The organism is Ruegeria sp. CL3, from assembly GCF_056536505.1.
This window is the reverse complement of record NZ_JBQFPT010000007.1, coordinates 1-110,376: the sequence shown is the minus strand read 5'-3', so window position 1 is coordinate 110,376 and position 110,376 is coordinate 1. Positions and strand designations below refer to the sequence as shown.

Annotated in this window: 114 protein-coding genes, 1 tRNA gene, 1 pseudogene and 1 riboswitch (1 of these 117 only partly in view); of the genes and pseudogenes, 72 read left to right on the top strand and 44 right to left on the bottom strand. The window is 58.4% G+C overall.

Annotated features, from left to right (window positions below):
- From thrS to ACR0NO_RS12145, 5 genes are all read left to right on the top strand, one after another.
- Positions 1–1,735, top strand: the 3' portion of a protein-coding gene (thrS, locus tag ACR0NO_RS12165) for a threonine--tRNA ligase (RefSeq protein ID WP_170676559.1). Its footprint begins 224 nt before the window's first position; the window shows 1,735 of its 1,959 coding nt (coding positions 225–1,959); its start codon lies off the left edge, out of view; it ends in the stop codon at positions 1,733–1,735.
- Between the two features lie 221 nt (positions 1,736–1,956).
- The gene (locus ACR0NO_RS12160; protein ID WP_170374122.1) at positions 1,957–2,259 is read left to right on the top strand and encodes a BufA1 family periplasmic bufferin-type metallophore; all 303 of its coding nucleotides are present in this window, start codon (positions 1,957–1,959) and stop codon (positions 2,257–2,259) included.
- 73 nt (positions 2,260–2,332) lie between these two features.
- Positions 2,333–3,190, top strand: coding sequence for an MNIO family bufferin maturase (bufB, locus tag ACR0NO_RS12155; RefSeq protein WP_480724118.1), 858 nt, complete (start codon positions 2,333–2,335; stop codon positions 3,188–3,190).
- Complete coding sequence (locus ACR0NO_RS12150; RefSeq protein ID WP_480724117.1) at positions 3,187–3,948, top strand: HvfC/BufC family peptide modification chaperone; 762 nt, start codon at positions 3,187–3,189, stop codon at positions 3,946–3,948. Before bufB ends, ACR0NO_RS12150 begins: the two co-directional genes overlap by 4 nt.
- Positions 3,945–4,463, top strand: a complete 519-nt coding sequence (locus ACR0NO_RS12145; RefSeq protein WP_170721670.1) for a DoxX family protein — start codon at positions 3,945–3,947, stop codon at positions 4,461–4,463. The genes ACR0NO_RS12150 and ACR0NO_RS12145 overlap by 4 nt, the downstream gene beginning before the upstream one ends.
- Position 4,464: 1 nt before the next feature.
- Here ACR0NO_RS12145 and ACR0NO_RS12140 read toward each other — a convergent pair whose 3' ends face one another.
- Together ACR0NO_RS12140 and ACR0NO_RS12135 are read right to left on the bottom strand one after the other, a co-directional pair.
- A complete protein-coding gene (locus ACR0NO_RS12140; protein ID WP_170459066.1) occupies positions 4,465–4,833 on the bottom strand; it encodes a hypothetical protein in 369 nt (122 codons plus the stop codon).
- 41 nt (positions 4,834–4,874) lie between these two features.
- Positions 4,875–5,192, bottom strand: coding sequence for an ArsC/Spx/MgsR family protein (locus tag ACR0NO_RS12135; protein WP_480724116.1), 318 nt, complete (start codon positions 5,190–5,192; stop codon positions 4,875–4,877).
- A gap of 213 nt (positions 5,193–5,405) precedes the next feature.
- Between ACR0NO_RS12135 and ACR0NO_RS12130 the strand changes: the two genes are divergently transcribed.
- Complete coding sequence (locus ACR0NO_RS12130; protein WP_008758035.1) at positions 5,406–5,612, top strand: cold-shock protein; 207 nt, start codon at positions 5,406–5,408, stop codon at positions 5,610–5,612.
- Positions 5,613–5,699: 87 nt separating this feature from the next.
- Here the strand turns inward: ACR0NO_RS12130 and ACR0NO_RS12125 are convergent, their stop codons facing one another.
- Complete coding sequence (locus tag ACR0NO_RS12125) at positions 5,700–6,002, bottom strand: hypothetical protein (RefSeq protein ID WP_480724115.1); 303 nt, start codon at positions 6,000–6,002, stop codon at positions 5,700–5,702.
- A gap of 58 nt (positions 6,003–6,060) precedes the next feature.
- A complete protein-coding gene (gene thyX, locus ACR0NO_RS12120; RefSeq protein ID WP_170482552.1) occupies positions 6,061–6,972 on the bottom strand; it encodes an FAD-dependent thymidylate synthase in 912 nt (303 codons plus the stop codon).
- Positions 6,973–7,149: 177 nt separating this feature from the next.
- Here thyX and ACR0NO_RS12115 point away from each other — a divergent pair, with 177 nt between their 5' ends.
- Genes ACR0NO_RS12115 through ACR0NO_RS12105 form a run of 3 tightly spaced genes read left to right on the top strand, consistent with a single transcriptional unit; the run spans position 7,150 to position 8,989 of the window.
- Positions 7,150–7,578, top strand: a complete 429-nt coding sequence (locus ACR0NO_RS12115) for a VOC family protein (RefSeq protein WP_170374130.1) — start codon at positions 7,150–7,152, stop codon at positions 7,576–7,578.
- A complete protein-coding gene (locus ACR0NO_RS12110) occupies positions 7,545–8,279 on the top strand; it encodes a DUF1194 domain-containing protein (RefSeq protein WP_480724114.1) in 735 nt (244 codons plus the stop codon). The genes ACR0NO_RS12115 and ACR0NO_RS12110 overlap by 34 nt, the downstream gene beginning before the upstream one ends.
- Complete coding sequence (locus ACR0NO_RS12105) at positions 8,276–8,989, top strand: DUF1194 domain-containing protein (protein ID WP_480724113.1); 714 nt, start codon at positions 8,276–8,278, stop codon at positions 8,987–8,989. The genes ACR0NO_RS12110 and ACR0NO_RS12105 overlap by 4 nt, the downstream gene beginning before the upstream one ends.
- Here ACR0NO_RS12105 and ACR0NO_RS12100 read toward each other — a convergent pair.
- The 3 genes from ACR0NO_RS12100 to ACR0NO_RS12090 form a co-directional block, all read right to left on the bottom strand.
- Entirely contained in the window at positions 8,983–9,480 is a 498-nt protein-coding gene (locus ACR0NO_RS12100; RefSeq protein ID WP_480724112.1) for a MarR family winged helix-turn-helix transcriptional regulator, read from the bottom strand. The two genes, ACR0NO_RS12105 and ACR0NO_RS12100, sit on opposite strands and share 7 nt — an antisense overlap.
- 77 nt (positions 9,481–9,557) lie before the next feature.
- On the bottom strand, positions 9,558–9,815 hold the full coding sequence (locus tag ACR0NO_RS12095) for a succinate dehydrogenase assembly factor 2 (protein WP_480724111.1): 258 nt from the start codon (positions 9,813–9,815) through the stop codon (positions 9,558–9,560).
- Positions 9,808–10,206: a helix-turn-helix transcriptional regulator gene (locus ACR0NO_RS12090; RefSeq protein ID WP_170374367.1), complete on the bottom strand. Its 399-nt coding sequence runs from the start codon at positions 10,204–10,206 to the stop codon at positions 9,808–9,810. The genes ACR0NO_RS12095 and ACR0NO_RS12090 overlap by 8 nt, the downstream gene beginning before the upstream one ends.
- A 92-nt stretch (positions 10,207–10,298) precedes the next feature.
- On the opposite strand from ACR0NO_RS12090, the gene ACR0NO_RS12085 reads away from it, so the two are divergent.
- Positions 10,299–11,501 (top strand): pyridoxal phosphate-dependent aminotransferase, encoded by a 1,203-nt coding sequence (locus ACR0NO_RS12085; protein ID WP_480724110.1) that lies wholly within the window; start codon positions 10,299–10,301, stop codon positions 11,499–11,501.
- Positions 11,502–11,514: 13 nt separating this feature from the next.
- Complete coding sequence (locus ACR0NO_RS12080) at positions 11,515–11,916, top strand: hypothetical protein (RefSeq protein ID WP_480724109.1); 402 nt, start codon at positions 11,515–11,517, stop codon at positions 11,914–11,916.
- Between the two features lie 3 nt (positions 11,917–11,919).
- On the opposite strand, the gene ACR0NO_RS12075 is transcribed toward ACR0NO_RS12080, so the two are convergent.
- The 3 genes from ACR0NO_RS12075 to ACR0NO_RS12065 form a co-directional block, all read right to left on the bottom strand.
- Positions 11,920–13,284 (bottom strand): MATE family efflux transporter, encoded by a 1,365-nt coding sequence (locus ACR0NO_RS12075; protein ID WP_480724108.1) that lies wholly within the window; start codon positions 13,282–13,284, stop codon positions 11,920–11,922.
- 138 nt (positions 13,285–13,422) lie between these two features.
- Positions 13,423–14,352, bottom strand: coding sequence for a polyphosphate kinase 2 (gene ppk2, locus ACR0NO_RS12070; RefSeq protein WP_480724107.1), 930 nt, complete (start codon positions 14,350–14,352; stop codon positions 13,423–13,425).
- Positions 14,353–14,476: 124 nt separating this feature from the next.
- Complete coding sequence (locus ACR0NO_RS12065; RefSeq protein WP_480724106.1) at positions 14,477–15,085, bottom strand: carboxymuconolactone decarboxylase family protein; 609 nt, start codon at positions 15,083–15,085, stop codon at positions 14,477–14,479.
- A gap of 155 nt (positions 15,086–15,240) precedes the next feature.
- On the opposite strand from ACR0NO_RS12065, the gene ACR0NO_RS12060 reads away from it, so the two are divergent.
- The 4 genes from ACR0NO_RS12060 (at position 15,241) to ACR0NO_RS12045 (ending at position 19,283) form a co-directional block, all read left to right on the top strand.
- Positions 15,241–15,789 carry an NYN domain-containing protein gene (locus ACR0NO_RS12060; RefSeq protein WP_480724105.1) on the top strand — a complete coding sequence of 183 codons (549 nt, stop codon included), beginning with the start codon at positions 15,241–15,243 and terminating at the stop codon, positions 15,787–15,789.
- Between the two features lie 111 nt (positions 15,790–15,900).
- Positions 15,901–17,859, top strand: a complete 1,959-nt coding sequence (parE, locus tag ACR0NO_RS12055; protein ID WP_480724104.1) for a DNA topoisomerase IV subunit B — start codon at positions 15,901–15,903, stop codon at positions 17,857–17,859.
- Positions 17,859–18,671, top strand: coding sequence for a hypothetical protein (locus tag ACR0NO_RS12050; RefSeq protein ID WP_480724103.1), 813 nt, complete (start codon positions 17,859–17,861; stop codon positions 18,669–18,671). Before parE ends, ACR0NO_RS12050 begins: the two co-directional genes overlap by 1 nt.
- A 330-nt stretch (positions 18,672–19,001) precedes the next feature.
- Complete coding sequence (locus ACR0NO_RS12045) at positions 19,002–19,283, top strand: DUF1496 domain-containing protein (protein ID WP_170676585.1); 282 nt, start codon at positions 19,002–19,004, stop codon at positions 19,281–19,283.
- A gap of 13 nt (positions 19,284–19,296) precedes the next feature.
- Here the strand turns inward: ACR0NO_RS12045 and ACR0NO_RS12040 are convergent, their stop codons facing one another.
- Entirely contained in the window at positions 19,297–20,067 is a 771-nt protein-coding gene (locus ACR0NO_RS12040; protein ID WP_480724102.1) for an alpha/beta hydrolase, read from the bottom strand.
- A gap of 104 nt (positions 20,068–20,171) precedes the next feature.
- Between ACR0NO_RS12040 and ACR0NO_RS12035 the strand changes: the two genes are divergently transcribed.
- The 3 genes from ACR0NO_RS12035 (at position 20,172) to ACR0NO_RS12025 (ending at position 22,870) form a co-directional block, all read left to right on the top strand.
- On the top strand, positions 20,172–20,999 hold the full coding sequence (locus ACR0NO_RS12035) for a hypothetical protein (RefSeq protein WP_480724101.1): 828 nt from the start codon (positions 20,172–20,174) through the stop codon (positions 20,997–20,999).
- An 89-nt stretch (positions 21,000–21,088) separates the two neighbouring features.
- Positions 21,089–21,826 (top strand): CAF17-like 4Fe-4S cluster assembly/insertion protein YgfZ, encoded by a 738-nt coding sequence (ygfZ, locus tag ACR0NO_RS12030; RefSeq protein WP_209256103.1) that lies wholly within the window; start codon positions 21,089–21,091, stop codon positions 21,824–21,826.
- A gap of 108 nt (positions 21,827–21,934) precedes the next feature.
- Positions 21,935–22,870, top strand: a complete 936-nt coding sequence (locus ACR0NO_RS12025) for an ABC transporter transmembrane domain-containing protein (RefSeq protein ID WP_480724100.1) — start codon at positions 21,935–21,937, stop codon at positions 22,868–22,870.
- Between the two features lie 56 nt (positions 22,871–22,926).
- Here ACR0NO_RS12025 and efp read toward each other — a convergent pair whose 3' ends face one another.
- Positions 22,927–23,490, bottom strand: coding sequence for an elongation factor P (efp, locus tag ACR0NO_RS12020; protein WP_170700249.1), 564 nt, complete (start codon positions 23,488–23,490; stop codon positions 22,927–22,929).
- A gap of 218 nt (positions 23,491–23,708) precedes the next feature.
- On the opposite strand from efp, the gene ACR0NO_RS12015 reads away from it, so the two are divergent.
- The gene (locus tag ACR0NO_RS12015) at positions 23,709–24,029 is read left to right on the top strand and encodes a DUF6280 family protein (protein WP_108785849.1); all 321 of its coding nucleotides are present in this window, start codon (positions 23,709–23,711) and stop codon (positions 24,027–24,029) included.
- A 67-nt stretch (positions 24,030–24,096) separates the two neighbouring features.
- Here ACR0NO_RS12015 and ACR0NO_RS12010 read toward each other — a convergent pair whose 3' ends face one another.
- The gene (locus ACR0NO_RS12010) at positions 24,097–24,666 is read right to left on the bottom strand and encodes a cobalamin biosynthesis protein CobQ (protein WP_480724099.1); all 570 of its coding nucleotides are present in this window, start codon (positions 24,664–24,666) and stop codon (positions 24,097–24,099) included.
- 60 nt (positions 24,667–24,726) lie between these two features.
- Between ACR0NO_RS12010 and ACR0NO_RS12005 the strand changes: the two genes are divergently transcribed.
- Entirely contained in the window at positions 24,727–26,184 is a 1,458-nt protein-coding gene (locus ACR0NO_RS12005) for a cobyric acid synthase (RefSeq protein WP_480724098.1), read from the top strand.
- Between the two features lie 4 nt (positions 26,185–26,188).
- Here the strand turns inward: ACR0NO_RS12005 and ACR0NO_RS12000 are convergent, their stop codons facing one another.
- The 3 genes from ACR0NO_RS12000 to ACR0NO_RS11990 all read right to left on the bottom strand — a co-directional run bounded on the left by ACR0NO_RS12000 (position 26,189) and on the right by ACR0NO_RS11990 (position 29,197).
- Positions 26,189–26,959, bottom strand: coding sequence for a hypothetical protein (locus ACR0NO_RS12000; RefSeq protein ID WP_480724097.1), 771 nt, complete (start codon positions 26,957–26,959; stop codon positions 26,189–26,191).
- Between the two features lie 71 nt (positions 26,960–27,030).
- Positions 27,031–28,449 carry a TolC family outer membrane protein gene (locus ACR0NO_RS11995; RefSeq protein ID WP_170676596.1) on the bottom strand — a complete coding sequence of 473 codons (1,419 nt, stop codon included), beginning with the start codon at positions 28,447–28,449 and terminating at the stop codon, positions 27,031–27,033.
- 94 nt (positions 28,450–28,543) lie between these two features.
- Positions 28,544–29,197 (bottom strand): protein-L-isoaspartate O-methyltransferase family protein, encoded by a 654-nt coding sequence (locus ACR0NO_RS11990; RefSeq protein WP_480724096.1) that lies wholly within the window; start codon positions 29,195–29,197, stop codon positions 28,544–28,546.
- Positions 29,198–29,418: 221 nt separating this feature from the next.
- Between ACR0NO_RS11990 and ACR0NO_RS11985 the strand changes: the two genes are divergently transcribed.
- The 3 genes from ACR0NO_RS11985 to ACR0NO_RS11975 all read left to right on the top strand — a co-directional run bounded on the left by ACR0NO_RS11985 (position 29,419) and on the right by ACR0NO_RS11975 (position 32,155).
- A tRNA-Cys gene (locus ACR0NO_RS11985) sits at positions 29,419–29,492 on the top strand.
- 163 nt (positions 29,493–29,655) lie between these two features.
- Entirely contained in the window at positions 29,656–31,077 is a 1,422-nt protein-coding gene (locus ACR0NO_RS11980; protein WP_480724095.1) for a tyrosine-type recombinase/integrase, read from the top strand.
- 349 nt (positions 31,078–31,426) lie between these two features.
- Entirely contained in the window at positions 31,427–32,155 is a 729-nt protein-coding gene (locus ACR0NO_RS11975; RefSeq protein ID WP_480724094.1) for a reverse transcriptase domain-containing protein, read from the top strand.
- Between the two features lie 47 nt (positions 32,156–32,202).
- Here ACR0NO_RS11975 and ACR0NO_RS11970 read toward each other — a convergent pair whose 3' ends face one another.
- A complete protein-coding gene (locus tag ACR0NO_RS11970; protein WP_480724093.1) occupies positions 32,203–32,625 on the bottom strand; it encodes a hypothetical protein in 423 nt (140 codons plus the stop codon).
- A gap of 75 nt (positions 32,626–32,700) precedes the next feature.
- On the bottom strand, positions 32,701–33,453 hold the full coding sequence (locus ACR0NO_RS11965; protein WP_480724092.1) for a hypothetical protein: 753 nt from the start codon (positions 33,451–33,453) through the stop codon (positions 32,701–32,703).
- 116 nt (positions 33,454–33,569) lie between these two features.
- On the opposite strand from ACR0NO_RS11965, the gene ACR0NO_RS11960 reads away from it, so the two are divergent.
- From ACR0NO_RS11960 to ACR0NO_RS11940, 5 genes are all read left to right on the top strand, one after another.
- On the top strand, positions 33,570–34,388 hold the full coding sequence (locus ACR0NO_RS11960) for a hypothetical protein (protein WP_480724091.1): 819 nt from the start codon (positions 33,570–33,572) through the stop codon (positions 34,386–34,388).
- A gap of 12 nt (positions 34,389–34,400) precedes the next feature.
- Entirely contained in the window at positions 34,401–35,078 is a 678-nt protein-coding gene (locus ACR0NO_RS11955; RefSeq protein ID WP_480724090.1) for an AAA family ATPase, read from the top strand.
- Between the two features lie 142 nt (positions 35,079–35,220).
- Positions 35,221–35,517 carry a hypothetical protein gene (locus ACR0NO_RS11950; protein WP_480724089.1) on the top strand — a complete coding sequence of 99 codons (297 nt, stop codon included), beginning with the start codon at positions 35,221–35,223 and terminating at the stop codon, positions 35,515–35,517.
- Between the two features lie 642 nt (positions 35,518–36,159).
- A complete protein-coding gene (locus ACR0NO_RS11945) occupies positions 36,160–36,498 on the top strand; it encodes a DUF6626 family protein (RefSeq protein ID WP_480724088.1) in 339 nt (112 codons plus the stop codon).
- 136 nt (positions 36,499–36,634) lie between these two features.
- Positions 36,635–37,207, top strand: a complete 573-nt coding sequence (locus ACR0NO_RS11940) for a tyrosine-type recombinase/integrase (protein ID WP_480724087.1) — start codon at positions 36,635–36,637, stop codon at positions 37,205–37,207.
- A gap of 20 nt (positions 37,208–37,227) precedes the next feature.
- On the opposite strand, the gene ACR0NO_RS11935 is transcribed toward ACR0NO_RS11940, so the two are convergent.
- From ACR0NO_RS11935 to ACR0NO_RS11910, 6 genes are all read right to left on the bottom strand, one after another.
- Complete coding sequence (locus tag ACR0NO_RS11935) at positions 37,228–38,517, bottom strand: DNA cytosine methyltransferase (protein WP_480724086.1); 1,290 nt, start codon at positions 38,515–38,517, stop codon at positions 37,228–37,230.
- The gene (locus ACR0NO_RS11930; RefSeq protein ID WP_480724085.1) at positions 38,517–39,257 is read right to left on the bottom strand and encodes a DUF6339 family protein; all 741 of its coding nucleotides are present in this window, start codon (positions 39,255–39,257) and stop codon (positions 38,517–38,519) included. The genes ACR0NO_RS11935 and ACR0NO_RS11930 overlap by 1 nt, the downstream gene beginning before the upstream one ends.
- Positions 39,254–40,234: a hypothetical protein gene (locus tag ACR0NO_RS11925; RefSeq protein ID WP_480724084.1), complete on the bottom strand. Its 981-nt coding sequence runs from the start codon at positions 40,232–40,234 to the stop codon at positions 39,254–39,256. The genes ACR0NO_RS11930 and ACR0NO_RS11925 overlap by 4 nt, the downstream gene beginning before the upstream one ends.
- The gene (locus ACR0NO_RS11920) at positions 40,224–42,023 is read right to left on the bottom strand and encodes a hypothetical protein (protein ID WP_480724083.1); all 1,800 of its coding nucleotides are present in this window, start codon (positions 42,021–42,023) and stop codon (positions 40,224–40,226) included. Before ACR0NO_RS11920 ends, ACR0NO_RS11925 begins: the two co-directional genes overlap by 11 nt.
- Before the next feature lie 19 nt (positions 42,024–42,042).
- Positions 42,043–42,453, bottom strand: coding sequence for a hypothetical protein (locus tag ACR0NO_RS11915; protein WP_480724082.1), 411 nt, complete (start codon positions 42,451–42,453; stop codon positions 42,043–42,045).
- Between the two features lie 158 nt (positions 42,454–42,611).
- The gene (locus ACR0NO_RS11910; protein WP_480702732.1) at positions 42,612–43,682 is read right to left on the bottom strand and encodes an NAD(P)-dependent oxidoreductase; all 1,071 of its coding nucleotides are present in this window, start codon (positions 43,680–43,682) and stop codon (positions 42,612–42,614) included.
- 26 nt (positions 43,683–43,708) lie between these two features.
- Positions 43,709–43,912: riboswitch (cobalamin riboswitch) on the top strand.
- Between the two features lie 83 nt (positions 43,913–43,995).
- Here ACR0NO_RS11910 and ACR0NO_RS11905 point away from each other — a divergent pair.
- The 7 genes from ACR0NO_RS11905 to cobJ are packed head-to-tail and all read left to right on the top strand — an operon-like array spanning position 43,996 to position 51,966.
- Entirely contained in the window at positions 43,996–44,376 is a 381-nt protein-coding gene (locus ACR0NO_RS11905) for a DUF1636 domain-containing protein (protein ID WP_170465764.1), read from the top strand.
- Positions 44,373–45,428 (top strand): cobalamin biosynthesis protein CobW, encoded by a 1,056-nt coding sequence (gene cobW, locus ACR0NO_RS11900; protein ID WP_480724081.1) that lies wholly within the window; start codon positions 44,373–44,375, stop codon positions 45,426–45,428. Before ACR0NO_RS11905 ends, cobW begins: the two co-directional genes overlap by 4 nt.
- A gap of 5 nt (positions 45,429–45,433) precedes the next feature.
- Entirely contained in the window at positions 45,434–48,727 is a 3,294-nt protein-coding gene (gene cobN, locus ACR0NO_RS11895; protein ID WP_480724080.1) for a cobaltochelatase subunit CobN, read from the top strand.
- Complete coding sequence (cobG, locus tag ACR0NO_RS11890; protein WP_480724079.1) at positions 48,724–49,863, top strand: precorrin-3B synthase; 1,140 nt, start codon at positions 48,724–48,726, stop codon at positions 49,861–49,863. The genes cobN and cobG overlap by 4 nt, the downstream gene beginning before the upstream one ends.
- A complete protein-coding gene (locus ACR0NO_RS11885; RefSeq protein ID WP_170639481.1) occupies positions 49,863–50,492 on the top strand; it encodes a precorrin-8X methylmutase in 630 nt (209 codons plus the stop codon). Before cobG ends, ACR0NO_RS11885 begins: the two co-directional genes overlap by 1 nt.
- Complete coding sequence (locus ACR0NO_RS11880) at positions 50,489–51,217, top strand: precorrin-2 C(20)-methyltransferase (RefSeq protein ID WP_170666375.1); 729 nt, start codon at positions 50,489–50,491, stop codon at positions 51,215–51,217. Before ACR0NO_RS11885 ends, ACR0NO_RS11880 begins: the two co-directional genes overlap by 4 nt.
- Positions 51,214–51,966, top strand: a complete 753-nt coding sequence (cobJ, locus tag ACR0NO_RS11875) for a precorrin-3B C(17)-methyltransferase (protein WP_170639479.1) — start codon at positions 51,214–51,216, stop codon at positions 51,964–51,966. The genes ACR0NO_RS11880 and cobJ overlap by 4 nt, the downstream gene beginning before the upstream one ends.
- Here the strand turns inward: cobJ and ACR0NO_RS11870 are convergent.
- Positions 51,939–52,703 (bottom strand): cobalt-precorrin-6A reductase, encoded by a 765-nt coding sequence (locus ACR0NO_RS11870; protein ID WP_480724078.1) that lies wholly within the window; start codon positions 52,701–52,703, stop codon positions 51,939–51,941. The two genes, cobJ and ACR0NO_RS11870, sit on opposite strands and share 28 nt — an antisense overlap.
- Between ACR0NO_RS11870 and cbiE the strand changes: the two genes are divergently transcribed.
- The 13 genes from cbiE (at position 52,702) to mdoH (ending at position 67,407) form a co-directional block, all read left to right on the top strand.
- Complete coding sequence (cbiE, locus tag ACR0NO_RS11865; RefSeq protein WP_480724077.1) at positions 52,702–53,901, top strand: precorrin-6y C5,15-methyltransferase (decarboxylating) subunit CbiE; 1,200 nt, start codon at positions 52,702–52,704, stop codon at positions 53,899–53,901. The genes ACR0NO_RS11870 and cbiE overlap by 2 nt on opposite strands.
- On the top strand, positions 53,898–54,266 hold the full coding sequence (locus tag ACR0NO_RS11860; protein WP_480724076.1) for a cobalamin biosynthesis protein: 369 nt from the start codon (positions 53,898–53,900) through the stop codon (positions 54,264–54,266). Before cbiE ends, ACR0NO_RS11860 begins: the two co-directional genes overlap by 4 nt.
- A complete protein-coding gene (gene cobM, locus ACR0NO_RS11855) occupies positions 54,263–55,057 on the top strand; it encodes a precorrin-4 C(11)-methyltransferase (RefSeq protein WP_170374191.1) in 795 nt (264 codons plus the stop codon). The genes ACR0NO_RS11860 and cobM overlap by 4 nt, the downstream gene beginning before the upstream one ends.
- Entirely contained in the window at positions 55,050–56,378 is a 1,329-nt protein-coding gene (locus tag ACR0NO_RS11850) for a cobyrinic acid a,c-diamide synthase CobB (protein WP_480724075.1), read from the top strand. The genes cobM and ACR0NO_RS11850 overlap by 8 nt, the downstream gene beginning before the upstream one ends.
- Positions 56,375–57,103 carry a uroporphyrinogen-III C-methyltransferase gene (gene cobA, locus ACR0NO_RS11845; RefSeq protein ID WP_480724074.1) on the top strand — a complete coding sequence of 243 codons (729 nt, stop codon included), beginning with the start codon at positions 56,375–56,377 and terminating at the stop codon, positions 57,101–57,103. The genes ACR0NO_RS11850 and cobA overlap by 4 nt, the downstream gene beginning before the upstream one ends.
- Positions 57,096–57,839: a precorrin-6A synthase (deacetylating) gene (gene cobF / locus ACR0NO_RS11840; protein ID WP_480724073.1), complete on the top strand. Its 744-nt coding sequence runs from the start codon at positions 57,096–57,098 to the stop codon at positions 57,837–57,839. The genes cobA and cobF overlap by 8 nt, the downstream gene beginning before the upstream one ends.
- A 77-nt stretch (positions 57,840–57,916) precedes the next feature.
- Positions 57,917–58,375, top strand: a complete 459-nt coding sequence (locus ACR0NO_RS11835) for a DUF302 domain-containing protein (protein ID WP_480724072.1) — start codon at positions 57,917–57,919, stop codon at positions 58,373–58,375.
- Positions 58,376–58,456: 81 nt separating this feature from the next.
- Positions 58,457–60,076 carry a thiamine pyrophosphate-binding protein gene (locus ACR0NO_RS11830; protein ID WP_480724071.1) on the top strand — a complete coding sequence of 540 codons (1,620 nt, stop codon included), beginning with the start codon at positions 58,457–58,459 and terminating at the stop codon, positions 60,074–60,076.
- Positions 60,063–61,247: a CaiB/BaiF CoA transferase family protein gene (locus ACR0NO_RS11825; protein WP_480724070.1), complete on the top strand. Its 1,185-nt coding sequence runs from the start codon at positions 60,063–60,065 to the stop codon at positions 61,245–61,247. The genes ACR0NO_RS11830 and ACR0NO_RS11825 overlap by 14 nt, the downstream gene beginning before the upstream one ends.
- A 179-nt stretch (positions 61,248–61,426) precedes the next feature.
- Positions 61,427–62,797: a tetratricopeptide repeat protein gene (locus tag ACR0NO_RS11820; RefSeq protein WP_480724069.1), complete on the top strand. Its 1,371-nt coding sequence runs from the start codon at positions 61,427–61,429 to the stop codon at positions 62,795–62,797.
- A 28-nt stretch (positions 62,798–62,825) separates the two neighbouring features.
- A complete protein-coding gene (locus ACR0NO_RS11815; protein WP_475215158.1) occupies positions 62,826–64,046 on the top strand; it encodes an OpgC family protein in 1,221 nt (406 codons plus the stop codon).
- On the top strand, positions 64,043–65,542 hold the full coding sequence (locus ACR0NO_RS11810; RefSeq protein WP_480724068.1) for an OpgD/OpgG family glucan biosynthesis protein: 1,500 nt from the start codon (positions 64,043–64,045) through the stop codon (positions 65,540–65,542). The genes ACR0NO_RS11815 and ACR0NO_RS11810 overlap by 4 nt, the downstream gene beginning before the upstream one ends.
- Positions 65,539–67,407 (top strand): glucans biosynthesis glucosyltransferase MdoH, encoded by a 1,869-nt coding sequence (mdoH, locus tag ACR0NO_RS11805; protein ID WP_480724067.1) that lies wholly within the window; start codon positions 65,539–65,541, stop codon positions 67,405–67,407. The genes ACR0NO_RS11810 and mdoH overlap by 4 nt, the downstream gene beginning before the upstream one ends.
- Here mdoH and ACR0NO_RS11800 read toward each other — a convergent pair whose 3' ends face one another.
- Together ACR0NO_RS11800 and ACR0NO_RS11795 are read right to left on the bottom strand one after the other, a co-directional pair.
- Complete coding sequence (locus ACR0NO_RS11800) at positions 67,408–68,232, bottom strand: CE1 family esterase (protein WP_480724066.1); 825 nt, start codon at positions 68,230–68,232, stop codon at positions 67,408–67,410.
- Positions 68,232–68,702: a rhodanese-like domain-containing protein gene (locus ACR0NO_RS11795; RefSeq protein ID WP_480724065.1), complete on the bottom strand. Its 471-nt coding sequence runs from the start codon at positions 68,700–68,702 to the stop codon at positions 68,232–68,234. The genes ACR0NO_RS11800 and ACR0NO_RS11795 overlap by 1 nt, the downstream gene beginning before the upstream one ends.
- A 218-nt stretch (positions 68,703–68,920) precedes the next feature.
- Here ACR0NO_RS11795 and ACR0NO_RS11790 point away from each other — a divergent pair, with 218 nt between their 5' ends.
- From ACR0NO_RS11790 to selD, 7 genes are read left to right on the top strand one after another with little or no spacing between them, the layout of a single operon-like run.
- Positions 68,921–71,791 carry a monovalent cation/H+ antiporter subunit A gene (locus tag ACR0NO_RS11790; RefSeq protein WP_480724064.1) on the top strand — a complete coding sequence of 957 codons (2,871 nt, stop codon included), beginning with the start codon at positions 68,921–68,923 and terminating at the stop codon, positions 71,789–71,791.
- The gene (locus ACR0NO_RS11785) at positions 71,791–72,150 is read left to right on the top strand and encodes a Na+/H+ antiporter subunit C (protein ID WP_170374216.1); all 360 of its coding nucleotides are present in this window, start codon (positions 71,791–71,793) and stop codon (positions 72,148–72,150) included. The genes ACR0NO_RS11790 and ACR0NO_RS11785 overlap by 1 nt, the downstream gene beginning before the upstream one ends.
- On the top strand, positions 72,147–73,682 hold the full coding sequence (locus ACR0NO_RS11780) for a monovalent cation/H+ antiporter subunit D (protein WP_480724063.1): 1,536 nt from the start codon (positions 72,147–72,149) through the stop codon (positions 73,680–73,682). The genes ACR0NO_RS11785 and ACR0NO_RS11780 overlap by 4 nt, the downstream gene beginning before the upstream one ends.
- Entirely contained in the window at positions 73,682–74,179 is a 498-nt protein-coding gene (locus ACR0NO_RS11775; RefSeq protein ID WP_170467657.1) for a Na+/H+ antiporter subunit E, read from the top strand. The genes ACR0NO_RS11780 and ACR0NO_RS11775 overlap by 1 nt, the downstream gene beginning before the upstream one ends.
- Entirely contained in the window at positions 74,176–74,445 is a 270-nt protein-coding gene (locus tag ACR0NO_RS11770) for a K+/H+ antiporter subunit F (protein ID WP_152457439.1), read from the top strand. Before ACR0NO_RS11775 ends, ACR0NO_RS11770 begins: the two co-directional genes overlap by 4 nt.
- Before the next feature lie 7 nt (positions 74,446–74,452).
- The gene (locus ACR0NO_RS11765; protein WP_170374220.1) at positions 74,453–74,839 is read left to right on the top strand and encodes a Na+/H+ antiporter subunit G; all 387 of its coding nucleotides are present in this window, start codon (positions 74,453–74,455) and stop codon (positions 74,837–74,839) included.
- Between the two features lie 5 nt (positions 74,840–74,844).
- Positions 74,845–77,004 (top strand): selenide, water dikinase SelD, encoded by a 2,160-nt coding sequence (selD, locus tag ACR0NO_RS11760; RefSeq protein WP_480724062.1) that lies wholly within the window; start codon positions 74,845–74,847, stop codon positions 77,002–77,004.
- Here selD and mnmH read toward each other — a convergent pair.
- The 3 genes from mnmH to ACR0NO_RS11745 form a co-directional block, all read right to left on the bottom strand.
- Complete coding sequence (gene mnmH, locus ACR0NO_RS11755) at positions 76,995–78,047, bottom strand: tRNA 2-selenouridine(34) synthase MnmH (RefSeq protein ID WP_480724061.1); 1,053 nt, start codon at positions 78,045–78,047, stop codon at positions 76,995–76,997. The genes selD and mnmH overlap by 10 nt on opposite strands.
- A 47-nt stretch (positions 78,048–78,094) precedes the next feature.
- Positions 78,095–78,760, bottom strand: a complete 666-nt coding sequence (locus ACR0NO_RS11750) for an SOS response-associated peptidase (protein WP_480724238.1) — start codon at positions 78,758–78,760, stop codon at positions 78,095–78,097.
- A gap of 87 nt (positions 78,761–78,847) precedes the next feature.
- Positions 78,848–80,431, bottom strand: coding sequence for a bifunctional metallophosphatase/5'-nucleotidase (locus tag ACR0NO_RS11745; protein ID WP_480724060.1), 1,584 nt, complete (start codon positions 80,429–80,431; stop codon positions 78,848–78,850).
- Positions 80,432–80,539: 108 nt separating this feature from the next.
- Between ACR0NO_RS11745 and ACR0NO_RS11740 the strand changes: the two genes are divergently transcribed.
- Genes ACR0NO_RS11740 through arsC form a run of 4 tightly spaced genes read left to right on the top strand, consistent with a single transcriptional unit; the run spans position 80,540 to position 82,699 of the window.
- Positions 80,540–80,878: a DUF952 domain-containing protein gene (locus tag ACR0NO_RS11740; protein WP_170552716.1), complete on the top strand. Its 339-nt coding sequence runs from the start codon at positions 80,540–80,542 to the stop codon at positions 80,876–80,878.
- Positions 80,875–81,306, top strand: coding sequence for a DUF1330 domain-containing protein (locus tag ACR0NO_RS11735; RefSeq protein ID WP_480724059.1), 432 nt, complete (start codon positions 80,875–80,877; stop codon positions 81,304–81,306). Before ACR0NO_RS11740 ends, ACR0NO_RS11735 begins: the two co-directional genes overlap by 4 nt.
- Positions 81,303–82,361: a quinone-dependent dihydroorotate dehydrogenase gene (locus tag ACR0NO_RS11730; protein WP_170688959.1), complete on the top strand. Its 1,059-nt coding sequence runs from the start codon at positions 81,303–81,305 to the stop codon at positions 82,359–82,361. Before ACR0NO_RS11735 ends, ACR0NO_RS11730 begins: the two co-directional genes overlap by 4 nt.
- A complete protein-coding gene (gene arsC / locus ACR0NO_RS11725; RefSeq protein ID WP_170688997.1) occupies positions 82,358–82,699 on the top strand; it encodes an arsenate reductase (glutaredoxin) in 342 nt (113 codons plus the stop codon). Before ACR0NO_RS11730 ends, arsC begins: the two co-directional genes overlap by 4 nt.
- Here arsC and ACR0NO_RS11720 read toward each other — a convergent pair.
- Genes ACR0NO_RS11720 through ACR0NO_RS11710 form a run of 3 tightly spaced genes read right to left on the bottom strand, consistent with a single transcriptional unit; the run spans position 82,696 to position 84,954 of the window.
- Positions 82,696–84,012, bottom strand: coding sequence for an MATE family efflux transporter (locus tag ACR0NO_RS11720; protein WP_480724058.1), 1,317 nt, complete (start codon positions 84,010–84,012; stop codon positions 82,696–82,698). The genes arsC and ACR0NO_RS11720 overlap by 4 nt on opposite strands.
- Before the next feature lie 2 nt (positions 84,013–84,014).
- Positions 84,015–84,533 carry a PaaI family thioesterase gene (locus ACR0NO_RS11715; protein WP_170374239.1) on the bottom strand — a complete coding sequence of 173 codons (519 nt, stop codon included), beginning with the start codon at positions 84,531–84,533 and terminating at the stop codon, positions 84,015–84,017.
- Between the two features lies 1 nt (position 84,534).
- Entirely contained in the window at positions 84,535–84,954 is a 420-nt protein-coding gene (locus tag ACR0NO_RS11710) for a PaaI family thioesterase (RefSeq protein WP_170465671.1), read from the bottom strand.
- Between the two features lie 111 nt (positions 84,955–85,065).
- Here ACR0NO_RS11710 and ACR0NO_RS11705 point away from each other — a divergent pair, with 111 nt between their 5' ends.
- The 8 genes from ACR0NO_RS11705 to ACR0NO_RS11670 all read left to right on the top strand — a co-directional run bounded on the left by ACR0NO_RS11705 (position 85,066) and on the right by ACR0NO_RS11670 (position 92,787).
- A complete protein-coding gene (locus ACR0NO_RS11705) occupies positions 85,066–85,434 on the top strand; it encodes a MerR family transcriptional regulator (RefSeq protein WP_170374244.1) in 369 nt (122 codons plus the stop codon).
- 255 nt (positions 85,435–85,689) lie between these two features.
- Positions 85,690–86,091 (top strand): MerR family transcriptional regulator, encoded by a 402-nt coding sequence (locus tag ACR0NO_RS11700; RefSeq protein WP_170374246.1) that lies wholly within the window; start codon positions 85,690–85,692, stop codon positions 86,089–86,091.
- A 42-nt stretch (positions 86,092–86,133) separates the two neighbouring features.
- Positions 86,134–87,915 carry an acyl-CoA dehydrogenase C-terminal domain-containing protein gene (locus ACR0NO_RS11695; protein WP_480724057.1) on the top strand — a complete coding sequence of 594 codons (1,782 nt, stop codon included), beginning with the start codon at positions 86,134–86,136 and terminating at the stop codon, positions 87,913–87,915.
- Positions 87,916–87,970: 55 nt separating this feature from the next.
- Entirely contained in the window at positions 87,971–88,183 is a 213-nt protein-coding gene (locus tag ACR0NO_RS11690; protein WP_170374251.1) for a hypothetical protein, read from the top strand.
- Between the two features lie 60 nt (positions 88,184–88,243).
- On the top strand, positions 88,244–88,882 hold the full coding sequence (locus ACR0NO_RS11685; RefSeq protein ID WP_480724056.1) for a glutathione S-transferase family protein: 639 nt from the start codon (positions 88,244–88,246) through the stop codon (positions 88,880–88,882).
- Between the two features lie 11 nt (positions 88,883–88,893).
- Positions 88,894–90,105 (top strand): acetyl-CoA C-acetyltransferase, encoded by a 1,212-nt coding sequence (locus ACR0NO_RS11680; RefSeq protein ID WP_170767050.1) that lies wholly within the window; start codon positions 88,894–88,896, stop codon positions 90,103–90,105.
- The gene (locus tag ACR0NO_RS11675; protein ID WP_170374257.1) at positions 90,105–90,593 is read left to right on the top strand and encodes a cupin domain-containing protein; all 489 of its coding nucleotides are present in this window, start codon (positions 90,105–90,107) and stop codon (positions 90,591–90,593) included. Before ACR0NO_RS11680 ends, ACR0NO_RS11675 begins: the two co-directional genes overlap by 1 nt.
- A complete protein-coding gene (locus tag ACR0NO_RS11670) occupies positions 90,586–92,787 on the top strand; it encodes a 3-hydroxyacyl-CoA dehydrogenase NAD-binding domain-containing protein (RefSeq protein WP_480724055.1) in 2,202 nt (733 codons plus the stop codon). The genes ACR0NO_RS11675 and ACR0NO_RS11670 overlap by 8 nt, the downstream gene beginning before the upstream one ends.
- A 42-nt stretch (positions 92,788–92,829) precedes the next feature.
- Here ACR0NO_RS11670 and ACR0NO_RS11665 read toward each other — a convergent pair whose 3' ends face one another.
- From ACR0NO_RS11665 to ACR0NO_RS11655, 3 genes are all read right to left on the bottom strand, one after another.
- Positions 92,830–93,615, bottom strand: a complete 786-nt coding sequence (locus tag ACR0NO_RS11665; RefSeq protein WP_480724054.1) for a Hint domain-containing protein — start codon at positions 93,613–93,615, stop codon at positions 92,830–92,832.
- 162 nt (positions 93,616–93,777) lie between these two features.
- Positions 93,778–94,440 carry a sulfotransferase family 2 domain-containing protein gene (locus ACR0NO_RS11660; protein ID WP_480724053.1) on the bottom strand — a complete coding sequence of 221 codons (663 nt, stop codon included), beginning with the start codon at positions 94,438–94,440 and terminating at the stop codon, positions 93,778–93,780.
- Positions 94,437–95,468, bottom strand: a complete 1,032-nt coding sequence (locus tag ACR0NO_RS11655) for a DMT family transporter (RefSeq protein ID WP_480724052.1) — start codon at positions 95,466–95,468, stop codon at positions 94,437–94,439. The genes ACR0NO_RS11660 and ACR0NO_RS11655 overlap by 4 nt, the downstream gene beginning before the upstream one ends.
- A 42-nt stretch (positions 95,469–95,510) precedes the next feature.
- Here ACR0NO_RS11655 and ACR0NO_RS11650 point away from each other — a divergent pair, with 42 nt between their 5' ends.
- Positions 95,511–96,524: a hypothetical protein gene (locus ACR0NO_RS11650; protein ID WP_480724051.1), complete on the top strand. Its 1,014-nt coding sequence runs from the start codon at positions 95,511–95,513 to the stop codon at positions 96,522–96,524.
- A gap of 6 nt (positions 96,525–96,530) precedes the next feature.
- Here ACR0NO_RS11650 and upp read toward each other — a convergent pair whose 3' ends face one another.
- The 7 genes from upp to ACR0NO_RS11615 all read right to left on the bottom strand — a co-directional run bounded on the left by upp (position 96,531) and on the right by ACR0NO_RS11615 (position 102,909).
- Complete coding sequence (gene upp, locus ACR0NO_RS11645; protein ID WP_170374268.1) at positions 96,531–97,163, bottom strand: uracil phosphoribosyltransferase; 633 nt, start codon at positions 97,161–97,163, stop codon at positions 96,531–96,533.
- Positions 97,160–98,146, bottom strand: coding sequence for an adenosine deaminase (locus ACR0NO_RS11640; protein ID WP_480724050.1), 987 nt, complete (start codon positions 98,144–98,146; stop codon positions 97,160–97,162). Before ACR0NO_RS11640 ends, upp begins: the two co-directional genes overlap by 4 nt.
- A complete protein-coding gene (locus ACR0NO_RS11635; protein ID WP_480724049.1) occupies positions 98,143–99,354 on the bottom strand; it encodes a phosphopentomutase in 1,212 nt (403 codons plus the stop codon). The genes ACR0NO_RS11640 and ACR0NO_RS11635 overlap by 4 nt, the downstream gene beginning before the upstream one ends.
- Positions 99,351–100,658, bottom strand: a complete 1,308-nt coding sequence (locus tag ACR0NO_RS11630; protein WP_480724048.1) for a thymidine phosphorylase — start codon at positions 100,656–100,658, stop codon at positions 99,351–99,353. The genes ACR0NO_RS11635 and ACR0NO_RS11630 overlap by 4 nt, the downstream gene beginning before the upstream one ends.
- 4 nt (positions 100,659–100,662) lie before the next feature.
- Positions 100,663–101,055: a cytidine deaminase gene (locus ACR0NO_RS11625; RefSeq protein WP_170465629.1), complete on the bottom strand. Its 393-nt coding sequence runs from the start codon at positions 101,053–101,055 to the stop codon at positions 100,663–100,665.
- An 83-nt stretch (positions 101,056–101,138) separates the two neighbouring features.
- The gene (locus tag ACR0NO_RS11620) at positions 101,139–102,242 is read right to left on the bottom strand and encodes a cupin domain-containing protein (RefSeq protein WP_480724047.1); all 1,104 of its coding nucleotides are present in this window, start codon (positions 102,240–102,242) and stop codon (positions 101,139–101,141) included.
- On the bottom strand, positions 102,205–102,909 hold the full coding sequence (locus ACR0NO_RS11615; protein ID WP_480724046.1) for a hypothetical protein: 705 nt from the start codon (positions 102,907–102,909) through the stop codon (positions 102,205–102,207). The genes ACR0NO_RS11620 and ACR0NO_RS11615 overlap by 38 nt, the downstream gene beginning before the upstream one ends.
- Positions 102,910–103,071: 162 nt before the next feature.
- On the opposite strand from ACR0NO_RS11615, the gene ACR0NO_RS11610 reads away from it, so the two are divergent.
- The 3 genes from ACR0NO_RS11610 to ACR0NO_RS11600 all read left to right on the top strand — a co-directional run bounded on the left by ACR0NO_RS11610 (position 103,072) and on the right by ACR0NO_RS11600 (position 109,008).
- Positions 103,072–105,345, top strand: coding sequence for an NADP-dependent malic enzyme (locus ACR0NO_RS11610; RefSeq protein WP_480724045.1), 2,274 nt, complete (start codon positions 103,072–103,074; stop codon positions 105,343–105,345).
- Between the two features lie 270 nt (positions 105,346–105,615).
- A complete protein-coding gene (gene prpE / locus ACR0NO_RS11605) occupies positions 105,616–107,505 on the top strand; it encodes a propionate-CoA ligase PrpE (RefSeq protein WP_480724044.1) in 1,890 nt (629 codons plus the stop codon).
- A 63-nt stretch (positions 107,506–107,568) separates the two neighbouring features.
- Positions 107,569–109,008 carry an amidase family protein gene (locus ACR0NO_RS11600; protein WP_480724043.1) on the top strand — a complete coding sequence of 480 codons (1,440 nt, stop codon included), beginning with the start codon at positions 107,569–107,571 and terminating at the stop codon, positions 109,006–109,008.
- A 259-nt stretch (positions 109,009–109,267) separates the two neighbouring features.
- On the opposite strand, the gene ACR0NO_RS11595 is transcribed toward ACR0NO_RS11600, so the two are convergent.
- The gene (locus tag ACR0NO_RS11595) at positions 109,268–110,074 is read right to left on the bottom strand and encodes an NAD kinase (protein WP_170374288.1); all 807 of its coding nucleotides are present in this window, start codon (positions 110,072–110,074) and stop codon (positions 109,268–109,270) included.
- A gap of 122 nt (positions 110,075–110,196) precedes the next feature.
- Here ACR0NO_RS11595 and glyA point away from each other — a divergent pair.
- Positions 110,197–110,376: pseudogene (gene glyA / locus ACR0NO_RS11590) on the top strand (serine hydroxymethyltransferase); the annotation flags it as partial.

The window sequence follows — 110,376 nt, the reverse complement described above, 5'->3', positions numbered from 1 at the left end:
TGAGCTGATCCGCCACGATCTGGCGCATGTCATGGCGCGCGCGGTGCAGGAAATCTGGCCCGCGACCAAAGTCACCATCGGCCCCGTGATCGAAAACGGCTGGTACTATGACTTTGACCGCGAAGAGCCATTCACGCCTGAAGATCTCGGCCTCATCGAGAAAAAGATGAAAGAGATCATTAACAAGCGCGACCCCGTCACTACCGAGGTCTGGGATCGCGACCGCGCGATCGAATTCTACAAGGCCAACAATGAGCCCTATAAGGTCGAGCTGATCGAAGCCATTCCGGGTGATGAGCCGCTGCGCATGTACTGGCACGGCCACTGGCAGGATCTGTGCCGCGGCCCGCACCTGCAGCACACCGGCCAACTGCCGGGCGATGCCTTCAAGCTGATGTCCATTGCGGGCGCCTATTGGCGTGGCGACAGCGACCGCGCGATGTTGCAGCGCATCTATGGCGTAGCCTTCACCGGAAAGGAAAAGCTCAAAGCGCACCTGAACATGCTGGAAGAGGCCGCCAAGCGCGACCACCGCAAGCTGGGCCGCGAGATGAACCTGTATCACATGCAGGAAGAGGCTCCGGGTCAAGTGTTCTGGCATCCCAACGGCTGGAAAATCTACACCACACTGCAGGACTACATGCGCCGGATGCAGGACCGTGACGGCTATGTCGAGGTCAACACTCCGCAAGTCGTTGACCGCAAATTGTGGGAGGCCTCGGGCCACTGGGACAAGTACCAGGAGAACATGTTCATTGTCGAAGTCGACGAAGAGCATGCCCGCGAAAAGGCGATCAACGCGTTGAAACCGATGAACTGCCCTTGCCACGTGCAGGTGTTCAATCAGGGCCTGAAATCCTATCGCGATCTGCCGCTGCGTATGGCCGAGTTCGGCTCCTGCGCGCGCTATGAGCCCTCTGGCGCGCTGCACGGGATTATGCGGGTGCGCGGCTTCACTCAGGACGATGGCCACATCTTCTGCGCCGAGGATCAGATCGAATCCGAGACCGCGAAGTTCATCGCTTTCTTGTCGAAGGTCTACGCCGACCTTGGCTTCCACGACTGGACCATCAAACTGTCGACCCGTCCGGAAAAGCGGATCGGCAGCGATGAAAGCTGGGATTTCGTCGAGAAAGCCTTGGGCGATGCCTGCAAGGCCGCTGGCTATGACTATGAGGTTCTCGAAGGCGAAGGCGCTTTCTATGGCCCGAAGCTGGAGTTCACTCTGACAGACGCCATCGGCCGGAACTGGCAATGCGGCACGCTTCAGGTCGACCCCAACTTGCCCGAGCGACTGGATGCGAACTTTATAGGCGCGGACGGGTCCAAGCATCGCCCCTACATGCTGCACCGGGCCTGCCTTGGGTCGTTCGAACGGTTCATCGGCATTCTGATCGAAGAACACGCGGGCAAGCTGCCATTCTGGCTGGCGCCGCGGCAGGTCGTTGTGGCTTCAATCACCTCTGACGCGGATGACTATGTGGCCGAGGTTGTTGAAACGCTCCGCGCCGCTGGCGTCCGGGCCGAGGCAGATATCCGCAACGAAAAGATCAACTACAAGGTCCGCGAACACTCGGTCGGCAAGGTTCCTGTCATTCTGGCCGTGGGTCACCGCGAGGTGGATGATCGCACAGTCAGCGTCCGCCGCCTGGGCGAAAAACAGACGCAGGTTCAATCTCTTGAGACTGTAACAAATGAGCTATCCAAAGCAGCCACCCCACCGGACCTGCTGTAACATTGGGTTGATTCTAACCCCTCATCCGGCCCTGAAATCGGGGCCGGATTGAAACACTTTCCATTTTTCAATTCAAAAACAATTTGTTAACCTGCAAGAGGGCATGACAATGCCTGACGCGCTTGTGAGACACGGCCTCGTGAATTTAACTGTGGCTCACGAGACGTTACCTTTGTCATTGTCACAAGCAGACATACGCAGTCATCAAAAGGATTACCGAGATGTCGAACACAGCCAAATCCCTGGTTATCGCAACAGCAGTCGCAGCCGCCGTTTCGGGCGCAGCAACCACCGCCTCCGCGCAAGCGAAAGAGAAATGCTATGGCGTTTCGCTGGCCGGTCAGAACGATTGCGCCGCAGGCCCTGGCACCACATGCGCGGGCACCTCGACCGTTGACTATCAGGGCAACGCCTGGACTCTGGTTGATGCAGGCACCTGCGCCGATATCGAACTGCCCGCACAGGCAGACGGCACCCCGCGCAAAGGCTCGCTGGAAGAACTGAACCGCGACCTGCCGGCATAATATCTACCATACGAAATCCAAGGGGCGGGCCAAATCGCCCGCCCCTTTTCACGTGATCATAGGGAACTGCCTCATGCTGGACGACGCACTCAGGTCGAACCGACTGCCCGCAGCGCCGGGTGTTGGGTATAAACCGCAGCACTTTGCACAGATCCTTGAACACGCACAGCCCGTCGCATGGCTGGAAATCCATGCCGAGAACTACATGGGCGACGGCGGCCGCCCGCTGGCGCAACTGCGCCATTTGTCAGAACAATTCCCAATCTCTGTCCACGGTGTTGGCCTGTCCATCGGCGGCGAAGGCCCGCTGGATGCCGATCATCTGGCGCGATTGAAACATTTGATCGGCTGGCTGAATCCGGCCAGCTTCTCCGAGCATCTGGCTTGGTCGACCCATGACAGCCACTTCCTGAACGACCTTCTGCCCCTGCCCTATACCGATGCCACTTTGACCCGCATCTGCGATCATATCGACCAGGTACAAGAGGTGGTCGGACGGCAAATGCTGCTCGAAAACCCCTCCAGCTATCTGGCGTTTGAGGAAAGCACCTGGTCCGAGCCCGATTTCCTGCGCGAAGTTTCGAACCGAACCGGATGCGGGCTGTTGCTGGATGTGAACAACGTCTTTGTCTCCGCCACCAATCTGGATTTCTCGCCTCAGGGCTATATCGACGCCTACCCGCTTGAAAAGGTTGGTGAGATTCACCTCGGCGGTCACGATGAAGACGAAGACGACCACGGCAAACCTCTGCTGATCGACAGCCACGGGCGCGAGGTCGTTGATCCAGTCTGGGCGCTTTTGGACTATGTTCTGGATCGGTCGGGGCCGAAGCCTCTCTTGGTCGAGTGGGACACGGATGTTCCTGACTGGCCGGTCCTGCGGGACGAGGCCGTGCGCGCCCAGGCGGCACTGGAGCGGATCCCGGCATGAGCGTGTCGCAAACCCAGTTCCGCGCCGCGCTTCTGGACGCCTCTACCCCGGTCCCAGAGGGGTTGCTGGACTCCAAAAACCAACCCGCCGGCCGGCGGTTCAGCGTCTATCGCAACAATGTCGCTGTCTCACTGACCGAGGCCATGCAGCAGGCCTTTCCCGTGATCACCAAGCTGCTGGGATCGCAGAACATGGATGGCCTTTCGGGCATTTTCCTACGCCAGTACCCGCCTACATCCCCGTTGATGATGTTCTATGGTGAGGCGTTTCCCGCCTTTGTCGCCGGAATGCCTCAGCTGTCCCATCTGGGCTACCTTGCCGATATGGCAAGGCTGGAACTTGCCCTGCGCCACTCTTACCACGCGGCAGACAGCACGCCTGCCCCCGCCGATGCGCTGGCGGTTCCCCCCGAAGACGTGATGCGCGCGCGGCTGAGTTTTGCCCCGGCGATGCGGGTGGTCCGGTCGGATTGGCCGATCCACGCGATCTGGCGTTACAATTCGAAAGCGGACGCCCCAAAACCGGTGGCTCAGGCCGAGGACGTTCTGGTCACCCGCCCCGAATATGATCCCGCCCCGCATCTATTGCCAAAAGGCGGCGCAGACTGGATCGCACATATGCAAGCGGGCGACACCATCGGCAGCGCGTTCGAAAAAACCGCTGCTGACACGCCCGACTTTGATCTTGGAACCACTCTGGCACTGCTTTTGCAAGGCGGTGCAATAACCTCTGTGACTATCGAAAGGCTGGAGTCATGACTGCGCTCATCTCAATCCACAACTCCGTTTTGGGAAAGGTGGACCATGCGTCCGGTTGGCTGACGCCAACCCTCGCCCGGCTCGTGTTTATCGCTGTATTGCTCGTCTACTACTGGAATTCGGCGATGCTGAAGATTGATGGATCGATCTTCTCGCCATCCAGTGGTGCGTTTGGGCAAATCTTTCCGAAAGCCGCCGAAGCCGTGCTTTGGGACGTCACGCAAATGACGTTCTTCCAGCGGATCGTGATCTTCCTTGGCACCGTGGCCGAGTTCGTCTTGCCCGCGCTGCTGCTGGTTGGTCTGTTCACGCGTCTGGCGGCGGTCGCAATGATCGGGTTTGTCTGGGTGCAAACTATTGTCGACGTGACCGGCCATGGCGTGAAACTCGGTAGCCTGTTCAATGCGGCGCCCGATCTGGTCGATCAGCGAACCATGTGGACCTTTCTGTTTCTGGTGATTGTCATCAATGGCGCAGGCCCGCTGTCGTTGGACCGCATCCTGCGCCTGAAATAACTTAGAAATGAGCCTTGGGTTCGTCCGGTTTTCCCGCGGCGAGCCCAAGCACCCCGGCCACTGCGGCAAAGGCAATCGGGAACATGGTGAAAACGCCGAAACCGAACGCATAGTACATCCCAGCAGCCGAGGCCAATAGCAAGATCCCCGCAATCAACGCCCGCGCATGGGCCATGGCCCCGCCCGCAATCGCCAACAAAGGCGCAAGGATCGAGGCCGCCTGAATCAAGTCAGGGTTGTCCACCTGCTCGGCAATCCCTTCGATATCTCCAAAATGCTTGATGGCTTCGACATAGCCATATCCGAAAAACCCGACAATCATACCGATCAAACCGGCGATGACGCCCAAAATCATGGCAGCGTTTCGCATGTATCTTCCCTTACAGTTCGTATCAGCAGATAGGTACGCGGCTACGCAACACCAAGAGAGGCCCGCGTTTCAGCGGTCCAACCCAGAAACAACTCTCCGTCCTTTTCGATCAGAGGGCGCTTCATCAGCGTTGGGTGATCGGCCAGCAACTCCAACGGTGGCCGCGCGCGCTGGGTATCGTGCAATCCACGCCAGGTTGTTGACCGTGTATTGAGCAAAGCCTCGCCGAACGTGGCAAAAGCTTGCGAAAGCGTCTCAGACGGAACACCGTCCGCCCTGACATCCACGAGGGTTGCTTCTGGCAGCGATTTCAGCGCCTTACGGCACGTATCACAGTTTTTCAGACCATAAATGCGCATTTTTGGGCTGCTCCTGCATTTGTAACTTTTTTATGCAAACTGGTTGGTTCCCAGCGGTATTTCTTGATTTTTTACTTCACCGTGCAATGTTGAAAAAGACGAAACGTGCGTTTTGGACTGTATCTGACCCAGAAATCAGCCCGATACGCCATGACGTCGACACAGCCCCCACCAATTTGTGGGACAATGCGCAAGTAGAAGGAGACACGGGACATGCCAACCGGCACCGTGAAATGGTTTAACACTACAAAAGGCTATGGGTTTATTGCCCCTGATGAGGGGGGCAAAGATGTGTTTGTTCATATCTCGGCCGTAGAACGATCCGGCCTCACCGGACTCGCAGACAATCAGAAAGTCTCGTACGAGTTGCAGGACGGGCGTGACGGCCGCCAGATGGCAGCTGATTTGAAGCCGTTGTAACTTCCACCCCGCCAGATGTGGGGTGTTTCCAATCAAGGCTGACGGCCAATTTCAGGCCGTCAGCCAAATATTCCCTAGAAATCGGCGTTACCCACGTGTCGATTTTTCGTTGGTGCGGGCATGCCAGTCCTCGCCCATTGCCACGATGCAGGACGTTCCTGTCGCGTAGGTAACGACCATGGTCCAGTCGCCGCGGTCGCTGCTCCAGACCTCCATGATCTGCTCGGGCCCGCGCATGCCGGTTGCCACACGTTCGGCGCCGAATTGGCCGCTCAGTTTCTCTTGCAGCCGAGGGGTCGCTTCACACAGGATTTCGGCTATGGGCGATTTGGCCTGCGTCGGTGACGCCAGCACAAGACACAATGGGATCAGGCGAAACAGATAAGTCATGAAGCCAATGTAACAGCTTCATGACAAAACGTATATACAAAAGATATGCTTCTGAGCCTCAATCCTTGCGAATTACGTCCTCGAACTCACGCCATTCCCGCGCCGTCATGCCCGAGTTTTCCTGAGTCACAGTCTCACCTGCCAACATCCGGCGTAGGCTGTCGACCATTTGGGCCGAGAGGTTAACGGCACCCAATCGGTAGTCCTCGAACGCTCTGTAGGCGAACGGCACCCAATCGGCGACGATCTTACACATCATATCGGCATAAACCCGGATCTCGTATTGGGCATGCGGGTCAGCGCGCAGACGCAGGAAGTGGAACAGATTGTGCAGGTCCACCTTCCAATACCACTGCGTATAGATGTTTGCAGGCAGGTTCATCCGTGCCAGTTCGCGCGCCAGACCCTGTTGCCCGTCCTGATTGATCATCGCCTCATAATTGTCATAGCACCGGGCGCTGTCGGCCTTTAGGATTTCCAGCACACGCGCGGCCTCTTCCCCTTCCAAGGCGGACCCACGACCCTGGTTGTTGACCTCGGACTGCGCGGCCACGTGGTCGGGGGCGGGAATATAGAACTCACGGTCGAGAATCGAATAGCGCGCCGAGTATTCGTTCACATTGGCGGTCCGGTGGCGAATCCACTGGCGCGCGACGAAAACAGGCAGCTTTACATGCAGCTTGATCTCGCACATCTCAAACGGCGTCGAATGCCAGTGACGCATCAGATAGCGGATCAGGCCCTCATCATTTTGCACGGATTTGGTGCCTTTGCCGTAGGACACGCGCGCCGCCTGACAAATGGCTGCATCGTCGCCCATATAATCGATGACCCGGACAAAACCGTGGTCCAACACCTGATGAGCCGTGTACAGATGATCTTCCATGCCCGGTGCAACAACGCGGCGAGTTGGATGCGATTGCGCGCGCTGCGCTTCGATCTCGGCCAGTTGGTCGGCAGACAGAGGCATGAAATTATCCTTTCCAAGAATGAGTCGACACCCACTATATATCGTCAACTCCACCACTGGAACCGCGATATCTGCCGTAAGCGCAGCGAAGTTCGAAATCGTGTTCCCGGCCCCTCTCGACACCTCGCGCAACCGCGCTAAGCTGCGCACCAAGCGAAGAAAAGGAGGAAGGCCAAGATGGGGCTGAGATATTTGCACACCATGGTCCGCGTGAAGGATCTTGAGAAATCAATGGCGTTCTATGAGCTGCTAGGCCTAAAGGAAACTCGCCGCCACGAAAGTGAACAAGGCCGGTTCACGCTGATCTTCATGGCCCCTCCCGGGCAGGAGGATCGCCCGCTTGAGCTGACCTATAACTGGGACGGTGACGATGCGCTGCCGAGTGACAGCCGCCATTTCGGCCATCTCGCCTATGGCGTCGACAACATCTATGAGACCTGCCAGCACCTGCAGGACAATGGCGTCGTGATCAACCGCCCGCCTCGCGACGGTCGGATGGCGTTCATTCGCTCGCCCGACAACATCTCTGTCGAGCTGCTGCAGAACGGTGACGCACTCGAGCCCGCCGAGCCATGGAGCAGCATGGAGAGTACCGGGCACTGGTGATCCGCACTTTGACAGCACTGGGGTTGGCCGCGTTGGCCAGCCCCGCGCAGGCCGAGGGCTGCCGGTTGGCCCTTTTGCTGGCGCTGGATATCTCGGTCTCCGTAGATCAGGCCGAGGATGCACTGCAACGTCAGGGCCTTGCCGCCGCGATGCTCGCGCCCGAGGTTCAGGCCGCTTTTTTCTCGTCTCCCGCTCCTGTTGCGCTGGCCGTTTATGAATGGAGCGGCCGATCCACCCAGCATGTCGTCTTGCCGTGGAAGATGATTGAAAACGAAGGCGACTTGCTGGCCGCGGCAACCCGGATCAGCCAGTCCGAGCGTTCGGATTCCGGGTCTGCCACCGCGATGGGGCATGCGCTGGCTTACGGGGCTACCATGTTGCAGGATGGTCCGGACTGTTTGTTTCAAACCATTGATCTGTCCGGAGATGGGGCGAACAACGACGGCTATGGCCCCAAAATCGCCTACAAGCATTTCCCCTTCGACGCTGTTACAGTGAACGGGTTGGTGATCAATGCCGCCGATTTCGAGGGCGAGTTGTTTCTGGTTCCGTTCTTCCAGGAAAACGTCCTGCATGGACCGGGTGCTTTTCTTGAAATCGCGCAGGGATTTGAAGACTTTGAACGCGCTATGCGCCGCAAGTTGGAACGAGAATTGAGCGGCCTGCAACTGGGATCTCTGCAAGAAACAGGCCATAGATGACACGGTTGCTCGCGCTTGTTTGTTGCCTTCTGGCAGGATCCGTTTCGGCGCAATGCCGTCAAGCTCTGGCGCTCGGGTTGGATGTGTCCGGCTCTGTCGACGTTCACGAGTACAGGTTGCAGATCGATGGTTTGGCTGCTGCGTTGCGGCGCCCTGAAATCCGCAAGATCATTTTGGCAAACCTCGCATTTCCCGTTCGCCTTGCGGTGTTCGAATGGAGCGAACCCGGCCATCAGCGCGTGCTTTTGGATTGGACCGAAATTCGCTCCGAATCTGATCTAGGCAGGATCGCGGCGAGAATGGGCGACGTGACCCGCAGCGCCGCCCCGCAAGGCACAGCCGTTGGCGATGCGATGCTGTTTGGCGCGGACCTCCTGAACCAACAACCGGAGTGTTGGAAGCGCACTTTGGATCTGTCGGGAGATGGGAAGCACAATCTCGGTCTCCACCCACGCGCAGCCAAGGCGCTGCTGCAGGACAACGGCATCACCATCAACGGTTTGGTGATCGGTGTCGACGACTCCAACTATGGCGACCAACGATATGTCCAGGTTGGAGAGCTGTCCGCCTACTACAACGCCTGGGTCATCCTTGGCCCTGATGCGTTTGTCGAGGTCGCACTGGGTTTTGAGGCCTATGAGGACGCCATGACCCGCAAACTGATCCGAGAGCTGCAAGGGATCATCCTATCCCAAGCCTCTGATCAGTAGATATAGCGGATCTGGTCCGTCCAATACCGCTCGACCCGACGCAGCGAGCTGGTGATATCCTCGATTCCTTCCGACCCCAGAACGCCGCGGTCCCGTAGTCCTTCGGCATGGCGCAGGAACAGCTCAGACACGACATCACGAATCTCGCGCCCCTGTGGCGTCAGACGAACGCGGACCGAGCGCCGGTCAATCTCGCAGCGTTGGTGGTGCATATACCCCATCTCGACCAGTTTCTTGAGGTTGTAGCTCACATTGCTGCCCTGATAGTAGCCGCGGCTTTTCAATTCGCCGGCGGTCACCTCATGATCGCCGATGTTGAACAGCAAAAGCGCCTGAACCGCATTGATTTCCAGCACGCCCACCCGTTCGAACTCATCCTTGATAACGTCCAGCAACAGACGATGCAGACGCTCGACCAGAGCGAGCGCCTCAAGATAACTGGTCATGAAGCTTTTGGCCCCCGACGCAGAAACCTGCATTTCCATACTCATCCGACCCTCCGATTCAGCCGTGTCGTTTCAGACACGATGACCTGAATTTCCGAAAAATCGGTTAAGTCTGATTTTCTTTATTTTTGAAACGTTTGCGCGATATCCGAGATCAGTTCAGCAAAAGGATCAGGCGTATTCACCTGCCCAGTGACCCATTGATACAGGTCCTGATCGTTTTCCTTCAGAAGCGCGTCATACAAGTCCAGCCCGGCCGCATCCATCGTGTTCAGGTTGCGTTCTGCATAAGCCGACAGGATCAGATCCATCTCTTTGATCCCCCGCCGCATGGAGCGCATCTGCAGGCGTTTGATCCGGACCTCGCGTGTTTCAGTCATTCTTGTCCTGCTCCAGCATCAAACGCAGTTTCTTTTCCAAACGGGCGGCCCGCTCGGCGCTGGCCCGCATCTCGCCACGAATGGCACGCAATTCGGCAACCGCGCCTGCCAGTTCCAGACTGGCTTCGCCCTCTTCTACGGGGGCCTCCATGCCTTCGCCTTCACCGGTCAACAGCCACATGATCGAGACGTTGATCATGCCCGCCATCATCGACAAGCGATTGGCGCGCGGTTCGGACAGGTCGTTTTCCCAGGCCGCGATCGTTGCCTTCTTGACACCCAGACGACGCGCCAATTGTGCTTGTGTCATCCCCGCCGCTTCGCGCGCCCCGGCCAGTCTGTCTCCGAACGTTGCAGCATCCGGTCCGTACCAGTCGGTTTCGTCGTTCATCGGGGTCTCCAATTCTCGTGTGTCATACAGCTTGATCGTCAATCGGGCGCACCCTATGACAGACAGGTTGAACATACAAACCGAGGCCGCTCATGAGTTTCCTGTCTGCGACATTGTCACGCGTAAAACCCTCTCCGACCGTCGCGATGACCGCAAAAGCGGCCGAGTTGAAAGCCGCCGGGCGCGATATCATCGCCCTCAGCGCGGGCGAGCCAGATTTCGATACGCCGCAGAACATCAAGGATGCAGCCGTCGCGGCCATCGCGGCGGGCAAGACGAAATACACCGCGCCCGATGGCATTGCAGAGCTGAAACAGGCGGCCTGTGCCAAGATGAAGCGCGATCACGGGCTGGACTATACGCCCGCGCAGATCTCGGTCGGAACGGGCGGTAAGCAGACGCTCTACAACGCGTTGATGGCGACGATGAACGAAGGCGATGAGGTTCTGATCCCCGCGCCTTACTGGGTGAGCTATCCCGATATGGTCCTGCTGGCCGGCGGAACGCCTGTTGTGGTCGAGACCACGTTGGAAAACAGCTTCAAGCTGACGGCCGAACAGCTTGAAGCCGCGATCACGCCCAAGACCAAATGGTTCATCTTCAACTCGCCCTCGAATCCCACGGGCGCGGGCTACAGCCGGGACGAATTGAAAGCGCTGACCGACGTTCTGGTGCGCCACCCGCATGTCTGGATCATGTCGGACGACATGTACGAACATCTCGCCTATGACGGGTTCGAGTTCTGCACCCCAGCCGAGGTTGAGCCGGGTCTTTATGATCGCACGCTGACCTGCAACGGCGTCTCCAAGGCCTATGCGATGACTGGCTGGCGGATTGGCTACGCGGCCGGTCCGGTCGAAATCATCGCCGCGATGCGCAAGATTCAGTCGCAATCGACCTCGAACCCCTGCTCGATCAGTCAATGGGCGGCGGTCGAGGCGCTGAACGGCACGCAGGACTTTCTCGCCCCCAACAATGAGACATTCAAACGCCGCCGCGATCTGGTCGTCAGCATGTTGAACGCCATCGACGGAATCACCTGCCCGACGCCTGAAGGCGCGTTTTATGTCTACCCCTCCATCGCGGGGCTGATTGGCAAGACCACGCCGCAAGGCACGGTGATCAACTCGGATGAAGCCTTTGCCACCGCCCTATTAGAAGAACATGACGTTGCCGTCGTCTTCGGTGCAGCCTTTGGCCTGTCGCCGAACTTCCGAGTCAGCTACGCGACCTCGGATGAGGCCTTGACCGAAGCCTGCACGCGTATCCAGCGTTTCTGTGCCTCTTTGACCTAAACCGGAGCCACGCATGACCGCAGAGCTGCCAGAGTATTATTTCCGCGTCCGAGAAAACGGGGCCGTGGTTTTCAGGATCGACACCGAGAACCGGCAGCAGCGGATCGAGATGGATCAGATCGCGGTTATCAACATCCGCAACGGAGAGGTCAAGCCGCATGGCCAACGCAGCCTGACCGAGGCTGATAAGGCCGAGATCGCCCGTTGGATGGATGCGCGCAAGACCCTGCTGGCCCAGCGCGATATTGATGATATTCATCGGGCCGTCGACTACCTAAACCTGACCACGCAATGGGCGCAGTCCAAAGCGTCGGAAGAACAGCTTGAAGAAGTGACCGACCGGCTGTTGATGGCGATGCACGATCTGCGCTCGGTTCTGGTGCGCAAGAAAGCGGACCGACTGAAAGGCGGCTGAGGGTTACTCGGCCGGTACGCCGACCTCGCGGACAGATCGCATCCAGAACCGAGCCATCAGCAAGACCGCCGCAAAGGCCAGCCCAAGCACGAGACCCATCCAGACGCCGATTCCTTCCATGCCCTGCACAAAGCCGAAATAGTAAGAGGCCGGGATTCCGATAACCCAATAGCTGAGGGCTGCCATGATCATCGGCACTTGTGCATCCTGCAAACCGCGCAGCAGGCCCAGCGCGATCACCTGCGCGCCATCGACCAGCTGAAACAGGGCCGCCATGGCAAGAAGGCCGGTGCCAATCGCCAAAATCTCGCCGCGCTGCGCGTTGTCGGCCTCCATGAACAATGAGATCAGAGGCTCGGCACAGGTCAGGAACAGTATGATCGTCAGCACGGACACGACCAGAGACATGCCGGTAACCGCAATCGCGCCACGCTCCAAATGGGCACGGTCGCGGCGGCCCAACGCATTGCCCGCGCGAATGGTCGCCGCGTTGGACAGACCCAGATGCACCATGAAGGTCGCCGAAGCGAGGTTGAGCGCAATCCCATGCGCCGCCAGCGGCACCTGCCCCAGCCACCCCATCATGATCGCCGAAGTCGCAAACAGAGTGACTTCGGCCAGTGTGGTCAGGCCAATCGGAACGCCCAGCCGCAGAACCCGGCCAAACATATCCCAATCCGGGCGCCAGAAGCGTTGGAACAGACTGTGCTCCGGCAGAACCCGAACCGCATAGATGATAACCGCAACCAGCGACACGATCTGTGTCACCACGGACGCAATTGCTGCCCCCATGACCCCAAGCTCGGGCGCGCCCCAATTGCCGAAGATCAGGGCATAATTGGTGACGCCATTCACGACCGCGGCGATAACGGTGATCCAAAGCACGATTTGAGTACGCTCCAACGCGGCCAGATAGGACTTCAGCACCATCACCAGCAGCGCAGGAAACAGCCCCCATCCTGCAACGCGAAGATATTCCGAGGCGGTCTGCGCCACCTGCGGCTCCTGTTTCAGGGCAATCAGTATGGGATAGGACCACCATAGCAGCGGCATCATCAGCGCGGCATAGAGCAGTGACAGCCACAAGCCCATGCGGGTCGAGCGGCGGATGCTGGTCTCATCCTCTTCCGCCGCGGCCGTCGCCACCATGGGCATAACGGCCCAGCCAAATCCGGCCCCAAACAGGAACAACACAAAGTAGTAGCTGCTTGCCAGTGTCACTGCGGCCAGGGCCTCAACCCCGTACCAGCCGAGCATCACCGTATCGGTCAGGCCGATTGCGAACTGCGCCAAATGCCCGCCAACCAGCGGCAGGCCAAGTACAGCGATCGCCCGGAAATGGGCGGGATATGTCATCACTTTCGTCATCTCGCCAGCCATAGGCCCGCGCCCTGCCCAAAATCAAGGCAGAAAAGAAAAACTCATTGAGAGACTTTAGATGGAAGCCCGCCGAAAGAAAGAAGCCGTTGAAAATTGGCACTCAACGGCTTCTTTCCACTTTGCGTTTTAGTTGGATTTGGCGTCCGGGTGCAGCGCTGTTCCCAGAATATGATCCGAGCGGTGAATCACATGATGCGCCTGACCGACGATCAGCGGATCAGGCTGCTCAACTACTGACATATCTTTGTCCGGATAATCCAGCGTCGACAGGAAATGGCGCATGCAGTTCAGGCGCGCGCGTTTCTTGTCGTTGGATTTGACGACGGTCCATGGCGCGTCAGCGGTGTCGGTGTAGAAGAACATCGCCTCTTTCGCCTCGGTATAATCGTCCCACTTGTCCAGGCTCGCTTTGTCGATGGGCGACAGCTTCCACTGTTTCAACGGATCGGTTTCACGGCTCTTGAAGCGGCGCTGTTGCTCTTCCTGCGTGACCGAGAACCAGTATTTGTAGAGATTGATGCCCGAGCGCACCAGCATCCGTTCCAAATCCGGGGTTTGACGCATGAATTCCAGATACTCGTTGGGATCGCAAAAGCCCATCACCCGCTCAACGCCGGCACGGTTGTACCAGGAGCGATCGTAGAACACCATTTCGCCAACGGTGGGCAGCTCCTGAATGTAGCGCTGGTAATACCACTGGCCTTTCTCCTCCCACGTGGGCTTGTTGAGCGCGACGACACGCGCCTGACGCGGGTTGAGATGTTCCATGAAGCGCTTGATCGTACCGCCCTTGCCCGCAGCGTCGCGACCCTCGAACAACAACACGAACCGCTGACCCGTATCCTGAGCCCAATGCTGAACCTTGAGCAATTCGGCCTGCAACTTGGCTTTCTGCGTCTCGTAATCCTTGCGTGCCATCTTGCGACCATAGGGGTACTTCCCGCTTTCGAACGCGTGCCGAATCTTCTCGGCGCTGGGCACGGCCGGTTCGGGTGCAGGTGAGGGCACTACCTTGATGCTAACGGCTTCGGGTTTCTTCTGGGCGGTCGTTTCCATTCAGCTGTCCTCTTGTTGTTCTTGTCTTGAGAACGAGCTAGCAGAAAGCGCAAGATCCTGCGTTGATTGGGATCAAATTGGAACGAATTTCGACGAAAAAACCTGGGGTTCCGAGACGAGCAGCCTAGCGATGCCCCCAATCATCGGGATTGTCCGAGTTGCTAGGCGACAGCCCCAGAACGTCCCCCTTGGTCGAACAGCCAAGCCCCAAGACGGTCCGGTTGGCATAGTTGAAATAGGCGCAGACCTGATTGATCTCGAGGATTTCTCCGTCGTCCCACCCGGCGTCGCGCAGGGCTGTGACATCGGCCTCGACCATGTCGCCGGGTGCTTCGGTCAACTTGCGCGCATAGTGCATCGCTGCGATCTGCGCCGCGTTCAAAGGCGCGGCCTCTGGATCGCCCGCCTCAATCGCCGCGCGGATCGCATCACCCCTTGGCGGATCGGCCAGTAGCCGTTGCAGACCGTTGAAGTGGTGCTCGACACAATAGGAACATTTGTTCAACGCACTGACCCAAACGCCCAGTGTCTCCAAAAACCATTTGGGGATCGTGTTGGCCGAATGGTGCAGCACATTCTTGTACAGCGTCATGTGGCCTTCCATCGAATGCGGTCGCAGGGAATGCGCCATCATGATGTTGTCCACATTATTGTCGGGCCCAGTCACCCGGTCATACAACTTTTTTAGCTTACCGGTCGCTTCCTGAAATGGCACGGTTTTGATCCAGCTCATTGAAACGAGGTCCCTTTTTCCTTGAACATTTTAGGTCACACACAGCTTGGCTACATTTGAGGCAAACAATCAACCGCTATTGAAAACAGATGCCAAAAGGGTTGAACTCCCTCCAGATTCTTCACCCCAGACGCGATTCCTTGCCAGAGGCCACCGTGCGTATTCTCATTATTGCTTTTCTTCTATCCTCCGCCGCAACCGCCTTTGCCGCGCTCTCTCTGATTTCTATCGAGTGGCTTTTGCTAACTGCCCCTTGCGCTATGGCCAGTGCGCTTTTGATTCTGGCAAGATGGCTTAAACGCAAGCCACGCAGCTGGGCTGTTGTCGATGGATCGAATGTCATGCATTGGAAGGATGGCGAGCCTCGCATAGAAACGGTGCGAGAAGTAGTCGAGAAACTGACCGGCGCCGGTCTAACGCCCGGCGTAGTCTTCGACGCTAACGTGGGCTACAAGATCAAGGGCCGCTACTTGCACCACAACGCCCTTGCCGATCTGCTAAACCTGCCCGAGGATCGCGTCATGGTGGCCCCCAGCGGCACGCCCGCCGACCCCCTGGTGCTGCAAGTTGCTAAAGATTATGGGGCAATCGTCGTATCAAACGACCGCTTCCGCGACTGGGCCGAGGAGTTTGGCGCGGTTTTGCAACCGGAATACTCCGTGCGTGGCGGATACAGGGATGGGGCGCCTTGGCTGTCTTTGTAGGATGTCAATCGCCGACATTTAGGCAATCCATCCACAAGACCTCGGGTCCCTCTTCCCCCGACCCACATCACCTGCCATAATAGGGGAAACTCAAAAACAAGAGCAGCACCGATGCCCGACGATCTGTTGACGCCCAGCGCGACCGCCACTTATGACGCCTCCTCGATCGAGGTGCTTGAAGGGTTGGAGCCGGTTCGAAAACGCCCCGGTATGTATATCGGCGGCACGGATGAGCGCGCTTTGCACCATATGGTCGCAGAAATCCTCGACAACTCGATGGACGAGGCGGTCGCTGGCCACGCCAACCGGATCGAGGTCGAGCTACACGCAGACTACGCCTTGACGGTGCGCGACAACGGGCGCGGCATTCCGATCGACCCGCACCCCAAATTCCCCGACAAATCCGCGCTTGAGGTCATCCTGTGCACCCTGCACGCGGGTGGTAAATTCTCGGGCAAGGCATACCAGACCTCGGGCGGTCTGCACGGCGTGGGTGCATCGGTTGTTAACGCCTTGTCGGATTCGATGGTCGTGCAGGTGGCGCGAGACAAAACGCTGTTCGAGCAGCGTTTCTCGCGCGGGATCCCTCTAGGCCCGGTCGAAAAGGTAGGCGCCGCCCCGAACCGGCGCGGTACGACCGTAACCTTCCACGCGGATGCCGAGATCTTCGGTCACCATAAGTTCAAACCGGCGCGGCTGTTCAAATCCATCCGCTCCAAGGCCTACCTGTTCTCGGGCGTCGAGATTCGCTGGAAGTCCCATATCGACGACGGCGAAACCCCGACCGAGGCCACCTTCCACTTCCCCGGCGGCCTATCGGACTACCTGAAGGAGACGATGAACGGCTCCTCGACCTATGCCGAACAGCCTTTTGCCGGAACCGTGGACTTCAACGAAAAATTCGGAACGCCGGGCAAGGTCGAATGGGCGATCAACTGGACCCCCTCACGCGACGGGTTCATCCAGTCCTACTGTAACACCGTCCCCACGCCCGAAGGCGGCACCCATGTAGCCGGCTTCTGGGCTGCGATCCTCAAGGGGATCAAGGCGTATGGAGAGCTGATCAACAACAAGAAGGCCGGTCAGATCACCCGCGATGACCTGATCACCGGCGGCTGCGCGCTGGTGTCGTGCTTCATCCGCGAGCCCGAGTTCGTCGGCCAGACCAAAGACCGTCTGGCCACGGTCGAGGCGCAACGGCTGGTCGAAAACTCGGTCCGCGACCATTTCGACAACTGGCTGGCGGCTGACACGAAATCCGCCGGCGCCATTCTCGACTTCCTGATACTCAGAGCCGAAGAACGTCTACGCCGACGGGCCGAGAAGGAAACACAACGCAAGTCCGCCACTAAGAAACTTCGTCTTCCCGGCAAGCTGGTGGACTGTTCTAGTTCAACACGCGACGGCACGGAATTATTCATCGTCGAGGGCGATTCTGCGGGTGGGTCTGCCAAAATGGGGCGCGACCGCAAAACACAGGCCCTGCTGCCCCTGCGCGGTAAAATCCTGAACGTGCTGGGTGCGGCCAGTTCGAAACTGGGCACCAATGCCGAGATCAACGATCTGACGCAGGCGCTGGGTGTGGGGCTTGGCACAAAGTTCAACGTCGATGACCTGCGCTATGACAAGATTATCATCATGACCGACGCGGATGTGGACGGGGCGCATATCGCCTCGCTGCTGATGACGTTCTTCTTCACCCAGATGCGCCCGATGATCGACGCGGGCCACCTGTATCTGGCCTGCCCGCCTTTGTACCGCCTGACCCAAGGCGCAAAACGCGTCTACTGTCTGGACGAGGCCGAACGCGACGAATGGCTGGAGAAAGGTCTGGGCGGCAAGGGCAAGATCGACGTCTCACGCTTCAAAGGTCTGGGCGAAATGGACGCCAAGGACCTGAAAGAGACCACGATGGACCCGGCATCCCGCAAACTGATCCGCGTCACGATTGATGAGGACGAACCCGGCGATACCGGCGACCTGGTCGAGCGCCTGATGGGTAAGAAGCCCGAACTGCGGTTCCAATATATTCAAGAGAACGCGCGGTTTGTGGAAGAGTTGGATGTTTAGTGGCTAACAAGAAAGTCGGCACCTGCCTCCTCACTGGGAAGACCGACAAGCTCGTCAAATGCCATATTTTACCGCAAGCCTTCACTCGTCCTGCAATAAACGGTGAGCCGCTTCTTCAGTCGACAAAAGGTGAAGGCCATAGAAGGCGTTGGACGAGTTGGTATGACGCTTCACTAGTGACACGTGCCGGCGAAGACATTCTAAGCGCGATCGATGACGTAGTTATAAAGGAACTGAGACGAGCGAAATTGGTGTGGTCAGGTTGGGGAATCGTGCCACCGGTTTTCGAGCCGATTGGCCCGTACCTGCCAGACCATGGCCTACGTACCGTCAAAAAAATCAATCAGGAAGCCATCTGGAGGTTTTTTTGGAGTATCGCATGGCGAGCTAGTGTTTCCCAAATAGCTGATATGAAGTACTTTCAGCTTCCCGAGGAAGTTGAGGTAATGGCGCGAGATGCCATCTTGAAGCAGAGAACCTCATGCTTGGAACTTCCAGTGTCACTTATCCAGTTGTCTACCAAGGGAGAAGCACACAATCATTCCCCCATCATTGATACGAAATTACAACCAAGTTCAGATGGCAAAAACGAGAAGCAGGTACCTTTCGCTAGAGTTTACGTAGATGGGTTAGTCGCGCACCTTGAGTTCTCGCCAATATCCAAAACACACGACGGGGATCTCTCAATCTGGCTTGGCGATCGACCTAACATTGCTGTCAGCACGATTTCATACGAAGCCTCATTTCACTATCAGAATATGCTGAACATAGCTTACGAAAGCTATTTTGGCCCTCTTAGTGAGTCTGCCTAACTATTCCCAAGCAATCCTTCTCGCCCATGTAAGTCGATAACGCGCGGCATCTTCGCCCCCCGAAGCAAGCGTAGGATGGGTTTCCAACCCATCAAATTTCCCGCCTCCAGATGGGTGTAAACACCCATCCTACACCACCACAATCCCGGCGTCCGATCTCAGCGATATCCCCGTAGGCCGGGCTTCAGCCCGGCACACCGCAACCCCCTTGCCTAACCCGTTGATCCCGTTCACACTTACCCTCAAACCGTCATCCAAGAACGACATTTGAGGTTCCGAGCGTCCAAGACCCAATCTAACCACGAACAGAGTTTCGAACGGGAGGACGACATGAAAACACTTACCCTAGGTCTGGCGCTGGCCGTACTGGCCTCGACCGCCGCCGCGCAGCAAACGCTTAGCCTTGCATCGCCCATACCGGATGGGGCCGAGAGCCGGTTCTGCTACTACGAAGGCTTGGCCTATTCCGAAGACGCCTTTGTCCTGCTGGTCGGCGACAACACCGTCACCGACACAATTTCCACCGTGCAGGAACGCCTGTTACGATGCCACCGCGACAGCGACGGTACCCTGAAATGGCGACCACAGAGTACATTCTCTACCAATAACTAACGAGCCTGCCGCCCTACCCCACCTTTTGATCCAGCCAGTCCGCGATCTGCGCGACTGGTCCCTCCCATCCCGGTTCCATGAACAAGAAATGTGCGTGGTTTTCGGCAGGCAAAAAGGTCGCACGGTCTCCGTAGAGATCCGCTAAGGCGCGGCAGGTGTTGGGGTTCACGGCCCGGTCCTCGGTGCCGGACACGATCAGCACGGGGCATTCGACCTTGTCGATATCCACTTTCATCGCGTGGTGGTCGTCGAACATCCAGAAGAACATCTCGAACATCACCCGCCCGCTTTCCGGACCAAGCCGATCGAAGACCGCGTGTTGTTGCACCTCGGGCAGCTTGTTCAGCGCGAACGGGGCCATGAGATCGAAATCGACCCGCATGGGCTGCTTCCAGAAGGCCCCACCCTCCATCAACGCACGCGGCACGGCGCGTTCATCGTCGGTCTCGGGCAGAGTGCCCCAGGCGGCGTTTGGGTTGATCAGCACGATTGCACTGGCCAGGCCGCGCGCGGCGACCTGTTGCGCCACGACCCCGGCAATGGCGTGGCCCAGCAGCACGGGTTTGCTGTCGAGCCCTTCAACTAACGCAGCGATATCATCCGCATAGTCCATGATGCTGGTGTCGGTCAGGCCCGGATCAGGCTCGGCATTGGGGTCCGCATCATGATACCGCAACGCCGGGGTGTGGACCGTCCAACCGCGGTCACGGAAGAAACCGGCGTAACCTTCCATACACCAAGGGCCGGCGAACGCGCCGTGGATCAAGACAATATGCTTCGTCATCAAAACCTCCCAGCTTAATTCTGCCCAGTATGATCATGCTGAAAGACGAAACAACAGCGCGTGATCGCTGTTGCGTGAGGGGGCGGACCACTTAAACTTGTTTCATGACATTTGTGACCGAAAACCAATTGCCTTTGCTGATCCTGTTCTTCCTGATCGGATCGGTCGGAACGGGCTTTCTGTTTCGCAAACCGGCTGGGCACAGGGCGTGGAAGCTGGCCGATCTGGTTTGGGTCGTCCTCGGCGGGATCGGTGCGCTGGTGGCCGTTCTGGCAGGGCTCTATACATCCGACAGCTCGCGGCTGGATCGGCAGATTGATGTAGCATACGCGGCGTCCTCGGCTTTTGACCGTGACGCCGCGCGGTTCCGGTTGCGGTTTTGCGACCCGGCCTATGATCCCGACACAGGTGTCTTGTGCGAAAAGGTCGAGTTTCTGTCGGCCTCAACCGCCAGCAATACCGACCTGCCCCTATTCATCGCCGTCACGAATGAGGTCGCCCCCCTGCAGGGTTTGCACTTCCTGTTCGGACGACAAGACAAGGACGAGATGGAGGAGATGGCCGCCAAGGCCAACGCCTTCGATATTGAACAGTTTCTGGTCTTCACCTCGCTGGATGAAGAAACCCAAACCGCCATCGACAATATGCGCCGCAAGGTCCCCGCAATTGCTGGGGACTATCTGATCCTTGCCCAAAGCTACGATGAACTGATCGAGCAGGTCAGCAAGCTGAAAGATGAATGGGAGTATCTGCAGGCCAACGCCCACATTCTTGTTCTGCAGATCGTGGCGCTGTGTCTTGTCAGCTTTGCCGCGCCCTTCCGATTGGGGAAATCCATTGTCGAGCTACGCACAACGCTAAGTCCCGGCGCGCCGCAGGAGGTGACCGAAACAGCGCCTGACAGCCCAAGCAAGGCGCAGACTGACAGCTAGCTCAGGCGTTGCAAAGCGCCGAAACCCACTGGTCTCAGCCACAAAACTCCCTATATCTCGGGGCCGAGGCAGATGATAAGGACCACGCCATGCCAACCCGTCGTATATTGCGCCTGACCGGCTCGGATACCGAGAGTTTTTTGCAGGACCTGATCACCAATGACATCAGCGGGCTGGATGCAGGGCTGGTCTATTCCGCCCTATTGACGCCGCAGGGCAAATATCTGGCCGATTTCTTCCTAAAACGCGACGGCGACGCTGTGTTGCTGGACGTAGCAGAGTCGTTGGCGGATAGCCTGATCAAACGGCTGAACATGTACAAGCTGCGGGCGGATGTGGCGATCGAGGTCTCTCACCTGAACCTGCATCGTGGCACCGGGCCCGCGCCAGAAGGCGCATTACCGGACCCGCGTCATCCTGACTTGGGCTGGCGGGCCTATGTCGCGTCGATCGAAAGCGATGATGGTACCGATTGGGACGCAATCCGCGTGCGCCATTGCATCCCTGAAACCGGCATCGAATTGCACCCCGACAGCTATATCCTCGAATCCCGGTTCGAACCGCTGCAAGGCGTCGACTTCAAAAAGGGCTGCTATGTTGGTCAGGAAGTGACTGCGCGCATGAAACACAAGACCGAGCTGCGCAAAGGTCTGTGTCGCGTCGCCATCGACGGGGCCGCCCCTGTGGGCAGCGCGATTGACGCCAATGGCAAGCCGGTGGGCACCCTGTTCACGCAATCGGGCGGCCACGCCATTGCCTATCTGCGCTTTGATCGGGCAACCGGTGACATGCAGGCCGACGCGGCCACTATCCGTCTGATCGACTGATACTTGTTGCCCAATCGGCACGTGGCCAAAGCGGTCTCAACGCTGACCCTTTGAACCCCGGTCCCTGCCCTGCCACAGTGCGGTTATTCGAATGAACCGGATACCCGCATGCTCAGACTTTATTCCGCAATTTGGCGCGCAAGCGCCGGGCGTCAGATTCTACTTATTCTGCTCTCGGTGGCCGTTGCCGCTCTGGCCGCTGTTCCGCTAGAGTTTCAACGCGCAATCGTCAACCATCTGACCTCGCTCGATGTCGGGTCAGAACGCCTGGTCTATCTGGGTCTTGGCATGATGGGTGTGATCTTGCTGAGCCTCGCGTTGAAATGGGTTCTGGGCTACCGCGCGGGTACTTTGGGCGAGGACATGATCCGCTTGATCCGCCAACGCCTGCTGTGGCGGTCCTCAGACATCAACGAAACCGGCGAGAGCGTGCGCAAGGGCACCATGACCACGGCAATCTCGGCCGAGGCGGAGGAGCTGGGCAAATTCGCAGGCGGCGCATTCTCGGACCCGGTGGTCCAGATCGGCACGTTGATCAGTGTCATCGGCTATATCTCATCCACGCAGCCGGGGCTGGGCCTGATCGCCTTTTCGATGATCGTGCCGCAGATCATCATCGTTCTGGTCTCGCAGCGCAAAGTGAATGTCTTCGTGGCCGAACGCGTCCGCATCCTGCGCAGTGCGACCGATCAGCTGACAAACGAGGATCTTGACGCGGTCGAGCAGGATATCAATGCCCTGTTCGACGACATCTATGAAACCCGCAAACGAATGTTCCTGTGGAAGCTCTCAGCCAAGTTCTTGCTGAGCGTGATCAACGGCGCGGGAACGGTCGGCATATTGATGCTGGGCGGCTGGCTGGTGCTTGAAGGCAAAACCGATGTGGGGACCGTTGTGGCCGCCACCAGTGGCCTCGGCCGCATTCAGGGGCCGACGGCCTTCCTGATCGCCTTCTACCGGCAAGTCAGCGCCAACCGGATCAAATATGAGCTGATGCTAGAGCTGTTTGGCCCCGACCCGACACGCTATCGCCACCGCACATAAAAAGACCGCGCAGCGGCAGGCCGTCGCGGTCTTTTGCGAGTACATATGGGCGGCGATCAGGCGCGCTCGGAATATTCCATGGTTTCGGTGTTCACCACGATCATCTCGTCCTGCCCCACGAAAGGAGGCACCATGACCTTGACGCCATTGTCCAGAACCGCCGGTTTGAACGAGTTCGCAGCAGTCTGACCTTTGACCACCGGTTCGGTCTCAACGATCTGGCAGGTGACCTTTTGGGGCAGCGTGGCGTTCAGCGCCTCGGATTCGTAGAACTCGACCACGATGGTCATGCCGTCCTGCAGAAACGGGCGACGCTCACCCAGTAGGTCGGCAGGCAGTTCGATCTGCTCATAGGTCTCTGCATCCATGAACACCAGCATGCCGTCGGATTCGTACAGGAACTGCTGATCCTTCTGTTCCAGCCGCACACGCTCGACCTTATCCGCCGACCGGAACCGCTCGTTCAATTTAGACCCGTTGCGCAGGTTGCGCAATTCGACCTGTGCAAAAGCACCGCCTTTACCGGGCTTTACGTGGTCTACTTTTACAGCCGCCCACAGCCCGTCATTATGCTCAAGCACGTTGCCGGGGCGAATTTCGTTCCCATTGATCTTGGGCATGACATAATTCCTTCACAAACGGTTGATGCGTCAGTTGTCGTCCCTATATCTGGCAGGACCATCCCTGACAAGACAACGACACCTAGTGCTGCACATGCAGCAAGCCATGCAAATGACGCAACGCAACTATGCATTTTAGCTGTATCCGAATCGGAGCTAATAGGTCATAAGGACCGTCACGCCGAAAATGCAAGAGCAAGAACAACAAGGAAGACGAGATGAGAGATTTCGTTGACGGCACTGCCTTTAACAATGAGCAAGGCAATCGTGCGCGTAAACTTTTCGCGGCTGTTGTGCTGGCCGCACTGGATGATGCCATCGCCGATGACAAGAAATACGGCAATGGCCCCGAACAAATCGCCCGCTGGGCCCGCTCGCGCGATGGTCGCGAGGTGCTGTCCTGCGCGGGTATTGACCCGAACGAGCGGGTTGTTAGCGGACTGATGGACTTCGTTGGCCGTGGTGTGCGGACTTCCGTCGCCCTGTCACGCGAAGAAAGCGAGCGTCGCAACGCCGCTCAACAAGCCGAAGCCGCCTGACCCAAGGCGATTTCACTACGAAAAAACGCGCCTCCAGACTTTGGGGCGCGTTTTTCTTTGGCTCTGCCTAGAAGAACAGAACCCATTGCCGTGCGACCCAGATCTCGGCCGCCAGCAGCAGCGCGAAGAAGAGCTTTGCGGACAACGAAAGCCCCCTGCTCCAAAGCACGACATAAGAGCCGACGCATAGCGCGATTGACACCGGCATAACCCAAATCGAGTGATGCGACGTGTCCCAATAGCTGACCGGGCTGTGAAAGACCCAATCGCTCAGTGGCCAGAAGTGGGGGCGCCCGTCCCCCGCATGCAGCCCGAAATCCATCATTATATGCAATAGCCCTGCCGATGCCGCGACCGTCAGGACTCGCCATCCCCGCCAGTGCCCCAGCGCCAGTGCCAGCCCCCACAGGATGAACGAGTTGTCGATTGCGAAAACCGTCTGCCATTGCGGTGAAAAATAGAGTTCATCGAACACCACATGGGGTGGAATGTTCAGAACATGCAGCGACGCCCCCGCCATCAGGTAGAGCGACAGGTCCGGCAACAGCGAGCCCAGCACAGCTGCCCAAAGTATGCGCCCGCGTGCAGGCCGCGCAAAGGCGGCTGCACCGATCAAAAGATGCGCGGGTGTGTTCATCTGGGGCTTTCCCTTTGGCGTCAAATCAGGTCATTTGCCCCCAACGTATAGGAGACGCCCATGGTTCGCGCCATCATGATTCAAGGCACCGGCAGCAATGTCGGCAAATCGGTTCTGGTTGCGGGACTGGCGCGGGCGTTCACGCGGCGCGGCCTGAAGGTCGCTCCGTTCAAGCCGCAGAACATGTCGAACAACGCGGCTGTGACAGAAAACGGAGGCGAGATCGGGCGCGCACAGGCCCTGCAGGCGCGTGCGGCCAAACGCCCGACGCATACGGATATGAACCCGATCCTGCTCAAGCCCGAAACGGACACCGGCGCGCAGATAATCGTTCAGGGGCAGCGTGCCGGAACCATGAAAGCGGGCGACTATCGCAAGGACAAATCCAAACTGCTGGGGGCCGCGCTGGAAAGCTTTGACCGGCTTTGCGGCGACGCTGATCTGGTCCTGATCGAGGGCGCGGGCAGCCCGGCTGAGACCAACCTGCGCAAAGGTGACATCGCCAATATGGGCTTTGCTTGCGCTGCCGGGGTTCCAGTGGTGCTGGTGGGCGACATCCATCGGGGCGGCGTGATTGCGCAGATCGTGGGCACTCAGGCCGTGCTGGACGAGGGCGATCTGGCGATGATCCGTGGCTTTGCCGTCAACCGCTTCAAAGGCGATGTATCTCTGTTTGATGAAGGGCGCGATGATATCGCCGCGCGGACCGGCTGGCCGTGCCTGGGCGTTGTGCCGTGGTTCCACGACGCCTGGAAACTACCCGCCGAGGATATGATGGACATCCGCTCTCATACCGGTGGGGCCTGCAAGGTTGTGGTGCCTCAGCTGGAGCGTATGGCCAATTTCGACGATCTGGACCCGCTTTCGGCTGAGCCCGGCGTCAGTGTCGAGATCATTCCTGCAGGCCGCCCCCTGCCCGGTGATGCCGATCTTGTGCTGTTACCCGGCAGCAAATCGACCATCGGTGATCTGACCTATTTCCGGAAGCAGGGCTGGGATATCGACCTCTACGCACATGTGCGCCGTGGTGGTCATGTGCTGGGTCTTTGTGGCGGATATCAGATGCTGGGGAAAACGATATCAGACCCCGAAGGCGTTGATGGCCGCCCCGGCACGGTTGAGGGGCTCGGGCTGCTGGACGTTGACACGGTCATGGCGGGCAAGAAACACGTGACCCTGACCGAGGCTTGCGCCCTGCCAAATCGCGAACCCGTCAGCGGCTACGAGATTCACATGGGCCGCACCGAAGGGCCCGATTGCGCACGTGCCTGGCTTGAGGTGCAAGGACGCCCTGAAGGAGCAGCCAGTGCCAATGGGCGCATTCTGGGCAGCTATCTGCATGGGATTTTCTCATCCGATGCCTTCCGTGCGCAGTACCTGTCGGGTTTGGATGTCACCTCCGAGACCGCATACGAAGACGGAGTCGAACAGGCGCTGGATGATCTGGCAGACCATCTTGAACAGCATATGGATCTGGATCTGCTGCTGGAGCTTGCTCAGACGCCGCAACGGGGCTGAGCTTCTATTCCAGCTCTTTGGCAGTCAGCGCGCGGTGAATCTCACGCCGGACCATCTTGCGGACATTGCGGGTGATGCGTTCCCCCAATGCGCCCTGAAGCTCGGACCGAACAACTTCGGCGATCATCTCACGCAGAGCTTCTTCCTCGGACGCAGACAAACCGATCTCGTCCTCGATCACTTCCTCAGACGCGTCGTCTTCCACTGGGTCTGCTTTAGAAGTGTCCCCATGCCGAACGAATGTGGCCGGTTCTTCTGTCGCGGCATCCGTCTCGCCTGAGGGCGCATCCACACCCTCGGCATCCTCTTTTTCAAAGGTGGGCGCAGGTATCCAATGCAGCGCCTTCGAGGGCGTGCCGGAATACGCGTCGTCGCTGTCTCCGTCCGGCTCCCATTGGTCCTCGGTTCGCGCGATGGCGGCCTCAAGGGCTTCAATCTTGGCACTAAGGCTGCCAGATAGGTTTTCCGACGTGGTCTCGTCGCCGACCTCCTCAGCACCATCGTGATTGGCTGCTTCGCCCGGCTGAACAATATCACAGGCCCGCAGGAGCATCGGCTTGGCCGAATCCTCGGGACTGTATTTGGGTTCCAGTTTCAGGGGTTCGGATTTTGGCGCGTCTCCAACGCGCAGCGCGTCCGTCAAGACCAATCTGCCCGGCTTGCGTGGAGCGGTCGCAGTATCGGCATCCGACACTTTGCGACCGTCTTCGCTCACCAGACGTTTTACCGACGACAGTACATCCTCGATACCTGAGGTCGTGACGCTATCCGACATTGTTCTCTACCGCTCTATTCTTGAGACTAAGTGTAGCCAAACACGTCGGGCGTCACAACCAGTAGTATAGATCAGTCCCGCCGCAACGCTTTGAGAACGCGATCCAGATCCTTGCTTTGCTTGCTGACCTGCGCCGGAGCCTTTTTGACCAGATTGTAGTACAGCGTCGGGTCATAGATCTGCACCGCAAGCCCCAGACGTTCAGCCGTCAGAAGACCTTGCGCCTGCAGCAGCTGGTATGCCGCCAAGGACCGTTCGGTGCGCGAGGCGACCTCGGCCAATTGCGCGTCCAGAAGATCCTGTTGAGCGGTCAGCACGTCCAGCGTGGTTCGCGCGCCTAGCGTTGCCTCTTCGCGAATCCCGTCAAAGGCCACTTGCGAGGCGCGAACCCGCTCGGTCGAGGCCGTCAGGCTAGCCGTTGCCGTTTGGAACCGCACAAAGGCGTCTGTCACGCCCTGAGTGATGTTCTTCTGCACGTTCAGCAGATTGGCCCGCGACGAATCCCGGGTCGCCATCGCCCGGCGCACGTTGGCCGCAAGACGACCGCCCGCATAGATCGGCTGGTTGAAGTTCAGCGAAACCGTGGCGTCGTTGATGTAATCATCATTGTCATATCGCTGCGTCACACCCGCATCCGCGTTCAGGCTGACATTGGGCCCAAGGTTGGCACGTTGCTGCTGCACGATCAAATCCAGCGCCCGCACCTGGTGCTGGGCCGATAGAATCGCCGGGTGATTGCGCTGTGCGAGGCTGATTGCCTCGGATTGCGAGCGTGGGAGATTCGGAAGCCCCGGCTGCCCAGCCGTACGCCCCGGCAACTTGCCGACCGCATTAACATACTCGGCCTGAGCAGTGCTGAGATCCCCTTTGGCATCCGCAAGATCCGCGCGCGAACTGGCCAGCTGAGCCTCGGAAAGAGCCACGTCAGTCCGTGTGACTTCGCCCACTTCGAAGCGGTCGTTCGAGGCCCGAAGTTCCTCGCTCGACAGATCGACGTTGTTTTGCCGAATCTGAACCGTTTCCTCCTGCAGCAGGACGCTCAGATACGCGGTTGCGGCCCGGAAAAGAACTTGCTGTTCGATATCAATCAGCGACTGACGCGTAGACAGAACCGTTTCTTGTGCAGACTGCTTGCCCAGCACCGATGCCCCGCCATCATACAGAAGCTGGCTGAGTGTCAGACCCGAGAAGAAGCGCGACGGGTCGGTGCTTGTTCTGACCGAGTCAGTTCTTGTTCTGGTGTAATCCTGACTGACCTGAACCGTCCAGTTGATGATCGGGCGCAGCGCGGAAAGCGCAATTGCCACGTCTTCATCCGCTGCCCGCAACAGGGCTCGGTTCTGTTCCAGCAGACCGCTGGTGTTATACGCTCCGATGAACGCATCTGTCAGATTGTCAGCCCAGACGGCCCGTCCGGGAACAGTACTCAGGGCAATGGCCGCAGTCACTGCAAGCGCTTTGACCAGCTTTCCCGCTGTCTTTCCACGCATACCAAATCCTCTCAAATCGAAATTACGCTGCCTCTCCGGCAGTTTGCGTCTTTATGTTCAACTAATCAAGGTGGTGGAAACAACAGTCAGCGGACTATAGCGAAAATGCACACTCTTGGGAAAAACCGTCCAAAACCAGCGCACTGGCGTTGAAGGCATCCCGCCAACTGACCACACCACCGGCCTTGTGACCGATGCGAACAGTACCCAGTTGCCCATCCACAAACAGACAGGCGATCCGGCCCTGATCCTTCAATTGGTCCAGTACCGTGTCTGGCACCTGTTCGACACCGCCTTGTATCATAATCACGTCATAAGGGCCATGTTCGGCCGCTCCCTCTTCCAGAGGGCCAACATGAATGACGGCATTGTCGACGTTTTCTTCGGTCAGCACGCTTTGCGCCTCAGAGGCAAGATGTTCGTCAGATTCGACACCAACCACCAGCTGCGCCATCCGCGCGGCAACAGCGGTCGAATAACCATAGGCCGACGCGATATCCAGGACCATTTCGTCATTCGAGATATTCAGCGCATCCAACATCTTGGCTAGAGTGCGCGGCTCAAGAATGCAGCGATTATTGCCCAGATCGATCAACCCTTCGACATAGGCCGCTTCGCGCTGTGCCGTTGGCACAAAGCTTTCACGCGGAACGGAAAGCATCGCGTCAATGATTGGAAACTTGGTCACATCCGAGGGTCGTACCTGCGTATCAACCATGGTGCGGCGCCGGGCTGCGAAATCTGACATCTGATCTCTCTTTTCAATCCCTTGGATAATTGGCTTGTGCCACACTCGACCTGTCTCGACAACGGCCCAGATGCCGCAAGCCTTGTTCACGATCCGTTTAAACCGGCCGCCCACAAATATTGATTTGCTGCCCAAAATCGGCGCCAATCCTCTGGACGCCTCCGATGAAAGCTGTTAAAACGCCCACCACACCACGGCAAGTATTTGATTTTACTTGAAAAGGCGAGTTGGCGGAGTGGTGACGCAGCGGATTGCAAATCCGTGTACACCGGTTCGATTCCGGTACTCGCCTCCACAACATCTTGTAAAATCCGCCAAATCAACGCCCACCAACACAAGATATAGTCGCGTAGTCTTCGTGCACAATTCGTACACAGTCCGCGTGCAGATTCGACTGCATTTTGAGACCTTTTGCCGTATACTGAGAAAAAACAGGCAACTAGGCGAAGCAGCACGCGATGAGCTACGGCGTTACCACTGTAAATGTGCACAAAAAACTGAAGCTGGATAAGCGCCAGGGCAGCGAAAACTGGTACGTGCGGCTGACTTTGGACAACGGCAAACGTGTTGTGAAAAGCACAAAGACAGACGACTTGGAGGAAGCCAAAGAACGCGCAATCGAATTGTACCACGAGACTAAAGCGCGCATCAAAAACCACCTCCCTGCTCAAACCCGCAAATTTAAGCATGTAGCTGAGTATGCGATGGCGCGAATGCAGCGCGAACTTGATGAGGGTGGTGGCAAGCAAGCTTACAAGGATTACTTCTCAGCGCTGCGTATTTGGCTCATCCCGTACTTTGGCAATACGGATGTAGCAAAGATAGATTTGGCTGCGCTGACGGCTTTTGACGCGTGGCGTACTGAGACGAACAAAAAACCGTTCTCACAAAGCGGCATCAATAATCACAATGCAGCGCTGAACAGAGTTTTAGACGAAGCAGAACTGCATGGCTGGATCGTAAAATCCATGCGCCCTACCCTTCTTAACAAAGGCGTCAAAAGCGAAAGCAGAGGCAGCTTCACGGACGCAGAGTACAAGAAGATTTATACGGCGCTGCGCAGCTGGCATAAAAAGACGAAAGACAAGAAAGCTATCGCGACACGCGAAGTGTTGCGAAACTACGTGCTGTTTTTGGCAAACACTGGCGTGCGACATGGCACTGAGGCTTTGCGGCTACGTTGGCGCAACATTGAATGGCAGGAGAATAACGGCGAGCGCTATTTGGTGGTGAATGTAGACGGAAAAACGCGAAAGAGAAGCGCAGTGGCGCGAGACACTGTGGAAGGCTACTTGGACAGGCAAAGTAAGCTGAACCCTGCTCTCAGCTACGACAGCTTCGCTCAGCTCATCGCAGCCACAAATGACGCGCATGTATTCACCACGCGCTTGGGCGCTGTTGCCAACATCGCTAGCTTAAACCGCGCATTTAACGCACTGCTCGACGACTTGAGATTGAAGGTTGGCGCTGATGGCAAATCGCGTACTCTGTACAGCTTACGGCATTATTATGCGACGCGGGATTTGAAGCGCGGCATCAGCACACACGCTTTGAGCAAACAAATGGGCAACAGCACAGCGATGTTGGACAAGCACTACAGCAAGTACAGCCCATTGCTAAACGCTGAAATTCACAGCGGACGTGACATGCGAAAAAGCCCAAAGAAAGAAGTAACAGCAAACAGCAGCGGTGTGGTGGAAACGGCGTTCAACATGCTTGCAGCGGGCAAACTAGATGAAACTGAGCTGCTGGCGGCTTTGGGCGTTGAACGACAGGACTACGCTGTGACAGAAGAAATCGCTATGAAAGCGCTGGCGGCAAAGAACGAAGACTTGATAGAGGGCGGTACACTACTGCGGATACTCAACGGGCGGCACTAAATTGGTTGGATTTTGCCCTTGCGTTCAACTTCAACGCGATCTAGGTTCCGAGCGTCAACGGCGATAGCCCGCAGCTTACATTGGCTAATACCTTGAGTAACCTTATGGATTAACTTGAGTATTAGTTTTCAGGAACAACTTTAGTTTTTGTTTCCTCTGGTTGACAGCTTCGTGTGAATGAAGCTGTAGGTTGCCGTTGGATATACATGAAGGAGAGTTACGATGAACGAAAAATCCAAACTCACTCGCCTTGCTTACAAGCTGCGTTTGTGGCTCCCAGTCATCTACTGGCTGGTTGTCATTTTCATTAAAATCGCAGACTTCGTAAGCAAGGTTGTCAACTATGTCCGTGAAATTCGAAAACTACACCCATTCTTTCAGGTTAAACGGGAAACCAGTTTTTGCTCCATCTGAGCTTGGACGAAAAATTGGTGAGGACGTAAAGAAACGTGTCGAAGCTGCACATACTTTCCCAAGTTATTACTTTCACCTTCGCCGCGGTGGTCATGTTGCAGCTATCCATGCACACCGCGCTAACAACTACTTCTGCAAGATTGATATAGAAAACTTCTTTTATTCTATTGCGCGAAATCGAGTAGCGCGAAGCTTGCGTAGAATAGGCGTAGCGAGGTCAGCGCACTATTCGCGATGGTCGACAGTGAAAAACCCTTACGGAGACCCCGGCTACGCGCTCCCATATGGCTTCGTTCAATCCCCAATTTTATCAACGTTAGTGCTTGAACACTCTACCGTCGGTTCAGCACTTGAGCAGATGCCGCTAGAGGTCACAGCCGCAGTCTATGTTGATGATATTTCGCTATCGTCAAACAATATTGAGAGCCTAAGCGCCGCCTTTAGCATTTTAACTGAAGCAGTCGAATTAGCAGGACTAAAAACCAATAATTCAAAAAGCGTTGCTCCATGCCGTGACATGCTGGTTTTTAACTGCGGTTTAAAGTTTGGAAAAACTTGTGTGGCGCCTGAAAGAGTTTCTACGTTTTACAGCGTAGAACGCGGACCATTGAGCGTAGCTGGGTTTGAGCGATACTGCGACAGTGTCAAAAAAGGCAATTATTGAGATCAAAAAGGGCGGCAATCCAACCGCCCTAAAAATTATGCGACGTCTTACTTTGCCTTCTTGCGCTGTGTTGCCTTTGCAATCGCCACGTCAAGTTCGCCAGCTTCCGTCGCCGCCTTCAACGTGCTCAATACGCCAGCGACGTCTTTCAACGCTTTCACAAAAACCGCGTTTCCGTTGCCAATCAACAGTGCTTTGTTTCCGTACTTGCACTGCACATACCAGCCGCCGTCCTGTTCAAAGAACCACGGACGTACTTTGCGCAGCTTATCCACCAGCACCTTTTCGCCCTGCTCATTCTTGATCCATGTCTTGCGCGTCACCTCATAGCTTTCGCCCTTCGCCGCAGCAGCCGCCACGTTCATCTGCTCTTCGATTGCGGCGACGAGTTTGCGGCGACGCAAATGAGCAGGGTCTTGCTTGCTGGCACGGGTGACAGATTTTACGGTTAGTATGGATAGTACAGACATATCACGGCTCCTATTGTTGCCTCATATGTCTGCTACCTTCTGCGAAGAAAGCGATCTAAATCAGAAATAGAAAGGCTAGGGAAACTTGCCCTGCCCAGCGTTTTCAATCATTCGTTCAGCCTGCCTGATATAACGCGAAACGGTAGCGGACACCGTACGACGATAGTTTTCAGCCGTGTTGATTTCGTCCTTCTTTTCGCGCTCCTGCACATTTATCTTCGCACGCTTTGCCAGTTCAAAATTTCCGACCTTCTCGCCCTGCCCTAGTGCCACTTGTTTTGCATCGTATAGGTCGAAGCACTTTTTGAGAGCATCAGGCACAACGGGTTTTTCCATGCTGTAGCGCGCCTTGCTCTTGCGCACAGATTTCACAGCACGGGCGGCTTCAGGCTTGAGGTGTTTTTTCAGTATGTTGTTCAAGCGCCATTCAATGTGTTTCCGCTGCGCATCCAGCGGGATGTTCACAAGCAGACGCTGCGGGTCCGCGATTGCGCCCTCCGCCATGTCCAAGTCTTTTACAATCGAAACGCTTTTGCCTGGTAATACAGGTTCCGCGAAGAGATAGGCACCGCGCGTCTCAAGCGTGATAACACGTTCGCGCCACCAGCCACAAAATGCGAAATAGCGATTACCTTCGTAACGCACGTCACCGAAGTCCTCGTAGACCTGCTCAAAACCGCCGTCACTGCGTTCGCTGGCTTTTTCGTATTTCTCATTCAGCGTCAGCGCATACCACCACCAGTAATAAGGCGATGATTCGACTTTGAAGGGCACCGGATCTTTGTAGCTGCCAAAAGTGGGGTGTTGTGAGATAAAATATCGCCTCATGTGTTAACAACCATTGAGATTATCAATCCTTGCTCGAAGTTAACAACAGCTACCTAAGATACAACTTAGTCATCGCTTGTAAGAAATCGTAATTGCTAAAACAGAAAGGAAAAGCAATGACTAAGAACATTGACATCAAAAACTCCACCCTCGCCGCATTCCAGAAGCGTGTTAACACGCTTTTCGCAGATCGTGAAGAATGGCAGAATACTTTGTACGCAACTGCAAACCAGCGCCTGTATGAACTGCTTGGCGACATTTACACGATCTACTTGGACGCCAAAGACGGCAATGACGTTGATGCCGACAAATACGACTGGCTGCTGGGCGAAGTCCAAAAGCGCAATATCTCAACTGCCAAAACTCCCACCTTCATTCAGCTTGTCACCAAGTATGTATTCAGCGACAGCGATACAGATAGCCGCCGCGTCAATTCATACGCTCGCGTTCTGAGCTGCGCAGCCCAAGAAGGCGTTGGGACAGGCAACGCAATTGCGAGCTTTATTACTGACCGTGGCGGCATCGAAGAAATCCGTTCGGCACTCGCCAAAAACACCAAAACGCCAAAACAGCGCGCCGTTGAAGGTCGCAAAATTGCTAATGCCGCCAACAACATCGTTGAAGTTGCCTGCGAAGAAATCTCGCAATACGCGACGGATGCGGCGGGACAGTATGTTGTGCTTGTTGGGACGCTAAATGCACGTGGCAACGTTGAAGTAAAGCACGTTGTTTTCGAAGACGAAGTTAGCAAAGAGCGTATCCCAGGCAAAACTGTAGTTTCTGGCGCTCTGTCAAATCTCTACAACACCAAAGCAAAAGCGGCGAAGAAAACTGCTAAGCGCGAGGCTGAGGAAGCGGCTGCTGATGAACAAAACAGCGCTTTTAACAAGCGTGTTCGCGATGAACAGCGCGAAAACGAAAAGCAAGCGGCATAAGGAGCGACGACAATGACAAACACTGCGCCTCAATCTACCGCCGAAATGGTCTTCGCAAACAGCACCGTTGAAAACCAAATCAATGCGCTCATCACAGGCGGCTATCCCTTTCCTGCAAGCGGCAAAACTGCCCTTTGCCTTTACGGAACATATGGCACTGGCAAGACAACTTATTCAGACATCTTTTGTCGCGAATTCGAGCAAGCAAAAAGCGGTGAGGAAATCGAAGTCTTCCCAAAACTAATTTCCTGCCAAAAAACTGAAAGCATCAGGGAGATTTTGAAGACATGCGCGGCACAGACAAAGTTTGTGTCATACAACGCAAGCTCGCTGCACTACTTCATTTTCGACGAAGTGGACAACCTGACTGACGATGCACAGCGCGCGTTGAAAGCGTTCCTTAACACCCCTAATATCGTTTGTGTTTTGACCACAAACTACTTGGACAAACTGGACAAAGGGCTACTAAGCCGTTGCGTAAAAATCAATTTTAACGCCGCCGACCCAAAACGTATCCGCGCTCGTGTACAGCACATCTTGCACAATGAAGGGAAGCAACTGAGCGCAGACGAAATTGACGAAATCATCAGAACCAGCGACGGCAGTTGGCGCGAAATTGTGCCTAATGCGAGGATGCTGGCTCAACCCACGACACACCCGCCAAGCTCACCCTTGCGCATTGTTAAATGACCAAAAAGCCTCAGCTTCGCTGGGGCTTTTTAAGTTCAAGAGAACTGTCAAAAACGTGTTAACACGCTTTCCCTTTCTGTCAGCTAACAGAGCTTTCAAAACTCCTTAGCTCGCTAAAGCTAAATACGAGTGGGAGAACGAGATGAAATTAGATGACCTTAAAAGTTCGCTTCAACGCTTACAAACTTCACGTCGCGCCAACAGCAACGCGGAGCGGCTGGCGATTGCAGGTGCGCTCTTGGACTTAACCAGCCAATACATCCAGCAGCTTAGTACGGACTTGAACGAAAGCGGTGCGACGACCCAACGGCGCAAAGCGAAAGGGCGAGAAACAGCTACAGACCCCAAGCCACCTGTCAAACCCGTGCGTGTTGCAGAGCCGTCAAAACCCAAAAAGCCAAAATACTCAGGAAATCACGCGCCGTCTGCGCGCAGATAATAAATAACTTTAACAGGCTAAGGCATATGCCGCCTGCTCCAAAAAATTGACCACAAGGTTGGCACGCCAGTCGTAATCGTGCTGTGAACCCGTTCTGTTGTGTGACGGTAAGCAATCGCATTGTCAGTTATGCGCTTCAACAGTCTACCCTGCCATCGCGCGCAGGATGCCTAAAGCACACCGCCATCGCGGAACCGTGTTTACTGCTGTCGTAATGGTTGTAGCGCAGTGATGCGTGAATTTTAGTGAGACGGAACGACAAGCTGCATTGCAGTACCCGTCATCGCGCTGGATCAGCTTCGCTACACCAGCCCCAGCGCGTGCGTTGAAGCCCAGTAAAGAGATGATCGCAAAACCTGCTCTTCCCATGTGGTTTGGTGCGTGTAGCCAAAAACGCGACAGGAAAAGTTGCGCCAATAGATCACGCCGAGGAAAGGCTTGATCTATTGGCTCTAGGAAAAGCCTCATTCATGCAGACAATGCTTCAAGCAACATTCCGAAAGCATAGCTCTGCCCAAAATACTGCTGATGCGGCAAATGTGAAGCGGCAGCGAAGCGATTTGCTGTAGCGGCTGCTGATGCGAAGCAGCAGCAAAAAACAATGGCAAAGATGCCAACACATTCGACTTAAGGAGATTTCAAATGTCATTGATGGAACGAATTTATACAGAACTGCAAAAGCATTCGTTTGTACAAACTGCCGAGCAGTTCAGCATGGACTGGTGCTGGCGTAGCAAAAGTTGGTTCGCTGTTCAAAAAACCAAGCAAAGCGACTTCTCAGTCCCGACCGCAATCAATTGCCTGAACAAAACAAAGGTCAAAATCGCCTTTGCACATATGAGCCGCAAAAAGCTGGGCAGCATCGCAGACAGCGATCTTCAAATTCTGAATGGGATAAAAGAGGAACTAGAAACCTACCTGCTTGAGCATCACAAGATTGCGGCGGTTGCAAGCGACGACACGTTACCAGCGAAATATTAGGTTTTATACAATCTATAACATATTCACTGAACTGCCATTGATTACAAAGTCTTAGCTTACCCGCCTTTTTCGATCGATTGGCAAAATGTGTGGTTTTACCATGAACTACAGTGAAACCACACATTTAGGATGAGATATGAAACAGGCAAAACTACTGACAAAAGTAGAACAGAAACGCGTTTATGCAGTCTTAGATGCTCATCGCTACAGCGCCCGCAACCGCGCCATATTCGCATTCAGCTTTTTTGCTGGAATGCGCGCTTGTGAAATTGCAGCGCTGCGTGTTGGTGATGTGTTTGAAGATGAAGGTAGGGTACGTGACACGATCTACCTAACGGCGGATCAGACGAAAGGCGACAACGCAGCAACAGTGCTGGTAAGCAAGCGTCTGGGCAAGACGTTAACGACATACGCAGCAAAACACCCGCGCCACGTCCACAACCAAGATGCTTCGCTTTTCTTCAGCGCAAAGGGCGGCGGGTTCAGCGCACAGACAATCATCAACCTTTTTGCGCGCTTCTACAAACTGGCTGGCATCAAGGGTGCAAGCTCGCACAGTGGTCGTCGTCAGTTCCTGACTGAGCTGGCTGACAAAGGCATCAATGCACGCGTGATCCAAGCCCTCGCGCGCCACAAGCACCTCAACACAACAATGCGTTACATAGACCTGAACGAGAATAAGTTACGAAACGCGATTGAATTGCTTTAGCCCGTTTGCATTCGGAGAATCTATTCAAGATGCCCGATGAGAGACGCCAGCAGTGGGTAGGCAAGTAACGGCGGCACCGCGTCGCCAACAATCTTTTGAAAATGTGCCCGTTTCAGGTCTGCCTCTATCGCAGGCACCCAATACTTGTCTGGGAAGCCTTGTAGTCGTCCTGCCTCTCGAATGTTTATGACGCGCCGCTCGTGAGGGTGTATGTAGCGCCCCCTTCCTGGCGACCCAAAGCCGGTTGTTATTGTGGTCATAGGTTGATCACCACGGATCCTGCCATAAACCGACGGGTAAGTATGCTCATCTTGATGGCATTGAGGTCTTTCGCCATTGGGTAATTCAAATAGATCGTTTTCATGCAGGAAATTAACACGCGCTTTGTTCTCCTCAGACAACTGCCCATTCGCCTCAATCATGGATAGTTCTGGATCCAGACCCGGCATATCCGAGCAGATCGTATCAAAGGAAATGCGATCCACCATAAACCGTTCAAGTGACGGACCTAATGTGGGGCGCGATTTATTGCTTGCGACAAGAAAATGCCGAGACCTTGTTTGGGCAGTGCCGAAATCCGCGGCGTTCACTACAGTATCTTCTACTTGATAACCATTAGCCTCAAAAATTCGACGCGCTAGAGGAACGACCTCTTCTTTGGCGTTATTAATACTTGGTACATTTTCAATAATGACGTGAGGAACGTTTAACGCGACAGCAAATGCCGGCATTATCAGATACAGAAGATTACGGCTGTCAAATCGACGAGTACGATTGTTGAGGTTTGAATGACCCTGACAAGGCGGTCCTCCGACTAACAGATCAACCTTCCCCTTGAACTGCGCTATCTGACTGTCGACGATTTCAGGGCTTACAACAAAGTCATCCAGATTGCCCGAAAGGTCCACGTCATAGCGAATAAGGTCTTCAACAGACTTTGCTCTGGAGACCAGCGGTCTAAATTGTCTTTTGACAAGCTCAAGGGCGTTCTTGTCTAAGTCTACAGCCGCGAGCAATCGCGATTGCCGCCCGAGAAACTGGCTAGCCTGAGTAACGCCAAGGGACAGCCCACCTCCGCCACAAAACAAGTCTATGTAGTTTAGTCGCTTTGACGGCGCGCCTGGCTCTGCTTTCACGGGTTCAGACAAACGAGACACAAAGAAATCGGCAGAAGGCTCAAGCTCTGGCTTTGTAGAGAGAACCGTTTCCCGAAACAGACGACCGTTGATCGCAATGGATCGCTCAACCACACCCGCAGTTCGTTTTATCTCGCTTAGTTCAGTTTCGGTACACGTTTCCGCCGCTAGCACTAGATTCCCTCTTCTCGCAGTCTTCCTATGAGTTGTTTACACTCAGTATAGGTAAGATGCGAGAACGTCGAGCCAGAAGTCCACGCCCGAAGCGCCGGGATCACCTTGGTTCGGAGTTCTAGAGTGCCCACTTGCACCTGCCCGTTTGCATCGTAGATGGTATCTAGGAATGCTTTCACAAACTCCCTGTCCCTTCCAAAGTCCTGCCGGAGAATGTGTGACCGCCAAACATCGCTAGAACCCCGCCGCGCATAGTGGTAAGGGTCTTCGGCTGACGCGTCGTACATCTTATGACCACGAAGCCAAGCGCGATAGAAATAAACCTCAATGATGGAACCCGGCGAAGTTATACCCCAATTCACCTGCTGCTCACTTTCAAACCGCCATTTAATGAACTGCCAAAGCGAGCCGTTACACGAAATATTGCTCAGCCAGCGCCAAAAACCTAATTGGCTCAACTGGTAAGCGGTTGCGTGATCCTTTAACGCTCTGTGAACTGGCTCCACTACGTCAGCATCAATTAAACCACCGACATTCTTTTTGTTTTTTTCGGCGTACTTGTGCCGAACGTCTAGCAAATGATCGTTGAGCTCAATTAGCTCTAAGTCTGAGAGAGATTCGTCTTCATCATCTGAGCCGACAAAATCCAAAACAAGCTCAGAAGCGTCATATGAGTCGTGATCTCGCATGGAATTCCAAGCGATAGTCGCTTGTTCATTAGTGATAACAGGCAGCTTCATGACCGACGATAACCTCCGAATTTAACACCGCTCAATGTTGCAGCAATCTTGGTAGACCTCTGGACTGCACGAGAGACACTTGAGACGACATGCAGTTGATCTAACCGGTCGCCTTTTTGATAGTCAGCTGCAAGTTCATCAAAATCCAAATTTATGCTCCTGAACAACTCAAGCATCTTCTCATGAAGCGATCCTTCTAATGGCTCGTGCTCAAGTTCGGCGCACCTAAGTGTGTTTTCTGCAAGATCGGCAATAATTCTATCCACAACCATTCTTACAGACAGTTCACCAAAGTGAGAGTTGTTTTCCAGCCTCTTAAACTGTGTCTTCAAATCGTTATTTGCTTTGACTTGAAAGCACTCTGTATGTGGAGTGTCCGAAACCTGATCACTCACCCAATCAACAAAGTATAAAACGTGTTTTCTGTCCTCATGGTCTTTAAATGTTGTCCACGCGATCTCAAAAAGTGCTTCATCTACTGAAGACTTCACCACAAATGTCGACTCAGAAACAATCTGTGACTTTGACCAAATTACGCCAGCGCTTTGGCTGACGTCACTGACGCGCGAAACAAAACACCGAACAATAAATCCTCTACTGAAACCAAAATCTGAGTCGTCATGCAGATCTACTTTAAACACGCGTCGTTCAACTAAGTCGGCGGCGCTAACGCTAAGTATCGGCTTCCGGATGCCAAGCGCGATGTCTTCAAGCGTTATATGAGCCTCAAACTCTTCGGGGTCTGCATCCAGTAACTCCTTCAGCAAATTCTCAAATGGAAGAATTTCGACTGTCGGAGCGCACTCACTTTGAAAATCGAAACCAACTGCCTCTTGCTGCCTAACACCCTGCTCACTGCTTAGTTCATCTCCCGCTCCAGTAGAGAAGCGAAAAACCTCGTCAAAACTGGCAGCAAAGTTGAACAGCAAGTCCGATCGCGTGACCGAAAAGATGAGTTTTCTATCCTTAGTCGACATCAAACTCTCCGTTCTCCGCTACGCACTTGCACTGAACCACGTAATTGTGTCTTCCCGGATTGTCGAACTCCACGTCAAAATCCAGAGCCATACCTCTAGAGAAATTATAGTTGAGCGTGGGCTTGCTGCCCCCAGCCAACACTTTTCCTGTCTGATCTTTTATCAAGAAATCCATATGCTTAATTGCGACCTTCTTCGCGTCTCCCGCGAGTGAAATTGATGGGTTCAATGTCAAAGTGAATGGCGCTTCAGGAGTGTGCTCGCAGTCATGCACTTGAAGCCTCCAAACAGATTTATCTGCTTCGCGTTTCCTGTGTGTCAAATGCAGCGACACAGGGTTGTGGAATGTTTTCTTCGGCGGCGCATCGCCTTTTGTACCTGAAAGCGCACCGGTCAAAAGCCTTGCAAGCAAACCACTTTCACTTCGGCTTTCGGACACATCTGGCTGAAGGTTTCTCTGAAAATCAACAAACCGACTCTTCACAGCACTGTTCACGCGACCGACGAGTTTTTTCCCTATGCCAGGATGGTTTTGCTGAAGCCTTCTTGAATGCTCGCTCCACTCAGAATGTGCTGCATTTTCTGCAAGTTGAAGGTAAGGATAGATGTCCTCATTCGCGAGAAAGACTCCGACCGCAGGCTCATACTGGTCCCCGCCCATTTTGGCGTAGTTAATGACCATCCCGGTTCCCCGCATAATCGCAACACAGTTGCGTCGAGTTGAAACCGCTTCGTCGGGCTCGGCGGCTTCAAATGCAATGCGACCTATTCCTTTGCCCTCAACCTTATTCAAGGAGTCGACCCTTAAGGTCTCTTCCTTTGTCACTTCAGTGCTTGAGGCTTTTTTGTAGAGTCGAACAAACTGATCAAGGTCCTGACGGGTAAGAACTGATGGCACTTCAAGGTTCTCTTTCTCGTCAATAAAGCGCACCGACAAGTCTTTAGAAATTAGTGCTGGGAAGTAATAATCCTCAACAGCCTTCTTCAGCTTCTCAAGATCAAGGGAGTCCATCAGGATAAGAATGTCGGTCCCTTTAACCTTGTCATTTCGGCTCAGGTCGACTCCAAAAATCTCGGAAACATTGTCCCACATTTCTGCCGCGGCATCATCTTCATATGGAGCTGCAACGGCGCTGTCGGTACTGGATGGCGCGCCGAAATATGCAAAACCACCGTAGTTGTCGCCTTTGTATTCATGCTTTGGATAAACGCCAGCACCCATCAGACGGCGCTGCACGCCTTCGCTATCTTCGCTAGCATCAAACACAGAATGATAGATAACTGTGTTGATATTTGAACTCTTAGCGTAAGTCGTCTTGCCCAAGCCGTACGAGCCGCCCGAGTTTGCATCTTCGTCAGCCTTATCATCTAAGTTAAGAGCACAAACCAAGCGAGCAAAGTGATCTCCGCGCTCATACCTGTCCCACTTACCCCCCAAGCCGCAGGTGTTGTAATCTCGAATTAGCAACGCCGAGAGTGTCTCGCCGTTCAGAAATTCCTCTAGGCTCTTCGCAAAGAGGTTGTTTCTCTTTTCTTTTTTGAAAATCTCAAGGCGGGGCTCCAGCAAATCGCGGAACTTGAACAGCTCAAGCAGCTTCTCTTTGTTGTCACCGCTGGCGGTCAGCTTCTGAAAAACCAACTGCGTGACGCCTTTTTCTTTTCGCCCGGCATCCATTGAGTTCTGCCCACCCTCACGAGCCGCAACCTCTTCGGGAGAGAACTCTCGATGATCATATGCAGTGAGAAAGCCTCCCGTATGGATGGGGTTTTTTCCATCCATCAAGTTCATTTCCCAAACGCTTTTCAACTCACTCACCACTATCTTTTCCTCCCAGATGGAACCCGCTGTCGCCATCGCGCTTAAGACCGATTTCAAACGCCGCCTTGGCGCTTTCGGTCTCCCGCCTTATCGCTTGAAAAATCTGCCGCACGTCTTCCGGTGAGTACTCATAGTGACTCCGATTCGATAGCTTTGAAATCGAACGAAGCATCGATATTGCCTTCGTCACGCGCGCTTCCGCTAAACGCTGAAATCGATCCGACTTTGTTTCCATATCTGATCCATAACTGCTCGTGACGATCAAGATGATATGATCTGCTACGCAATTCAAGGCGTTTGTTGTAATAATCGCAAAATACGATGATATTTTCAATTTGCTATACACTGTGTTCAGCAATTGGAAACAGAACGACACTCGGAAATTGAGTGATGGAATCATGTACACATTTTTGTACACGGACTATAATTTGTGTTCTTTACCATTATTTTAATACATTTTTTTTGATATACACCTATTGCAAATCCGTGTACACCGGTTCGATTCCGGTACTCGCCTCCACATCCCCTTCCTCTAAATACCGCCTCCGGAAATCAGTTTCAGGAGGAACGCCCCTGAGGCACAACCTCGTACCCTGGTTCTTCCGGCTCATCGTCTTGCATTTCCGTAGGAAAACCCGGTGCGCGGATGTCCAAACCCGTGGCCTCTTCAAGGCGTTTGATGATGTTTGGCGACAGCTCACGCTCGCCAAACCGGGCGATGCCATCCTCAAATATCTTGATCATCACCGGATTGATTTCCAGCGGAACACCGGCGCGGTCGGCGACGTCCTGAAACAGGCCGATATCCTTTTTCACCAAATCCATCGTAAACGAAATATCGCGCGAACCGTTCAGGATCACCTGGCTTTCGGTTTCGTGCACGAACGATGTCCCCGACGAGATTTTGATGGCCTCATAGGTGGTGTTCAAATCCATCCCGGCGGCCTTGGCGGTGACCAACGCTTCAGCACAAGTGATTAGGTTGGCCGTGGCTAGATAATTGGTCAGTACCTTCAGAACCGAGGCCGAGCCGAGCTCTCCGGTGTGCAGAACGCGCCGCCCCATGGTGGTCAGGAAAGGCAAAATACGCTCGAACGTATCGCGATCGCAGCCAGCGAAGATTGAGATATTGCCCGTCGCCGCGCGGTGACAGCCACCCGAAACAGGGCAATCGACTGCGGCCCCTCCGCGCTCCAGAACCAATGCCCCCAATCGCTTGACCTCAGCCTCGTCGGTGGTGGACATCTCCATCCAAATCTTACCTGGACCAACCTCTGGCAACATCTCTTGCATCACCGCGTCCGAGGCCGCTGGCGACGGCAGGCAGGTTATCACGGCATCGCAATCGCGCATCATCTGGGCCGGGTTTTTAGCCGCTTTGGCCCCCTGCGCGACAAAACCCTCAACCAGATCGGAACTCAGGTCATGAACCGTCAGGTCGATTCCATTGCGCAGCAATGACCCTGACAGCTTGCCGCCCACATTCCCAAGCCCGATAAAACCTACTTTCATGGATTTCGCCTCCGTTTGCGATTTGAGGCCATGCGACCATGCATCAGCGCCCTGTTCATGCCGCCTAGCGACGCTGGCAGGTCGCTTTTCAACGTGCCGCAGCGGTCTGAGCTGCATCGCGCTTGACAAGCTGCGGGTGCGTGCCGCATGAGCCTCATGTTGGTGTCTGTGAGAACAGATGAAAAGGGAATGCGTCAACGGGTTTTCCGCCAAACGCAGCCGCCCCCGCGACCGTGACCGGAGAGGGTGCCCAAGCCACTGGCGCAAAGCCGGGAAGGCGGGACATCCGACAGAGGACGCCTCTGACATCCGCAAGCCGGGAGACCTGCCAGCGCCCGAAGATGAAACCGGACGGGGTGTTCCGGTGTCGGGTCAAGGGACCCGCATGAAACCCCGTCCCCCACGATGAGGATTTGGGGGGATGAGAGACATGACCGAGACCGCTCCGGTCGAATTGCTGGTTTGCACCACCTGTCGTCGCGGGCTGCCCGTTGAAGACGACGCGAAACGCCCCGGCACCCTGTTGCACAAGGCGCTTGAACAGGCGGAGCTGCCGGAAGGGATTACCCTTAAAGCCGTGGAATGCTTGTCGAACTGCAACGAGGGCTGTTCCATCGTGCTGCGCGGCGGCCCGGATCGCTGGACCTTCGTCTATGAGCACCTGAACGAAACCGACCATGTCGACGTGATCGTTGACGGCGCCACCAAGTACCTCGCGACCGAGGACGGCTTGGTCAAATGGCGTGAGCGCCCTGAACATTTCCGCAAAAACTGCGCAGCCCGCATTCCCCCGATTGGAGCCCTGAAATGAGCAACTTGGAAAAACTCCCCGTCACCGTGATCACTGGCTTCTTGGGCTCGGGCAAGACGACTCTGGTTAAACACCTGATGCAGAACCCGCAGGGCAAGCGTCTGGCCGTTGTGGTCAACGAATTTGGAGATGTTGGCGTCGATGGCGACATCCTGAAATCCTGCGCCATCCCCGATTGCCCGGCGGAAAACATCATGGAACTGGCGAACGGTTGTATCTGCTGCACCGTGGCCGACGACTTCATCCCGACTATCGAAGCCCTGATGGCGCTGGAGCCGCGCCCTGATCACATACTGATCGAAACTTCCGGCCTCGCCCTGCCTAAGCCGCTGCTGAAGGCGTTCGACTGGCCCGATATCCGATCGAAAATCACCGTCGATGGCGTGATCGCGCTGGCCGATGCCGAGGCTGTCGCCGCTGGTCGCTTTGCGCCGAATGTCGAAGCCGTGGACGCTCAGCGCCTGGCCGATGACTCGATCGACCATGAAACGCCCTTGTCCGAGGTGTTCGAGGATCAGATTTCCTGCGCCGACATCATCCTGCTGACCAAGCCTGATCTGGCCGGTCCCGAAGGCGTGGCCGAAGCGAAAAAGATCATCGCCGCCGAGGCCCCTCGCCCGCTACCCGTTGTCGAAGTGGCCGAAGGCGCCGTGGACGTCCGCGTTGTTCTTGGTCTGGAAGCGGCTGCTGAAGATGACATGGACGCCCGTCCATCGCATCACGACGGTCACCACGATCACGAGCATGACGATTTCGAAAGTATCATCGTTGATCTGCCGGAACAGTCCGACCCTGCCGATCTGGTCGCCAAGATCGAACGTCTGGCCAATGAGCTGAACATCCTGCGCGTCAAAGGCTATGCCGCTGTTCAAGGCAAACCGATGCGCCTGCTGGTGCAGGCCGTTGGTGCCCGTGTGCGTCATCAATACGATCGCCCGTGGGGACCCGGCGAAGAGCGCCGCTCGCGCATGGTGGTGATCGCCGAGCATGACGACATCAAAGAAGCAGAAATCCGCGAAATCCTCGCGGGTGTAACCGAGGCCGCCGAGTAAGACCCATGCACGTCGTCTTCCGCGAAAGCCACGGGTTAGAAGAAGCGGAAACCCCAACCGATCTGGGCCAAAGCCCGGCGGATCTGGTGGTGCTGTCCTTTTCGGACAGCGACCTTGGCGCTTTTGCGGCGGGCTGGCATCGTGGTGGCGGGCCGGAGGGTCGGATGCCGACGATGCGGTTGGCCAACCTGACGGCTTTGAAGCATCCGCTGTCGGTCGATACTTACGTCGAACAGACGTTGGAGGGGGCCAAGGGCATCCTGATCCGCCTGATCGGCGGCGTGCCTTACTGGTCCTACGGGTTGCAGCAGGTTCTGTCGCTGGCGCAGGCCAAAGGGATCGCGCTGGCCGTCCTGCCCGCCGACGGGCGTGAGGATACGCGGCTGGATGAGTATTCCACCCTGCCCGTCTCGACCCTGCGCCGTCTGGCACATCTTTGCGACACCGGCGGTGAAGTCGCGGCACAGGCCGCTTTGGCGCAGATGGCATTGGCGGCGGGGCTTTACGCCGGCCCGGTTATGGGGGCCAAAACTCTGCCCGAATCCGGCGCGTGGTGTCCTGATCGCGGCGTGATCCCGGTTGAGACTGCCTTTGCGGGCGACGCAAAACGTATCGTCGTCACCTTCTATCGGGCCTATTTGACCTCGGCGGACACGGCCCCTGTCGCCACCGTGATCCGCAGCTTGCGGGGTCGCGGGTTTGAGGCGGTGGGCCTCTTCGCCCCCTCCCTCAAAGCTCCTGCTGCCGCTGAATGGCTGCGTGACAACATCGTCACGCTGAAACCTTCGGCGATCATCAATGCCACCTCCTTCTCGGGCAAAGGCGCGTCGGGTACATCCCCTTTGGACGCGGCGGGCGTGCCCGTGTTTCAGATGGCCCTCGCCACGTCCCGCCGCAAAGCTTGGGCCGAGGCCGAACGGGGCCTTTCCCCCGCTGATCTCGCCATGCATGTGGTGCTGCCCGAAGTGGACGGGCGCATTTCGGCGGGCATTGCCTCGTTCAAAGAACCGGGCAAACGTGACCCGCATCTGGAATATTCCCGCTTTGCCCACCGGGCTGAGCAAGAGCGGATCGAAGCGATTATCGACCGTGTCACCGGCTGGCTGACCCTGCATGACAAACCCAAGGCGGATCAGGTGCCCGTGCTGGTGCTGTCGACCTATCCTGGCAAAGACTGGCAAATGGCGCACGCGGTGGGTCTGGACGCTCTGGCCTCGGCCGAGGCGATGCTGACCGATCTTCAGGCCGAGGGCTACAGCACCGCACCGGCCGAGCCGATTGCTGAAACCCTGCTAGACGCGCGCATCTCATGGCCTCTGGAAGACTACCAGGTAGCCTTGGCAGACCTGCCCGAGCCACTGCGCGCCGATCTCCAAACCGTTTGGGGTAAGCCCGAGGACGACCCGATCTTTACCGAGGGCGCGTTCCACTTCACCGCCTTGCGTCGCGGCAACGCGCTGGTTGCACTACAACCCGAACGCGGCACGCCCGAGCTGCGCGATGACGACTACCACGACCTGTCTCGCACCCCGCGCCATAGCTACGTCGCGTTTTATTTGTGGCTCCGCAAAGGGCTGGGCGCAGACGCGCTGATCCATATCGGCGCACATGGCACTCTGGAATGGCTTCCGGGCAAGTCCGTTGCTCTGTCGGCGAATTGCTGGCCCGAGGCGCTGATCCGCGACTTGCCAGTGATCTACCCCTTCATCGTCAACGACCCAGGCGAGGCCGCGCAAGCCAAGCGCCGGATCGGAGCCGTAACGCTGGGCCATATCCCGCCCCCGATGAAGGAAAGCGGCACCCCGGATCGCATGGTGCGGCTGGAATCTCTGCTCGATGAGTTCTCGAATGCCGACGGACTTGATCCCAAACGCCGCGACCGCCTTCAGGAAGATATCCGCGACGAGGCACAGGCCATCGGGTTGGAGAGCGATCTGGGCCTCGATCAGGCCACCTGCACTGCCGAGGCGATAACCCGAATCGACCGCTTTGTTTGCGACATCAAAGAAAGCCAGTTTGGCGATGGTCTGCATATCTATGGCCGCGCGCCTGAGGTTTCCGGTATTTTCGACCCTGCGCCTTCGGCCCAAGCGGAACGCAGCGCTCTGATCAACGCTCTGGCCGGGAAGCGGATCGAGGCCGGGCCGTCCGGTTCCCCCTATCGCGGTCGCTCGGATGTTCTGCCAACCGGGCGGAACCTCTATACCACCGACCCCCGCTCGGTGCCGACTCGGGCGGCCTACACCCAAGGCGTCAAACTGGCCGAGGAACTGGTCCGTCGCCACCTTCAGGAAGAAGGCGACTATCCCAAGGGGCTCATCGTCGACCTGTGGGGCTCGGCCACCATGCGCACGGCGGGCGAGGAATTCGCCATGGCGCTGCACCTTTTGGGCGTGAAACCGGTCTGGGATAAAGGCTCCGAGCGGGTCTCGGGCATCGAAGTTCTGCCGATCACCGACCTCAGCCGCCCGCGCTTGGACGTGACGCTGCGCGTCTCGGGCCTGTTCCGGGACGTTTTCCCGACCCTCTCGGCACTTTACGGTCAGGCTGTCCGCGCATTGGCGGCGCGGGATGAGGCGACCGACTGGAACCCCTATGCCGGTCAGGCCCCGTCGGCCCGCGTCTTCGGCCCCGCGCCCGGCAGCTATGGCGTCAACATGACCCAACTGTCCGAGGTCTATACCGACGAGGCGCGCGCGCAGGCCGGTGAGGCATGGCTTGAGGCCAGCTCTTTTGCGCTGGAGGGCGAGAATATCGTTCAGGACAAGGCGGGTATCACCCAGCGCGTGGCGCATGCCGACAGTTTTGTTCACCTGCAGGACCTGACCGAGACCGACCTGTTGCTGGCCAATGACTACGCCACGCATGAGGCCGGTTTTGCCGCCGCCAAGAAGGCCACGGGTGGTACCGCGCAGCTGTATCATCTGGACAATACCAACCCCGAAAACCCACGCGCCCGTACCCTGCCGGAAGAGATCAGCCGCGTTGTCCATGCCCGCGCTGCCAATCCTGACTGGATCGCCGGGATGCAACGCCACGGCTTCCGCGGCGCGGCCGAGATCGCCGCGACATTGGATCATATGGCCTCGTTTGCGCATCTGTCGGGTACCGTTGCGCCGCATTTGTTCGACCTCTACCACGATGCCACGCTGGGCGATGAAGATGTGGATGCCTTCCTGCAGCAGGCCAATCCGCAGGCCCATCAGGCCATGCAGGACCGGTTTCGCGCCTTGCTGGATGCCGGTTTGTGGAATACGCGACGCAACTCGATCCGGGTGGATCTGGAGGGGCTGGGATGAGCGCGCCCGCCCCAAAACCAGTCGTCCAAGGTTGGTGCCCCGGCGCGCACCGACCGATGATGTCTGGGGATGGGCTGGTGGTGCGCGTGCGCCCTCGGCTGGCGCGGCTGACCGCGCCACAAGCGCTTGGCCTGTGTGAACTGGCCCAGCAATTCGGCAATGGCACAATCGACCTGACCAACCGTGCGAACCTGCAGTTGCGTGGCGTACAGGAAGGGGAACATCAAGCTTTGCTGTCCGAGCTGTCCGCGCTAGGGCTGCTGGACGCAGAGCCGGGTATCGAGGTCCGGCGCAACATTCTGGTCTCACCGCTTTATCAGCCGGGCGATCTGACCGCGCGGCTGACGCAGGAATTGATCGACCGCCTGAACGAGTTGCCCGCGTTACCGGCCAAGTTCGGCTTTGCCATCGATACAGGACCGGAGCGCCTGCTGGCGACGGACTCGGCCGATATCCGGTTGGAGCGTTCCGCCGATGGGCTGATCCTGCGCGCAGATGGGGCTCAGACAGGACGTGTCGTCTCCGAAGCCGAGGCCATTGATCACCTGATTGCTCTGGCCACTTGGTTTGCCGAGGTCTTCACGCCAGACACCCGACGCATGGCGCGGGCCGTGGCGGCGTTTGGTCTGCCTGCGGAATGGCAGGGGAGCGACCCCGGCCCCATCGGTTCATCTTTACAACCGGGCGCTTGTGCTCTGGGCAGCCTCTATGGCGCGGCCTTCGGTCAACTCCCTGCAAATGAACTGCACGTGCTGATCTGCGACAGCGGCGCCTCTGCCCTGCGTGTCACCCCGTGGCGGCTGATCCTGCTGGAAGGCGGGGCGGCGATACCCGCACCGGGTTTTGTCATGGACGGCACCGACCCGCTTATGACCACCGACGCCTGCCCCGGTGCTCCGTTATGCCCGCAGGCGCAAGCGGAAACCCGCGATATCGCGCGCGAATTGGCCCCGCTTGTACCCGGCACACTTCATGTTTCGGGGTGTTCCAAAGGGTGCGCCCGGATGGGCCCCGCGGATGTGACTTTAGTCGGCCAGAACGAACGATTTGATCTTGTCAAACAGGGCCGTGCGGGGGATGAGCCAATCCTGCGCGGGCTGGACCCCGAAACACTGATGACGATGGACTTCACTTGATGCCCTACACTTACGAAACCGACGGCGCGGCGATCTACAAGGAGAGCTTTGCAACCATCCGGTCCGAGGCCGATCTGGCCAGGTTCGACGCCGATGAAGAGCAGGTCGCCGTTCGGATGATCCACGCGGCTGGCATGGTCGGGCTGGAAGAATTCGTCCATTTCTCACCCGGTTTTGTATCCTCCGCGCGGACCGCGCTGGAAAACGGCGCGCCGATCCTGTGTGACGCGCGCATGGTCAGCGAGGGTGTTACCCGGTTCCGCCTGCCCGCCGACAATGAGGTGATCTGCACCCTGCATGACGAGCGCGTGCGCCCTCTGGCTGCAGAGATGAGCAACACACGCTCGGCCGCAGCGCTTGAGCTGTGGCGCCCGCATCTTGAGGGCGCTGTGGTCGCTATTGGCAATGCGCCGACGGCCCTGTTTCACCTGCTGAACATGCTGGAAGACCCCGACTGCCCACGCCCCGCCGCCATCATCGGTTGCCCTGTGGGCTTTGTCGGCGCGGTCGAATCCAAGGACGCCTTGTGGGAGGCACAGCCGGTGCCGTCCTGCATCGTAAAAGGCCGTCTCGGTGGCAGCGCCATCACAGTCGCCGCCATCAACGCCATCGCGAGCCGCGCCGAATGAGCGCCGGCAAGATATATGGCGTTGGCCTCGGCCCCGGTGACCCCGACCTGATGAGCGTGCGGGCCGACCGCCTGCTGCGCAATGCCCGCCACGTGGCGTTTTTCCGCAAGCCGGGCCGCAGTGGTCAGGCCCGCCAGATCGTCAACGGTATGATCCCGGAAGGCGCGGTGGAGTTCCCGATGGAATACCCCGTCACAACCGAGATCCCTCTAAACGATCCGCGCTACAATGAGTTGCTGGCGGCGTTCTACGAGGACTGCGCGCACCATCTGAAAGCCCTTGTTGAGAAGGGCGAAGACGTCGTTGTTCTCTGCGAGGGCGACCCGTTTTTCTACGGCTCGTTCATGCATCTCTATACCCGCTTGCGCGACATCGCCCCCGTCGAAGTCGTCCCGGCCATTACCGGCATGTCCGGCGCTTGGACAGCAACCGGCGATCCGATCACATGGGGCGACGACATCCTGACCGTTCTGGCCGCCACCCTGCCCGAAGAGGTTCTGGCCGAGCGTATGGCGCAGACCGACGCACTGGTCGTGATGAAGATCGGGCGCAATATCGACAAGGTGAAGCGCGCGCTCAAGACCGCTGGGATGTATGACCGCGCGTGGATCGTGGAATACGCGCAAATGCCGAACCAACGCGTTTGCAAACTGTCCGAGAATTGTGAGGGGATCACCCCCTATTTCTCGATCATCCTAGTGCACGGTCAGGGACGACGGCCATGAGCGGCTGGGTTAAGATCGCAGGCCTCGGGCCGGGAAATGAAGACTTGGTCACGCCCGAAGTCTCCGCTGCGTTGGCCGATGCGACCGATGTGGTGGGCTACATCCCCTATGTCGCGCGCGTGGCTGAGCGTCCCGGCCTGACGCTGCACGCCAGTGACAACCGGGTTGAGATCGACCGTTCGCAACACGCGCTACAGATGGCGGCTGACGGGAAACGCGTGGTTGTTGTGTCCTCGGGCGATCCGGGTGTCTTTGCGATGGCCGCTGCGGTTTTCGAGGCGCTGGAGAACGGTCCAGAAGAATGGCGCAACCTTCAGATTGATGTGCTGCCGGGGATCACTGCGATGCTGGCCGCGTCTGCCCGCGCCGGTGCGCCTATGGGGCATGATTTCTGCGCCATAAACCTTAGCGACAATCTCAAACCCTGGTCGCTGATCGAAAAGCGACTACGTCTGGCGGCTCAGGCGGATTTCTCGATGGCCTTTTACAATCCGCGCTCGAAATCGCGGCCGGAAGGCTTTGTAAAGACGTTGGAAATCCTACGTGAAGAATGTGAGCCTGAACGTCTGATCCTTTTCGCGCGCGCCGTGTCGCGCGAGGACGAAGCGATCCGGATCTCCACTCTGGCCGAGGCCACGCCCGAGATGGCGGATATGCAGACGGTGGTCATTGTCGGATCATCGCGCACCCGCGTGATCGAACGCGACGGCGCGCCGATCGTCTACACCCCTAGGTTCACCCCAGAATGAGCCAGCCAGTCCAGAACCTGTGCAATCGTCGACAGCTCGGTCCGCTCTGGCAGGACCGGACGGTCGATCATCAGCACTGGCAGACCCAGCGCCCGCGCCGCGTCCAGTTTGGCCCGCGCGCCGGTGCCGCCTGCGTTCTTGGACACAACCAACTGCGTCCCATGCCTGTGCATCAGCGCGCGGTCGTCAGCCTCGGCAAACGGGCCCCGGGCGACGACCACTTCAACATTCGGCAAGGGCAGCTCATCGGGCTCTTCGACCAGACGCAGCAGATAGTGATGCTGGGGCTGGGCCGAGAACTCCTCAAGATGCATCCGACCAACCGCAAGGAACACGCGTTGCGCCTCGACATTCAACGCGTCAACTGCGGCGGGAATATCGGGAGCGTGTCGCCAGTCATCACCGGGCTGCGCGCACCAAGCGGGTCGAGTCAGCGCGGCCAGTGGCGTTTGCGCTGCACGGCAGGCCTCTATCGCGTTTCGGCTCATCTGCGAGGCGAATGGATGAGTCGCGTCAATCACATGGCTGATCCCGTTGTCGCGGATATAAGCAACCAGACCCTGCACGCCGCCAAACCCGCCGACCCGAACCGGCAAAGGCTGCGGGCGCGGTTTCTCGACTCGTCCCGCGTAGGAGTATATCGCCGCAAGCCCCTGTTCGGAAACGGCTTTGGCCAAGGCGTTCGCCTCGGTCGTGCCGCCCAGAATAAGCACATTGGGGATCAGGGGGTTGTTCATGTCTGATACTCCGTGGCTAACCGTTCTGGGCCTGGGTGAAGATGGGCTTGATGGCCTGTCGCCCGCAAACCGTCAAGTGCTGGATCGGGCTGAGGTCATCATGGGCCCGCCTCGCCACCTTTCGCTGGTGCCCGAAACAGGGGCTGAGCGGATCGAATGGCCGGTGCCTTTCTCCGACGGTCTGCCGATCCTGACCGGACTTCGGGGTCGTGCGACGGTGGTTCTGGCCTCGGGCGATCCCTTCTGGTTCGGCGCGGGCTCGGTGATTGCACGCAATTTCGAGGCTGCCGAGTGGACAGCGCGACCCGGCCAGTCGACCTTTTCGCTGGCCGCCGCGCGTTTGGGGTGGCCGTTAGAGGGCACCCAGACCTTTGGCCTTCACGCCGCTCCTCTGACGCGTTTGCGACCGCACCTGTCTCCGGGGCTACGGGCGATCATCCTGTTGCGCAATGGTGCTGCCGTTGCAAAGCTTGCGACCTATCTGACTGAGACCGGGTTCGCCGATACCCAGTTGCACGTGATGGAGGCATTAGGCGGCCCGCGTGAACGCGCGCGCTCGGTCTCGTTGACCGAAGCGCTTCTGGGCACGTTCGATCACCCGGTCTGCGTCGGGCTGGAGGTTGCGGGCGAAGGGCGCGTTTTCCCCAAGGCATCCGGCAAACCCGACGATATTTTCGAGACCGACGGCCAGATCACCAAACGCCCCATCCGCGCGCTAACCCTGTCGGCGTTGGCCCCGCAACGCGGTGAGCATCTGTGGGATATCGGTGGCGGCACGGGCTCGATCAGCATTGAATGGCTGATGTGCGATCCGACCTTGACGGCCACAACCATCGAACCGCGTGCCGACCGTGCCGAACGTATTCGGCGCAATGCCGACGCTTTGGGGCAGGATCGGTTGAACGTCATTCATGGCACCGCGCCGGATGTGCTGTCAGGCCTGCCTCTGCCCGATGTTGTGTTCATCGGAGGCGGTCTCAGCGCCGATCTCTTGGCGTGGCTGCGCGATGCCCTTCCATCAGGCGCCCGCTTGGTCGCCAACGCCGTTACTTTGGAAAGCGAAGCGCTGCTGGCCCGCTGGCACGAAGAATTGGGCGGAGATCTTCTGCGGATTGAGCTTGCGCAATCGGCACCGCTCGGCCCTCGGCGCGGATGGAAATCGGCCTATCCGGTCGTGCAATGGAGTGTGACGCTATGATCGTCGCAGGCCTTGGCTTTTCATCAAGCGCAACAGTGGACAGCCTGCGCGCGGCTTATGACGCCGCTGCCGCTGATCATGACGTTCAAGCCTTGGCAACCGTTGCCGACAAAGAGGGCCATCTGGCGCTGGCCAGTTTCGCAGAAGGCCTTGCCCTGCCCTTGCATTTCGTTGCCGCAGCCGATCTGGCAGGGCAGCGCACCCTGACATGTTCGAACCGCAGCCGAGCCACCTATGGCACCGGCAGCGTGGCCGAAGCATCCGCATTGGCCGCCGCCGGGAATGGCGCGCGGCTTCTTTCACCTAGACATATCTCGGACGACCGGCTGGCTACATGCGCCATTGCCATCGGAGGACACTCATGACCGTTCATTTCATTGGCGCCGGACCGGGCGCCGCCGATCTGCTGACCTTGCGTGGGCGCGATATCATCGCTTCCAGCCCCGTTTGCCTCTATGCGGGATCTCTGGTGCCCGAAGAGATTCTGGGCCACTGCCCCGAAGGCGCGAAGATCATCAACACCGCGCCGATGGATCTGGATCAGATCATGGCCGAGATCGACGCGGCCCATCAGGCCGGACAGGACGTGGCGCGCCTGCACTCGGGCGATCTGTCGGTCTGGTCGGCAATGGGTGAACAGATCCGCCGTCTGAAAGAGATGGGCATCCCCGTCAGCGTTACCCCCGGCGTGCCCTCCTTCGCGGCGGCTGCGGCGTCTTTGGGCACTGAATTGACCTTGCCCGGCCTGGCGCAATCGGTGGTCCTGACGCGGACCCCGGGCCGTGCGTCCTCGATGCCCGAAGGCGAAACACTGGAGAACTTCGCCCGTACCGGTGCGACGCTGGCCATTCATTTGTCGATCGGCAACCTGGACAAGGTGATTGCCGATCTGAGCCCTGCCTATGGCGCGGACTGCCCAGTAGCGGTCGTCTATCGAGCCAGCTGGCCGGATGAGCGGATCATCCGCGCGACATTGGACACCCTCGAAGACGCGCTGGATGAAAACATCTCGCGCACCGCGCTGATCATGGTCGGGCCTGCGCTAGCGGGTGAAGGGTTCGACGAAAGCTGCCTGTACTCAAAAGACTACGACCGTCGCTATCGCCCGCAAAGTGCGGACAGCCCGTGGTCAAGCTGGAGCCCCGAGGATGAATGACTCGATGACGAACCCTCCGGGCATTCTGATCTCGGCCCCCTCTTCGGGGACCGGCAAAACCACCGTGATGCTGGGCCTTTTGCGGGCGCTGGCTGAGGATGGCCTCACCGTACAGCCGTTCAAGAGCGGCCCTGATTATATCGACCCGGCCTTTCACCGCGCAGCGGCAGGGCGGGCGTCGTTCAACCTTGATAGTTGGGCGATGGGCGACGGGCTGCTTGGGGCGATCTCGGATCAGGCCGAAGGGGCGGATATCGTCGTGGCCGAAGGCTCGATGGGTCTGTTCGACGGCGTCGCCAAACCTGGAGAGCTGGGCCACGGATCGAGCGCCGAAACCGCGCAACGCATGGGCTGGCCGATTGTATTGGTGTTGGACGTGGGCGGTCAGGCCCAATCGGCAGCGGCGACTGCTCTGGGGTTCAAGATGTATAACCCTGACCTGCCTTTTGCCGGAGTGATCCTAAACCGCTGCGCCAGCCCTCGGCATGAGCGGTTGACGCGGTTGGGTATGGAACGGGCAGGTCTGCCGGTTCTGGGTGTATTGCCCCGTCGCGGAGACCTGACTCTGCCGGAACGTCATCTGGGGCTGGTCCAAGCGGTTGAGCATCCCGATCTGGAAAGTGCCATCGTTGGATACGCAGCATTCCTGCGGGAACATGTGGACCTTGAAGCGATCAAACTGGCGGCTTCCTCAGGCCCCAAAGGGCCATCGTCAGCCGCGCTGCCGCGGCCTCCGGCGCAACGAATCGCGTTGGCCCGGGATGCGGCTTTTTCGTTCACCTATCCGCATCTGTTGGAGGGATGGCGCGCGGCGGGGGCTGAGATCCGGCCGTTTTCGCCATTGGCCAATGAAGCCCCGTCTGATGATGCCGATCTGGTTTGGTTGCCGGGTGGGTATCCGGAGCTGCACGCAGGTACTCTGGCTGCTGCGGACACGTTCCTGACCGGTTTGCGGAAGCATGCGGAGACCAAGCCGGTGCATGGGGAATGCGGCGGCTACATGGCCCTTGGTGAGGTTCTGATCGACAAAGAGGGCGTGCCGCACCAGATGGCCGGATTGCTGGGGCTGCAGACCTCGTACCAAAAGCGCAAGTTCAATCTGGGGTACCGTCGGGCCGAACTGCTGGCTCCGATGCCGGGGTTTGCGCAAGGCGCATCGCTGCGGGGGCATGAGTTCCACTATTCCTCGATCATCGAACAGCCTGATGCACCGCTGGCGCGCGTGTTCGATGCCGAAGGAGATGAAGGCCCGCAGACCGGATCACGCCGTGGCAACGTCACGGGTACCTTCTTTCACCTCATTGCCGAGGCCTCGGCATGAGCGGGTTTGTGTCATTCATCGGGTCCGGTCCGGGAGACCCGGAATTGTTGACCCTGAAGGCCGTGGACCGGATGCAGAAGGCCGACGCCGTTCTGTTCGACGATCTGAGCAGCGGACCCATTCTGAGCCACGCGCAACCGGATGCTGATCTTGTGGGCGTCGGCAAACGGGCCGGGCGGCCCTCGCCGAAACAGGATCATGTTAGCCGTCTGCTTGTGGAATACGCGCAGACCGGTCAACGGGTCGTGCGGCTGAAATCTGGTGATGGCGGCATGTTCGGACGGCTTGAGGAAGAAATCGTCGCCCTGCGTGCTGCCGGGATCGATTATGAGATCATTCCAGGCGTCCCCTCTGCCATCGCAGCCGCAGCAGCTGCCGGTATTCCGTTGACCCGCAGGTTGACGGCCCGGCGGGTACAGTTCGTCACTGGCCACGATGTCAGCGGGCAGCTGCCCCCCGATCTGAATCTGGCCGCTTTGGCGGATGCTGCGGCGACCACCGTTGTGTTCATGGGCAAACGGACCTTTCCGCTGCTGGTCGAGGCCCTGCACGCCAACGGCCTGCCACTGGATACGCCTGCACTGATGGCAGAGTCCGTTTCTACACCGGATCAAAAGCTGCACCGTTCGACCATCGGCGCGCTGGCCGAAACGCTGAAATTCGAGATCGGAACCGCGCCTGCACTGATCCTCTATGGTCCCTTGGCGGAGTTCGAGGATGTATGAGCTGTCTCTGATCGGAATTGGCACCGGAAATCCCGATCACGTAACACTGCAAGGCGCGCAGGCAATCCGCGAGGCGGATCTGATCCTGATCCCGCGCAAGGGTGAGAACAAAGCCGATCTGGCCGGACTGCGGGAGGAGATCATCGCCAAGGTCACTGAGACCCCTCCGCAGATCGCATATTTCGATATCCCCAAACGCCGCTCGGACGACGGGTATCTGCAAGGTGTGGATGAGTGGCACGATGCCATTGCACTGCGCTGGCAAGAAGCGATGGCGGCGCATCCTGAGGCCTCGAAGATCGCCCTGTTGATCTGGGGTGATCCTTCGCTTTACGACAGCTCCCTGCGGATTGCCTCTCGACTGGACCCACAACTGCGCAAACGGGTGATTCCGGGGATTACCGCGCTACAGGCACTGACTGCAGCCCATGCCATTCCCATAAACGACATCGGCGCGCCCTATGTAGTGACGACTGGCCGCCGCATCCGCGACGAAGGCTGGCCCTCGGGCGCCACCAAGGTCGCCGTGATGCTGGACGGTGAGTGTTCGTTCCAGTCTCTGGATATGGAGGCGTTCGATATATGGTGGGGCGCCTATGTCGGCATGAAGGAAGAAGTACTGATTTACGGCCCGTTGGATAAGGTGGCCGAGACCATTTTGACCACCCGTGCGCAGGCCCGGGCTGATCATGGTTGGATCATGGATATCTACCTGCTGCAAAAGCGGTCACCCTGAAGAATCATACGAAAATGTGAATGCAGCGATGGGCGAAACCTGCTCTAGTTGGGTTCCAACAAGACGGAGACCCTTTGATGAGAGCAATCTGCGCTGCTGTCTACTTGCTGGCCTCGCCTGCTCTGGCGGATCAGGCCCTGCCGGGATGGGCCGTTCATGACACAGGGAAAACCTATGACGCGCTGGTGGCCGACACCAAGGCTGCCGTCAAGGAACACGGGCTGATCGTTGTCACTCAAGCCGGGCCGACCAAAGCGGCGGCGGCCCGTGGGATCACCATTCCGGGCAATCGCGTGATCGGCGTGTTCAACAACGACTATGCGGTGCGGGTCCTGGAAACCTCGACCGCGGCGATGATCGAGGCGCCGATTCGCCTGTATGTCACCGAAAATGACGACGGCACTGCGAGTTTGTCATACAAAACCCCCAGCTTTGTGTTTGAGCCTTACGCGGATCAAGGTGGGCAGGCCCTGTCCGATATTGCCGCAGAACTGGACCAAAAGTTTCAATCCATCGCGGAAACAGCCGTCAAATAGTCACACTGATGTGAACCCGCTTGCCTCTTGCCGGTGTGTCAGACATTTGCTGTCACATATCTTTTTCTCGGAGCATGACTGATGCAGGACCTCTCTCCCCGCGCGGCGGATCTACTGGCTCAACGATTGTATGAGGCAGGGTGCCGCCATGCGTTCGGTATGCCAGGCGGCGAGGTTCTGACGCTGGTGGACGCCCTCGAACGGGCCGGCATAACCTTTCATCTGACCAAACACGAGAACGCAGCCGGTTTCATGGCCGAAGCCGTCCATCACCGCGACGGCGCGCCCGCGATACTGGTTGCAACCCTTGGTCCCGGCGCGATGAACGGGATCAACGTGGTTGCCAACGCGCTGCAAGATCGGGTGCCCATGGTCGTGCTGACCGGTTGTGTCGACGCGGATGAGGCGCTGACCTACACGCATCAGGTCATGGACCACAGCCAAGTTTATCGCTCGATCACCAAAGGGACCTTTACCCTCACCGCCGAGGGCGCGGACATCATCGCAGACAAAGCGGTGTCGCTTGCCAACCAGCCCCGCCCCGGCCCGGTGCATATCGACGTACCGATCTCGGTCGCGGATACCCGCGTCTTATCGACGAAACGCCGCCGTCTGGCCAAAGTTGCCACCGTGGCCCCCGAAGGCGATTGCCTGTCCAAAGCCCGTCGCTGGGTCGCCGAGGCCGAGCGTCCGATTGCGATCATCGGGCTGGACGTCCTCTATGACGACTCGCGCAGCGTGGTTCAGGCGTTTCTGGAGCATTTCAGCATTCCCTTCGTCACCACGTACAAAGCGAAGGGCGTGCTGCCAGAAGATCATCCCTTGTGTCTCGGCGGTGCCGGGTTGTCCCCTCTGGCCGACAAACACCTTGTCCCGCTGGTGGAACAGGCCGATCTGGTTCTCTGCCTGGGCTATGACCCTATCGAAATGCGCCCCGGCTGGCGCGAGATCTGGGACCCTGAGGAAACGCGCGTGATCGACATTTCGGCCGTGGTCAATGATCACTACATGCATCAGGCCGGGCTGAACCTTGTCGCCGATACAGGCCAGACCCTCGAAGCCATCGCCAAAGGCAACCCCGCCCGCGCCACCTGGCCTGCCGGAGAACCCGCGAAGGTCAAAGCCGCATTGGCGGAAGCCTTCCCACAGGATGACGATTGGGGCCCGGCTGGCGTGATCGCCGAGACCCGCGCCGCCCTGCCCGCGAATACTCTGGCAACGGCGGATAGCGGCGCGCACCGCATTCTCCTAAGCCAGATGTGGGCGTGTTCGGAGCCACGCGGGCTGATCCAGTCATCGGCCCTTTGCACCATGGGCTGCGCTGTTCCGATGGCAATCGGGCTGAAACTGGCGGAGCCGAACCGCCCGGTGATCAGCTTTTCCGGCGATGCCGGGTTCCTGATGGTCGCCGGAGAGTTGTCGACTGCCGCCGAAATGGGCGGCAACCCGATCTTTCTCGTCTTTGTCGACGCCTCCCTCGCCCTGATCGAGTTGAAACAACGCCAACGGCAGATGGGTAACAACGGGGTCGATTTTGACCGCCATGACTTTGCCGCCCTGGGCCGCGCGTTCGGAGGCTATGGACACACGGTCCGCAACCGCGCAGAACTGCGTGCAGCACTTGATGAGGCGGTCAAAGCCGACCGCTTCACCGTCATCGCTGCCGAGATCGAGCGTGGAGGATATGATGGCCGAATCTAATGGGCCGCTCAAAGGCGTAAAGGTTCTGGACCTGTCGCGCATTCTGGCCGGACCGACCTGCACCCAACTTCTGGGCGATCTGGGCGCAAGTGTTATCAAGATCGAAAACCCCTCGACCGGTGGGGATGATACGCGCCAATGGGGTCCTCCGTATGTCGAGGATGAAGCGGGCAACCGTTCCGACTTGAGCGCGTATTTCATGTCGGCCAACCGGAATAAGAAATCCGTTGCCATCGACATTGCAACGCCTGAAGGACAAGCTGAGATCAAGCGGCTGGCCTCGCATGCTGATATCCTGATCGAGAATTTCAAACCCGGCGGGCTGGCGAAATACGGGCTGGATTACGACAGCTTGTCGCAGGATCTTCCCGGCCTCGTCTATTGCTCGATTTCCGGCTACGGGCAGACGGGCCCCAACTCCAGCAAACCTGGTTATGACCTGATGGCGCAAGGGTATGGTGGGATCATGTCCCTGACAGGCGACCCCGAGGGCGCGCCAATGAAGGTAGGCGTCGGCATCGCCGATGTGATGTGCGGCATGTACGCAACCGTTGGCATTCTGGCAGCGTTACGCCACCGCGACCTGACCGGTGAAGGGCAACAGATCGACCTTGCCTTGGTGGATGCCCAGATCTCATGGCTGATCAATGAAGGCACAAACTACCTGACCTCGGGCCAGGTGCCTAAACGGCGTGGCAACGGACATCCAAATATTGTCCCATATGAGGTGTATGAGACAGCAGATGGTCACGTGATTTTGGCCGTTGGAAATGACAGCCAGTTCCGCAGGTTCTGCGCGTTCATCGGTCACGCCGATCTTGCCGACGACGCACGCTTTGCAACCAACCCGGCGCGACTGCAGCACCGTGACGCACTGAACGCGATCCTGCGCCCGGCGATGAAAAAGCATCCGACGACGACTGTGATTTCCGAGCTTGAGGCCCGCAAGGTGCCCGTCGGCCCGGTGCAAACGGTGGATCAGGTGTTTGATACCGATCAGGTCGCCGCGCGGCAGATGAAGATCGCCATGCAGGCCCAACCGGGAGAGGTAAATCTGATCGGAAATCCGCTCAACCTGTCGCGCACACCTGTAACATATCGGCATGCGCCGCCGGTCTTCGGGGCCGATACTGATGATATTTTAAGCGCTGAAAACCCGTTCGAAGATTGAAACACTTGCATGTTTCGGCAGCAACTTGCTGAAACATGCCCTTGAATCGGCGGTTTTTTTCACTTTTTTCACACACGCGATTTCACCAATTCGAGAGCAGGGTCGATACTGTTACGAGGCCGTCGCAGACTCTGGTAAATCGAACAGTGTCAAATACCGCAACCAGATTGGACCCAAGTATGAAACAAGACGTTTTTGGACAGATGAACACTCTGACCCACCCGGCGGCCGTCGAGGCATGGGACGGTGTTCTGCTTGGGTTCATGGCGCATGCGGCGATTACCCCTCAGCATTTGGGCAAGGTATTGGAGCTCGAGCCCGACTTCGCTTTGGGCCACGCGGTCAAGGGCCTGTTCATGGTTCTTCTGGGCCGGCGCGAGATGCTGCCCGTAGCCGTCGACGCGCTGAGCGCCGCGACTGAGGCGATGAAACGCCAGCCCATCTCGAAGCGAGAGCAGCTATTTGTTGAGGCCCTGTCCCTCTATCTGGCGGACCTGCCCTCGCAAGCCGTGCAGAAATTCGAAGAGGTGCTGCGCGCCCATCCGACGGATTCGCTGGCGATGAAGCTCAGCCATGCGACCCGGTTTGTGCTTGGCGATGCAGAGGGCATGCGGCGTTCGATCGAACGCGTCATGCCCGCTTATGAGCCGGATCATGCGGGCCGTGGCTATCTGCTGGGCTGTCATTCCTTCGCACTAGAAGAGACCGGTTCCTACGAAAAGGCCGAGATTGCCGGTCGTCAGGCCCTGTGGATGGTTTCCGACGATGCCTGGGGTCTGCACGCGGTCGCCCATGTTCACGAGATGACGGGCAATGCGCAGCTGGGTCTGGATTGGCTGGCGGGGCGTGAGGATGCCTGGGCCCATTGCAACAACTTCCGCTATCACGTCTGGTGGCACAAGGCGCTGATGCATCTGGATCTGGGTCAGGTCGATCAGGTCATTGACCTCTATGACCAGCATATCCGCAAAGACAAGACCGACGATTATCGCGATATCTCGAACGCGACCTCGCTGCTGTCCCGGATGGAGCTTGAAGGCATTGATGTTGGCGACCGCTGGGAGGAACTGGCCGATCTTAGCGCCGCACGGACCGAAGATGGCTGCCTGATTTTTGCCGACCTGCACTATCTGCTGGCGCTGACCGGCGACAACCGCTCTGACGCTACGGCCAAGATGCTACAGCGCATCCAGAAAGACGCCCAGCGCAACCAAGGCGACACGCCGATCCGCATGTCTGACCCGGGCATTGCCGCTGCCAAAGGGCTTGAGGCCTTTGGGGACGGTCTCTACGGCGCGGCGTTTGATTTCCTCTCAACAGCCCGCTCCGGCATGCAGTTGGCCGGTGGCAGTCACGCCCAACGTGATGTATTCGAGCGCATCACAATTGATTCCGGCCTGCGCGCCGGGCGCCTGGATGCGGTCGAGCGTATTCTGGATGACCGCCGCGCCAAACGCGCCGGTGGTGAGGATAATTATGCACTCGCGCGCCGCGCCCTGATTAACGCGGCCCGCGACAACGGCGACGCCCAAAGCGTTCCGGCCGAATAACAAAAAGACCAAGAAGGACAGAAAACGTATGGCGACTGTTTCGCCCGCTTCTGATTTTGCGACTGTTGCGGCCTCGGCCGCAGCGCCTACTGCCCGTGTGCGCGACCCGCGGCTGGATTTCTATCGCGGCATCGCGATGTTCATCATCCTGATCGCCCATATCCCGAACGACCCATGGGCCAAATGGATCCCGGCCCGTTTCGGGTTTTCGGATGCGACCGAGATCTTTGTGTTCTGTTCGGGCATGGCCTCGGCCATTGCATTCGGCGGTGCCTTCCTACGCAAAGGCTGGTGGATGGGGACCGCTCGCGTGGCGTTCCGCATCTGGCAGGTCTACTGGGCGCATATCTGTCTGTTCTTCTTCGTGGCCATGAGCATGGCCGCGCTGGACAATTCCGGCCTGTTTGAAAAAAGCTATGTCTCGTCGCTGAACCTGCAGCATTTCTTCAATGACCCGCTGCCGCAAATGGTCGGGATTTTCACCCTGACCTATGTGCCCAACTACTTCGACATCCTGCCGATGTACCTGGTCGTTCTGGCGATGATGCCGCTCTACATGGCCCTCTACCGCGTCAGCTTTTGGCTGATGGCAGCTGCGTCGGTCGCGATCTGGCTTGTTGCCCAGACCGGAGTGCTGGCCCTTCCGGCTGAGCCGTGGTCGGACCGCCAATGGTTCTTCAACCCGTTCGGTTGGCAGCTGCTGTTCTTTACCGGGTTCGCCTTTATGCGCGGCTGGATTCCGGCGCCTCCGGTATCAAAAACGCTGATCTGGGCGGCCATTGCATTTCTGGTTCTGTCCGCACCCTTCGGGTCGTGGAAGGTTTTCCTGTGGGTTCAATCCGCGGCTCCCGGCCTGGCCGAACAAATCCGCGAACTGTGGCCTTTGACGAAAGAACTGCGTGGAAAAACCGAGTTCGGCCTGTTCCGCTACATCCACTTCCTGTCGCTGGCCTATCTGGGCTGGGTCGTTGCCGGTGAGCATGGTCACCGTCTGATCGCCACCGGGCACTCATTGGGCGCGCGCATCTGGCAGGTGGTTCTGAAACTGATCACCAAAGTGGGGCAGCAATCCCTTGCGGTCTTTGTTTTCTCAATGGCCGCAGCCCGCCTGATCGGGGTCGCGCTGGATCAGACCGAGCGGGATGTTGCCAGTGTCTTTGTCGCTAACATGATTGGCTTTGCCATGATCATCGGGGTGGCCTATCTGGCCGCCTGGTTCAAATCCCAACCATGGAAATCAAAGAAATGAATCTGACTCGCCGCGCATTTCTGGCCTCAACCTCTGCGCTGTTTCTGGCGCCGGCCACCTTTGCCTCGGGGTCAGAGGTTCCGTTCGACCGCAACGACGTGGTCGAACTGGCCCGAGAACTGGCCAGCCGCCCCTTTGCCGAGCGCGAGATGGTGCCGCAGGAATGGCAGGACCTGACTTATACGCAATACCGTTCGATCCGGTTCCGGCTGGACCGCGCCCTGTGGTACGAGACAGAGACGCCCTTCAACGTCGATTTCTTCACCCCCGGCCTGTATTTCCCGCGCACGGTTAAGGTCACGACTGTCGAGAACGGGATGGCCAAGCCGGTCGCTTTCGACCTTGAGATGTTCGACAAGGCCGAAGAGGTTCCGACCCTTCCAATCGACGAAACGCTTGGGTTCTCAGGACTGCGCCTGCGCACGGAAATGCACCGCCCCGGCAAAACCGATGAGTTCTGCGTCTGGCAGGGTGCCAGCTATTTCCGCGCCATTGGTCTGCACGAGGTCTACGGCCTGTCCGCGCGCGGTCTGGCCTTGAAAACCGGCGACCCGGATGGCGAGGAGTTCCCCGAGTTCATCCGCTTCTGGCTGGAACGTCCCGAACCCGGTCAGCGCAATATGGTTGTTCACGCCCTGATGGACAGCCCTAGCGTGACCGGTGCATACCGCTTTAACGTCACCGCTGGCGCCGATTGCATTATGGATATCGAGGCCACCCTCTTCCCCCGTGAAGAGCTGCCACATGTGGGTATCGCGCCCGGCACCTCGATGTTCCTGTTCGATCAGACCAATCACAGCCGGTTTGACGATTTCCGCCCCGCCGTCCATGACAGCGACGGGCTGCTGATCCGCAACGGCGCGGGTGAGGTGATCTGGCGTCCGCTGGCAAACCCGACCCGTTTGCAAATCTCGTCTTTCGTGGACATGAACCCTCAGGGTTTTGGCCTGATGCAGCGCAAGCGCGAATTCTCGGACTATGCAGATCTTGAGGCGAACTATCACAAGCGCCCCAGCCTGTGGGTCGAGCCCGGCTCCGATTGGGGCAAGGGCACGGTGACGCTGGTCGAGATCCCCGCCGATCAGGAGATCTATGACAATATCGTCGCCTACTGGCGCCCCGCCGAACCCTATGCCGCCGGTAGCCAGGTAGACCTGAGCTACCGCCTGATCTGGGGCGAGGAACCTCAGCGCACGCCGATGCCGCGGGTCATCAACACGGCGATGGGTGAGAACACCTTTGGCGAAGGCCGTCTGGCCGTGATCGACTTTGAGCCCAGCCCTCTGTTCGACGATCTGGACGCGGTCAGTATTTTCGCCAATTCCCCCCACGCGGAAACTTCGGACGGTGTGTTGCAGCGTAACCCGGATACCGGCGGTCTGCGTCTGGCGTTCTCGTTCCAGCCTGGGGACCGCGACCATGTCGAGCTGCGCGCACAGCTTCTGGTCGGCAAGCAACCTGCCTCCGAAGTCTGGCTGTACCGTTGGACCGCATGAGCCGCGACCTGCATATCATGCCACCCGAGGCCCCGCTGGCAATGCCCGCGCAAGATTTCCGCAGCGGTTTCCGTGATGCGCAAGTCCCTGCGGGTGCCCGCCCATCGGCCGGATTCTGGCGCGCGCTGGCCTTTTCGCCCGCAATGGCAGCCACGCTGGGTTTGCTGTGGGTCATGAGCGACTGGTTCGGGTCCGAAGGCATCAATCTTGTCGAAGCCATCCTGCTGGCGTTGATTTCGTTCAACTTCTTCTGGATCTCCTTCACGGTCTGCACCGTGTTGCTGGGCATGATCTCTTTGTCCCGGCAAGAGCGCCCCGTCCGGCAAGAGCGCGCGCAACCGCTGCGCGTTGCCCTGCTGATGCCGACCTACAATGAGGTGCCGTGGTTCGTACTGGGCAATGCCCGCACCATGCTGGAAGAACTGCGCGCCCGAGGTGGACAGCATGAATACGCGATGTTCATCCTCTCTGACACCCGCGATGCGGACATCGCCGCGCAAGAACAAGCCAGTATCGAGGCGCTACGCACCACGCTGGCCCCCGACTTGAAGCTCTACTACCGTCGTCGCGAACAGAATACTGACCGCAAGGTTGGCAATATCGCCGATTGGGTCAGCGTCTGGGGCGGGGATTGGGACGCCATGCTGGTGCTGGATGCCGACAGCCTGATGACGGGTCGCGCGATTGCTCGGCTGACGGATTCTCTGGCGCGTGATCCCGGCGCGGGCTTGATTCAAAGCTACCCGCAACTCATTGGCGCACAGTCGGTCTTTGCCCGGATGCAGCAATTCGCCAATGGCGTCTACGGCATCGCTTTCGCCGAAGGTCTGGCCCGCTGGTGTGGGCAAGAAGGCAACTATTGGGGTCACAACGCCATCATCCGCACAAAGGCCTTTGCAACCTGTGCCGGACTACCCAAGCTCCGAGCGTTAAACGGGCAGGAAAAGCTGATCATGAGCCACGACTTTGTCGAGGCAGGTCTGCTGCGCCGAGCTGGCTGGGCCGTGCGGTTCCTACCGCGCATTCGCGGCTCTTACGAAGAAACACCACCCACTCTTATCGACCACGCCATGCGGGACCGCCGCTGGTGTCAGGGGAACCTGCAACATCTGAAACTGCTGGGCTCGCGCGGGTTCCGGTCAGTCTCGCGGTTTCATATGTTCCACGGGGCGGTCGGCTATTTGATGTCGCCGCTGTGGTTTGCGCTGTTGCTGATGTGGGCGCTGATTGGTCAGGGTGAGGACGCCTCGGTCCTGCATTATTTCAGCCCCGACAACCCTCTGTTCCCGCAATGGCCAGAAATGTCTGAGACACGCCATGTGCTGATCATTCTCGTCATGTATGCGATGCTGCTGGCCCCCAAGGTTCTGGGCGTAGCCGCCCTGCCCCTCAGTGGAGTGCGCTATTCCGATTTCGGCGGCTGGCGGCGGTTCTTCACCTCGTTCCTGTTCGAGGTCATCCTGTCGATCCTCTACGCGCCGATCCTGATGGTGCAGCAAATGATCGCCGTGTTCCGTACCGCTTTGGGCATCCAGAAGGGCTGGTCCCCTCAGGCGCGTGACGGGGGTAGCTATTCGTTGAGTACGCTGATCCTGTGCCACGCGCTGGAAACCATCAGCGGCATAGCACTTAGCGTTGGTATTCTGGCCGGGCTGGTCTCGGTCTGGCTGGCCCCAATTGCGATCAGCCTTGCACTGGCGATCCCGCTGTCGGCGCTCAGCGGTGTATCGGCTGGTACCGCCCGCCGTATGGTCGGCATGCGTGAGGATTTTGCTGAGCCCGCCATCACCCGCTCGGCCCGTCGTCATCGCAATGAGTTGAAGCGCCTGATCGAGGGCAAGGGCAGCATGACCCCGGCGGAATAATCAACCGCCGGGCAATCCTTCGTACCAATCCAGCATCATATCCGCCCACCCGGTGGGCACCGTATGACCGCCGGGGAACAGCGCGAACTCCAGCGCGCTGCCCTCGGCACATCCCATCCAGTTGCGCCGCATGAACTGGCCCGTGGTCGAGAACCCGCTGGGCTTGGTATCAACACAGCCATTTGCCTCGCGCCAGATCTCAAGCCCGGCAAAGATATCGCCTTGATGGAAACGGCCACCGCCCAGCAAACGCCCCTCGAGCGGAACGACATTGTCGATCCAGCCATGGGTGTGAAACATGCGGATCGGTCCGGCGCAGGATTCGGGATGCGGACGCCAGAAGCCACCTGAGACGGGGACATAGGCCGAGAAGGTCTCAGGCGCATCGCAGGCGAGGTAATTTACCATGAAGCCGCCGGCGGAAAACCCACCTAGAACAACGCGTTCACCGTCAATGCCAAACCGCTCAGCGGCGTCATCCACCGCTTCCCTGAGAAAGGCCGTTTCGTCACGCTCGCCAAAGCCGGGATAGAAGTTCCAGCTTTGAATGCCGCCCCGGTCCGGACGCTCCAACCCCTCCGGCGCCATCACCGCATAGCCGCGCGCCAGCAGAGGCTCGACCATGCTGCGATTGTTCATCGTTCCTGAGCCGCTGCCTCCGTAGCCATGCAGAAACACGACCAGTGGCGGGTTTTCGGCTTCGGGCAGCTCGATGTGATACGCGCCCGAGGCGATCTCGCAGGTACCTTCATCCGGGCCACAATCGGCCAAGGTTGGTTGCGCCGCTGCGGCCAAACAGAAAGATAGCCAGTATTTGTATTTCATCACGCTCCCTCGACAAAGGTCTCAACCGGCAGACCGGCCCGCACCCAGCCTGGTCCGGCGGCCGAGCCCAACATACCCTCAGGCACGTCAATGATATTGGTAAACCCGGCTGCAGTCAGTTGATTGCTCAACCGTGCCGAACGGACCCCACGCGCGCAGATCAGAGCCACAGGGGTGGACTTGTCACCGCCAGCCATTTGCACAAGGGCCGGAATAAAATCCTCGCGCCGCATGTCCAGAGGCTGCGCCCCCTGTCCGACGCCTGTGGCCCTCCATTCCCGAGGTGTGCGGATGTCCACCAGCAACACATCTCCGGCGACGGCTTTCTGATGCGCCTGCGTCACTTCCAGTTGGCCGCCCGTGTAGTCCTGCGGGATCAAACGGTACTCACGAATGGCAAATCCTGCGGCAATTGCGCTTGCCCCGCCCATCAAAACCCACCGTCGCGTTCGGCTTTTCCCGTCTGCCATATGGCGTTCTCCTGCACTCATGGCTTGGTTCTATCACAAGGGTTGCAACCGCGCGCCGGGGAATTCCGGTAGCGGGATCAAGTTCGCGTCATTATCACGCAGAAAGATAGGTTCGATATACACCTTTTAACATCTGTCAAAACCTTGCATTTTTTGGACAATCATTAAATTATCCTACAAAATCTGTCATATTGACCGCCCAGACCGGAGTATCGCACTTGTCCCTATTCCTCATCGCGGCCCTTCCCTTCCTCGGAGCTGTTTTCCCAGCCCTCCTGATACGGGCGGGACGAAATGCAGCCGCTTCGGCCGCAGGGTTGACTACTTTCCTGGCCCTGATGGGGTTGCTGATCCATATCCCTAGCGTGATGCGTGGCGATGTCGTGACAGCGCGGTTCGACTGGATACCGGGGCTGGGGCTGAACGCGAATTTCATGCTGGACGGGCTGGGTTTTCTATTTGCCCTGCTAATCCTCGGCATCGGTCTACTGATCATCCTTTATGCGCGGTTCTACCTGTCGCGAGAGGACCCGATGGGGCAGTTCTACACCTATCTGTTACTGTTCCAAGGCGCGATGGTTGGAATTGTTCTATCCGATAACATCCTGCTTTTGCTTATTTTCTGGGAGCTGACCTCACTAAGCTCATTCCTGCTGATCGGCTATTGGAAACACCTGCCCGAAGGGCGACAAGGCGCACGCATGGCACTGGCCGTCACAGGAGGCGGTGGCTTGGCGATGATTGCCGGGATGCTGATTTTGGGGAATATTGTCGGGTCCTTTGACCTAAGCGTAATTTTGCAGAACAAAGAATTGATCCAGGCCTCGCCCTACTATCTGCCTGCACTGATCCTGATCTTGTTGGGCTGTTTTACCAAATCCGCGCAGTTCCCGTTCCATTTCTGGCTGCCTCACGCCATGGCCGCCCCAACGCCGGTTTCGGCCTATCTACACTCGGCCACCATGGTGAAGGCCGGGCTGTTCCTGATGGCACGGATGTGGCCGGTTCTGGCCGGCACCGATGCGTGGTTCTATATCGTCGCAACAACCGGTTTGGTGACCATGCTGCTGGGCGCGGTGATCGCGCTGTTTAAGGACGATCTGAAGGCGCTGCTGGCGTTCTCAACCGTGTCACATCTGGGCCTGATCACCATGCTGCTGGGCTTTGGCACCAAGTTTGCAGCCGTGGCCGCGGTGTTCCACATCATCAACCACGCGACGTTCAAAGCCGCGCTGTTCATGACCGCCGGGATCGTGGATCACGAAACCGGAACGCGCGATGTCAAACGGCTGGGCGGCTTGCGTCATCTGATGCCGATCACCTTCACCATTGGCACCATCGCAGCTTTGTCCATGGCTGGTCTGCCTCCGCTGAACGGTTTTTTGTCAAAAGAGATGATGCTGGAGGAAACCGTCCACACCACATGGCTGAACTCTCACTATCTGGTGCCGGGTCTGGCCCTGCTGGCAGCGCTGTTCTCGGCGGCCTACTCCTTCCGCTTTGTCAGCCATGTCTTCCTTGGACCAAAGCGCGAGGATTACCCGGCCCATCCGCATGACCCTCCGGTCGGGCTGTGGCTGGCACCCGCTTTTATGGTCGTTCTGGTCGTACTGATCGGCCTTTATTCGGCGGCCATCGTCGGCCCGCTGGTGGCCGTCGTATCCAGCGCCGTGATCGGTGGCGAGAAGCTGCCCTATTACTCACTGAAACTGTGGCACGGCTTTACGCCTGCGCTGTATATGTCCGTTGTCGCCACGCTGGGCGGTCTGTTCCTAATGTCGCAACACAAACGCGCGCAGCAGCTTTGGAACACCCTGCCCCGGCCTGAGGCCAAAGTGATCTTTGAGGCCATTATCAATGCGTTTACGCGGCTCAGCCAATGGATCACAGATGAGCTGCACAATGGTGTCCTCAGCCGGTATGCGATCATCTTTGTCGCCTTTACCGTCGGGCTTGGCTACTACGCCTATGCCACCGGGACGATCGGAGTTGAAACCCGCATTCCGCTGCCTGCACAGATCATTCCGATCGTTGGCTGGATCTGTCTGGTGGGCGCAACGCTGGGCATCATGTGGTTCCACCGTAACCGCTTGCTATCGTTGGTTCTGATCGGCGTCGTCGGGCTGATCGTTTCGGTTGCGTTCAACTACCTCTCAGCCCCTGATCTGGCACTGACCCAGATCTCGGTCGAGGTGGTGACGATGATCCTGTTGCTGCTGTCGCTGAACTTCCTGCCGACCGAAACCCCATGGGATAGCACCGCCGCGCGGCGCTGGCGGGATGCTGCGATCTCGGTTGTGGCCGGACTTGGAACCGGGGCGCTGGTCTATGCGATTATGCTGCGCGATTTCGCCTTTCCGACCATTTCCGAGTTCCACCTCGCCAACTCGTACAAGGGCGGCGGCGGCACCAACGTGGTGAATGTCATCCTCGTGGATTTCCGGGGCTTTGATACCTTCGGCGAGATCATCGTTCTGGGCATCGCAGCGCTGATTATCTTTGCCCTGACCGAAGCGGTCCTGAGCAGCAATGTCCGAGGCTACCTGCTGAACCGCAAACCGCACTGGCCGCAATCAGGCGACTCGCATCCGCTGATGATGGTTGTGGTAACCCGCGTGATGATGCCGATTGCCCTGATGGTGGGTGCCTACATATTCTTCCGTGGCCACAACCAGCCCGGAGGCGGCTTCATCGCCGGCCTGATCGTCGCCATCGCCTATCTGATGCAATACATGGCCAGCGGCTATACCTGGGCGATCGAACGGCAGAGGTTCTACTATCACGGCACCATCGGCTGGGGTGTGCTGATCGCCGCCGCTACCGGTCTCGGCGCCTGGTTCAATGAACGCCCCTTCCTGACCAGCGATTTCGGCTACATCAACTGGCCCCCCCTGGAAGAGTTCGAATGGGCCACCGCCATGTTGTTCGACACCGGAGTATTCCTCGCTGTTCTGGGCGCGGTGATGCTGGCGCTGGATAGCCTGTCCCGCTTTGCATGGCAGCCGGGCATGGCGCAGGAGTTCCCGATGGATATCAACCCGCTGCGGGATGCTCCGCCGGAAGAAGAACAAGAGAAGGAGCAGGCCTGATGGAAGCGCTCGTTGCCTCTGCCGTAGGTATTCTGACCGCCGCCGGGATTTTCCTGATCCTGCGTCGCCGAACATTCCCGGTCATTCTTGGCCTGTCGCTGATCACCTACGCGGTGAACGTTTTTCTGTTCGCAACCGGACGTCTGGCGCTGAATTCGCCTGCCGTTCTGAACAAGTACGAAGACGTCCCTTATACCGATCCGCTGCCGCAGGCGCTGGTGCTGACGGCCATCGTGATCTCATTCGGGATGACGGCGGTGATCGTGATGATCTCGCTCTCGGCCTATCTATCCTCGAAGGATGACCATATCGACATGAGCCCGCATGACAGTGTGGACGCGCCGGGAGAAGACGCATGAACCATTGGATCGTTGCGCCGATCGTTCTTCCTGCGATCCTGGCTCCATTCATCATCATGGTCCTGCGCTATCACCTCGACCTGCAGCGCATCTTCTCGGTCGCGGGGGTTGTTGCCCTGCTGGGCATTGCCTTGACCATCACCGCGCAGGCCGCGGGAGGCGACATTCAGGTCTATGAGCTGGGCAACTGGCCCGCCCCCTTCGGGATTGTCATGGTGCTGGACCGGCTTTCAGCCATGATGGTTCTGCTGACCGCCCTACTGGCCCTGCCCATTGTGCTCTACGCCATCGGTTCGGGTTGGGATGAGCGTGGCAAGCATTTTCACGCCTTGTTTCATTTCCAGCTTATGGGCGTATGCGGGGCCTTTCTGACCGGAGACGCCTTCAACCTCTTTGTGTTCTTCGAGGTCCTGCTGATCGCCTCCTACGGTCTGATGACCCATGGTGGCGGAGCGGTCAGGCTGAAGGCTGGCGTGCAATACGTGGCCTATAACCTGCTGGGATCGACCCTGTTCCTGTTTGCCCTGGGCACACTCTATGGTGTGACTGGCACGCTCAACATGGCCGATATCGCCCTGCGCGTGGCCGAGATACCGCCTGAGGATACCGCACTGCTGCGGGTTGGTGCTGTGTTGCTGTTGTTGGTGTTCTGTATCAAGGCCGCCGTTCTACCGTTGCATTTCTGGCTACCGGCCAGCTACGCCAACGCTCCCCTACCCGTGGCGGCCCTGTTCGCGATCATGACCAAGGTTGGGGCGTATTCGATCATCCGGATGTACACTCTGGCCTTCGGCCCCGAGGTTGAAGCAACGCAAGGGCTGGTCGGCAATTGGCTGCAACCTGCCGCGCTAGTTACGCTTGCCGTCGGGGCCATCGGCATCCTCGGCTCGCAACATATCGCGCGGATGGTGGCCTTCTGTGCTATCGCTTCAATGGGTACGCTGCTGATTGCCATTTCGCTGTTCACGCCTGATGCCAGTGCAGCCGCGCTCTACTATGTGTTCCACTCGACGCTTGCGACGGCTCTGTTGTTCCTTGTCGCCGATCTGGTGATGGAACGCCGCGGCGGCGCCATCGCGCCCACGAGGCCAATGGCGCAGACTGGATTGATCTCAGCGCTGTTCTTCGTCGGAGCGATTGCGATGGCCGGGATGCCTCCGCTGTCCGGTTTTATCGGCAAGCTGCTGGTTCTGGATGCGGCCCGGGATGCACCTGACGCAACCTCGGTCTGGGCGGTCATCCTGATCGGATCCTTTGTCACTATCGTTGGTCTGGCACGGACCGGCACGTTGATCTTTTGGAAAAGCCACGACTCGGACCATAACCCTAAGCCCGAAGAGGAAGACGCCGAGCCTCAACCCGCCCCTGAACCGCACCCAGGACTGGCATTTACAGCGGTCTTCGGTCTGGTCGGCGGTCTGATCCTGCTGACCTTGTTTGCAGGCCCCGCGCTCGAATACACCAGCAAAACCGCCGAGCAACTGTTCACACCCGAAGACTACATCTCGGCCGTATTGGGAGAGGCAGAATGATCAAGCTGCTACATCGCATATTCCCGCACCCTCACCTGAGCTTTCTGCTGACACTGGTCTGGGTTCTGCTTGCCAATAACGGGTCCTTGAACTCGCTCGTTTTTGGTTTGATCCTAGGGATCATCATTCCCTTTATCACCCAACCCTACTGGCCAGATCGCCCCAAACTGCGCAACTGGCCCATGGTGGCCGAGTACATTCTGGTGGTCCTGTGGGATATCGTTATCGCCAATATTACCGTCGCCCGGATCATCCTGTTCAAACGCGACGACGCTCGCCAACCAAACTGGATCTGCGTCCCGCTTGAACTGCGTACGCCCGAGGCGATCACCGTTCTGGCCGGGACTATCACCATGACGCCCGGTACGGTCAGCTGTGATCTGTCGGCGCAGGGGCATAACCTCCTGGTCCATTGCCTTGATGCTCCTGACCCTGAGGCCGTGCGCGATCAGATCAAACAGCGCTACGAACGCCGCCTGAAGGAGATTTTCGAATGATTGATTATGCGATCTACTTCGCCTTCGCCTGCTTCGGAGCCGCAATCATGATGTGCCTGTGGCGGATTATCACCGCCGATGGTGTCGGCACCCGCGTTCTGGCGCTGGACACGATGGTGATCAACACCATCGCGCTGATGATCCTGTACGGGCTGGATCAAGGCACCGAGATCTTCTTCGAGGCTGCCATGATCATCGCCATGCTGGGTTTTGTTTCAACAGTGGCCTATGCGCGGTTCATGCTGCGCGGCAACATTATCGAGTGAGGGCGACATGACATTTCTCGTCGAACTGCTGATCGCCGCCTTTCTGATCATGTCAGGTATCTTTGGGTTCGTTGGGTCATTTGGGATGATCAAACTGAAGGACCCGATGTCGCGTCTTCACGCGCCGACCAAAGCGACAACGCTGGGTGTCGGCGGCGTTCTGTTGGCCTCGATTGCACATTCCGTGCTACTTGAGGGCAAGCTGTCGATGCATGAGCTGCTGATCACGCTGTTTTTGTTCCTGACGGCCCCGATCACGGCCCTGTTCATTGCCAAATGGCACATTCATCGTCATGAAAAGCCGCAGGATCTGCCAGATGCGGGCGAGGATGAGCTTTGGGCCACCCACGCGGTCGAGCAGGTTGAAGACGTCCCTGATCACAGCACGAACTGAGCCTGATGCATAACCCTCCGCTGCCCCTGACCCGTGATCTGGTTTTGATTGGCGGAGGTCACACCCATGCTTTGCTGCTGCGCAAATGGGGCATGAACCCTCTGCCCGGCGCGCGCGTAACGGTGATCAACCCCGGCCCGACTGCGCCCTATTCTGGGATGCTGCCCGGCTTTGTCGCCGGTCACTACTCCCGCTCTAATCTGGACATTGATTTGGTCCGTCTGGCCCGTTTCGCGGGCGCACGGGTCATTCTGGGCGCGGTTGAGGGGATCGACACTGACCAGCGCCATGTGCATGTGCCGGGACGGCCTCCGGTGGCATTCGATGTCGCCTCGGTCAACGTCGGGATCACCTCGGACATGCCCGCCCTGCCAGGTTTTGCAGACCATGCCGTTCCGGCCAAACCCTTGGGCGTCTTTGCCGCGCGTTGGTCTGCATATCTGGACAGCACCGGCCCTACCTCGGTGGCCGTGATAGGCGGAGGCGTCGCTGGGGTCGAGCTGGCGATGGCCATGGCCCACGCGCTGAAAACCAAGGGCAGACCCGCGCGGATCACACTGATCGACAATGCCTCGGCCCTGACAGCGACCGGCCCCAAGGCCGCAGCGACGATCCGCAAGGCTATGGCCGGTCTTGGCATCGACGTGCTCGAGGGAGTTTCAATAAAAGAGATCGCCGCAGATCATGTCGCGCTGGACGATGGCCGCGAGATCCCTGCCGAGTTTGTGACCGGCGCTGCAGGGGCGAGACCCTATAGCTGGATCCAGCACACCGGGCTGGACCTGTACGAAGGTTTCATCCGCGTGAACGGTCATCTGCAATCCAGCGACCCCGCCATCTTCGCCGCCGGAGACTGCGCCCACCTGACCGAGAATCCGCGCCCCAAAGCAGGCGTCTACGCGGTGCGCGAGGCCCCGGTGTTGTTCAACAACCTGCGCGTGGCCCTGGGGACCGGGACCATGCAGCGCTATGTCCCGCAGAAGGATTACCTGAAGCTTATCTCATTAGGCGGCAAGTCCGCGTTGGCCGAACGCCTTGGCACGTCCTTCAGCGGCGCTCTGATGTGGCGTTGGAAGGACCATATCGACCAAAACTTCATGAACAAGTTCCGCAATCTCCCGGCCATGGCAACCCCGGCCCTCCCGCGTGCCCACGCCGCCGGTATGACCGAAGCGCTTGGTGAGAAACCCATGTGCGGCGGCTGCGGGGCGAAACTCGGTCGCGGCGCGCTGCGCGGCGCGCTGTCCGCGCTGCCTGAGCCATCGCGTCAAGACGTGACTGCGCTGCCCGGAGACGACGCGGCGCTGCTGACAACCGGGAATGCGCGGCAGGTATTGACCACGGACCATCTGCGCAGTGTCACCGATGACCCCGTCCTGATGACCCGTATCGCTGCGGTCCACGCGTTAGGGGACATTTGGGCGATGGGGGCCGCGCCGCAGGCTGCAACGGCCACCCTCCTTCTCCCCCGCATGTCCTCTGATCTGCAAGAACGAACGCTTTCCGAGATCATGCAAACCGCCAGCGACGTCATGCGAGACGCCGGGGCCGAGATCGTCGGCGGACACAGCTCGATGGGCGATGAGATGACAATTGGCTTCACGATGACCGGACTATGCGCGAAAGACCCAATCACTCTGGCGGGCGGCAGGCTCGGCGATGTGCTGATCCTGACCAAACCCATCGGCAGCGGCGTTTTGATGGCTGCCGAAATGGCCGGACGGGCCGAAGGCGCAACGGTCGCGCAAGCCTATGAGATGATGACCCAACCGCAAGGTGCAGCGTCCCGCATTCTGGCAGAGGCCCACGCGATGACCGACGTCACAGGGTTCGGCTTGGCCGGGCACTTGAACGGGCTGAGCGAGGCATCAAATTGCGGCGCTGTGCTTGATCTTGAGGCCGTCCCCGTGATGCCCGGAGCCATCGAGCTGAGCGACGCCGGCATCCAATCGACGCTTTTTGCAGATAACCGCTCTATCGATCCCGAGTTGCCCATTGACGGCAAAGCGGCGCTGTTGTTCGACCCGCAAACAGCGGGCGGGCTGCTGGCTGCGGTAGCACCCGAGATCGCCGACAAATTGCTAGAGGATCTGCGAGCGGCGGGTTACCCGGCTGCGCGGATAGGGCACTTGACCGACACTCCGGGGTTGAACCTTCAAAGCTGATCCAGCGTGTTTTTGATGCGATCCGCCGCGCCCCTCAGGCCATTATCATCCAACTGCGCGATCTCGATCCGCGCCAAAGTCTTTGCCGGGTGTTGACGCTGGGATTTGGCGTAGGCCGGATCATAGTGCTGCTCCATCAACGCACGCGTCAAAGCTTGTTTGTCGCCGGACGAAATGAGGTTCAACCACTCGTCCACGGCCTCATGCCCGCGATGAGATCGCAGTGGAGACAAGCGATCCCGAAGGCGCTCAGTATCCGACAGGATGTCGTCATAGGCCCGCGCTAGGTAAGCCGACCGGGCGGACAAAGGCGCGGCGATATGAATGCGCGGCGCGGCGCACATCGCTGTCCAGACGCTGGGCGGCAGGATGCGATCGCCTATTTTCGACGACTCCGCCTCGACCACCACAGGGCGAGATGGGTCTAGGGCGCAAAAGGTGGCAGACAGAGCGGATTCGAAGGCTTTCTGACTGGGCTGCCCACCTGGCCTTTCGCCCAGCAGCGAGCCGCGATGGTTGGCTAGCCCCTCCAAATCAACCACTTGCACGCCGCGTTGATCCAGATGGTGCAACAACTCGGTCTTGGCCGTGCCGGTGTAGCCGTCCAGCGCGATCAGTTGGAAGGCTAACGGCAGGTCGTATAGGTAAGCCTTCACCAGCCGACGATAGGTCCGATAACCTCCATCGACGACATCCGCCTGCCAGCCGATCTGTTGCAACATCCATGTAAACGAGCCCGAACGTTGCCCTCCGCGCCAGCAATAGACCAAGGGCCGCCAGTTCCCCCCATGATGGCTGAGGCGATGCTCGATATGGTTTGCTGCATTACGGAACACCAGCGCCGCCCCGAGTTTTCGCGCCAAAAAAGGGCTCTGCTGTTTGTAGATCGTCCCGACCCGCGCGCGTTCTTCATTGTCCAGAACCGGCAGATTGATCGCCCCCGGCAGGTGGTCTTCAGCAAATTCTGCCGGGCTGCGGACGTCGATGACCGTATCGAACCCGTGCGCGTAGAGCTGCGGTAAATCTGTGAATTTCAGTGCCATACCAAGCGCCTGTCTATTGGTCGCAAGAAAGGGGAACGCATCCGCAGCTAGTCCTCGATGACTTCGATCAGGTCTGGGCCAGACGCCCGGTTGGAGTTCACGGCGGGGTCGACACGATGAAACTCCAGCACGTCTTCGGCGCCCGGTTGCATCAACCGCGCGGCACCTTTGCCCGCCTCTCCCAACCAAAGTGACCAATCGTCGGGCTCTAAGATCAAAGGCATTCGGTGGTGAATGGCCGATAGGTTCTGGTTCGCCTGAGTCGTCACGATGGCACAGGTGGATTGCCGCGCCTCTTCTGGCCCCCAATCCTGCCAAACGCCTGCAAAGGCGATGGGCGCACCGTCCTTGCGGTGGATGTACCACGGCAGGCGCGTGCCCTGCTGGGACTTGGTCCATTCAAAAAACCCTGTCGCCACGATCAGGCAGCGCCGCGATCGACAAGCGTCGCGGAAAGCGGGTTTTTCGGCCAGTGTCTCGGCCCGTGCGTTGATCAACAAGGGGCCTGCATTTTCGGCCTTGTACCAATGGGGCAAAAAGCCCCAGCGCAGTGCATCCAAGCGACGACCAGAATCTCCTGCGCGAACAACGTGCACCTGATTGGTCGGGCAGACATTAAAGTTGGGCACCTTGGGCAAAGCATTCGCTGGCCGCGCGGCAAACAGTTGCGCCATCGCGTCATTGGGCAGAGTTATTGCAAACCGTCCGCACATCAGTCCGTCGTCCAATCCCTGATCGTTGCGGGATGCGATTGCAGCCAAAAGAAAAAGCCGCACCCCACGGGCACGGCTTTTCAGGTCTTACTTCTGCTTGATGCGGCCATCCAGGTAAGGCTGGTAGGGCGCGTTTTCGGCCAAATATTCCGCCGTTACATCCGCGAGATCCGGGCCGAAGTCATAGGCATTCTTGTCGTCACCTTCGAAGACGCTGTAGCCGTCACCACCGTTGCGCACGTAGTTATTGGTCACAACCAGATATGTGGCCGAGGGATCAATCGGAACGAAACCGTCACCATCGGCGACCATCACCTCGGTGATGCGCCCTTCATTCGGGGCGGCTGAGGGGTCCCATGTAAAGGTCAGGCCTGCTACCTGCGGGAAGCGGCCCTTGACCTCTTCGACTTGGCTTACGCCATTTTCCAGCGCGTCGATTACGCCCTGCCCGGTGATCTCAAAAGTCGACAGGGTGTTCTGGAACGGCAGAACCGTCAGGACTTCGCCCATGGTGACCTCGCCTTCGTCGATCGAGGCGCGCAGACCGCCCGCATTCGCAATCGCGATCTGAGCGCCCTGATCCGCAACGCGGGCCAGCATGGCATCTGCAACCAGATTGCCCATCTCGCATTCCTGCACACGGCAGACATCGCGTGAGCCCTCGATGGTTGCAGCTGAGCTGGCGACAACGCGGCCCTTCATCTCTTCAATCGGGGCGCCCATTTCCGCAACTCGGACCGCGATGCCCTCGTCCGGTGTGACGGAGGCATCCAACAGAATCGGCTCACCTTCTGCCGAAATCAGATTGCCGTCATCATCAAAGGTCAGGGTGATCTCGCCGAGGTATTTCGAATAGGCGTAGGCCTGAACCACCGGAACATCGCCCACCATCACCGGGTAAGCGCCAGCCGCGTCCTCATCCGTGTTGGACAGCAGAGTGTGCGAGTGTCCACCGACAACCAGATCAAGGCCGGGCACCTGTTCGGCGATCTTAATATCCTGAGCCAGACCGACGTGGTTCAGCGCGATGATGATGTCCACACCTTCGGCTTCCAAAGCGGCCACATCGGCCTTCAGGCTTTCGACCTCGTCCTGAAAAACGACGTCCTTACCCGGGCTGGACGTGTCCACCGTATCCGTGGCGAGGGCCGAGATGATGCCGATCTTCTGGCCACCCACCGCAAGCACTACGTGGTTTTGCACCTTGTCCTTCAGCTCAGCCGAAGACGACAGGTCCAGATTGCCCGAGATCACGGGAAAGCTGACCGCATCGATAAAGGCCGCGAGACCTTCGGGGCCGTCATCGAATTCGTGGTTGCCGACGGCCATCACGTCATAACCGATCGCTTCCATGAACTCAGCCTCGGCGGCACCTTTGTAGGTCGTATAGAACAACGAGCCCTGAAACGGATCGCCCGCATCCAGCAAAAGTACATTCTCATCCGCCAGTTCGGCGCGCTTGGCGTCAACGGCTGTTTTCAGACGCGCCACACCGCCAAAACACTTCCCTTCGGCTTCATCTTCAGCATCGCAAGTGGAATCGTATTTGTTGATCGACTCGATCCGGCTGTGAATGTCGTTGGTGTGCAGAATGGTCAGCTTGTAGTCGGCAGCAGCGATGCCTGCACTCAGGCCGAGGATCGCGACCGACGTCAAAAGGCGGCTTACCATGTTGAAACTCCCTGTCATTGTTTTTCGGGATCGTGCGCTGATGCGGCGGAAGAGTCAAAGGGGGAAATCCGGCTTGATTCCACGGGCTATGCGGGGCATCAGACCCTCATGCTGATCTACAAGATATTCCGGGCCGAGGAATGGGCCGCGTTGCAGGCAAATGGCGCAACTGATGGCGCGCCAATTGATATCGTTGACGGGTTCGTCCACTTTTCGACAGCCGAACAGGCGGCGGAAACCGCTGCCAAACACTTTGCTGGGGTTGAAGGTCTGACACTGCTTGGCTGTAACGCTGACGCCATGGGCGACGACTTGAAATGGGAAGTGTCACGCGGTGGGGCCTTGTTTCCGCATCTCTACCGCCAAATCCGGCTCAGCGATGTGGTTTGGTCCCGCCCCCTGCCCTTCGATGGCCAAACCCACCAATTCCCGAGCGAGATGGTATGACGGCCTATATTGATCCCTACCGAGAACAGTTCGAAGCCTTCAAGGTGTTGGATCGGGATCAACCTATCGAGATGCTGAACCTTGTCAGGTTTCGCGCCAAGGCCAACTATCCGGTGGGCCACGCCTTGGCGGATCAGGGTCTGACAGGCGCCGAAGCCTATCGCCACTACGGGACTGAAACCGCCCCAATCATCGCCAGAATCGGTGCGTCAATCCTGTGGCGTGGGGCGTTTCAGACCACATTGATCGGACCGCAGGACGAGGTTTGGGATGAAGTGTTCATCGCCCGATATCCTACAGCCCATGCGTTTCTTGAAATGGTAACAGACCCGGTTTACCGGTCTGCGGTGGTTCACCGTCAGGCCGCTGTCGCAACCTCCCGCCTGATCCGCTGCGGCACCGCGCAAGGAGGCGCGTCTTTCGGATGAAACTGACCGAGAAACTGGGCCTCGCCGCCCTGCACCGTATGGACCCTGAAGCGGCCCATGGTCTGTCGATCAAGGCCTTGCAGGCCGGCCTGGCCCCAACGCCCGGACCGGTGACGTCATCGCGTCTACAGACCGAACTCGCAGGGCTGCGCCTGCCCAACCCCGTAGGCCTCGCCGCCGGGTTCGACAAGAACGGAGAGGTTCTGGCCCCTCTTTCCCGCGCAGGGTTTGGGTTCATCGAGGTCGGAGCGGTGACCCCGCGCCCGCAACCCGGCAACCCGAAACCCCGCCTGTTCCGCCTGACCGAGGACAAAGCCGCCATCAACCGCTTTGGCTTCAACAATGAAGGTATGGAAGTGATGGCCGAACGGTTGGCCAACCGTCCTAAGGATGCGGTGATCGGCCTGAACCTCGGTGCCAACAAGGATAGCGATGACAGGCCCGGCGACTTTGCCAAAGTGCTGGCCCATTGCGCCGCGCATCTAGATTTCGCGACGGTCAATGTCTCCTCCCCAAACACCGAAAAACTGCGCGATCTTCAGGGCAAGGCGGCCCTTGGCGCTTTGTTGAGTGGTGTGATCGAGACGCGCGATGCACTGCCGCGCCCTCTGCCCATTTTCCTGAAAATCGCGCCTGACCTGACCGAGGATGAATTGCAGGACATCGCCGAAGTGGCCTCGGAAACGGGTGTGGATGCGGTCATCGCCACCAACACGACCCTGTCGCGCGATGGGCTGCGCAGCCCGCACAAGGACGAAAAAGGCGGCCTGTCCGGTGCCCCTCTGTTTGAGAAGTCTACCCGCGTTCTGGCCCGATTGAGTAAGCTGACCGATGGCAAAATCCCTCTGATCGGTGTGGGCGGCGTCAGCTCGGCGGAGCAGGCCTACGCCAAGATCTGCGCAGGCGCGTCGGCAGTGCAGTTTTACACCGCGATGGTCTATGGCGGCCTGTCCTTGGCCGCCGATATTGCGCAGGGTCTGGATGACCTTTTGGCCCGCGATGGGTTTGACACCGTGGCTCAGGCTGTGGGCAGCAAGCGAGAGGATTGGCTGTGATCGAATATTGGCACAACCCGCGTTGTTCAAAATCCCGCATGGGATTGGCTTTGCTAGAGGAGCGCGGTGCAGAGATCGAGGTTCGGAAATACCTTGAGAACGCTCCCTCGGTCGACGAATTGCGCGTTGCGCAATCTCTGCTGGACCTGCCAGCCATCAAGATGATGCGCACGGGCGAGAAACGGTTCAAGGAGCTGGGCCTGTCAAAGGACGCGCCGGATGCGGAGCTGATCCAAGCCATGGCGGACAACCCGATCCTGATCGAACGTCCTCTGGCCATCTCGGGCGGTAAAGCAGCAATTGGCCGCCCGCCTGAAAATCTACTCGCCCTGCTCTAAGCCACCTGAGCTTCAAGCTTCGGATAGCGCCAGCCCATCGTCACGCCGCGCGCAAGGTTCAGAACCATCAGCGCGGCCCACAGGCCATGGTTGCCGAACGCGGGCACCAGAATGAACAAAGCGACCACATAGATCGCCACCGATTGCAACATCGCATTGCGCATGTCGCGGGTCCATGTGGCTCCGATGTAGATACCGTCGAACATCCAGCTTGCGACCCCGATGATCGGAGCCAAAGCCGCCCAGAACAGGAAAGTGCGGCCCGCCTCGCGCACTTCGGGAGAGGTGGACATCAGATCAATCAGCGCCGGACCCGCAAAGAAGAAAACAGCGCTGAGAAGCACCGCGCCACCGACACCCCACTGAGACGCCATGACCGAGGCGCGCCGTACTTGGTATCGGTCCCTTGCGCCAACCGCGCCTCCGACCAGCGCCTCGGCGGAAAAGGCGAATCCGTCCAGCGCAAAAGCGGTGATTTCAAGGAACTGAAGCAGCACTTGATTGGCCGCCAGATTGACGTCTCCCAAATCTGACCCCACGAAAAGGAAGGTTGTGAACGAGCCAGTCAGCAGAACCGAGCGGATCATGATGTCTCCGTTCACCTGCACCATCCGGCGCAGCCGCGTGGCATCGAAAATACGCGGCCAGTCGCGCCAGATTTGCCCGGCAAACCCGTCCCGGCACAGCCATAGACCCAGTGCCAATCCGGTCCACTCCGCGATCAGGGTCGCAATCGCAACACCCTCTACGCCCCAGCCCAGCCCAAGAACGAACCACAGGTCCAGCACGATGTTGAGACCATTCATCCATATCTGCAGCAGGAACACTCCCCGTGTCCGCTCAACAGCGATCAGCCAGCCTGTGATCGCGTATAGGGCAATGGTCGCGGGTGCTCCCCAGATCCGAATCTCAAGGTACGAGCGCGCAAGTGTTTCCACTTCTGGGCTGGCCGGGGATAGCCAGAACGCGCCACTGAAGATCGCGACCTGGGCAAGGATAAACACGAGGCCTGCCGCCCCCCCGAGCATCAACCCGCGAATGAGCAAGGCGCGCATCTCGGCGGTCTCTCCGGCCCCGCGCGCCTGCGCGGCGAGGCCCGTGGTACCCATGCGAAGAAAGCCGAATATCCAGTAGATCGCGGACAGGATCACCGCGCCCATGCCCACCGCGCCGATCGGAGCAGCCGCCCCCATCTGCCCTACAACGCCTGTATCCACGGCACCAAGGATCGGCACAGTCGCGTTCGACAACACAATGGGAACCGCGATCTTCAGCACCCTTTTGTGAGTTATGGGTGCCGAGGCATCCTGCATTCTCAGCCCTTGTCGCGGGGCTGTTGCGGCATCAGGAAATGCCCCGTCGCCTGTGCAAACAGCTTGGCATGGTTGTCTTGCCAGGCCTCAACTCGAACCGAGGCGTAACGCCGTCCGGCCCGGTTCACAAAGGCGCGCGCATAGGCATCGCGCGGCAGACCCGAACGCAAATAGTCGACCGTAAAGTCGATAGTTTTGGGAAAGCGGATCGATTCATCCGTGACAATGGCCTCGGCATCAATTTCGCCGCTTTCGATGTCCGAGAACATATGCTCCCAGCTCAGCGTGATCACTGCAGTGACCTCAAGAAACGCCGCGGTAACGCCACCATGAAGGGCTGGAAGAAACGGGTTCCCGATCAGTTTCTCGTCAAAGTTCAGCACGCCGGTCAGTTCATCCCCGCGCCGGTCGAAACTGATATTGAGGAACCGGATATAGGGCACGCCATCGACCAATGCGCGCAAGGCGGCGTCGCGCCGTTGTTTGACCACTTGCATGGGCTCGGGACGGGAACGGGCCATATTACTTCCCCTCAACCGTGAAAGACCCCGAGGCGGTCGCTACTGGCAGGTCAAGATCGTCATCCATCGCCGTTGCGCGCACGAAGGCGACGTTTCGGGTGATGTGATAGCAATTGGCCCTTGCAGTGATGCTCTGCCCCGGCGTGGCAGCGCGCATATAGTCGATGCGCAGATCAATCGTCGCTGTTCCACCCGGAGAAGACGGGTGGCTCATGACTGCGGCCCCGCAGCAGGTATCCAGGATGGTTGAAATCGCGCCGCCGTGGATCACGCCCGTGCGCGGATCTCCGATCAGATCCTCGTTGTAAGGCATTGTTATCTCGGCCTCACCTTCCCCGATCTGACTAAGATGAAGGCCCATCGCGCGCGCATGCGGAATGGCTTCGATAAACTGGCGGGCTAGCTTTGCTTTGTCGACCATGATCATATCCTGTTGTCTTGCCCCTTTATGAGCCGCCATCCGATCAAAGGGCAAGCCCACCTGTTGCGCTTGTTCGCATGACGTCCTAGGTTGCTGCCGAGGAGACCCCGAATGTCCGACAACCGTTTGTCATTCAAAGAGATGTGTGCCGAGTTCGACGTGACTCCGCGCACTCTGCGTTACTACGAATATATCGAGCTTTTGCAGCCCGATCGTGAAGGGCGATCCCGGTACTATGGCCCCAGAGAATGCGCCCGCATGACCCTGATCATGCGCGGCCGGAAATTCGGGTTTCCTTTGGAAGAAATTCGCCAATGGCTGTTGATCTACGAAGATCAAGGCAACGAAGCTCAGATGGCGACCTTCGTGGAAATGGCGGATCGCCAGATGGAAGAGCTGCGTCAGCAGCGCGCCCAGCTGGACGAGGCGATGGATGCCCTCAAACAGCTTCGGGACCAAACGGCCAAGTCCATCAAGTAGAACACCCTGCCCGTTTGGGTTCTGATGAGACCAATCAAAGCACCTTGGAATCGCGTCCTCGGACCAGTCTGAGGGCGAATTTCCCTTGCCCCTAGGGAAAGAAAATTTCGCAAAACCCGTCATTACGCGACTGGAAGTTACGTCAACTTAGAAATGACGCAGCGTCTGGATTACGTAAACGTCACCTACATGTTGTAAAGCGTCCAGCAACTGCGCAACTCTATTCGGACGACGCCAGTGACGAGAGTATGACGAATGACCGAAGATCTGATGACCATCCGTGAAATGTGCGAGACCTATGATGTCACGCCCCGCACCTTGCGGTTCTACGAGGCGAAGGAACTTCTGTTTCCGATCCGCGAGGGTCAGAAGCGTCTGTTCACCAAACGCGACCGCGCGCGGCTGAAGCTGATTCTGCGCGGCAAGCGGTTTGGCTTCAGCCTTGAGGAGATTCGCCAGCTTCTGGACCTGTATCACGTGGGCGACCAGCAGGTGACCCAGATGTCGCGCACCTATGAAATCGCGTGCGAGCGTCTCGCCGATATGGAATCGCGCCGTGAAGAGCTGACACAGGCCATCGACGATCTGAAAGAGCAGTTGCGCTGGGGCGAGAAAGTTATCGCCTCGATGAAACAGGAAAAGAAGGCGGCCGAATAACTTCGCCCCGCCCTCCGGACATATGAATTAAGGGAGCTTCACATGCCCGTCTACAACGCGCCAACCAAAGACACTCAGTTCATCCTGCATGATGTCCTGAAAATCTCGGACTCTGACATTCCGGGTTACAACGAACTAGAGGCCGAGTTCACCGGTGCCGTTCTGGAAGAAGCTGGCAAGGTTGCCAGCAATGTTCTTCACCCGCTGAATGTTGTCGGCGACACCGAAGGATGCCGTTTGGAAAACGGTATCGTTTACACACCCACAGGCTTCAAGGATGCCTTCGAGCAGATGAAAGAAGGCGGCTGGACTGGCCTCGACATGCCGGAAGAGTATGGCGGCCAGAACATGCCCTACGTGATTGGAACGGCCGTGGGCGAGATGTTCTCGGGCGCGAACCAGGCGTTCACTATGTATCAGGGCCTGACCCACGGCGCGGCCTCGGCCATTCTGGCGCACGGCTCGGACGAGCAGAAGAACAAATACCTGCCGAACATGATCAGCTGTGAATGGACCGGCACCATGAACCTGACCGAGCCGCATTGCGGGACCGATCTGGGTCTGATGCGCACCAAGGCGGAACCTCAGGGCGACGGCAGCTATAAAATCTCGGGCCAGAAGATCTTTATTTCGGCCGGTGATCACGACATGGCCGACAACATCATCCATTTGGTTTTGGCGAAAATCCCCGGCGGCCCCGAGGGCATTAAGGGCGTTTCGCTGTTCATCGTGCCCAAGTTCATCGTGAACGAAGATGGCACCCCGGGTGAGCGCAACGGTGTTTCGGTCGGCAAGATTGAAGAGAAGATGGGCATCCACGGCAACTCGACCTGCGTCATGAACTATGACGAGGCCACCGGTTGGCTGCTGGGTGACGAACACAAAGGCATGCGCGCCATGTTCACCATGATGAACGAAGCGCGTTTGGGTGTGGGCATGCAAGGCCTGTCGCAGGCCGAAGCTGCATATCAGAACGCTGTTGAATACGCCAAAGACCGCCTGCAGGGCCGCGACGTAACAGGTGTGAAGAACCCGGACGGCCCCGCCGATCCGCTGATCGTTCACCCCGACATCCGCCGCAACCTGATGGATCAGAAAAGCTTCACCGAGGGCGCGCGTGCGTTCATCCTGTGGGGCGCGACAATGATCGACAAGGCGCACCGCTCGGGCGACAAGGACGCAGATGGGCTGATCTCACTGCTGACACCGGTCATCAAGGGCTTCCTGACGGACGAAGGCTACGACATGACCGTTCAGGCGCAGCAGGTCTATGGCGGCCATGGCTACATCGAAGAATGGGGTATGTCGCAATACACCCGTGATGCCCGTATCGCGATGATCTACGAAGGCGCGAACGGCGTTCAGGCGCTTGACCTTGTGGGCCGTAAACTGGCGCAGGATGGCGGCAAGCACGTGATGGCGTTCTTCGAAATGGTCAAAACCTTCTGCAAGGAAAACGCAGGCCAGAACGAAGCCTATGACAAAGCCTTCATCGAACCGCTGAAAGCGGCGTCCAAGGATCTACAGGCCGCTGGCATGTACTTCATGCAGGAAGGCATGAAGAACCCGAATAACGCTCTGTCCGGGTCTTATGACTTCATGCACATGTTCGGTCATGTCTGCCTGGGCCTGATGTGGGCGCAGATGGCCAAGGCCGCTCAAGACGCGCTGGACGGTGGGGCCACGGACAAAGAGTTCTACGAGACCAAGATCAACACCGGCCGGTTCTATATGGCCCGCCGCCTGCCCGCGACTGCGATGCATCTTTCCCGCATTCAGACCGGCGCAGACACTGTGATGGTTCTGGACGCGGCGAACTTCTGATCAAAGTCTGGGCTCGGGCATCACAGCTCGGGCCCTACTATTCGGAGGAGACAGAATGCCGAAACGCTTTCGCCTGACCCGCCGTTTCCCGGTCGCCATGACCGAGGACGGCTATCGCAAACTCCGCGGCTTCGCCCGCGAGGCCGGGTTGGATGAAGGTGAAGCGCTGTCTTTTCTGTTCGAGAACTTCAACAGCGTCATTGATGAGGACAACCTGACCCATCGTTTGCGCCTCTTCAATTCCGAGTTGGAGGCACGCAAGCGCTAGGCACCAAGGCCGAAAAGCTTGGGCGGAAGTTGCACAAAACGCCACGGGAGGGGCGACCGCATGACCATAAAACTGCACTGCTTCGGTGAAAGCGGCAATTCTTACAAGGCCGCTCTGGCGCTGGAAATGTCGGGCCTCGAGTGGGAGCCGGTCTTTGTCGATTTCTTCAAAGGCGTCACCCGCAGCGCCGAGTTCCGCTCGGACGTCAACGTAATGGGCGAAGCGCCCTTCCTGATCGACGGTGATTTCAAAACCTCCCAATCTGGTGCGATTCAGGCTTATGTCACTGAGAAATCCGGCAAGTTCGGCGGCAAGACACGGGAAGAGAACTACGAGATCTTTCGCTGGGTGCTGTGGGACAACCACAAACTCAGCTCGATGGCCGGCATGACGCGGTTTCTGATGAACTTCCTGCCAGAAGAACACCGCAATGCCGATGTGATTGCCTTCAACCAAGGCCGTCTGAAAGCGGCCTACGATGTTCTGAACAACCACCTTGAGGGCCGCGACTGGATCGTTGGGGACGGCGTGACAAACGCCGATCTCAGCTGTTGCGGCTACCTCTACTATCCCGAACCATTCGGCTTTGACCGCGCCGACTGGCCCAACATCGACGCCTGGCTGACTCGCCTATCCGAGCAGCCCGGCTGGAAACACCCCTATGACCTGATGCCCGGCAACCCGTCGGATCGAGCTTAAGGAGAAGACCCATGACCGAAGCTTACATTTATGACGCCCTGCGCACTCCGCGCGGCAAGGGCCGTAAGGATGGCAGCCTGCACGAGGTAACCTCGGTGCGCCTGTCCGCCTTGACCCTGAACGCGATCAAGGAACGCAACAACCTCGAAGGCCACGCCGTTGAGGATGTGATCTGGGGCAACGTCACCCAAGTCATGGAGCAAGGCGGCTGTCTGGCGCGCTCGGCGGTTCTGGCCTCTGACCTCGACCAGTCGATCCCCGGTCTTGCGATCAACCGCTTCTGCGCCTCGGGCATGGAAGCCGTGAACCTGGCCGCGAACCAGGTTAAAGGCGGCGCGGGCGACGCCTATATCGCTGGTGGTGTTGAGATGATGGGCCGCGTGGCCATGGGCAGCGACGGTGCCGCGATTGCCGTAGACCCGACGCTGGCAATGGACACCTACTTTGTACCGCAGGGTATCTCGGCCGACATCATCGCGACCGAGTATGGGTTCAGCCGTGACGACGCCGACGCACTGGCCGTAGAGTCTCAAAAACGCGCGGCAGAGGCTTGGGAAGACAACCGGTTCGAGAAGTCGGTCATCACCATCAAAGACCAAAACGGCCTGACCATTCTGGATCGCGACGAATATATGCGCCCCGGCACTGACATGCAGAGCCTCGGCGCGTTAAACCCGTCCTTCCAGATGATGGGTGAGCAAATGCCCGGCTTCGACAAAGTCGCGATGCTGAAATACCCGCATCTGGAGCGGATCAACCACATCCACCACGCGGGCAACAGCTCGGGCATCGTGGACGGCTCGGCCGCTGTTCTGATCGGCAACAAGGAATTCGGTGAGAAATACGGCCTCAAGCCGCGCGCCCGTATCAAGGCAACCGCGAAGATCGGCACCGACCCGACCATCATGCTGACCGGCCCGGTTCCGGTAACCGAGAAAATCCTTGCCGACAACGGCATGAAAATCAGCGATCTGGACCTGTTCGAAGTGAACGAAGCCTTCGCCTCGGTCGTGTTGCGCTTCCAGCAGGCGTTCGACGTCGATCCGGCGCTGGTAAACGTCAACGGCGGCTCGATCGCAATGGGTCACCCGCTGGGTGCAACCGGTGCCATGATCATCGGCACGCTGCTGGATGAGCTTGAGCGTCAAGACAAGGAAACCGGTCTGGCAACGCTCTGCATTGCGTCCGGCATGGGTGCGGCAACCATTATCGAGCGGGTCTGATGCCCAAGCTGGATCTCTCTCAGATCCCGTTCAAGGGTGGCTCGTCTTATCCCGGCAAACTGGCCGAGGCGGTCGGAGGCCGTTTCAACCAGGGCGTCGGAGATGCAGGCGGGCTGACCCAGTTCGGGGTTAACATCGTACGGCTGGAACCGCAGGCTTTGTCCTCGCTGCGCCATTACCACATGGAGCAGGACGAGTTTGCCATTATGCTCAGCGGCAAATGCGTGCTGATCGATGACGATGGTGAGCATGAGATGCTGCCCGGCGACTGCGCCGCTTGGCCAGCCGGTGAGGCCAACGGCCATCACCTTGTGAACAAGACAGATGCGCCCGCGACCTTTCTGGTGGTGGGCACACGGACCCCGACCGAGACCGGCTACTACAGCGACATAGACATGATGGTGAAGGACGATGAGAACGGATTCTCTTTCACCCGGAAAGACGGCAGCCCACTGACGGCTGACCAGATTGGAGATGACAATGACTGATTTCACTCTGACCAAAGACGCAGACGGCGTCGCCTTTGTGACCTGGGACGCCCAGGGCAAATCCATGAACGTTCTGACCCGCGAGGCCTTTCAGGAGGTCAGCCAGTTGATCGATCAGGCCCTGAACGATGATGAGATCAAAGGGATCGTGATCACCTCGGGCAAAGAAGGCTCCTTCGCGGGTGGCATGGACCTGAATACCCTCGCCACCATCCGTCAGGAGGCCGGCGACGAACCGGCGCAGGCGCTGTTCGACTTCGTCATGGGCGGCCACCACATCCTGCGCAAGATGGAACTGGCGGGCATGGACCCCAAGACCAAGAAAGGCGGCAAACCGATCGCCTGTGCCATCAACGGCACCTGCGCCGGTATCGGGACCGAGATCGCACTGGCCTGTCATCACCGTGTCATGACCTCAAACGCCAAAGCCAAGATCGGCCTACCCGAGATTCTGCTGGGCATCTTCCCCGGCGGTGGCGGCACCATGCGCTATAGCCGTATGGTTGGTGCGATGGCAGCCGCTCCGGTCCTGCTGGAAGGCAAGATGATGGACCCGAAGAAAGCCAAGGGCGCACAGCTGATCGACGATGTTTCGGACGATCCGGTCGCAGCAGCCAAGGAATGGGTTCTGAACGCCAAGGACGCCGATCTGGTCAAGCCTTGGGACGCCAAGGGCTACAAAATGCCGGGCGGCGCGCCCTACCACCCTGCTGGCTTCATGACTTTCGTTGGTGCCAACGCGATGGTGAACGGAAAGACACAAGGCGCCTTCCCGGCGGCCAAGGCTCTGCTGAGCTCGATCTACGAGGGTGCGCTGGTCGACTTCGACACCGCCCTGAAGATCGAGGCGCGTTGGTTCACAAACGTCCTGATGAATCCCTCGTCGTCGGCCATGATCCGGTCGCTGTTCCTGAACAAGGAAGCCTTGGAGAAAGGCGCGGTTCGCCCCAAAGATGTGGCCGATCAGCGCGTTAAAAAGGTCGGCGTTCTGGGCGCTGGCATGATGGGTGCCGGTATCGCTCTGGTCTCGGCGCAGGCCGGGATGGAGGTTGTTCTGATCGACCGTGATCAGGCTGCCGCTGACAAGGGCAAGGCTTACTCCGAAAGCTACATGGACAAGGGCATCAAGCGCGGCAAAGCCACGGCTGAGAAAAAAGAGGCCCTGTTGGCGCAGATCACCGCCACCCCCGATCTGGAGCATCTGAAAGGCTGCGATCTGATTATCGAGGCCGTGTTCGAAGACCCGGGCGTCAAGGCCGATATGACCAAAAAGGTCGAGGCGATCATCCCCGAGGACTGCATCTTTGCCTCGAACACCTCGACCCTGCCGATCACCGATCTGGCCAAAGCCTCCATCCGGCCCGAGCAGTTCATCGGCATCCACTTCTTCTCACCGGTTGAGAAGATGTTCCTGGTCGAGATCATCAAGGGCAAGGAAACCGGTGATCGCGCCGTCGCCAAGGCTCTGGACTATGTGCGCCAGATCCGGAAGACACCGATTGTGGTCAACGATGCACGCTTCTTCTACGCCAACCGCTGCATCATCCCTTATATCAACGAAGGTGCGCGCATGATCACCGAGGGCGTCAGCCCGATCCTGATCGACAACGCGGCGCGTCAGTTGGGCTTCCCGGTCGGACCGATCCAGCTGACCGATGAAACCTCGATTGATCTGGGTGCCAAGATTGCACGTGCAACCAAGGCGGCGATGGGCAATGCCTATCCCGAAAGCCCCTCGGACGATCTGATCTTCTGGATGGAGGAACAGGGCCGTCTGGGTCGCAAGGCCAATGCCGGCTTCTTCGACTATGACGAAAAGGGCAAGCGCGTCGAATATTGGAAGGGTCTGCAGGACAAGTACCCCTTGGCCGAGACGCAGCCAGACCTGATCGAGGTGCAGGAACGTCTGATGTTCGCACAGGTTCTGGAAGCGGTCCGTGCGCTGGAAGAAGGCGTTCTGGAAGACATCCGTGAAGGTGACGTGGGCGCGATTTTGGGTTGGGGCTTTGCGCCTTGGTCCGGTGGTCCGCTCAGCTGGCTGGACATCATCGGCACGCCCTACGCGGCCGAGCGTTGCGATCAACTGGCCGAGGCCTATGGCGCGCGTTTCGCCTGCCCGCCCCTGCTGCGTGAAATGGCTGAAAAAGGTCAAAGCTTCTACGGCCGGTTCAACCCGGACGCCAAAGCCGCTTAAAACAACGACGCAGGCGCAACTCCCATTGCGCCTGCGTCTTCCTTACTGAACAGCCGGAGCGGTTTGCCATTCAGGCCGGAGAAACAGAACCGGCGCATTTGGTCGACCCGGCCGTCCGGGCCTACGAATACCCGCCGCTGGGCGGATCGGGAAAATCGGATCCGTCGGGATCGGAGCAGGCAAAGCGCCCAATGGGTTCGCCAGTGCCGAAATCTCACCACTTGCAGCAAGCGCACCGACCAACGCAGTCGCAGCGTCTTCGTCGGCCACCGCATACTCTTTTGCCTGACCTGACGTGCGGCTGAAGCGCCCTGAAGGACAATAGGCTTGCAAACCACCTTCGATATAGATCACCTCGTCCTGATCGAAGAACAGTGTTGTGACCTCGAACGACGATCCCGGAGATTGCGATGATAACCGACAGGCGCCGTCCAGAACCCGCGCAGGCAAAACAGAAACACCTTGATCCGTCAGGTCCAGTTTGCCGCGATCCAGCGCGACGCCCTGTTCCGGCATCAACCAAACCGCGCGCCCGTTATAGGCCGCCCGCGCAGGCACAAAGATGGGTAGATGGGCCGACCGCCTCTCACCTGCCGGGATATTGACCCAACTGGTCGAGACCCTGTGGACCTCCTTGAAACCGTGATCCAGCGTTCGAACCAGATCGCCAGCGGCGATACGTTCGATCAGCTTCCATCCACTGGTGGTCGCGATTTTGGTTCCGTGCAGGAACCCTCCTCTGCGCGATGACACTGCGTCCAGCGCAACTGGCAGATCCGCATCGTCATGATACTCGGAAACATCCGAAAAACTCACTACTTCCAACACGTGCCGAACCCCCTTTTGGCACAAATACTCACATCTCAAGAGATAGCAGGCGCAGCGGCTTTCCGTCTTAGTTTGGCCGTATTTACGCCAAATTTGGGCTAAAACGAGGGGTTTCCCGCAACAGAAAGCAGTGCAGAAGTGGGTTTATCGACCAATCGGAAACTATGAGCCGGACGTTGCGTCAAAAGCGTAGCCGAATCTCTGGATGTCTTCTGCGCAGGCTTCTGCCACGGATTGGGCAGATCTGTCGGAATAGTACGCCCGAAAATCCGCCTGCCGGTCCGAGGGGTTGATATGGGGCAATTCCACCTCAAACCCCAGATGGCGAAACAGAGGCTGCGCGTCCTGTTCGAACTGTTCCAACCGTATGAACAGTTGGCACTGTTCACCCCCATCCGCGCGGGTCATGTAGCGCCGCGCCGGATGGTCCTGAAAAGAACGACGAATGGTTGGGTGCAAGACAAAAGGCTCGAACGCCAATTGCTGCGACAGGGTGACGGCCTCATGAGCAAAGCTCTGAGAACGTAGCCAGTGATAGTAGCTGACCATGCGATCCCACGGGTTGCGAACCAGCGTGAAGGCAAACATTGCCTTAAGCTCACCGTCCGGCAACACCCCGTCGATATCCGCAAGCGTCGCGTGTTTGTGCAGCCTTCCCCGCGCGGTCAGTTCCTTGGCGCGCCGCCGCCGTTTCAGGGCCTTGGGCGTGTCTCCCAACAGGATGTCATCCTTCATGGCCCGCTGCTCCAGCGCCAAGGCCAGCGAGGTTCCCCCCGTCTTGGGTATATGCACAAACACGTAGCGGCGACCGCGAGAGATGATCATGCAACCTCCTGCTCTGGGGCCGCGCGCCTGGCTCTCCAGCCCAGAACTGCGCCGGCTGTTGCGATCAGACCAATGCCAAAGATCTGCATCATTCCGATCGTCTGTCCAAGGGCGACCCAGGCGAATAGAGGGCCGAAGATCATGATCGAATATTCGAACACTGCAACGAATGAGGGTTCCCCGACCTGATAGGCCTTGATCATCATGAAAACGGCCACGGTGGACCCGACGGCCTGCACCGCGACCCATGGCAAGGCAGCGCGCATATCGAAGACCAAACCACGGGTCACAAAGCCTTCGGGACCGTCGGGTCCGGATGCGGGAAAGGCCGTGAAAACGATCAAGCCGATGGCCCCGGCAACGCCCAGAACAAGCATGTTGTTGGCCAGTAGAGCGACTGTGCTTTCGTCCGAGCAATAGGTCCGCGTGACAATCACGCTGAGCGCGTAGAAGAACCCTCCGACAACCGGCAAAAAGGTCCTCACATCGAACTCGGTCGGGTTGGGTTGCAACACGCACAGGATGCCCACGAACCCCAGCAGGACCGCGCCGATGCGCCATGGCCCGATGACTTGCTTTAGACCCAATGCCGAGATCAGCAGCACGAACATCGGCGAGGTGAACAAGCCCGCCAGAGCCTGAGCAATCGGCATCAAGGCGAGTGAGGCGAAATAGAACAGCATGCCCGTCGCGATCAGAACGCTGCGCAGCAAGACAAATCGCAGCCGTTTTGGCCTCAGACTTCCCAACCCCAACAGGGACAGTCCGATGATCAGAGGCAACATCAAAACAGCACGGCTAAGATGGAACTGCCACAGCCCGATGGTTTCGGCCAGCAGGATCACCACGTTGTCGATCACACCAAGAATGGCCATTGCCGAGACCATCAGCACCGAGGCCAAAAAGGGGAGCGTTTCTTTGCCTGGCTGCATGTCCTGCCTCGGGTTAGATGCGCGCAACAGCGCTTGTGCCATCCAGCATATTTCTGAAAGCCTGCGCAACAGGTTTGCGCCCTGCGATTTCCACATGCTATGCTTTGGCAAAAGAAAAACACGAGCAGCCCAATCCAGATGACGGCCCTGAAACAGTACCAGCGGATCGAAGCCACCGGTCTGTGGCGCTCCTCGCCCGATGAACAGCGGCGCGAGGTTGTGGTCTCAATCGGTGAGGCGACCCTGACGATCTCGGATTTCAACGACCGGGCGCTGACGCACTGGTCTCTGGCCGCGTTGGAGCGGCAGAATCCGGGCAGTTTTCCTGCGATTTTCAACCCAGACGGCGATCCGGACGAAACGCTGGAACTGGCCGAAAGCGAAAAGACGATGCTCGAGGCTATCGACCGGCTGCAACGCGCCATCGACCGCTCGCGCCCGCATCCCGGCCGGTTGCGCTGGGTCAGCGTTGCAGGCGTCGTCGCCGCGGTTTTGGCCGTGTTGCTGTTGTGGTTGCCGGGGGCGCTGCAAAACCACGTGGTCTCGGTCGTGCCCGAGGTCAAACGGCAGGACATCGGCGACGAGATTCTGAAACGAATCGAGCGGGTTTCGGGACGAGCCTGCGCCTCACGCGATGCACAGGCCTCCTTGGATCGTCTGGCCAAGCGCACGGGCGTGCGGCAGATCATCATCCTGCCCGCCGGAGTGCAGGACAGCCTCAGCCTGCCGGGCGGGACGGTCTTGTTGAACCGGGCCCTGGTCGAAGATCATGAAGACCCCGCCGTGGCCGCTGGCTATGTCATCGCTGAGCGCGCCCGTATTGCGGCACAAGACCCGTTGGATGATGTTCTGGACCGAACCGGCGCCTCATCGGCCTTTCGCCTACTGACGACCGGGGGCCTGACTCCCGAAATCGTCGACAGCTATACCGAGCAAGTCCTGACGGAACCTCGTCCGTCTCTGACAGATGAAGCACTGCTGTCGGTTTTTGCACAGGCCGCCCTGCCCTCGACCCCATATGCCTATGCGCGGGATGTGACCGGGGAAACGGTTCTGGGCCTGATCGAGGCCGACCCAATGGCCGGACGCACGCTGGAACAGGTGTTGCCGGACCGCGATTGGGTCCAGCTTCAAAACATCTGCAGCGAGTGATCCGGCTTATTTCGTGCCGAACATACGGTCTCCGGCATCGCCGAGACCGGGCATGATATAGCCCTTCGAGTTCAGCTCACGATCCAGCGCGGCAGTAACGATATGCACGTCCGGATGGGCCTCTTTCATGCGGGCAACCCCTTCTGGTGCCGCCAGCAGGCAGAGGAACAAGATCTCGGTCGCGCCTGCCTCTTTCAGCAGATCAATCGCTGCGGCCGAGCTGTTGCCGGTGGCCAACATCGGGTCCACGGCGATGACCAACCGGTCTTTCAGGCCCTCCGGTGCTTTGAAGTAGTACTGAACGGGCTTCAGCGTCTCTTCGTCGCGGTAAAGCCCGACAAACCCCACGCGGGCTGAAGGGATCAGTTCCAGCACCCCGTCCAACATCCCGTTCCCGGCGCGCAGAATCGAGACGAGGGCCAGCTTCTTGCCAGCCAGAATGGGCGCGTCCATCTCCTCCATCGGTGTTTCGATATGGCGGGTGGTCAGCTTAAGCTCGCGGGTCACCTCATAAGCCAGCAACAGCGTGATTTCCCGCAGCAACTGACGAAACTCAGCGGTCGAGGTCCCCTTGTCCCGCATGAGCGTCAATTTGTGCTGCACCAGCGGGTGGTCAACGACGGTCAGGTGTTCGCTCATGTGTTCTCCAGTCTTTTCTTGACCCGCGCACGGGTGTCTTCATCGCAAAAGGCGGCGTTCAGGGCCGTTTCATTTAGGGCTGCGAAGTCTTCGGCGCCCCAATCAAAGGCTGCCTGCAACATCTCATATTCACGCCGCATTGTGGTATGGAAAAATGGCGGGTCATCCGTTGAAACGGTGACTTTCGCCCCTGCGTCGCGCAACCGCGCAATCGGATGCGCTGCGAAATCGGGGTAGAGTCCCAGAACCACGTTTGATCCCGGGCAGACCTCAAGCGTGACATCCCGATCGACCAGTTCATGCACCAGATCCGGGTCTTCAATGGCGCGAACGCCGTGGCCGAGACGTTCAACACCCAAGTCACGAACCGCGTCGCGCACGCTTTCTGGACCGCCAAACTCACCTGCATGGGTGGTCAGGCGCAAACCGGCCTCGCGGGCGCAATCGAAAGCCCATTTGAAGTCGCCTTGGGTGCCGATGGATTCGTTTCCGCCCATGCCGAAACCGGTGATCCAATCGCCTGCGGTTTCCGCAGCGCACCGGGCGCTGATCTTGGCCTGATCCGGGCCGAAATGGCGGACACAGGTGACCACGCCGCGCAGAGTGATGTCGAACTTGCGCTCGGCCTGATCGGCGGCATCTTGAATGGCGTTCAGATAGTCGCGCCACGCGTGCAGATCGCCACCGCCGCAGAAATCGGGGCTGAGGAAGGTCTCGGAATACACAACGCCATTGGCGGCGCTTTCCTCAAGGATCGCCAAGGTGAGACGGCGAAAATCCTCGGGCGATTTGAGGACCTCACACGCGGCCTCGTAGACGCTGAGGAAATGGGAGAAGTCGCGGAAGTCGTAGCTGCCATCGGGCTTGAAGATACCGCTCAGATCGATGCGTTTTTCATGCGCCAATTGCCGGATGAATGCGGGCGGTGCGGCGCCCTCATGGTGTAGGTGCAATTCGATCTTCGGAAGGTCTGCGACACTCATAGAAAGCTCTTTCCCGGCCCTTGCGCCGGTACGTTCAGGTGATTGGCGATGCTGGCGGCAACATCGGCGAAATGGATCTGACCGAGCTGGCCTGAACCTTTCCCGACCACCAAGACCGGCACCTGTTCACGGGTGTGGTCGGTGCCGTTCCAACTGGGGTCATTGCCGTGATCCGCCGTCAACACCAGCATGTCATCCGGGCGCAATTTTGGTAGGATGGCTCCGATTTCCCGATCAAACCATTCCAGCGCACGGGCATAGCCGCTGATATCGCGACGATGACCGTAGAGGCTGTCGAATTCGACGAAATTGGCAAAACTCAGGCTGCCATCCTCGGCCTCATCCACCAGGTCGGACAGGTGCACCATCAATTCGGCATCGGAGCCTTTGCGCAGCGTGTCGATGCCCTGCATCGAAAAAATGTCTCCGATCTTGCCAACGGCGTGCACGCGGCGGCCTGCGTTCTGAACCCAGTTCGTCAGCACCGGCGCGGGCGGCAAGATGGCAAAGTCTTTGCGGTTCGTTGTGCGGGTGAACCCCTCTTCGGGCGATCCGAGAAACGGGCGCGCGATTACACGGCCCACCTTCATCTCATGCAGACGCGGCGCAAGCGTTCGGCACATCGCAAGCAGGTTATCGAGGCCAAAGCTTTCCTCATGCGCGGCGATCTGGAACACGCTGTCAGCGGACGTGTAGCAGATCGGCCAGCCGGTGCGCATATGCTCGACCCCCAGTTCGGCAATGATGGCTGTTCCAGATGCGTGGCAATTGCCCAGAATACTTTCGGTTCCTGCAGCTTGCGCTGCTGCTTGGCTCAGATCGGGAGGAAACGCAGGCTGTTTGTCGGGAAAATAATGCCAATCCCACGGCACGGGCAGCCCCGCCAGTTCCCAATGGCCCGAGGGCGTATCCTTGCCCGGCGACAGTTCGCGCGCGCATCCCCACAGGCCAGTCGGTTGAGCCGCCAACCCCGGCGTTGTGTCGCCCGAGGCTAGTCGCGTCGCAGCACCCAGACCCAGCGCATCCAGATGAGGCACTGCAAGCGGGCCGCTGCGCCCGTCCTCAGCCCGCCCCTCGGCGCAGGCTTGAGCGATATGGGCCAGTGTGTTGGCCCCGGTGTCAGGCACCTCCCCGTTGAAGAACGCGCCCGCATCAGGTGCCCCGCCGATACCGACCGAGTCCATCACGACGAGAAAGGCGCGGCTCATGCCGTGATCCTCTCATGCACCAGATCGGGCACGGCAACCGGAGTATCTACGATCGTGATCGCCGCCAATACGCTCTGGGACGCCTGAGCCGCCGCGTCCTCGCGTGCTGCGTGAACGGCTGCCAAAGGCGCGCCTTTTGTGACCCACTCGCCCAGCCGTACCATGTTTGACAAACCCACCGCCGGGTCGATCACATCGCTTTCCACCTGACGCCCTCCGCCAAGCGCTACCACGGCCAGCCCCAAAGCTTCGCCGTCAATGGCGGTGATGTATCCATCACACGGAGCTGCCACCTCGGTGATCACACTGGCTTCGGGCAGGAACCGCGACCACGTCTCAACAAATTGCACAGGGCCTCCAACCGCGGCCATCATGCGGCCAAACCGTTCTGCAGCGCGGCCATCCCGAATGATCTCGGCGATTTTGGCGCGGCCCTGATCTACTGTTTCAGAGATACCTGCATCCGCCAGCAACACCCCGCCCAACTCGGCAGAGATTTCGGCCAGAGGAGACGCTCCTCCTTCGGTCAGAACCTTCATGACCTCGGCCACCTCCAAGGCGTTGCCCAGCGCCGAGGCCAGAGGTTGGTTCATATCGGTAATAACGGCCGAGGTTCGGCATCCGGCGGCGTTCGCAGTCGCGGTCAGCGCCTGAGCCAATTCGCGCGCGTCTTCAATGGTTTTCATGAACGCACCGCTGCCGGTTTTGACATCCAGCACAAGTGCATCAGGACTCGCCGCCAGTTTCTTGGACAGGATCGAGGCCGTGATCAGATCGAGGCTTTCCACCGTCGCCGTCACATCCCGAACCGCATAAAGCCGTTTGTCCGCAGGCGCGATCTGCCCCGTCGCGCCGACAATAGCGGCCCCTGTGTCGCGCAATACCTGCGCCAGACGCTCTTGCCCGATCTGAGTGGTGACGCCCGGAATCGCCTCAAGCTTGTCCAGCGTACCCCCCGTGTGGCCCAGCCCACGGCCCGAGATCATGGGCACATAAGCCCCACATTCGGCCAGAGCCGGAGCCAGAATCAGGCTGACGCAATCGCCCACACCGCCCGTAGAGTGTTTATCGATCACCGGGCCATCCAGATCCCAGCGCAACACGTCACCACTGTCTCGCATCGCCACGGTCAGGTCGGCACGGCCCTGCGCGCCCAGCCCGCCCATGCAGACGGCCATCGCAAAGGCCCCAGCCTGCGCGTCACTGACGCTGCCATCGGCCAGACCTTGGGCAAACCACGTAAGCTCTGGCCCGGTGGGTACTTCGCTTCGGCGCAATTTCACGATGATCGAACGGGCATCCATGCGATCAGCTGTCCTGCATATGCGAGGCGTCAAATGCGCCGGGCAAAAGCTGTCCGATCGTGGTTTCCAACTCGGCGCCGTCGGTTGTCGCCAAGGTGACCTTTACATCCCGCGCGCCGAACTCGGCCAGTTTCTGACGGCAGCCACCACAAGGCGGCACGGGCTGCGGGCTTTGGGCGACGACATAGACCTCGGCCAGCTCGGTCTCGCCTGAGGCGACCATGGCGGCAATTGCGCCCGCCTCGGCACAGGTGCCTTCGGGATAGGCCACGTTTTCTACGTTGCATCCAACATAGAGCGTCCCTGATCCCGACAAGATCGCCGCGCCCACCTTGAAGTTCGAATAAGGCGCATGGGCGTTTTCGCGGACCTTCAAGGCGGCATCTTTAAGCGACATGGCGATTCCCCATTTTTGATCAGTTGGTCAGAAATTCAGACCCTATCGGAAAACGAGGGGCGATTAGAAGCCCCACCGCGCATTTATTCCAGAACCGTCTTGAACACCCCCGGCAACGTCACCTCGAGCAGTTCCACATCGTCAGAGGGCTGCGACAAGCGTGTACGCATACCCGGTGGTATCACAAAGGCATCCCCTTGCTCCAGTTGATAGGGGTCACGGCCTTCGCCCTCCAGAGTGACCTCTCCGTTCATGACGAAGGTGAAATGGATGTCGGTGTCGTGGCTGGCCCAGACCGGCTCGCCCTGCCCGCGCCGGACGACCTGAACACCGGCAACGCCCTTGGTGTTCTCGGCAATCGTAGTGTCGCGGCAGATATAACCCGGCAGCCGGAACGGCACCCAATCCGCATCTTTTGCCTGATTGTAGACAAAACGCTGCCCCTGCCATTCCCGATCGGGACGCAAATGCGGCGTCGGCAGTTCCATCTCGTGATCTATTTCGGTGACATGCTCGGCCGGAACGCCGATCTCGATCACCTGTACATTGTCCGAGGCTTCCAGCACGCGGTGGCGGATTTCCGGCGGTTGGATAAAGCAATCCCCGGCGGTCAGACGCAATTTGTCGCCCTGATCCTCGTAGACGACATCGACCCAGCCATGGATGCAGAAGATCAGCTGGAACCCGACCTTATGGAAATGCACCATATCCGGCACGGGACCACCATCAGGGATGCGAATATGACTTGCAATGATCGACCCGCCCAAACGATCCGGCACCAGATCGCGATATTGCATCCCGGCCCTCCCGATGATCCACGGTGCTTGGTCCTTGAGCCTGCGCACGACAAAGGAATGCACCGTTTCGGGCATCACCAGAGGGGGATCGAGATCTTCGATTTCTATACGCGTGCCATTCGGTGCAACCAGAACCCGGTCGCCATTGGCAAACCCCTCGGGGTTTTCAGTCAGAATGCGTAAGGTGCCGGGGGTTTCGGGCGCATCCTTCTCGATCCGCACCCTTAGGCCATGGCCGGAAAAAACGGCAGTTCGAGGATCGTCAGCAGGATAGATCATATCCATCTGCATCCCCAAAACCTTGGTATAGAACGGAATATCGTCGCGCAATTCCTGCGTAGGTAAACGGATTTCAGCGCGGGTGCTCGCCGCGTGCGCTGTCTGGGTCATGCAAGCTCTCGTCAGTCGGTTCTTTCGGCCATCCGATCAGAACCGACGCCAGAATGCCAATCGAAAAATACATCTCGAGCGTTTCTTCCAGAACAAACAGCCGTATCTTCATAACCGAGGACATCGTGGCCTCATACAGGCCCGAGATTTCTTCGAGCCCCTGCGCCACAACTGCGGCCACCCCGGCAAGCACAAAGATCGCAAGGAACGGCGCCTGAACTCTGACCGCCCGCCACGCGTTGGGAATGCCGTGCCAAAGCACACCCCCCAGCACGACGACCGCCAGGGCGACACGCACGAGCGTCATGTCCAGCAGACCGTCCAAGCCGCTTAGCACCCCGAATGGCACAGAGCCTTCGGCGTAAATATCCGCCTCAAGCTCACGCTCCGCCAGAAGCAGGCACCCCACGCCGATGTAAAGCCGCGCTAGCCCTCGATATTTGACCAAGGCCACTACCCCAGCCGTAAACAAGCCAGCCGCCGAGATCGTCTCGATCAATCCGCCTTCCTGATTGAACACCTCAGCCTGCAAGGGGAACAAGGCGATACACCCGAGGATCAAAGCCGCAACGCCGAGCGCAGCCCAGAACCAGAACCGGTCCACCCCAAAGCGGAAACGGGATGGCGGGAACACCTCGGAAGATGTCATTTTGAGGTCGTTGGGCATTTTGGGATCTCAGAGCAATTCGCAGGAGTTTGCGGTTTGTAAAAATTTTGCGACAATTAATCAAGGAAACGGTCGGGTTTTGCCAAGCTTCAGACGCGGCATAGCCAAGTCGAAAAAAATAGTTTAAGGCTAAATCAAATTTTGAAGGGAGCTTTACCGCCGATGTCTGACACACCCAGCTTGCGGCAGGCCGCGCTTGACTATCACGCCCATCCCAAGCCCGGAAAGCTTGAAATCAAGGCTACAAAGCCGATGGCAAACGGCCGGGATCTGGCCCGCGCCTATTCGCCGGGCGTGGCCGAGGCCAGTCTTGAGATCAAGGCCGACCCCTCGAACGCGGAACACTATACGGCGCGCGGCAACCTTGTGGCAGTGGTGTCGAACGGAACGGCTGTTCTAGGTCTAGGCAATATCGGTGCCCTCGCCTCGAAACCGGTGATGGAAGGCAAAGCCGTCCTTTTCAAGAAATTCGCCGGGATCGACTGCTTCGACATCGAGGTCGACCAGCCCGACCCCGAAAAACTGGCCGATGTCGTCTGCGCGCTAGAGCCGACCTTCGGCGCAATCAACCTTGAGGACATCAAAGCCCCCGATTGCTTCATCGTCGAAAAGCTGTGTCGCGAGCGCATGAACATCCCCGTTTTTCACGACGATCAGCACGGAACCGCCATTGTTGTCGGGGCCGCGGCCCGCAATGCACTGCACGTCGCCGGCAAGAAGTTCGAGGACATAAAAATCGTTTCGACCGGTGGTGGAGCGGCCGGGATTGCCTGCCTCAACATGCTGGTCAAACTTGGCGTCAAGCGCGAGAATATCTGGCTGTGCGACATTCACGGGCTGGTCTACGAGGGTCGTGCCGAGGATATGAATCCGCACAAAGATCAGTTCGCCCAGAAATCCGACCTTCGCACACTGGACGACGTGATTGGTGGGGCCGATCTGTTCCTGGGCCTAAGCGGCCCAAATGTTCTGACGCCCGAGATGGTCGAGAAAATGGCCGCCCGCCCGATCATCTTCGCTCTGGCCAACCCGACGCCCGAAATCCTGCCCGAAGCCGCGCGTGAAGTCGCGCCTGATGCGATCATCGCGACCGGACGCAGCGATTTTCCCAATCAAGTCAACAACGTGCTATGTTTTCCATTCATCTTCCGCGGCGCATTGGATGTCGGCGCAACCGAGATCAATGACGAGATGCAGATTGCCTGCGTCGAAGGCATTGCCGAATTGGCCCGCGCCACCACGAGCGCCGAGGCCGCCGCTGCCTACAAGGGTGAGCAACTGACGTTTGGCCCGGACTACCTGATCCCTAAACCCTTCGATCCACGCCTTGTGGGGATCGTATCTTCGGCGGTCGCCAAGGCCGCAATGGAGAGCGGCGTTGCCAAACGTCCGATCGACGACCTTGAGGCCTATAAGGAAAAGCTGAACCAGACCGTCTTCAAGTCTGCCCTGTTGATGCGTCCCGTGTTCGAGGCCGCCGCAGCCTCAAGCCGCCGGATTGTCTTCGCCGAGGGCGAAGACGAACGCGTATTGCGCGCCGCGCAAGCCATCCTTGAGGAAACGACCGAAACTCCGATCCTGATTGGCCGCCCCGAAGTGATCGAGGCCCGCTGTGAGCGTCTCGGCCTGGTCGTCCGTCCTGGCAAGGATCTGCAGATCGTGAACCCGGAAAACGATCCGCGCTACTACGACTACTGGAACTCATACCACCAGATCATGCAGCGCCGCGGCGTCACACCCGATCTGGCCAAGGCGATCATGCGTACGAATTCTACCGCGATTGGCGCAATCATGGTTCACCGCGGCGAAGCCGACAGCATGATCTGCGGCACGTTCGGTGAATACCGCTGGCATTTGAATTACGTCGAACAGGTTCTGGGCACCCCTGACCTGCGCCCACACGGGGCTTTGTCGCTGATGATTCTCGAGGACGGCCCGCTATTCATCGCCGACACTCATGTACGGCAATTACCTAATCCGGCGGAACTGGCCGAGATTACCCTGGGCGCAGCCCGCCACGTGCGGCGTTTCGGGCTGGAGCCCAAGATTGCCTTCTGCTCGCAGTCGCAATTTGGCAACCAAGCTGAAGGCTCGGGCAAGCGACTGCGTGAGGCAATTGCCATTCTGGACAGCGAACCGCGCGACTTCACTTATGAAGGCGAGATGAACCTAGACACGGCCCTCAACCCCGAACTGCGCGAGCGTATTTTTCCCGCCTCACGCCTTGAGGGTGCCGCGAATGTCCTGATCTTTGCGCATGCGGATGCCGCAAGTGGCGTGCGCAACGTTCTGAAGATGAAAGCCGACGGAATCGAAGTTGGTCCGATCCTGATGGGCATGGGCAACAAGGCCCATATCGTGACCCCTTCGATCACCTCAAGGGGGCTGCTGAACATGGCAGCGATCGCGGGCACGCCCGTAACCCACTACGGCTAGAACGGCCCAGTCAACGCCAGACATCCAATGGGTGTCTGGCTGCCCGACTCGGCCTACGCCCTTTTGCACTCATAAATTTGCAGATTTGCAAAAACCCTATTCTCGGCCTGCTAAATTCCATAAAATCTTGAGGTTTGCAAAAATTTGCAGGCTGTTTTTGGCCATCCTGCAAATATTTTGCGATAAACTGACGCGCCGTCACTCGCGCCGCTTGCCCACTGCCCTATCGCTGCCTAACAACAATTGCAGTGATTTTGGGAGGAGGGCCTGATGGCATATCAAGACGTTTACGATAGCTGGAAAAACGACCCCGAGGCGTTCTGGATGGATGCCGCCAAAGGCATTGATTGGGTCTCGACCCCCACTAAAGCCCTGTTTGCCGACAACGCCCCTCTGTACGAATGGTTCAGCGATGCGCAGGTCAATACCTGCTGGAACGCCGTCGACCGCCACGTGGAAAACGGGCGTGGCGAACAGACCGCCATCATTTACGACAGCCCTATCACCCATACCAAGCGCGAAATCTCGTATGTCGAGTTGCGGAACCGAGTGGCAACGCTTGCCGGTGCGTTACGCGCCAAGGGCGTCGAAAAAGGCGATCGCGTCATTATCTATATGCCGATGATCCCCGAAGCGCTCGAAGCGATGCTGGCCTGTGCCCGTCTGGGCGCCGTGCATTCGGTGGTGTTCGGCGGCTTTGCCAGCAACGAACTGGCTGTACGGATCGACGACGCCAAGCCTAAAGCCATCATCGCCGCCTCCTGCGGGTTGGAGCCCGGCCGCGTGGTTCACTACAAACCTCTGCTGGACGGTGCCATCGACCTGGCCAGCCACAAGCCCGAGTTCTGCGTCATCTTCCAGCGCGAACAGGAAGTCGCACAGCTGATCGAAGGCCGCGACTTCAACTGGCATGGCTTCCAATACGGCGTCGAACCTGCCGAATGCGTGCCGGTCGCGGGCAATGATCCGGCCTATATCCTCTATACCTCAGGCACCACGGGCGCGCCCAAAGGCGTTGTGCGTCCGACCGCCGGGCATCTGGTGGCGCTGAACTGGTCGATGAAAAATATCTACAACGTCGATCCGGGCGATGTGTTCTGGGCCGCCTCGGATGTGGGTTGGGTCGTTGGCCACTCGTACATCTGCTATGCCCCGCTGATCCACGGCAACACCACTATTGTGTTCGAGGGCAAACCTGTCGGCACCCCCGACGCGGGCACCTTCTGGCGGGTCATCTCCGAACATAACGTGCGCAGTTTCTTCACCGCCCCCACCGCGATCCGCGCCGTCAAGCGTGAAGACCCAAAGGGCGAATTGATAGGCAAATACGACTTGTCCGGCCTGCGCGCCATGTATCTCGCAGGCGAACGCGCCGACCCCGATACCATCACCTGGGCACAGGATGCGCTGAACGTTCCGATCGTCGACCACTGGTGGCAGACCGAGACCGGTTGGGCCATAGCAGGCAACCCGCTGGGGATCGAGGAACTGCCCATCAAACTGGGATCTCCGGCCAAGCCGATGCCAGGCTATGACGTTCAGATCCTAGACGAGGGTGGCTATCCGCTGAAACCGGGTGAACTGGGCGCGATTGCGGTCAAACTGCCGCTGCCTCCGGGCACTTTGCCGACGCTGTGGAACGCCGAAGAGCGGTTCAAAAGCTCGTACCTGAACCACTTCCCCGGCTACTATGAGACCGGCGATGCGGGCATGATCGATGAGGACGGTTACCTCTATATCATGGCGCGCACCGATGACGTGATCAACGTGGCGGGCCACCGCCTGTCGACCGGCGGGATGGAGGAGGTCCTGGCCGCCCATCCTGACGTCGCCGAATGTGCCGTGATCGGGGTGTCGGATCAGTTGAAAGGCCAAATGCCGGTGGGTTTCCTTTGTCTGAATACCGGTGCCGACCGTGACCATACCGAGGTGTCGAACGAAGTCGTCAAGATGGTCCGAGACAAAATCGGCCCGGTGGCTGCCTTTAAGCTGGCCGTGGTTGTAGACCGCCTGCCCAAGACCCGCTCGGGCAAAATCCTGCGGGGCACCATGGTGTCGATTGCAGATGGCAAAGAGTACAAGATGCCCGCGACTATCGACGATCCCGCCATCTTGGACGAGATCAAGGACGCGTTGCAGACGATTGGCTACGCTCAGTAACCCGAGCCCCCTCTTGCAACCTGGAACATGCCCCTTACTGTCTTGCTAAGACAGTGAGGGCCCATGACTCAAAGCAAAATCTGGCAACTCAGCGCCACTGAGCTGACCACCCTGACCCGCAACGGTGATCTGAGCGCTGAGGACGCTGTTGCATCCTCCATCTCTCGCATGAATGCCGTCAATCCCGATCTGAATGCTGTGGTCGAGGACCTGAGCCAACAGGCCTTACAACGCGCGCGCGCCTTGGATCAGGCACGGGCAGCTGGGAAACCGACCGGGCTGCTGCACGGAGTGCCGGTAACCATCAAGATCAATGTCGATCAAAAGGGCCACGCCACCACAAACGGGGTCGTGGCGCTGAAAGATGTTATCGCCCCTGATGACGCGCCTGTTGTATCAAACCTTCAAAACGCCGGTGCCATCGTGATTGGCCGGACCAACACGCCCGAGTTTTCCTTCCGCGCCGACACCGATAATCCGCTTTTTGGGCGCACGCATAACCCTTGGGGGCGTCATATCTCGGCCGGAGGGTCGTCGGGCGGTGCCGGGGCGGCCGTCATGGCCGGGATTGGCGCTTTGGCGCATGGAAATGACATTGGCGGAAGCCTCAGGTTTCCGGCTGCCGCCAACGGGGCGGTTACAGTCAAACCCGGCCTTGGTCGCGTCCCCGCCTGGAACCCCAGCCAAACGGCCGAGCGCGGAATACTCGCCCAATCCATGTCCGTTCAGGGCCTTATCACCCGGTCTGCAGCCGACCTGTCCCTGTCGATGCCCAGCCTGATCGCCCCGGACCCGCGCGACCCGTTTCATGTTCCTCTGCCATGGCGGGGCGAGGCCCCGGACACCCCGATCAAAGTGGCCTTTACCAAAAACACGTTCGGATACGCCCTGCACCCAGAGGTCGAAAAGGCGTTGGACACTGCGCGCGACGCGCTGGTCGATGCGGGCTATCAGGTCGACGAGATCGACCCCCCAGATGTCTTCGAATGCGGTCGCATCGGATACCGCACATTGATGGGCGAAGTTCTGACCTTGTTGAAATCCGATATCCAGGCGGCCGGTTCCCAAACCATCCAGGATATCTTCGAGGTCTATTTTCAAGAATTCCCACCCATCGTCGAGACTGAGCTGCTGCGCATGCTCGCCAAACGCAGCCACTATGCCCGTGAATGGTCCCTCTTCCTTGAAGATTACCCTCTGGTCCTGTCGCCGTTCCTGCCTCAACCCTTTTTCAAGCCGGACCGCGACACCGAAGGGGCCGAGGGCGTGCATGAGGTTCTGGGCTGCGCGGTCTATTCCTATGCGATGAACTTCCTTGGCCTGCCCGCCGCCTGCGTTCCGGCAAGACTGGCAGAATTGCCCAACGGCCTGCAGCCCATCAGTGTTCAGATCGCAGCGCGTCGTTGGCGTGAAGATCTGGCGGTCGAGGCGGGGGCGGCGATCGAGGCGCGGGTCGGGCAGATGTGCAAACCTCTTTGGGAACAAATGTCCCGCTCCGACTGACCCCCCAAAAAAAATCGACCCCGGGTTTTTGTGCCCGGGGTCCGCTTGCTTAAATATGCCTGGATTTCAGATAACGAGCGTGGCACCACCCACCCTCGCCAGCGCAAAAAATGCGCAAGTATGTCGAAAACGCTGTTTGGTGGCCACTCACTCCCACCTAAGCGTGTTCTCCAAGCAAGATCACAATACCTATTGCACGCTCACCAGCATGTGAACTTGTTCACACAAGGAAAAATTATTTTTCAAAACTGACGGAATTCTAGGTGAATTGTTCAGAAATCAGGCGCTCTTCAAGGCCATGTCCGGGGTCGAACAGAATCCGATGGGTGATTTCTGATTCCGAGCAGATTTCGACCCAATCAATGTCAGGAAAGGAAATAGAATCGGCATCGGCCATCACCGGGCGTTTCTCGGCATCCAGCACGTCTATGCGAACTGTTGCGGTTTTGGGCAACAAGGCCCCGCGCCACCGACGGGGTCGAAATGCAGCAATCGCGGTCAGGGCCAACACATCCGCCCCGATCGGCAAAATCGGACCATGGGCCGAATAGTTATACGCTGTCGATCCCGCAGGCGTAGACAGAAGCGCGCCGTCACAGACCAGCTCTCCCATCCTTTCGCGGCCATCGACGCTGATCTTCAGACGCGCGGCTTGCGGACCCGCGCGCAACAGTGACACTTCGTTGATCGCCAGCGCCTCATGCAGTTTCCCGGATTGATCCATGGCGCGCATGGCCAGAGGGTTGATGACCTCCACCTCGGCATCATCGAGACGTTCCAAGAGATCGGTGTCAGAATAGGTGTTCATCAAGAACCCGATGGTCCCTCGGTTCATCCCGTATACCGGCGCATCGAGGTGTTGCATGTTCTTGAGCGTGCGCAGCATAAACCCATCGCCACCCAGTGCCACCACCACATCCGCATCGCGCGGTGCCGCATTTCCGTATTTGGCGACCAGGACTTCGCGGGCTGATTGCGCGACGTCAGCCTCGCTTGCGAGAAAAGCGATTCTCTTTTTCATTTTTTCCGGTTTCCGGTGCTGCACATTTGGTTCCGAAACAAACATACCTTTCCCCAATAGGCCAGAGTTGACGCCCACGCCGCGCAATTCGTCGCTTTAAAGCTGTTGCCTCGGCAGGGTTTCCGATAGGAAATCCGCAAGCAATACCCCAGACATTTGGAGCTATCATGAACGCCAATCTCCGTGACACCGGTTTTTTCACCCAGTCTTTGTCGGACCGTGATCCTGAGCTTTTCGGCTCGATCACGTCCGAGCTGGGCCGTCAGCGCGACGAGATCGAGCTGATCGCGTCGGAAAACATCGTCTCTGCCGCCGTGATGGAAGCGCAGGGCTCGGTGATGACCAAC

Excerpts from the sequence above, each read along its gene's own strand:
- ACR0NO_RS12160 (WP_170374122.1), top strand. The coding sequence starts at position 1,957 with ATGTCGAACACAGCCAAATCCCTGGTTATCGCAACAGCAGTCGCAGCC.
- bufB (WP_480724118.1), top strand. The coding sequence starts at position 2,333 with ATGCTGGACGACGCACTCAGGTCGAACCGACTGCCCGCAGCGCCGGGT.
- ACR0NO_RS12150 (WP_480724117.1), top strand. The coding sequence starts at position 3,187 with ATGAGCGTGTCGCAAACCCAGTTCCGCGCCGCGCTTCTGGACGCCTCT.
- ACR0NO_RS12145 (WP_170721670.1), top strand. The coding sequence starts at position 3,945 with ATGACTGCGCTCATCTCAATCCACAACTCCGTTTTGGGAAAGGTGGAC.
- ACR0NO_RS12140 (WP_170459066.1), bottom strand. The coding sequence starts at position 4,833 with ATGCGAAACGCTGCCATGATTTTGGGCGTCATCGCCGGTTTGATCGGT.
- ACR0NO_RS12135 (WP_480724116.1), bottom strand. The coding sequence starts at position 5,192 with ATGCGCATTTATGGTCTGAAAAACTGTGATACGTGCCGTAAGGCGCTG.
- ACR0NO_RS12130 (WP_008758035.1), top strand. The coding sequence starts at position 5,406 with ATGCCAACCGGCACCGTGAAATGGTTTAACACTACAAAAGGCTATGGG.
- ACR0NO_RS12125 (WP_480724115.1), bottom strand. The coding sequence starts at position 6,002 with ATGACTTATCTGTTTCGCCTGATCCCATTGTGTCTTGTGCTGGCGTCA.
- thyX (WP_170482552.1), bottom strand. The coding sequence starts at position 6,972 with ATGCCTCTGTCTGCCGACCAACTGGCCGAGATCGAAGCGCAGCGCGCG.
- ACR0NO_RS12115 (WP_170374130.1), top strand. The coding sequence starts at position 7,150 with ATGGGGCTGAGATATTTGCACACCATGGTCCGCGTGAAGGATCTTGAG.
- ACR0NO_RS12110 (WP_480724114.1), top strand. The coding sequence starts at position 7,545 with ATGGAGCAGCATGGAGAGTACCGGGCACTGGTGATCCGCACTTTGACA.
- ACR0NO_RS12105 (WP_480724113.1), top strand. The coding sequence starts at position 8,276 with ATGACACGGTTGCTCGCGCTTGTTTGTTGCCTTCTGGCAGGATCCGTT.
- ACR0NO_RS12100 (WP_480724112.1), bottom strand. The coding sequence starts at position 9,480 with ATGAGTATGGAAATGCAGGTTTCTGCGTCGGGGGCCAAAAGCTTCATG.
- ACR0NO_RS12095 (WP_480724111.1), bottom strand. The coding sequence starts at position 9,815 with ATGACTGAAACACGCGAGGTCCGGATCAAACGCCTGCAGATGCGCTCC.
- ACR0NO_RS12090 (WP_170374367.1), bottom strand. The coding sequence starts at position 10,206 with ATGAACGACGAAACCGACTGGTACGGACCGGATGCTGCAACGTTCGGA.
- ACR0NO_RS12085 (WP_480724110.1), top strand. The coding sequence starts at position 10,299 with ATGAGTTTCCTGTCTGCGACATTGTCACGCGTAAAACCCTCTCCGACC.
- ACR0NO_RS12080 (WP_480724109.1), top strand. The coding sequence starts at position 11,515 with ATGACCGCAGAGCTGCCAGAGTATTATTTCCGCGTCCGAGAAAACGGG.
- ACR0NO_RS12075 (WP_480724108.1), bottom strand. The coding sequence starts at position 13,284 with ATGACGAAAGTGATGACATATCCCGCCCATTTCCGGGCGATCGCTGTA.
- ppk2 (WP_480724107.1), bottom strand. The coding sequence starts at position 14,352 with ATGGAAACGACCGCCCAGAAGAAACCCGAAGCCGTTAGCATCAAGGTA.
- ACR0NO_RS12065 (WP_480724106.1), bottom strand. The coding sequence starts at position 15,085 with ATGAGCTGGATCAAAACCGTGCCATTTCAGGAAGCGACCGGTAAGCTA.
- parE (WP_480724104.1), top strand. The coding sequence starts at position 15,901 with ATGCCCGACGATCTGTTGACGCCCAGCGCGACCGCCACTTATGACGCC.
- ACR0NO_RS12045 (WP_170676585.1), top strand. The coding sequence starts at position 19,002 with ATGAAAACACTTACCCTAGGTCTGGCGCTGGCCGTACTGGCCTCGACC.
- ACR0NO_RS12040 (WP_480724102.1), bottom strand. The coding sequence starts at position 20,067 with ATGACGAAGCATATTGTCTTGATCCACGGCGCGTTCGCCGGCCCTTGG.
- ACR0NO_RS12035 (WP_480724101.1), top strand. The coding sequence starts at position 20,172 with ATGACATTTGTGACCGAAAACCAATTGCCTTTGCTGATCCTGTTCTTC.
- ygfZ (WP_209256103.1), top strand. The coding sequence starts at position 21,089 with ATGCCAACCCGTCGTATATTGCGCCTGACCGGCTCGGATACCGAGAGT.
- ACR0NO_RS12025 (WP_480724100.1), top strand. The coding sequence starts at position 21,935 with ATGCTCAGACTTTATTCCGCAATTTGGCGCGCAAGCGCCGGGCGTCAG.
- efp (WP_170700249.1), bottom strand. The coding sequence starts at position 23,490 with ATGCCCAAGATCAATGGGAACGAAATTCGCCCCGGCAACGTGCTTGAG.
- ACR0NO_RS12015 (WP_108785849.1), top strand. The coding sequence starts at position 23,709 with ATGAGAGATTTCGTTGACGGCACTGCCTTTAACAATGAGCAAGGCAAT.
- ACR0NO_RS12010 (WP_480724099.1), bottom strand. The coding sequence starts at position 24,666 with ATGAACACACCCGCGCATCTTTTGATCGGTGCAGCCGCCTTTGCGCGG.
- ACR0NO_RS12005 (WP_480724098.1), top strand. The coding sequence starts at position 24,727 with ATGGTTCGCGCCATCATGATTCAAGGCACCGGCAGCAATGTCGGCAAA.
- ACR0NO_RS12000 (WP_480724097.1), bottom strand. The coding sequence starts at position 26,959 with ATGTCGGATAGCGTCACGACCTCAGGTATCGAGGATGTACTGTCGTCG.
- ACR0NO_RS11995 (WP_170676596.1), bottom strand. The coding sequence starts at position 28,449 with ATGCGTGGAAAGACAGCGGGAAAGCTGGTCAAAGCGCTTGCAGTGACT.
- ACR0NO_RS11990 (WP_480724096.1), bottom strand. The coding sequence starts at position 29,197 with ATGTCAGATTTCGCAGCCCGGCGCCGCACCATGGTTGATACGCAGGTA.
- ACR0NO_RS11980 (WP_480724095.1), top strand. The coding sequence starts at position 29,656 with ATGAGCTACGGCGTTACCACTGTAAATGTGCACAAAAAACTGAAGCTG.
- ACR0NO_RS11970 (WP_480724093.1), bottom strand. The coding sequence starts at position 32,625 with ATGTCTGTACTATCCATACTAACCGTAAAATCTGTCACCCGTGCCAGC.
- ACR0NO_RS11965 (WP_480724092.1), bottom strand. The coding sequence starts at position 33,453 with ATGAGGCGATATTTTATCTCACAACACCCCACTTTTGGCAGCTACAAA.
- ACR0NO_RS11960 (WP_480724091.1), top strand. The coding sequence starts at position 33,570 with ATGACTAAGAACATTGACATCAAAAACTCCACCCTCGCCGCATTCCAG.
- ACR0NO_RS11955 (WP_480724090.1), top strand. The coding sequence starts at position 34,401 with ATGACAAACACTGCGCCTCAATCTACCGCCGAAATGGTCTTCGCAAAC.
- ACR0NO_RS11950 (WP_480724089.1), top strand. The coding sequence starts at position 35,221 with ATGAAATTAGATGACCTTAAAAGTTCGCTTCAACGCTTACAAACTTCA.
- ACR0NO_RS11945 (WP_480724088.1), top strand. The coding sequence starts at position 36,160 with ATGTCATTGATGGAACGAATTTATACAGAACTGCAAAAGCATTCGTTT.
- ACR0NO_RS11940 (WP_480724087.1), top strand. The coding sequence starts at position 36,635 with ATGAAACAGGCAAAACTACTGACAAAAGTAGAACAGAAACGCGTTTAT.
- ACR0NO_RS11930 (WP_480724085.1), bottom strand. The coding sequence starts at position 39,257 with ATGAAGCTGCCTGTTATCACTAATGAACAAGCGACTATCGCTTGGAAT.
- ACR0NO_RS11925 (WP_480724084.1), bottom strand. The coding sequence starts at position 40,234 with ATGTCGACTAAGGATAGAAAACTCATCTTTTCGGTCACGCGATCGGAC.
- ACR0NO_RS11920 (WP_480724083.1), bottom strand. The coding sequence starts at position 42,023 with ATGAACTTGATGGATGGAAAAAACCCCATCCATACGGGAGGCTTTCTC.
- ACR0NO_RS11915 (WP_480724082.1), bottom strand. The coding sequence starts at position 42,453 with ATGATTCCATCACTCAATTTCCGAGTGTCGTTCTGTTTCCAATTGCTG.
- ACR0NO_RS11910 (WP_480702732.1), bottom strand. The coding sequence starts at position 43,682 with ATGCAGCTCAGACCGCTGCGGCACGTTGAAAAGCGACCTGCCAGCGTC.
- ACR0NO_RS11905 (WP_170465764.1), top strand. The coding sequence starts at position 43,996 with ATGACCGAGACCGCTCCGGTCGAATTGCTGGTTTGCACCACCTGTCGT.
- cobW (WP_480724081.1), top strand. The coding sequence starts at position 44,373 with ATGAGCAACTTGGAAAAACTCCCCGTCACCGTGATCACTGGCTTCTTG.
- cobN (WP_480724080.1), top strand. The coding sequence starts at position 45,434 with ATGCACGTCGTCTTCCGCGAAAGCCACGGGTTAGAAGAAGCGGAAACC.
- cobG (WP_480724079.1), top strand. The coding sequence starts at position 48,724 with ATGAGCGCGCCCGCCCCAAAACCAGTCGTCCAAGGTTGGTGCCCCGGC.
- ACR0NO_RS11885 (WP_170639481.1), top strand. The coding sequence starts at position 49,863 with ATGCCCTACACTTACGAAACCGACGGCGCGGCGATCTACAAGGAGAGC.
- ACR0NO_RS11880 (WP_170666375.1), top strand. The coding sequence starts at position 50,489 with ATGAGCGCCGGCAAGATATATGGCGTTGGCCTCGGCCCCGGTGACCCC.
- cobJ (WP_170639479.1), top strand. The coding sequence starts at position 51,214 with ATGAGCGGCTGGGTTAAGATCGCAGGCCTCGGGCCGGGAAATGAAGAC.
- cbiE (WP_480724077.1), top strand. The coding sequence starts at position 52,702 with ATGTCTGATACTCCGTGGCTAACCGTTCTGGGCCTGGGTGAAGATGGG.
- ACR0NO_RS11870 (WP_480724078.1), bottom strand. The coding sequence starts at position 52,703 with ATGAACAACCCCCTGATCCCCAATGTGCTTATTCTGGGCGGCACGACC.
- ACR0NO_RS11860 (WP_480724076.1), top strand. The coding sequence starts at position 53,898 with ATGATCGTCGCAGGCCTTGGCTTTTCATCAAGCGCAACAGTGGACAGC.
- cobM (WP_170374191.1), top strand. The coding sequence starts at position 54,263 with ATGACCGTTCATTTCATTGGCGCCGGACCGGGCGCCGCCGATCTGCTG.
- ACR0NO_RS11850 (WP_480724075.1), top strand. The coding sequence starts at position 55,050 with ATGAATGACTCGATGACGAACCCTCCGGGCATTCTGATCTCGGCCCCC.
- cobA (WP_480724074.1), top strand. The coding sequence starts at position 56,375 with ATGAGCGGGTTTGTGTCATTCATCGGGTCCGGTCCGGGAGACCCGGAA.
- cobF (WP_480724073.1), top strand. The coding sequence starts at position 57,096 with ATGTATGAGCTGTCTCTGATCGGAATTGGCACCGGAAATCCCGATCAC.
- ACR0NO_RS11835 (WP_480724072.1), top strand. The coding sequence starts at position 57,917 with ATGAGAGCAATCTGCGCTGCTGTCTACTTGCTGGCCTCGCCTGCTCTG.
- ACR0NO_RS11830 (WP_480724071.1), top strand. The coding sequence starts at position 58,457 with ATGCAGGACCTCTCTCCCCGCGCGGCGGATCTACTGGCTCAACGATTG.
- ACR0NO_RS11825 (WP_480724070.1), top strand. The coding sequence starts at position 60,063 with ATGGCCGAATCTAATGGGCCGCTCAAAGGCGTAAAGGTTCTGGACCTG.
- ACR0NO_RS11820 (WP_480724069.1), top strand. The coding sequence starts at position 61,427 with ATGAAACAAGACGTTTTTGGACAGATGAACACTCTGACCCACCCGGCG.
- ACR0NO_RS11815 (WP_475215158.1), top strand. The coding sequence starts at position 62,826 with ATGGCGACTGTTTCGCCCGCTTCTGATTTTGCGACTGTTGCGGCCTCG.
- ACR0NO_RS11810 (WP_480724068.1), top strand. The coding sequence starts at position 64,043 with ATGAATCTGACTCGCCGCGCATTTCTGGCCTCAACCTCTGCGCTGTTT.
- mdoH (WP_480724067.1), top strand. The coding sequence starts at position 65,539 with ATGAGCCGCGACCTGCATATCATGCCACCCGAGGCCCCGCTGGCAATG.
- ACR0NO_RS11800 (WP_480724066.1), bottom strand. The coding sequence starts at position 68,232 with ATGAAATACAAATACTGGCTATCTTTCTGTTTGGCCGCAGCGGCGCAA.
- ACR0NO_RS11795 (WP_480724065.1), bottom strand. The coding sequence starts at position 68,702 with ATGGCAGACGGGAAAAGCCGAACGCGACGGTGGGTTTTGATGGGCGGG.
- ACR0NO_RS11785 (WP_170374216.1), top strand. The coding sequence starts at position 71,791 with ATGGAAGCGCTCGTTGCCTCTGCCGTAGGTATTCTGACCGCCGCCGGG.
- ACR0NO_RS11780 (WP_480724063.1), top strand. The coding sequence starts at position 72,147 with ATGAACCATTGGATCGTTGCGCCGATCGTTCTTCCTGCGATCCTGGCT.
- ACR0NO_RS11770 (WP_152457439.1), top strand. The coding sequence starts at position 74,176 with ATGATTGATTATGCGATCTACTTCGCCTTCGCCTGCTTCGGAGCCGCA.
- ACR0NO_RS11765 (WP_170374220.1), top strand. The coding sequence starts at position 74,453 with ATGACATTTCTCGTCGAACTGCTGATCGCCGCCTTTCTGATCATGTCA.
- selD (WP_480724062.1), top strand. The coding sequence starts at position 74,845 with ATGCATAACCCTCCGCTGCCCCTGACCCGTGATCTGGTTTTGATTGGC.
- mnmH (WP_480724061.1), bottom strand. The coding sequence starts at position 78,047 with ATGGCACTGAAATTCACAGATTTACCGCAGCTCTACGCGCACGGGTTC.
- ACR0NO_RS11750 (WP_480724238.1), bottom strand. The coding sequence starts at position 78,760 with ATGTGCGGACGGTTTGCAATAACTCTGCCCAATGACGCGATGGCGCAA.
- ACR0NO_RS11745 (WP_480724060.1), bottom strand. The coding sequence starts at position 80,431 with ATGGTAAGCCGCCTTTTGACGTCGGTCGCGATCCTCGGCCTGAGTGCA.
- ACR0NO_RS11740 (WP_170552716.1), top strand. The coding sequence starts at position 80,540 with ATGCTGATCTACAAGATATTCCGGGCCGAGGAATGGGCCGCGTTGCAG.
- ACR0NO_RS11735 (WP_480724059.1), top strand. The coding sequence starts at position 80,875 with ATGACGGCCTATATTGATCCCTACCGAGAACAGTTCGAAGCCTTCAAG.
- ACR0NO_RS11730 (WP_170688959.1), top strand. The coding sequence starts at position 81,303 with ATGAAACTGACCGAGAAACTGGGCCTCGCCGCCCTGCACCGTATGGAC.
- ACR0NO_RS11720 (WP_480724058.1), bottom strand. The coding sequence starts at position 84,012 with ATGCAGGATGCCTCGGCACCCATAACTCACAAAAGGGTGCTGAAGATC.
- ACR0NO_RS11715 (WP_170374239.1), bottom strand. The coding sequence starts at position 84,533 with ATGGCCCGTTCCCGTCCCGAGCCCATGCAAGTGGTCAAACAACGGCGC.
- ACR0NO_RS11710 (WP_170465671.1), bottom strand. The coding sequence starts at position 84,954 with ATGGTCGACAAAGCAAAGCTAGCCCGCCAGTTTATCGAAGCCATTCCG.
- ACR0NO_RS11705 (WP_170374244.1), top strand. The coding sequence starts at position 85,066 with ATGTCCGACAACCGTTTGTCATTCAAAGAGATGTGTGCCGAGTTCGAC.
- ACR0NO_RS11700 (WP_170374246.1), top strand. The coding sequence starts at position 85,690 with ATGACCGAAGATCTGATGACCATCCGTGAAATGTGCGAGACCTATGAT.
- ACR0NO_RS11695 (WP_480724057.1), top strand. The coding sequence starts at position 86,134 with ATGCCCGTCTACAACGCGCCAACCAAAGACACTCAGTTCATCCTGCAT.
- ACR0NO_RS11690 (WP_170374251.1), top strand. The coding sequence starts at position 87,971 with ATGCCGAAACGCTTTCGCCTGACCCGCCGTTTCCCGGTCGCCATGACC.
- ACR0NO_RS11685 (WP_480724056.1), top strand. The coding sequence starts at position 88,244 with ATGACCATAAAACTGCACTGCTTCGGTGAAAGCGGCAATTCTTACAAG.
- ACR0NO_RS11680 (WP_170767050.1), top strand. The coding sequence starts at position 88,894 with ATGACCGAAGCTTACATTTATGACGCCCTGCGCACTCCGCGCGGCAAG.
- ACR0NO_RS11675 (WP_170374257.1), top strand. The coding sequence starts at position 90,105 with ATGCCCAAGCTGGATCTCTCTCAGATCCCGTTCAAGGGTGGCTCGTCT.
- ACR0NO_RS11670 (WP_480724055.1), top strand. The coding sequence starts at position 90,586 with ATGACTGATTTCACTCTGACCAAAGACGCAGACGGCGTCGCCTTTGTG.
- ACR0NO_RS11660 (WP_480724053.1), bottom strand. The coding sequence starts at position 94,440 with ATGATCATCTCTCGCGGTCGCCGCTACGTGTTTGTGCATATACCCAAG.
- ACR0NO_RS11655 (WP_480724052.1), bottom strand. The coding sequence starts at position 95,468 with ATGTGGAAATCGCAGGGCGCAAACCTGTTGCGCAGGCTTTCAGAAATA.
- ACR0NO_RS11650 (WP_480724051.1), top strand. The coding sequence starts at position 95,511 with ATGACGGCCCTGAAACAGTACCAGCGGATCGAAGCCACCGGTCTGTGG.
- upp (WP_170374268.1), bottom strand. The coding sequence starts at position 97,163 with ATGAGCGAACACCTGACCGTCGTTGACCACCCGCTGGTGCAGCACAAA.
- ACR0NO_RS11640 (WP_480724050.1), bottom strand. The coding sequence starts at position 98,146 with ATGAGTGTCGCAGACCTTCCGAAGATCGAATTGCACCTACACCATGAG.
- ACR0NO_RS11635 (WP_480724049.1), bottom strand. The coding sequence starts at position 99,354 with ATGAGCCGCGCCTTTCTCGTCGTGATGGACTCGGTCGGTATCGGCGGG.
- ACR0NO_RS11630 (WP_480724048.1), bottom strand. The coding sequence starts at position 100,658 with ATGGATGCCCGTTCGATCATCGTGAAATTGCGCCGAAGCGAAGTACCC.
- ACR0NO_RS11625 (WP_170465629.1), bottom strand. The coding sequence starts at position 101,055 with ATGTCGCTTAAAGATGCCGCCTTGAAGGTCCGCGAAAACGCCCATGCG.
- ACR0NO_RS11620 (WP_480724047.1), bottom strand. The coding sequence starts at position 102,242 with ATGACCCAGACAGCGCACGCGGCGAGCACCCGCGCTGAAATCCGTTTA.
- ACR0NO_RS11615 (WP_480724046.1), bottom strand. The coding sequence starts at position 102,909 with ATGCCCAACGACCTCAAAATGACATCTTCCGAGGTGTTCCCGCCATCC.
- ACR0NO_RS11610 (WP_480724045.1), top strand. The coding sequence starts at position 103,072 with ATGTCTGACACACCCAGCTTGCGGCAGGCCGCGCTTGACTATCACGCC.
- prpE (WP_480724044.1), top strand. The coding sequence starts at position 105,616 with ATGGCATATCAAGACGTTTACGATAGCTGGAAAAACGACCCCGAGGCG.
- ACR0NO_RS11600 (WP_480724043.1), top strand. The coding sequence starts at position 107,569 with ATGACTCAAAGCAAAATCTGGCAACTCAGCGCCACTGAGCTGACCACC.
- ACR0NO_RS11595 (WP_170374288.1), bottom strand. The coding sequence starts at position 110,074 with ATGTTTGTTTCGGAACCAAATGTGCAGCACCGGAAACCGGAAAAAATG.